Origin of the sequence: Pedobacter chitinilyticus (assembly GCF_003313385.1) — a bacterium.
Taxonomy (GTDB): Bacteria; Bacteroidota; Bacteroidia; order Sphingobacteriales; family Sphingobacteriaceae; genus Pedobacter; species Pedobacter chitinilyticus.
Window position 1 is genome coordinate 1388124 of the sequence record NZ_QMHN01000001.1, and the last position, 115343, is coordinate 1503466.

The window sequence follows — 115343 nt, forward strand, 5'->3', positions numbered from 1 at the left end:
CTGCTAATGGACAGCCCGAGAGATTGCGTAAGGCCTTCCACCCTAATTTCAATTTATATACCGTTGCTAAAGACACGCTATGGATACGTTCTGGCGAGCAATACATTTCCAATATCAACGTGGGTGTAAAAAACAACAGAATAGGACGGATCATTTCCATAGATATTGAAAAAGACGCCGCAATTGCAAAAGCAGAAATTGTAATTCCCAATTTGCGAACTTTTACCGACTATTTCTTAATCCTTAAATACCAAGGTGCTTGGAAAATTGTACATAAAAGCTATTCGTGGCGAGAATTACCAAAGAAAGAAAATAGTAGATAGTGTAAAGGCAAACTACGGTTTAAAACAAAAAATCCCAGTTTATTAAGCTGGGATTTTTTTTGAATGTTAAAGAAGACTCTCTCCCTGTAACTTGTAGTTGGCGCTATCACAAAAAAAAAACTTAAAGTCGGTAAACTTAGCATACTTGTTTTTAAGGTACAACTGGTACTGCCAGTCCAGCTTGGCCGTTTGATTGAAATCACTCTCTACAAAAATCTGATCAGGCATATACCTTTTCTTCATCTGATCGGTAATTTGCTCCAAGCCTTTTTGGCTATCTTCCATAAGGATACTCCTTTCCTGGATGATTGAAATGATAGGTGCCCAATAAAATGACATTCACTTTCTTGTTTTGCGAAAAAGCAGTCAGAAAGCAAAGTGAAAAAAACAAAGAGATCGCTAACTTTTTAAGTATTGTTTTGTACATAGGTTTAGTAATTTAATGAGGCGGCAAATGTCGCAAATGACAGAGATAGTTTAAAAGTTAAATTACCTTATGTCGATGCTGTTTTTAATGTTTTAACGAGGATGGTGTCATTCAACAAACACAAGATAAAAAGTACCAACTTGACCACAATCTGTCAGCTTTTGCACCGAAAATGTTGGGTTTCGCCTCGGTTCTTCGACACCTCTTCGACAATCTTCAGCAGATCATTAGCCAACACCTCCTATTTTTGGCATGGTAAAATCATTCATAAATCTGGCTTAACACTATCATAAAGGGATATTATGGCAAGCTACCAAAGTAGAGACTGAGACGTAATTCAATCGACCCTTCTTCGACTATTTCCGAAGCGGTCTCGAATATGCCTCGAATAAGGTTCGAATAAGGTACGAGTAAGGTTGCTTTAAAAATCAGTAAAAACGCGTGCCCTAAAACAGGGCTTTGTAAATGGCTTTGCCCCAAAAATCGCCTAATAAGTAAGCTCCTTCTTTGTTGGGATGTAGATAAAAGGGTCCAAATTTCCCTTCTTCTGGCGCAAGGTATTGTAGGTAATGCTTTTTAAAAAACTTAAAGGCCTTGGTATCGCCCATAAATACCTGACCTGGATTTGTTTTTTGATAGCTTTTCACCAGTTTTTGCAGTTGTGGCCCATAGGTTTGCAATCTGTTTAGGCCTTCTTCCATATACGTGGAGCGGTTGTGGGTATTTGGACTGTACCAAATGGGCTGCTGATAAACGACTTTACACGCTGGAAAAGCAGACATCAGGCTGTCGGTAATGAGCTTTAAATTGTTGTAATAATCCTCTTTAGATACTGGTGCCCCCTTAGGTCCTTTTACCGCACTGTCATTGGTGCCCAATTTGATGGAGAACACCAAAAGCGCCTTGGGGTTGGCAAATGATTTGGCTGCTTTTAGTATCCTCGGAAAATCGGTATTGGTTTGCGGCAGCACATCTACGCTGGTATGTCCGCTTACCCCTTGGTTGGAAAAGTTGACCTCACCTACGCCTTGCTGTTGACGCAACCAAGCACAAGCTTCGTTGGGTGGTGCGTCTTTGCCACGATCGGCCAAACCACCCCCAAAGGTGATACTGTTACCGATAAATACAATATTGAGGGCCTTATTTTCTTGCTGTGCGTAGCTAAAGGTAATGCTTAAAACTAAGTAAGTGGAGAGGCAAAGGTTACGGATCATTTTCACGCTACAAGATAAAAAGTTAAGTGGATTTAAACAAAGTTCATCAACCATTAACGTAAAGCATAAGCCCCATTACGCTATTGCTTAGGTTTTAAATGGTTGGTGATAACACCAACCAAAGGTTTCAATTGCACGCCTATTCTTTCAAAAAAGATGCGGTACATTTAGGTAAAACCTAACGTACTTTTGAGTAAAACTTAACGTAGTTTTAGGCAAGAGATGCCGTGCAAACTTACCATCCTCGCTTTGTCATCCAGCTCAAAGCAAGGATCATCTTACTGCACTGTTTCAATTTGTGGTTGGCGTTATCACCATACCGCTCAACTATCTCCAACTGGTTGGTGATAACACCAACCAGAGGTAAATATTCTATTTAATTTTTTTAAACGCCAATAAGCAAGTGATGATAAAAAATGCAAAGAAAATAAGTGCAATTCTTATACTTCTTTTAACACTCCAACTATAAAACACTTCATTTAGCTCAGATGAATAATATAGTTTAGGATAATTTCCCTTCTTCGTATTAATATAATCTTTTCTTGTAATAACCAATTCATAACGTACTTTTTTGTATAGTACTGTCATATTAAAAGATTCCCCCCTTCCTGCTTTATTCACTGTTGAAGATATAAAATCATAAGCAATAGGATTTTCTAATATTGGTTTTAAAATCAAATACTTCCTAAAGTAGTTAAAAGCAATAGCTCCAAAAATTAATGGCAGTATGATGATAAAAATTCTAGTTGATTTCATCGAAATTACTGTTCTACTTTTTCATTTTTTGTTTCGTTCTGTACGCCACAACCTGTGATTGGTGTTATCACTATACTACTCCTTTCTTAAATGATCGATTCCCCGCTACTGCAGTTTACATTTGTGTCTGTGCTAGTCCCCTTAACTTCATCCGCCAATGTTTTCTCAGCAGAAGCATAGACATCACGACAAAAATGCTTACGCTAGTGGTGACTTATATGAACTTTAACTAATTAGAGTACCTAGCTTTTATCGATCTGGTAGTCGCTATCGATTATTATTTTCACTATTTTATCATTTTTAATATGATAATAATGTACAACTCCCAATATTAAAGATTCGATTTTAACAATACGGATATTTTCGAGTGTCACTCTTTTTTTGAAAAATAAGTCATAAAATTTTCCACTATTGCTTCCAACTTCTACGCCATTACTTAATTTTATTGCTGAATTATTTAAATTAGCATACACAATATCTAACAATCCCGTTTCTTCATTTTTATAAAACTTACAATAGCTGTTTTCAAATGCCACCCGATAGATATCTTCTGGATATGTTTTGATCTCAAAATTTACTCTCTCATTGGCATTCAAAAAAAATTTAAGGCTGTTAAATTCTCCAAAAGGATAAAACAATTGTTTTAAAGGAGTAACAAAATTAAGCGTGTCCCCAATTATTTTCAAGTTTTCTATCTCAAGCTCCTCTCTTGAAAAAGAGATAAGAGTATCCTTAGGTGTATTATGGTTAGTAGAAACAACTTTAGTTTCCTTACCCTGCTTACCATCATTTTTTTTTAAACCATTTATATTGCAAGATGAAAACAGCATTAATATCAAGCAAAAATTAATTAAAATGTATCTATTCATATTACATAATCTATTGTTCTATTTCACTAGAATTTTGACGTCTAACTTTCCAAAAAAGATTCATCAAATCAAAATATTCTTTACTTAAATAATAATCATTAGTTACTTCAGTTTTTTTGTTATTCTCTTCTTTATTTGCATTAGAGCTTTTATCCTGCTTTTTAGTATCATCTAATTTACCATCTTCAGTTTCATTTATTGGTCTGTAAAATCCATAAAAATCAGAGTCTCTATATTGCTTAGCGGAAGCAAAATTTGGGTTTTCTTGAGCTAATTTTTTATTGCCTCGAGCATGAATCATTTTAAACTTACCATTTTTCCCTACAGCACTTACAATACCAACATGACCATCCCACAATGCGACATCACCAACTTGAGGTAAATTTGAATGAACAAACTTCTTTTTATTGTTAAAAAAAGTTTTCATACTTCCTGTATTTTGATCTAAAATGTCTTTAGTGACACCATCAGCGGCTAAAACTCGATTGACAAATTCCGAACAATCTTTGCAAGACAAATCAGCTGGGCTTAATCCTGTTCTTAGTTTACCCGTTTCCTGTGCATAAGAGGCACCTGTCATAGCTCTTGCAGCTTTTACTCGATCTCCCGGCCCTTCACCGTTTATATCAATAAATCTTAACGGATTATTAATAGCATAACTATATGGCGAAAACATCCTAGCCTCTTCTGCTCTAATGTCAGAAACAATAAAGCGTCCTACGACAGCATCATAGAACCTTGCTCCATAATCATACTGTTCCAGTTCATTTTGCAATTCCTTGCCGTTGTAAAGATAGTTATTATACAAGCCAATGGGACTACCAGCGGATTTCCTCATACCAAATGGATAATAATTATCTTCTTGTAATCGTCGCAAAGTACCATTATTTACATCAAAAGTATAACGAACATTACTTAAATGATCTTTAAGGTCGTATCGATAGATGTAATCATTACCACTTTTAAAAATCATTCCTTCTTCAGTTTGAATAAGCTCTATGGCATTATTGGTATATTGTATACCTGCTACATAATCTGTATTTGTAGTAGTTGACCCAGCATAAACTTTCCTTAGTTTTCTACCTGTGGCGTCGTACACGTAATTAATAGAAGCACCAGTTTTGCTAGCACTAACGGGGAGATTTAAATAATTATAAGTAATGGCAAACCCCATTTTACCATCAACTATGGCATTTCCATTTAAATCATATTCATAATCTACAGTGGTAATATTATCCACAGAAATTAATTTATTCGCGTTGTAGGTATAAGCATTAGCGCCATTACCATCCCTATTTAAGCTTAAAATATTGCCCATCACGTCATAGGTAATTTTCTCAGACATCACGATACCCGTGCTTTCCCCATTCGTCAATCTATTTAATCTATCATAGCCATATACAAATTCATTAGATAGATTAGTTGCTTTTCCCCAAGCTTGGCCAGAGATATTGCCATTATATTGTGGGCTGGTACCGTCTTCATATTTCAATTCCATACTAAACTGATCGCTGATGCTTTTTTTTAGCCAAGCACGTTCGTTGTAGTTGTAAACAGTAGACTGTAAGCCATTATGTAATTTCTTTTGTTGTAGCTGCCCCACTTCATTATACAATGCCTCGCTCAAATGTACCTCAGTACCAGCGTTAATGCGTTGATAGGTATTGATCTTCCTTCCTGCATGGTCATAAAGATAACGGTTCGCTATCGTAGTAGTTGTACCAGCGTTGCGGTGCTGTCTCTCCGTAGCTGCCAAGGTACCGTCAAAATTCCAAGTATTGGTGGTTTCATCATATTTATTAGTAGCCACCGTAGCACCTGCAAAATGTTGGGCATAGTTTTTTATCATTTTGCCTTTTTCGTCGTAATAATTGATACTCCACAACATATTGTTGCTGCCAGTAGTACCATCAAGTACTTTTATTTTGGTAGCAGTCAGCAAGCCTTTTGTTTTAGTACTGCCTCCATTAAATGCATAGGGGGTTCCTCCTGGTAATTCATAATCATCATAATAATTAAGGAGATGATAAGTATGAATATCTGACGCCAATGGTAATGTTACAGCTGTATATCCTGTTGTACTATTCGCCGTACTCCGTGTTTCAGCGAAAGCCGTTTGGTTATTTACGTTTATTTGAAGCGTAGTACGATTAGTATTTGAAGGATTACTCATTTCGGCATCCGCCGTTGTTTGAGATTGCTGATATAAACCACTTATGGCTAACCTACCCAGTTCATCATATTTGTTAAACAACCATTCTTGAGGTGTTTTATTCCTTTGCTGCGCATCTTGTGTAAACACTAACTGATCCAACTTATTATAAACCATAAATTCCCAACCTTTTCCAGGGATTTTCTTTTCTATTAATCTGTTACGATGATCATAACGGTATTGATAGCAAAAATCATCCAACAAATTTTGGGAAGGCACCGCATCATCAGGATTAGCTCCTGGAGGCAAAACAAAGCTTAAGTTACCAAAATCATCGTAAACGTAATAGGTACTTAAGGTTTGCAATATATTTTCATTACTGGCATTGGTAATACTGTTGTATTGTCTTTTTAAAATTACTCTGTCTTCTTTATCCTTATATTCCTCTACTGTTCCCGCCTTTAATAAAGTTTGACCACTACTCCAATTCTCATCCTTAGTAACGGTTACGTAAAGTTCACTGATGTCATAATATTTGGTGCTAGATAATGTTCGTTTATATTCGTTGGCGGTAGTAGAAGCTACAGTAGCATCATATGCCCTAACCGCATAAGTACCTGTAGCATCATTACATTGGTAATCAGCTCTTACAGAATGTCCGCTCTCTGGTTGCCAAGTTTGACCAGGAGCCCCCTGATTGAGTACCCTGCTTATTGGAGATGCCTCAAACAAGATTTGGCTGAAGGGAAACATTGTTTTTACAACATTGGCCGATGCTGATAAATTTTTAGCGGGATCATAAAAATCAGCTTGGGCATTCACATCTCCCTGCTTATAATTACCATAATCGGTATTGATATCTACGTAAGGCAAGTAAGTTTTAGCCTCCCTTCCCCTATTATCATAACGATTAAACGAAACAACGTCACGAAAACCAGGACTAGCTCTTACTGCTATAGTTTGTATCGGCCTACCCAAACCATCCAAATATTGTATTTGTTGGTTAATCTCGCAAACATTTTTAGTAGCAGGATCTATAGCGGCTTTAATGCCCTCTATTTTAAAATTACTAGTGAGGATATAATTTTTTGTTGGATCTGCCGCAGTTGATAAGGCTTCGCAACCTTGAGATGGACTATTAGAAATTTGAATAATTAGGTTAGTACCTCTAGGCACCACAAAACCTGGCAAAAGGGTAATACTACCAGTGGCAGTAAGCTTTGATTCGCCATTGTATTGGTTATAAGTTTTATGTTGTTGAGCTTTTGCGCTGCTAAAAAACAACGCTAAGGCAAATAAATAATATATTTTTTTCATGGCTATTGAGCGATAATGTAACCAGAACCTGTTAATAATTCGTAGACGTAATTGGTGGTAAACTGTTCATGAAAAACCCCGTCGCTAGTAGTCGATTCAATTTGATAAAACGTTACATTAGGGATGATAATACTATTGTTTCCTGCCAAAATTGTAATGGTATGGTTGGTTGTAGTCTCACTACTTGTACTATCCCAATCTCCTTCATAACCAAAATCATGTATATATACCTTAATAATTTTATAGTTAAGAGTTCTATTTACACCTGTGGTATATGGTAAAGTACATGCGGCATCCGCAAAAAGACTAATTTTGATATCATGGTTAACCTCCAGAAAATCATAATCCTCATGTACCGTTCTTTCATTAATGTAGGTCATTTTAGCATAAATCACTGATGGTAAGGGGCACCCACTTGTATTTAGGGTAGTAGATGAGCTCAATTGCGTCATGCCATAGGTTGGACTGTCTGGGTTGGCATCCTTTAATACTCTTGCTTGTAGTCCAGTATTTAACCCACCACTTTTAACACATTCATATAGGCCGGTGTCTTCTAAATCAGGCATCACGTCGATATCACGTGTTTGCGTGCAAGTCACATTTTGATTAGCATAGTTATAACAGATCGTTCTAACGAAATCTCGATTATGATCTCTTATACCATACAAACGTTGAAATACATCATATTCATAATAAGTGGCCACTCCCCTAGCATCTCTTTGACTGCGAACACCTATGTAAGGACGGTAGGTATAAGTATTTACTTGTGCGCTTTTTAATGATTGATGAGTCCTGAGCGGAGCTAAGAAATTATTAACTTCTGTGATGGTGGGGTTAAGTTGATCAAGAAATGCACTTACTGCCGCTTCGCCTCCCAAGGCAGTTTCTATAGTACTATAAGTAGCGTTATTAATTTTTGCGATAGGGAAAATTCCGCCATAGCCCCATACATAGGCAGTGTTGGTGTGTCCATCTAGTGTTTGACTTACTACATTTCCCTTTTTATCATAATCGTACTGTACCCTCGTTTCTAGTGGAGCCGTATCTTCCTTTTGTTGCTGTACGGTCGCGGGCAGGTAAAATGACGAATGGAAATTGGCGTAATTGGTAAGCCCTCTGGAAAGTTGCTTGTTGTCCTTTAATTGTACCTCCTCAATAGGCAATCCAATGATGTTTTTGCCCGTCATTCCATCATAAACACCGTTAGGATCTCGGTTTAGCGAAACCATGTCTTTTGTGTACCTAATTTTTTTAAGGATGACTTCCCCTTTGCTATCTGTAAATTTGTCTTCTATAACTAGTCTTTCATCATTATAGGTAAATTCTCGAACCTCCTTAACTGGGTTTTGTCCAAGCGAATTGTAGAGATAGGTGCTTTGCTTTACAGGTAGGTATGAATAGGTGTTTAAACGATAGGATATTCCCTCTACATAAAACCATGTATATCCCTCTTGTCCACATGGTTTCTTCTCACGCTTAAAGTCCATTGCTTTAACAAATGCCGTACTTTCATTAAGTGCAGCATAATCGGTTACTGTTTTCTTCACAGAAAGATTTGAAGCAGTCATTTCCTCTTGTTCAATAAGTTTGCCTCTTTTCTCTTTTGCCGAATTATTAGGCAAATACTCTAAATCCGTTAATTGGAGATTTACCAGTACTGATTCTGCATCTCCATCTAATCGGCCATTGTCGAAATTGCTATAAGTAAGCTTTGTATAGCTGTTATCTTTATTTTTCTCTATCACTTGCGTGTAGCCAACATGGGTACCATAGCTATTTGACGAATTGGGCATAAAAGCTTGCGAACTAAAAGAACTTCGCTGCGCAGAAGCATACGTAGAACTTGTACTGGTATAAGAAAGTGCAATAAGGTATTTAGGCTGTCCAGACAAAACACCAGACGATGGTAGCGCATTAATTTGGCTGGCGGTAAGCTGTGAGTTATAACCCGAAACATAGAAATATTCTTTTTCAATCGCTTCCGTAGGTCTATCGGGATCTATATTTACAATTTTCTTTACTCGTAACCCACCAGCCATGGTATTTGATACAGCTACCGGCGCAAGGCTTCGTTTAGAAGTCATTTTTTTGCCATAGTAATGCGGCTCATAGGTAAATTGGGTGTATCCGCCTGTAGGATAGGTGATTTTAGTCAATATACCCGCATATAGGTATTGTTCGTCAGGCTGTCTGTCTGCATAATAGTTAGCTGCGCCCGAATAGTTAAAAAGATTTCCCGTAAATGAAGTTCTACCGTTAAAAAATCCCCAATGATCAGTCTTACCAGAGAGGTATGGTGGTAATTCTTGGGACTCATCATAATCAAAAGCATATACCTGCTCTATATTTGTTGATTTCCCTTTTTCTCGGACAGATTTTAAACGAAGTCTTTCATTTGCCGAATTATCATACTGAAATGAAATGGTACGTAAGGTCACTCCATTTTGCTCAACGGTAATCTGATCTAATTTCTTCCATTTTAAACCTGCATAAGAAGAATATGGCTGATATTCTACATCTCCAGCACCTTCTGTATTATTTTTCCACGGAGAAAAAACATAATTAAGGTTATAATTAAACTTTGTATAATCATATCGCAATTCTGTAGTGGTAGATCTAGAAAATTTCAATTCTATATTTTTGCCCTTAATCTTAGAAAGATAAACGGGCCTAATTAATTTACCACTGAATAGATCATCGCTGGTAGGCGTTCTCAAATCGCAGGTACCTACAGTGAAAATTGGTTCAAAATTGATGGATACGTAGAGTTGGCTAATGTATTCGTAAATATTATCACCATCTCCACCCAGCGTTTTGGGTGCTTCATAGATAAAGTCAACCTCCTCACCTGTTGGTGAAGTTATTTTTACCAAGTACCAAGAGTTGGCAATCCAATGGTCTTGATGCTGTGTGGTAAAACCAATACTATATTCGATTGCATCGGTAGTTCCACCAAATTTATATTGCGTACCGTCTTCAGTAATAATGGTAAATCCAGAAAATGATTCAAAGTTCTTTTTTCCTGCCAACCGATGCAACATCCCTGTGCTCATGGGCACATTTAAAAAGGTGTTGTCAAAAACAACCTTTAAAGGGCGGTCGGATTTTACCTGCCATTGTCCCGCCTGATTAAGATAAAATTTACCAGAATATCCTGGAAAGCTGAAGCTAAATTCATCTGGCGCTAAATCATATCCTCCTCTAGGCAGAGGGCCGCTTTCTACTAAAGTTGCTTCAGCAGCGGTCAGCAAAGTGGTGGCTTGATTCCAAGTGTTCAAGAGGCTATTCCAATCTCCTGGATCCAACCTAGCGCGTAAAAAATAATAGCCATTTTTATTATTGGCTGCAACTTCACCCCAAGTTTGAAATTCATCTGGCAAGTTGTTCACTGTACGAGTAATCACCCCACCTGCAGAGAGGCTAAAATTCATACCTACCCATCCAGGGTGTTCATCGGGTCTAACGCCGCTGGCATCATAGTTTAATGCCAAAGGCACACTAATATTTTTTTCTTGAAGTGTATAAAGTGGCACGCTAATGTTGGGCACTCCGGTAAAATGATTAACCGAAGCATCCACATATTTTGCCATTTGAAATGCGTTAGGGCTTTGAAAATTCACAGGTTCTTTAGGAATTTGGCCATAAGCTGCACCGCACAGCCATAGCGCCATGCATATGAGAAAGAGCTTTTTCATCGTCATCAATTAAAAGGAAAGGGATAGATTAAGGTTTGTTCGTTAGGGTTTCACGAAGTTTCGCAATTTCTTTTTTCTGATCTTCAGATTCCTTTTTTAATGCAATTAGATAAAGTGTAAGCTCTTCTATTTTTTGTAATAGTTTTGTGTTGATATCACCAACAGCAATACCTTCTTTTTCGACAATTTTTGCGGAGGGGACGCCAGGCAAGTGACCGTTTTTATTAATATAAGCCTCTACTTCTTCTAAGCTTAGTAAGTTATAACCCTTTAGAAATACAAAATCTGGCCAATCTGCTTTTAGTTTTATCTTAACTTCTTCTGCAACCATACTGCCAGCTACAGCAAGCTTATAACCTTTTGCGTCATCTGTTCCTATGGAGATACTTCCATTAAAAGACTTATTTCCATTAATTACTTCATTTCCACTTTTATGTACATATAGATAATCACTGCTTCGCAAATAATTTACAAAATTGACGTTGTTTGTTCCCGTACCATCTCCCCAGGTATTAGTGGTAACACCAGGTCCAGAGCCAAGAATTTCGTTTACACTATCGAAATCGCTTACGCTTTCTGTTAAACTTTTCTGATACAGGTATCCTCCAGTTGGGGAAATGAGGTTAGTTCTCATTTTTTTCCCTGTAATGGCATTAAATGTGGTATTATTATCGGTTATCCCGAAAGCAAAAGCATGTTCTACCTGATCAATACCTGTATCACTACCAAATTTCAATACTACCATGTCATAGTTTTGGATGTTAAATACATTAGAACTCAAATTATCGAAATAATTAGTGTTGCTAATTCTCAAATCCAGTTTTTGATCTGATGGATCAGTATCTTCAGCATAATTGGCATCGGTTGGCGCTACACGCAACACAATGGTAGTACCTGCTCTTAAGGAGCTCCAAAAGGCAATATTTCTAAATTGAATTCTCCCCCCAGCATCAGTAAAAGCTGTAGCATTAACAGCACCTCCACTAAAATCCTTTACAATTAAGTTTCTTAAATCTGGCTTGTCTGTTACTACCAATAATTCTACGATATCATTCTGACCTGCAGGCGAGGTTGTTCCAGAATTATAAAGTTTATTAATTACAATGTTTTGTGCATAGCTCAAGGAAAAACATAAGCTTCCTAAGAGCGTCAAGAATAATTTAGATTTCATTAAAATGAGATTTAGATGGTTATTTTATCTTAAGACTTCTGAAGTGACCTAAAGGACCGAAAAAATTACTGTTTCTCATCCGTGTTTTTTAACCGTTCCCTAAAATCGCAGCGGCAACTCACTAGAATTGAACAGAGCAGATTTATAGAAAGCATTAAGCCAGATATTAGGGTTGATAATTCTCTTTCGACTTTCCTTCAATATTATATTCCTACAGTTTGTTGGCATGAACAACACCACCTTGGCTACTAAGTTATTCGTAGTGTACGACGTAAAAAACACTAGTGATGTGATATTCAAAAAAATTCTATTAGCCTAAAACTACTATATTAGCCTAAAATACCTATTCAAATGTTTGCAGAATTCATTTATAGGCCGATTTCAGGCGAGTATAAAGAAAAACACTTTGGTAATATTTCATCTGATAACTCCTGGGTTAAGTTTACTAATGATTAGGGAGAAGAATGGGTGGGTTCATTTCAAAGAGGCTGGTTAGATGCTTCCTTCTTCATTAAGCCATTAAATAAACATGAAAAGGCCTTTGTGGTAGTTGGTGGTTCAGCATACCTCATTGATCTTAATACGAAAGAACAGCTCAATACTATAGAAATTTCAGAAATTAAAAGCGCTATAGTAGATGAAACACAGCGTTACATTTACTATTCAAACGGTTACGATTTATGGTTCATTGATATTTATGGTGTTGAAACTTGTTTATTTGAATATAATCAACACGAAGATTTTAAACTAACTGGTATATCGAACAATAAACTCTATGCAACCTGTTTTCTCTATACAGACAATAGCAAGCAATTTCATATTGAAATAGATTTGATTACAAAGCGAGTACATAAGCTTGATAATGATAAACAACCAGTGGAAAGTAAAACGACACAAAATGTAATTAAGGCAAAACCATGGTGGAAATTATGGTAGACAATTGTACCACAAAGCGTTCATCGTTCTTTTCTATGTAGAGCATGCCCATACTACATTAACGCTTTCCCTAAAGCAAGAAATGTTAACTTAGCAAGCACCTGTTAAAAAGCGTATCAATGATTAAGAAAAGAATATTTAGGTACTGGTTTGTCAATATCCTGATGACCCTTGCCTTATTTATAGCCTACAGAATAGTAATTGCCGAGTCTGAACCAGCTGGCAGCACTTGGATAGAGAAGTTCTTATTCATGCTAGATGTGATCTTAAATCTCGGCTTCTCCCTTTTCTATCTTTTAGTGATGATAGTGGCCTCTTTGGCCATTTTCTTTAATCAAATTGCAAAAATCAGGAACAATGGTTACCTATCCTCTTTAACATTTCTGGCGGTGCCTTTGGTTGGTGTGCTTATTTTAGCGGTAAAAGTATCGATAGATGTTTACACACACAGTCCCAATATCCTTAGTACCGTCCTTACTTTTTCCATCCTGTATCTGTTAGGAAACACCATAACCTTTTTAAGCTTCAGAAAAAGCATGAAGAAACTTCAAGAGGCTACACCTCAGCCTTAAAACACCAGCTAACCAACAGCTGCTTAAAACAATCCAAAACCTCAAAATCACAATCGTGAAACAGCTTTCACAGGCTTTCGTCGAGACATTAAGCACAAACACCGATACCTTATTGCTGTACCCCAAACAATACCTACCTTTATACCCGAGAGCGTTAATTTAGATGAGATGGGGTATCCTTTATGGATGCCTCGTCTTTTTTATAAGCTACATTAAGGAAATGAGGTTTTCTAGTCCCTGATCTTTCTTTACTCGGTTATATTTTTCTCGGAGTTCATGTAAAAGCTCCCTTTTATGATCAAAAATATTTTCCTCTGAGATGATCGTTTTCACCACAACAATACTTCCAAAGGTCGACCCAAAACAATAACCTTGCTCTACTACACCTACAAAGCTTGTTTCTTCATGCATTGTAAACTTAAACTCTTCACACAGTTCTTCCTGCTCACCGTCATCAAACACTTTGTAAAGCATCCAAGATTTGGTAAAATACAAATGAATCAACTGCTTGTTCGAAAGCTTATCATCTTTAACAATACGTTCTCGGTAACGTTTAAAGAAATGTGGCGGATAAATTAAGATAGTTGCATCATCTATTATAAGACCAGCAGCATAAGTACCTTCAGGTCTATCATAAATCCCATAAATGTTAAAAAAGGGCAACTTTGCATCCCCCCTTTTTTGGGCGACCAAAGTTAGGATAAAAAGATTTTTTCTTCGTCCAGTTTTTAACTCATAAGAGGCAGAACAAGGGAAACGACTTGCCTTTAATACCTTTCTTCTAAATTCTTTTTTACAATTAGATATTCTTAAAAGCAACGATGGCAGGTCTTTAAAGAGCTCCATATAGATCTCTTGTAAAGTCATGGTATTGACTATCATAGGCTATTTTTCTTAGGTGGATGATTGTAATTCTAAAATAAGAAATAATCATGATTTGAAAAATAGCCTATAGCAATTACAGCCATTTCAACTAATAGCTGATGTGATTAAGCTTGCGAAAACACTGTTACGTCGGGCCAGCATTAGTAGAAGAACCAGTTAACCTTTTTTTGGACAACTATTTGACTGAAGCTGCTCGAACCATCTTTATCCAACGGCATCAATCTGATGTAAATTGGCTTACTAGAAATTGCTGCTTTTCCCAGTCACTTCCAACATGTTCATTTATTTTATTAACGTCCTTTTTTTCTGCTATGATTAATCAACCAAGCCGCTACATCATTTGCGGCCTTATCATTTTCAAATCTTGCGGGTAAACGTCCATTAGTATATTCGTTATAAAGCCAAGGATCTCCAACGGCCAACACCATCCCCTTCCCATATTTTGAAATCACCATCGCATTCTTTCCGTCATTGGTTTTTAAAAGTGCCTTTGCAGAATGTTGAATAGCAATAGAGGCGGCATTTTTAATGAAAATGTAATTACTTGTTTTAAATAGAGGTTCATTTGCCGTCCTTAATCCTCCATCATCAAAATGATCGTCGTCTTTTACATGCAGGATGAGATCGTTATTAAAAGTAAATCCGAACTTGGATGCCAATAAATTAAAATGCTTTAGGTCTGCATTTTGTTCGTCATTTCCCATCAACAACAAAACTCCGCCAGCCTTTACCCACTCTGCAATTACATTTGCGTCGTTTTCTTTCATATAATTGGGCTCAGGATTATCATTCAGGTGATCTGGATCTACGATGATAAAAACATCTGTGCCTTTTAAATTTGCGGCAGTTGGAGCTGAGCTAAGTGTTTTAAGTGATTTAGCACCATTTTTTTTGAAGGCTTCACCAAAAATCGAGAAACCAGTCATTGCCGTATCGTTCCACAAATAATGAAAGTCGACGTTTTTACCAACTATATTTTTTGTCAGCTCATGGTTATAGTAATTATCTATCGTTACAACTTGCCCAATGGCAGATAGTTTTGCAAGTACAAAAACACAGGCGATAATTAATTTTTTACGAGTAAGATTCATTTTGATTATTATTAAGTTATGATGGTATGGTGGTTAAAATTTATACGGCTTCTTGTACTTCTACATCATCAGCAATCAGTATAGTGGGCAGATAAATTGTTTCAAAATCATCTTTTCCGCCACGTTTGATCAGCGCCATTAACTGCTTGGAAGCCAATTCACCCATCTGATAAGCTGGTTGACGAATAATTGTGGGACTACCTGGTAAAACCTCGGCCAAGTCACTATTGCAAAAACCAACTAAGGGTATTTTTATACCAAGCCTATGGAGTACTTTTACAGCGGCGGTTGTGAATGAGTCTGTGGTTGTAAATATCGCATCTACTTTTTTTTCTAGAACTAAGTTAGCTAAGAAAATCGTTCTTAAATATTCTTCTAATAACTTTGGATCCGAAGCATCACATTCTTCAACAATGCAATGGTGACTTAGATCGCTCTGCATAGCGACTAAAAAACCATTTACTCTTTGGCTGCTTAACAATACATCCTGTTTGCATCCAATAATTAGCACGCTTTTTAGGCCACGTTCAAGCATTTCATTGCCAGCAGCATAAGCGCCATTAAAATTATCTACCGCAACCTGATGTGTTTTTAATTGTTCGCTAATCCTGTCAAATAAAACAATCGGCATACCTTGGTTTTGTAATACCGATAAATAACTCAGATCTGTACTGTTAAAACTAGGCGAAATCAATAAGCCATCGATACCGTAATCAGCTAATTGTCTTACACAATTCTGCTCAGTTTTAAAGCAGCCACGGCTCTGCATCATCATAAATTGATAGCCAACAGTGTTGCAGTAATCGTGAATACCATTGAGCAACTGTGTGATGAAAGCATTGTCAATAGAACAAATTACAACGCCAATCGTGTTGGTCCTTCCTTCTTTAAGTCCTTTGGCAAATCGATTAACCGTAAAGTGCTTTTCTGCAGCATAATTTACCACACGCTTTTTAGTTTCGGCACTGATCTGATAATTGTCAGACAAAGCTCTAGATACTGTTGAAATAGACAGGTTAAGATCTTCAGCAATTTGACGGAGGGTTATTTTCTTCATACTCATATGGTGTTAATGGAACTTGGAAATAATTTCAAGATCCTGAACACTTTGTTTTACGCTTGATTGTCTCCTGTTACTTCTAATCTATTTAAATACTCTGTAGGCATACATCCATAATACTGTTTAAATGCGGTAGAAAAATAGGAAGGCGAATTGAAACCGCACATATAGGCTATTTGTGCAATGGTGTAGCGCTTAGATTTCATCAGCTCTACGGCCTTGTTAAAACGGATGCGTTTTAAGAAATCTGTAGCAGACTCTCCTGTAATTGCTTTTAGCTTTAAATAGAGATTGGAACGACTCATTCCTATTTCTCTACTAAATTTATCTACCGAAAATTCAGAATCTGAAAGATGTAATTCAATGATCGAAATGGCTTCTCTTAAAAACTCTTCGTCCAAGGTGTTAAAAGCTATATTTTCGGGAACAATTTCCTTGTTGGCTTGGTAATATTCCTTTAACCGTTTGCGTGACCGTAACAGATTATTAACTTTTGCCGCTAATAAATCTGTTGAAAAAGGCTTCGTTACATAATCATCTGCCCCCATTTCCAATCCTTTTAACTGTTGTTCTGTTTCGGTTTTAGCGGTTAAAAGAATGAAAGGGATATGGGAGGTGTTGATATTTTGCTTTACCCTTTTGCAAAAGTTTAGTCCGTCTATCTCTGGCATCATCACATCACTAATGATGAGGTCAAACTGCTGATGTTCTAACATTTCTAACGCCTTTTTACCATCGTATGCTACATTTACATCATAGGTTTCGCTAAAGTAGTCCTGCAGGTAATTTACAATTTCCAAGTTATCGTCTACCACTAGTAATTTAATGCTTTTATCACTTGTAGTAGGGGTAAAATGATCATCTTCTACTTTATCATTTTGATTCTCTACGCCATCTGGCACTATAGAAAGCTCATAAACCTTGTTTTGTACAGGCAGGTCATTGAGATAATAAGAGTCGGCAATGGGCAACTCAACGGTAAAAACACTTCCTTGATTTGGCTGGCTCTCAACCGATATTTTTCCGTGGTGTAACATCACTAAGCTTTTTGTAAAAGCTAAGCCAACTCCCGAGCCCAAATTCACCTCTTTACCACTTACTTGATAGAAACGGTCAAACACCTTCGTTAAATCTTCTTCATGAATGCCAATTCCAGTATCAGTTACCTTCATGGTCACATGATCACCTTTTCTAAAAACGTCAATACTGATGCTTTGACCATTTTGCGTGTACTTGAAAGCATTAGATAGGAGATTGAATAATATTTTCTCTACTGCATCACTATCAAAATTGAATAGTAGCCTGGCTTCGTTAGCATGATAGGTGTATTGGATATTGTTTTTATCTGCTAGCGGCTTAAAAGATTCATAGATTTCATGCACAAAACTAATCAGGTCTTTACGGCCCACTTTTAGCTGACGTGTACCCATTTCAGTTTTCCTAAACTCAAAAAGCTGATCGACCAGGTTATACAACCTTTTTGCATTGGTCAACATTAACTCGTGCTTTTTATGGATGGTTTTATCTAGCTGAGTATTTTTGGTAAGTTCTTCTAGCGGGGCTAAAATTAATGTCAATGGTGTACGTAGCTCGTGGGAAACGTTGGTAAAGAAATCCATTTTCACTTTGTTAATGTAACTCACCCTCTCCTTATCTACACGTTCAAGCTTTAGCTGATGCAATGTTCTAATTCTTTCTTTTATGATTTTATAGGCGAAGTATCCCGCTGTTAGCAACACAACCGCCAATAACAAATAAAACCAAAAGGTATTATACCAAGGCGCAAGTATTACAATTTCCAACTGCCGTTCTGCACTTACTTCTCCATTTGGTCCTTCGGCTTTTACCAATAGTTTGTATTTTCCTGAAGGAAGATTACTGTAACTAATCTTGGGATCGTCGGTACGTTGCCATGTGGCGTCAAATCCGTCTAATTTATAAAAGTAGTGCGTACGGTTGGTAGCAATGTAATTGAAGGAGTTAATGAAAATACTGAATTGCTTGTAATCTGAAGAAAATCTCAATGCTTGGGCCTGATCGATATGGTTGTCTAGAATATCAGTACCATCATCTGGAGATACTTTTTTATTGAATACCTCTAGCCCAGTAAAACTAAGCTTAAGTGGCAGCGAGCGTTGTTTGATAGCATTAGGATAAAAATAGGAAATGCCTTTTATCCCCCCAAAAAGCATCATACCATCTTTTGCTTTACAAAAAGAATACTCGTTGAATTGGTTGTTTTGCAAACCATCTGCTTCATAAAAGGATTGGCTATGTTTAGTATCTGGATTAAACCGCACTAGTCCCCTATTGGTAGAAATCCAAAGGTTACCTTCTTCATCAGGTAAAATGCCATATATGGTTCCTTGGATAAAGTCCTTCCGATGTGTGAAAGTCAAAAAAGACCGCTTTACTTCATCATACAATGCCAAACCACCCCGTGTTCCAACCCAAATCCTCTTTTTTTGATCTTCTACAATACAATTTACGGCATCTTCTTTTAACGAATTGTCTTCGATGTTACCAAACAACAAATTATCAGCATAAAATTGAGATACGCCATTGGTGGTTCCAATCCACATCCTATGGCTACTGTCTTCAAAAAGATAGGTAATTTCATCAGCATTTAAACGTTTACCTGCCCTATCTAAATGGATATGAGCGAAAGTTTGGGTTTGCGGCAAAAATTGATCGAGCCCAGACCTAGTCCCTACCCAAATCCGCCCTTTGTGATCTTTTAGCACACTATAAACCAAGTCTCCAGAAATACTATTGGGATCATTAGGTTGGTGTAAAAAACGTTTAACATTGCCTGTTTTGGGATCAAGGATATTTAAGCCGCCGTTATGCGTACCAATCAATACGTGATCTTGATGATCAAAAGCGATAGACTTTATATTATTGGAGCTAAGCGTATTTGAATTACCTTCCTTAAAAGAATAACGGCTGATGGATTGATTGGACCTATTCCAATAATTTAGTCCTTTATCATTGGTTCCAATCCAAAAATTACCAGATTTATCCTCTTTAATGGCACTTATAACTTCATCGCTAAGTGATAATCGACCTGCGTTTTGTCCAAGTGAATTAAATTTAATATCGTTTTTATGATAATAGCTTATTCCAGCATAGAATGTACCCAGCCACATTCCATTTTGCTTATCCCTATAAATATAGCGCACCGAATTTTGTCCGATAGTATAAGGCTGCGAAATTTGATGGTAATGGTTTTCGAAAGCTAAAGTTTTGGTATTTAAGATTGATAAACCGTTAAAAGTGCCCAACCAGATATTTCCATCTGCATCCTCAGTAATGGTCCGTATATTATTATCTGACACACTATTTTTCCCCTGTGCATGCGTAAATCGACTGATTTGACCAGTTCCTTGGTGACGCCTGATCAAGCCATATCCCTCGGTAGCAATCCATAAGTGCTGACGATCAATATAAACGTCACTCACAAAGGGCCTTGCCACGCCAAGATCCAGTTTTGACAGTGCCCGTCCCTTTTCCTTAAGCATAAAGAGGCCCACATCTGTACCAAAAAGCAAGTTGTTTTTCCAATTGCCCACATAAGAAATCTTCTTAATTCCATTAGCTAAGGTATTCAAGTCAACAGCTACAAACTGATCTTTTCCATTCGCTAACCGAAAAATATCTCCTGAGATGGAAACTGCCCAAATATTTTTCTGAGTATCTTCTGTAATTGAGGAAATATACCATTCGCCTAAACTTTTCGGAAGCTTATAATTAACGAAGTTATCTTTCTTATAATCGTATCTACTTATTCCCTGGTTTCCACCCACCCACAATCCGCCTTTTGCATCTAAATACAAACTTCGGATATAGTAAGATTGCAGACTGCTTTGCTCATTTTTAACTGGACTGTAAACTTTAAAATCTCTTCCATTGTAGCGGTTAAGTCCGTCTTGCGTACCTATCCAAATAAAACCGAGCGTGTCTTGTACAATGGTAAATCCAGTACTTTGAGAAAGGCCTTTATCTACTGAAATATTTCTGAAATTTCGACTTTGCGCAACAACCTCTCCAAACTGAAGAAACCCAAAGCATAAGCAGGCGAAGAATATAAGCAGACGAGAAATACCAGCAGAGTTTTTCATTAACGATTATCTAAATTACACCTCATTACAATATACCGATATTATTTACTTCGAGTACCTTTTATCAAATTGCAAAGGCCAATTTTTCTATCAGCTTTTGCAAGGATCTAGTTTCTTACAAATTTCTTATTTTCCGAGATATTATCTCCTGAAACTTTCAAGATAAAAATACCTGTATTCAAATTTATTGGAATTTGTATCTCATTATTTCCAATGTTCACGTTTGCCGTCGTTTTAGCCATTACCTTTCCATTCATATCTACTACAGAGAAGGAAACATTCTTCACAGCATTTAAGGCTTTTATCTGTGCAATTACACCACTGGCATTACTGTTTACGGTAAGTGTTGTATTCAACAACTTAACATCTACAACTACTGGATCAAAAGTTTCAGCATTACCATTGTTATCTACCTGCTTTAATTGATAATAATTAGCTCCTGCAGCCGCATTAAAGTGCGTAAAATTATAATTTGCACCAGTTGGCGAAGTGGTAGGTCTTATGCCAATGGTAGTAAAATCTTTTCCATTTGTAGCATGCAATAGTTGAAACTCTTTACTGTTGGTTTCACTTGCTGTAGCCCAATTTAATGAAACGCTATTACCTATTGCTTTACCAGAAAGGTTTTTAGAAAGAGTTACTGGAAGGGTTACTGTACTACCTGGTGTAAACGCTACTCCCCTAAAACCAGATCCAGTAGGTGAGGTTGCAAGAATGGTAACTGTGGCATTGGCATTTGATATGGCTGCATTATAAACGGTATTATCCACAATCTTAAGCAAGCTATTTGTGGTGTTGTTTGAAGTGACACCATATAGCGTAACTTTACCTGCCTCTAGTCTTCCAGATAAGCTCCTAAAGCCATTATCAGTAGCTGTTGTGGTATTTCCATCTATCTTTCCAGCTGCAGTCCAACTTGCACCATTATCTGTAGAATAATATTTAAAAATACCATCAGCTGCTGTTGCGGTATTGGCTGCAACAGCCACGTACATGATTTTATTTGCCCCAAGATGAAAAATCACAAAGTCATGCGCATTATTTACTGTAAAGGTACTAGCAATAGTTGCTGCTGCTGTAGGCATTTCTGTATCAAAACTACTTACACCCGAAGTAACCTGACTTGTGGCATATAATTTACCCTCATAAATTTTAACATCAATTGTATTTAGAGAGTTGATTACCGTTGGTGAAGTTAAAGTTCCTGATGTAGGATTATAAACCGAATATTTGATACCAGAACCGTGGCCAGCTAAATAAACACCATAGGTACCACCACTTAAAGCATAAGCCAAAGCTGAACGGTTAACGTTCGTTCCACTATGGGCATCAGTAGTGATCTTGGTTGCTGTTCTGGAAGCATTGATCGCAACAAAGGTTCTGTTTAAAGCTCCTGCTGCAAACAATTCGGTTGTAGCTGGCGTAGTGCTAGGCAAAGTATTATAGCCATAAAGCGTTAGCAACTGATTATCCGTAGAAAGATTTAAGTAAGCAGTTGCCTGGTTGCTTGCAGAGCCATAAGGCAAATAGAAATCGTTACCACTACCTGTGTTAGAGATATTGGTAGAAGAGACAACAGCCCCACCAGAAGCTGCATACTCTTCTAAGCTAACTGTGGCTACCCTACCATAGCCCGATAGGCTAGTTAGCTTTAGTACCACCACATTATCTGCGGTGAGGTTTTGAGCTTTTGCCTGTAGTAATGCCATTGCAAAAGCGAAACAAGTAAGTAAAGTTTTTCTCATGTAAGATTTAATTATGGTTAAAAAGAAATTCCTTGAAAAACCTCGAAAGGCTTTAACCTAAAATTATAAGCTTACCTACAATAAGAGTTTTGAATTTGATTAAATCTCATTCAATTTGGTTGAATGAGATTTAAAACAAGCTTTACGTTAGTAAAATCGTTGTATACACGAAGTAAATCTTTATTTCCTAAGGTGTGTATTTGCTTTTAAAAGCAATACACAATTACAATGCTTTTGCAAAATTATCACCATTGGTGTTACACCATTTTTTCAAATAAGTACGCATTTGAATTAGCTTCTTTTTGTGCGTAGCACTAACAGCTAGATTGGTTATTTCACCAGGATCTTTGACCAAATCGAATAGCTGTTCCCTGATATTACCTTTGTCGTAAACGATGTACTTAAAGTCTTTTGTAATTACTGCTCTGCCATTAATGCCCAACAACTCTTCGTTATCTGCAAAAGCAGTTTCAATCACCAGCGTATCCCGAAGGTTTTTACTTGGGTTGGCAATTTTCTTGCTAATGTCTACCCCTTTCAAAGTACGAGGTCTTTCTATTCCAGCAAATCCACAAATGGTTGGAATAATATCCGTACCATTACAAACAAGCATATCGTCCACACGCGGTTTCCACTGTCCTAGTTTGGAGATGATAAAAGGTACTTTTGCGGACTCTTCATAAAGCACTTGCTTTTGGTTCCAGCTATGTCCAGCATAACCATCACCGTGGTCGGCAGTAAAAATAATGATGGTATTTTTTTCTACGCCGTATTTCTTTAGGGAAGCCAACACCATTGCTATGTAGTTATCCACTTTCTCTACCAAACGATTATAGGCCCAACGATATTGCCGCCATTGATCGGCTGTCCAGTCAACACTTGGATAAGTACGAAAGCTCACTTTCTGCTGTTTCCTAATCATTTCTGGCTCATGTGCTGGCTTTTTCCAATTGGCTGGTAGTTGAGGACATAAGTGAGCAGGTGGCGCATCTTCCAATACATCCATTTTTAGGGTCTCACCCCTAGCCCATTCGCATATATCATGTGGATTTAAAAATGAAGCGACCAATAAGAAAGGATTGCTTTTGTTTTCTTTAATAAAACGGGCACAATAAGCAGGTGTTCCTGCATCGTTATAATCTAAAAAATTGGTATTCTGTATAAATTCGAAACCGTGCTGGCTCACCTTAGCGGCAGGTACTGGCAAATGCCACTTACCTACATAGCCTGTTTTGTATCCGCCATTCTGGAAAATCTTGCCCATCATTAATAAGCTGTCTGGCCATTGTCCGTCTTTCTCTGGTGCATTACCAACAAAGCCAGTTTCAGATGGCATTTTACCACTAAAGATAGCTGTACGTGATGGCGTGCATAGGGGTTGTGCACAATAAGCTTTGTTAAAACGCACACCGTTAGCAGCCAGTTTATCCATAGCAGGCGTGCGCAAGTCTTTATTTCCCGCATTACTCATGGCGTCAGCGGTGTGCTGATCTGTCATAATGATTAGGATATTCGGCCTTTCTGGCTGCTGTCCTTTCACATTAACAGCTAGTGCTATTAGTAAAAAACAAATCGCTAATCGTAATTTACATCTAACGGTTACCTGCATATTTTTATTTATTGATATTTAAACAGCTTGTCCAAAAATTTGCGTAGTGGACAAGCTAGTTAGATTTCACCTTCTGTTTTTCTCTTAATTCAGCTGTGAATTCTTTCCAAGCTTTCACTTGCTCTGGAGTTAAAATTTCCAGTTCTTTAGCTCTCATATTTTTTAAAAAATCGGCTAATTTCTCTTTCTTTTGCACCTCGTTTAAAGTGGCATCTTCACGAATAGCTTTCTGCCCCTTGCCACTTTCGGCAATTACATCGTGCATCGCTTTACGGCTTTCATCGCTTAGTTTCATCACTGTAAACATCGAGTCCCTCAATTCTTTCATGCCTTTTGGCTTGGTTTGTGCGGAAGCGGTTAAAGCACAAATGAATGCCAGTACCACTAAAAAGCTCTTTTTCATCAGTTATAAATTTTAAGGTTAGTAATTAGGATTTTGCCTGGTGATACTTTTGTTTACATCTAATTCATTTTGCGGCAATGGATAAAGCTCATGTCTACCAGGCACAAAATTGGCGAATGCTACATAAAAATAAGTACTTCTGATGGCCTTTAGATTATCATTGGTTTCTTTGATTTTAGTCGCCAACTTGTTCCATCTAACCAAATCAGAACGACGCATACCTTCAAAAGCAAGTTCAAACGCTCTTTCATTAAAAACTGCGGTAAAAAAGTCGTCCTTATTCAAACCTGTTGGTAAATCTGGCTGAATAATGCTCGCTATTGCTGTGGCACCAGTGCCGTTACCGCCAGTAATTGTTACCGTTGGTACAGAAGTATAGTTTGCACCGAAATTGGTCATCACGATACCTGTTACCCTACCCGAAGAAATTGTTGCTGTTGCTGTAGCACCAGTACCGCCACCGCCAGTAATCGTTACGGTAGGTATGGCCGTATATCCCGTTCCAGCGGTGCTTAAGGTTACGTTCACCCTGTTGTTATAAAGGTCTTTTCCAAACCCCCTTCTTCTAACCGTGTTAATGGCTTCATAAGCCAATTGATTGGGTCCGTTGTTCAGTTCATTTTCTACCTCGGCCCTCATTAGCAGTACATCCGAATATCTTAACACCACGTAATTGATATGGGTATATTGTCTTTCTGTTGTAGTGGTGTTCACTTGGTATTCGCGGCTCCACTTTGCCGTCGACCAGTTTTGATCATTGTTTCCTGTAAGCGGCACCCTTGCCCCAGCCGCGTTGATATTATAGGTTGCAATGGAGAAGTCTCTTCTGATATCTCCTGTTTGAAAACTATTGTAAAAAGTTCTGGTGGCTACACATCTTGCTGCCACGCTACCATATACGCCATTAGCAGTTTGTACACCGTTCCATATGCCGATGTAAGATGCATTTCCCCTGTTTCCAGAAGGATTATAAAAAGCGACTTCGAATAAATTTTCTGTAGGCTCAAATTTATGTTGGCATTGGTTTTTGAAAACTAGCGTATAATCGGTATTTAACTTGTAAAGGGTACTTCCAATAACATCATTGATGTGCTTTTGAGCTAATTGATAATATTCTTTATAATTATCTGGGCGTTTTGCCTGTCCATCTGCTCTTAACGAATATCCACCAGCAAACAATGCTACCCTAGCCAACATTGCTTTGGCAGCCCATTTATTGATACGCTCGTTGGTTGGCAAAGTTGCTGGCAGCAGTTCTGCAGCTTCCTCCATATCTTTGATGACCTGCGTATAAATTACATACCTATCGGTAAGACCAAGCTTAAGATTGTCTCCAGTTTGTGAGCTTTTTGTTTTGAAGGGTACATCGCCCCAAAAGCGCACCAATTCAGAATAATAAAATCCACGCAGAAATTTGGCTTCTCCCAACATTCTGTTCAATTCTGTCTTTTCTGCAGCTGTACCATTAGTAAACTGGCTCATTTGCGGGATTTTTTCTATCACCACATTTGCCCTATCTATACCTTTATACAATGCGCTCCAAACGGTGTAAAAAATAGCAGTACCAGCCGCACCTTTATAGTGTGGCACCATTCGCCATTCATCAGAAGTATCTCCAGAAACCTGACCAATATCCGTATCATTATCAAAAACCTGTGGAATATACCATCCATAAGTATCTAACGACGACATGATTTCGTACACGCCTAAGGTAGCCATATACGCTTCATTAGTATCATTAAAAAAATTGGCTGATGTAAAGGTAGAATAAGGGTCTGCATCTAATGCCTTTTTACATGAGGTGATGCAAAGTAAACCAACCAACAAACCCGTAGCCAGTACTCCTTTAAAGTAAAATATCTTGCTTTTCATTTTTAAATCAATTTTGGTTAGAGAGATAAGTTAATTCCAGCTACAAATGACTTTGCACGTGGATAAGCGCTATAATCTACGCCTGGTGTAAGTGCTGTACGTATCACACTCACCTCTGGATCATAACCAGAGTATTTAGTGAATGTGTGTAGGTTGTATCCCGTTACATATACCCTAAGCCTGTCAATCTTCAATTTGCTTAATAATTTCCTATCGAAAGTATAACCTAAGCTTATGTTATTTATCCTTAAAAACGAGCCGTCTTCAATGATATCTGTGTGCAACCTACCCGTACTATTTCCATTATAGGCGGGATTTACCTTACCTTGGTTTAAGGCCGTTAACTCTGCTGGATCAGTTACCCTAACGCCTGCAGCATTAATAGTTGTCCACCTGTTTGCAAACTGAGCCAAAGTATTTTGAAACTCTAAATCTAACCTAGAGTTATTGAGTATGTTGGCATTGTAAATATCATTACCTACGCTAAAATTCAAAAATATACTCAAATCAAAACCTTTGTAACTGAAACTGTTGTTAATACCACCTATAAATTTCGGATTAGCATTACCAATAGTCGTTCTGTCATACTGATCAACCACACCATCGGGAACCCCATTAGGTCCACTAATATCTTTAAACTTGATAAAGCCTGGTTGGGCAGCCGCTTCAGCGTCTCTAACCACCCCAGATTTTAAGGTGTAAACACTTGTAGCGGTATTGTAATCGAAATCACTTACCTGATAAAGACCATCACGCACATAACCGTACATTATACCTACTGGCTTTCCTACCGCTAAAATAAAATCATTTTTATCAGTATAACTAGTGGTTAGCATCGACGTTTCTCCATCACTTAAACTCAATACCTTTGTTTTGTTAAAGGCGATGTTAAAATTGGTATTCCAATTAAAATTTTGCGTTTTTATGTTACTGGTACTTAATGTAAACTCCAAACCTCTGCTTGATGTAGTACCAATATTTTGGATTTGTGAAATGAACCCAGAACTAGCTGGAATACGTGATTGAAATAACAAATCTCTCGACTGGTTATCGTACCAATCTGCTGTTAAGGTAATGCGTTGCTTCAACAAGCCAATATCTAAACCTGCATTTAAAGACCTCACTGCTTCCCATTGTAATTGAGGATTAGGCAAATTCTGCTGATAGGCTGTTGTTACAACTTGATTGCCCAAGGGATATATGCCATTGGTAAAAATACCTAGGGCTGCGTAGTTGGCAATACGGTTATTCCCCGCCTCTCCATAACTCAATCTCAATTTCAAATCTGAAAATACTTTCACATTTTTCATGAAGTTTTCTTGGATTGCCCTCCAAGCAATTGCCGCCGAAGGAAATAATCCCCACCTGCTGTCTTCTCCAAACTTAGAAGAACCGTCTAAACGCAAGCTCGTTGTTAACAAATACTTGCCTTTATACCCATAATTTGCCCTGCCAAAAAATGATAACAATTTCTCATCTTCTGCAAATGTGGTAGGAATACTGGCAATGGTACCCAACGATAGGTTATCCCAGCCTTGATTTACAGCTGGAAAACCTTTGATATCTCCTGTAGCCAGTGTTTCTGCATAACCATAAATGTATTCTTGTCCTAACGTAAAATCTACCTTATGCGCCTTGTTAAAAGTATTGTTATAACTTACGGTATTGCTGTAGTTAAATCGCTGATTTGTTAAGGTGCTGACACTACCAAAAGCGCCTCCAGAGCGTATAGCCAAAATAGAAGCGGCATCATTAAAAGATTTCACTTTTCTATTGCCCTGTGTATAATTTACCAAACCTCTGTAGACAATTTTATCAGTTAAATAATACTGCGCAGTGGCATTGGCATTTAATGTATTAACAAGCGTTTCTCTGCGTTGTGTATTTAGAGTAATTACTGGACTTTGAAACAATGCATTTCCAGCACTTGCGCTAGGATCTAAAGGATCTATTTCAAAATCGATGAGATCTTCATCTGAACCAACGATTCCAGTCAATGGTCTAAATTGGATGAGCGATTGGATGATACTGGTGCGAACCCCACCTTCCTGCACGCCCAAACCCGTAATTTTCTGGTTCGAGTAGTTAACAATACCACTTATCGAAAACTTTTTATTTACATTATGATTAACGGTAAGCTTGGCAACGTGCTTGTCAGACGAACTATTTAACAACAAGCCTTCATCTTTATTCAAGGCATAAAAAAGGTTAAACTTAGTTTCTCGGTTTCCGCCATTAAAGGCAATTTTATGATATTGGTTCAAGGCAGTACCCCCCATCACCTGATCTTGCCAATTGATTCCTGGCCTATTCAGATAATTTTGCTCCAACTGATCAAAAGTACCGTAGTTAGTTGTAAATCTGGCCATGCGCAATGGATCGCCCAAAGAACGTTCATACAGTAGCTTCGTATAATCGTAAGGGTTCATGGCATTCAACTGGCTTGTTATGGTCTTAGCTCCAACATAACCATCATAATTAATAGTTACCTTACCTTCTTTAATCTGCTTGGTAGTTACTAAGATTACACCATTAGCACCTCTGGCACCATAAATAGCGGTAGCAGACGCATCTTTCAATACATCTACAGATTCTATATCCATAGGATCTAGAAAGCTAAGGCCATCGGTTTGAGGTACACCATCTACTACATATAAAGGTTCGTTACTTTGGGTAATTGATGTTCCTCCCCTAATTACAATACTTGGTGTAGCTCCTGGTGTGCCATCAGGCATGGCTACCTGCATGCCAGCAATTCTTCCTTGCAAAGCTTGTGACACGTCTTGCACTGGCATTTTTGCTAATTCCTCTCCTTTAATGGAAGAAACCGCACCCGTAAGATCTTTTCTTTGAACCGTTTGTCCGTAGCCAGTTACCACCACCTCATTCAGGTTATTCTGGTCATCTAGCAATTTAACATCTATGGTAGTTCTGTTTTTTACAGGCTGCTCCACGGTTTTTGTCCCTAAATAGGTAAAAACCAAAATGGCATTAGCCTTTACTTTAATTTGATAACTACCGTCAGCAGCAGCAATAACTGCGTTGTTGGTTCCTTTCTCATAAATGGTAGCCCCTACCTGAGGCTCATTGTTTCCATTTCTTACCACTCCTTTAACAACAATCTCTTGCGCAAACAACGATGCCCAGAACAATGTGAATAGCAGTAACAATACAGTTTGTTTCATGTTTAACTTTTTGTTTTCCAGTTTGGGTTTTCTTCCTAATTGACAGACGATCAGCGCATCAAATTAATCGTACAAAATTACTCATCGTAATCCTTCAAAAACAACTGCCGTTAATTTAATACTCAATAGCAATTCAGAAACCCGTACCTATGTTTATTATTGGTTAGCTTGATAAAACGAATTTATAAACAGCCTTTTGAATTAAATTTCAGTTTTGGATAATTTCCTATCAATTTTGGTTAATGGCGATTAAAGATATAAATCAACAGAACCTAGCCATTATATCCCAATAAGTGCGGCCAAACTATTAAACAGCCTTTTTTATTTGAATATCTTATGATGACTAGCTCATCTGCATACACCAAAGATTAAACAAAATCGAAATATTTAAAGCTTTTATTGAAAGCCTCCCTTGATTGCACTTGGTACCTTCACTATACAAAACACCAGATAAAAATATAAACTTAAGGATTTCATGAAAAAGACGTTTAGCACGCTTTTAGCGACAATAACTATTACGCTTAGCGCCAATAGCTATGCCACGCTGAAACAGGAAGAGCCATCGCCCGTTTGGCTGAAAAAAACCACCGATATCATCAACCTACAACTCAGCAAAGCTGCGCAAACTTATCAACCTGGCAAGAACCCCCGTTCGGTAAACCCTGATGGTAGTGTAAGGGTTGTTGGTGTTAAAGATTGGACTACTGGCTTTTTCCCTGGCAGTTTATGGTATGGTTATGAGCTTACCGGAAATAAAGAACTAGCGGACAAAGCAAAAAAATTCACCTTAGCACTAGATTCTATCCGTTACATTAAAGATACTCACGATATAGGCTTTATGTTATATTGTTCATACGGCAATGCCTATCGCATTACAGGCGATAAAATTTATTTGCCCGTACTCAGTGATGGTGCTAGAAATTTAGCCGCACGATTTAACGCTAAAGTTGGCGCTATTCGTTCCTGGGATTTCGGCAAGTGGCAATATCCTGTAATTATAGATAATATGATGAACCTAGAGTATTTATATTGGGCAGGCAATCAGTTTAAAGAACAAAAATATACCGCAGTAGCTAATGCCCACGCTACAACTACCATGAAAAATCATTTCCGAAAAGATTACAGCTCCTACCATGTGATAGACTACAATCCCGAAAATGGTAACGTGGTACGCAAAGCTACCCATCAGGGATTAACAGATGAATCTTCTTGGGCACGCGGACAGGCTTGGGGCCTATATGGCTATACCATGTGCTATGCCAATAGTAAGGATGCTAAGTTTCTGGCGCAGGCAGAAAGTATTGCCAAATTTATCATGAACCATCCAAAAACACCAAAAGATAAAATTCCAGTTTGGGACTACGATGTACACAATGCTTTAGAAACAGCTGAGCGTGCACCAAGAGATGCTTCTGCAGCAGCGGTTATTGCATCAGCTTTGCTAGATTTGAGTACGCAGGTAAAAGACGGCAAGAAATATTTTGATTATGCGGAAAACATTCTAGAATCGTTATCATCTGAAGCTTATCTGGCTAAACCAGGTGAAAATGGGTTATTTATCTTGAAACACAGTACTGGTGCAATGTTATATAATTCTGAAATAGATACCCCGCTTGATTATGCTGATTATTATTACCTTGAAGCATTAAAAAGATATAAAGAAATTAAAAAAATCATCTAGCACAGTTATCATTTAACCAGGGTTTGATATGACTAATCAATTTAACAGATGAGAACGATTAAAAACATCATTGCCGTATTTATACTCAGTTTAACCATTTTAACGGTTAAAGCACAAGAACAGCCCATACATAAAAGTAGTTTTGAGCAAATCAATCTAGCTAGCAAAGGGCTAGAGAAGGTGAAAAAATTAGTAGACGATGCCAACTATGACGAAGCCGCCAAAGAATTACTAAAATACTACCGTAACCGAACCCATGTAAGGCATTTAGAGTACAATTTAGATGAGCAGCAAAAATTTGCAGGAAAAAAAGTAAATGAAAATACGCTTGAACTGGCCAATAATATTTTGCTACATCAATTTAAGCCTCATAAGGCTTATCCCACTTATGATTATGGTAAAGATATCAACTGGCAATACCGCCCAGTTCAAGATCAATTGTTGACCACGTTTTTGCACCGCACTGCTTTTTGGGAACCCTTGGGTTTAGTGTACCGCAGCACTGCTGATGAAAGATATGCCAAAGAATGGGTTTTTCAGGTTCGTGATTGGATCAAGAAAAACAAGCAAGGTGCATACCCCGATGATAAAGAATATGCCTGGAAAGCTTTTGTAGTCTCTTTCAGGCTAAACCATTGGTCGGGTTATTTCAACATGTTTCTCAATTCACCTCATTTTACTCCCGCTTTTTTGATGGAGTTTTTAAATGCTTATCAGCAGCAAGCAGATTATGTGGCAGCAAACTATACCGACATTGGCAACCATAGGCTTTATGAGGCCCTACATTTAATGTATGCAGGCAGTGCATTTCCAGAGATGAAAGCCGCGGAAAGCTGGCGGAAAAGCGGCATCCAAGTTTTAAACGAAGAAATAAAAAAACAGGTCCTGCCAGATGGGGTTCAGTTCGAACTCTCCCCTTCCTATCACATTGGTAGCATTAAAATATTTTTAGATGCACTACAAATTGCGCAATTAAACGGTTCGGCAAAGGAATTCCCAGAAAGCTATCGTCACCTGGTTGAAAAAATGGTGCTCGCTGTAGGTAAATATTCATTTCCAGATTATACTTTTCCGCTTTACGGCAATGCTTTTATCACCAATAAAAGTATCATGCTTAAAAACTACCAAACATGGGCCAAAGTATTTCCGCAGAATAAAGTAATCGAATACTACGCTACAGACGGCAAAAGTGGCGAAAAACCAAACTACCTTTCGAGTGAGTTACCTAATGCAGGATTTTATGCTTTCAGAAATGGCTGGAAAATGGATGCTACAGTGATGCAAATTAAGGCTGGCCCACCTGCCGAATTCCATGCCCATCCTGATAATGGAAACTTTGTACTATGGGTAAAAGGACGTGATTTTACACCTGATGCTGGGAGTTTTGTTTATGCCAACGTGGGTGATCAAGAAAATGCAAAAAGAGATTGGTACCGATCTACAAAAGCGCACCAAACGCTTACCCTAAACAATCAAAATATCCTGATCAATAAGGCTAAAGTTAGTCAATGGCAACCAAAAGGAAACCTGCAATTATTATCCTTCGTTAACCCTAGTTATAAAGACTTAAACCATCAAAGAAGTATTTTATTCATTGATCAGAAATTCTTTGTAATTATTGATAGGGCCATTGGCACCGCCACTGGAAATTTGGCAATTAGATATCACCTGAAAGAGGATAGCAAAGCTACTGTTGACTTAACAAACAACAGTATAAAAACCAATTATACAGATGGCAATAACCTGCTGATACAAATACTAAACAAAGATAAAATTAGCGTAAAAGAAGAGCCAAGCTTTGTTTCTTATGTATATCAAAAAGAAGCACCAAGACCAGCATTTGCTTTCGAAAAACCTAAAAATGATAGTAGCACGCAGGGCTTTATATCGATATTATATCCATACGATGGCCAAACTCCGCCTAAAGTAGCGCTTACTGAAAATAAAGGCAACAGCATTGCTGATGGAAAAATTGACCTTACGTTAACTATCAACGGCAAAAAAGTTGATATCAAACAAGACTTGAGCAACTAACACCAAACTGAAGATGAACTTAAAAAGAAACATAGCGCTTTGCATCATGCTAATTGGTGGCATAGTTGCCTATGCACAAGAAATACAGCTCACAAAGACGAGTTTTGACCACCTCAACCTTTCTTATCCTGGGCTAGAAAAAGTAAATAAAAATGTCGTTAACGGCCAATATGAAGCAGCCGCGGCAGAACTGCTTAAATACTATCGCCAAAGAAAAAACATTAAACATCCTGAATTTAACCACGGTGAAGAAGCCAGATTTAGAGGTAAAGACATCGGAAAAGCAAATCAGGAAAAGGCAGACAAAGCTTTAGTGCACCATTTCCAGCCGCAAAAAGGTTATGGCTTTTTTGATTATGGGGCAGATATTAATTGGCAGTACTGGCCAGTAAAAGACAATGAAGTCCGCTGGCAACTACACCGGGTATATTGGTGGCAACCTATGGGCTTGGCCTATCGCAGTAGCGGCGATGAAAAGTATGCGAAGGAATGGGTATTACAATTTAGAGATTGGAACAAAAAAAATCCTTTAGGGCTTTCTGCCGATAATGACAAATATGCTTGGCGACCACTAGAGGTTTCTGAACGCATACAAAGTTTACCAGGCACCTTTAATCTATTTCTTAATTCGCCAAACTTTACCCCTACCTTTTTAATGGAGTTTTTAAATAGCTACCATCAGCAAGCGGCCTACATTCCGCCCAGATACTCTGATAAAGGGAACCATCTGTTATTTGAAGCACAGCGTATGCTATTTGCTGGCGCTTTTTTCCCAGAATTTAAAGACGCGGAAAGCTGGCGTAAAAGTGGCATAGCAGTACTAAATACTGAAATCAAAAAACAGGTTTATGATGATGGCGTACAATTTGAGCTTTCACCAGTATACCATGTCGCATCAATCGATATCTTTCTGAAAGCCTATAATGCCGCAAAGATGTCTGGTTTGGAAAACGAATTCCCAAGCAGCTACAGTAAAACCATCGAAAATATGGTGATGGCATTGATCAGTTTTACTTTTCCTGATAATAACAATCCCATGTTTGGCGATTCATGGTGGGTAGATAAAGAAGCCAGAAGAAAACAATTTGGCACGTGGGCTAAAGCCTTCCCCTCAAATGAAACCATTAAATATTTTGCTACCGATGGCAAAGAAGGTAAGGAGCCCGACTTTCTTTCAAAAGCACTGACAACTGCTGGCTTTTATACATTTAGAAATGGTTGGAAAGAGAATTCAACGGTAATGGTATTGAAAGCAAGTCCCCCAGGAGAATTTCACGCCCAACCTGATAATGGCACTTTCGAACTTTGGAAAAACGGTAGAAACTTTATGCCAGATGCAGGTTGTTACGTGTACAGCGGCGATGCAGAAATCATGAAGCAACGCGAATGGTTCAGACAAACCCGTGTGCACAATACTTTAACGTTGGACAATAAGAACATGGTAATTACCCAAGCCAAGCTAGAAAAATGGAGTACCAGTCCAAAACTAGATATTTTAAGTTATACAAATCCAAGCTATGCCAACCTCAACCATCAACGTACGGTATGTTTTGTAGATCAGCAGTTTTTTATCATTATCGATAAGGCCGAAGGTAAGGCAACTGGCAATTTAGGAGTACATTTTCAGTTAAAAGAAGACAGCAAACCTGTTTTTGATTACAAAGCCCAAAAGATATCTACCAACTATGCCGATGGTAATAATTTACTGATCCAAAGCTTACATACTAAAAACATTGCTGTAAAAGAAGAGGAAGGAAAAGTTTCCTATGCTTACCAGAAAGAACTTTCCAGACCAGCATTTTGTTTTGAAAAACCAAAAGCCGACGATAAAGCTCAATATTTTGTAACTGTACTTTATCCTTACCATGGCAGTGATGAACCTAAAATAAGCATGAAAAGTTTTGATGAAGAAAGTTTAAAAAATGGCAAGCTCACTTTAAGCTTAATTATCGACGGCAAAGAGAAGACCATCCAGTCGAACCTACAACGTTAAGGCCATGTATCCAACTAACAAAGTCCTAAAAAAAGCAAAAGCTCAATACCTATTTCTATTGATGCTGCTTATTGGTTGTTATGCCTGTAAGAAAAGCAATACAACAACCAGTGGAACCAAGGAAGAAATGCAAGCAGTAGCGCCCCTACCGCTACTAGAAATCAACTATGAAAATGGCATGATCAACTCGGGCATTACCAACCTTAATGTAACCGATGCCACTGCTGCAGATGCTTCCTATTTAGTTTCTCCCGGTCATAACAATAGCAAGTATGCCATTGCCCACAAGGTTACTTTAGACGATAATGGCTATTTCTCTGACAATCATTGGCGCAGCGAAAGCGCCACTGCAAATGTAAATGAGGGGAGGCATGTTCCTGGCGACGAACGTAGATATGAATTTAGCCTATTGCTTAAGGACTGGAAACCCTATGTTGCCACTCAAGATGGAGATGCAGGCGATATCATCTTTCAGGGAAAATTGGGCGGCGGTGGCAATCCAGCATGGTATTTAATGACCAAAAGAAATACAATTGCTTTCAGAATGCCCAATGATAATCTTCAAATCAATATCGTTAACGACTATCGACCTCATATCAATAAATGGATAGACTTTAGGATAGACATGCTTTGGTCAAATACAGCTACTGGCTATTATAAAGTTTTTGTAAAACTACCTGGAGAAACCGAATACCAGAAAATGTATGAGGTAACGAACTTTAAAACCTTTAATCCCGACAATCCAGAGGCCAAGTTAGGTTACTTAAAATGGGGCTTATATAGGCCAGCCTCATCAACCGCCAACAACGACGTACCTACCCGCATCATCTGGCATGATGATATAAAAGTGTACAAACTCCCGCTATAATTTCTTATTTCCCGATACTATCGTATCCAATTTTCCCTGCAACTTTACAAAGCGGCTCGGAAAATTGGATTTACAGCAGCTTCTCACCTCATTTTTCTTAGTAATCGGCCATCCCTTCATCTTTTGGGGAGACGGCTTACAAGTAATGATCATCACGCTGCTCATCAATATCCACCCCATGCTAAAAAGTCTATTCCTATTCATCGCTACTTAACAAGATCTTTCACACACCTAAATCCTAAATTATTCGAAGCACTATTAATTTCGCCCTTGCCCCTACTCCCCGCTTTATAGCGGTTACAATACTCATCACTACATAAAAAAGAACCGCCACGCTGTACACGCTTAACTAAATTCGGTTCTTGTGGATCATAACTATCAGCAGGACCTTTCGGATTTTCCTTCGGACTATGCTGATAATAATCTGGTCGGTAATAATCAGCACACCATTCCCATACGTTGCCCTCCATATCATAAAGGCCAAAAGCGTTGGCAGGATATGATTTCACCTCGGCAACGCCTTTAAACCCATCATCTTTGGTGTCGTTGTTCGGAAAGTTGCCCTGAAATATATTGGCTTGCCATTTACCCTCAGGTTTTAACTCCGTACCCCAGTAATAAGGCAACTGCTCCTTTCCAGCCCTGGCAGCATACTCCCATTCGGCCTCCGTTGGCAAGCGCTTCCCCACCCATTTGGCATAAGCTTCCGCATCGGTATAGCTGACGTGTACTACTGGTTCATTAGGGTCGTTTTTGCTGTTAGCACCAAAAGGTGTTTTCCAATTGGCTCCTTTCACATATTTCCACCATTGAAGCGGATTATCCAACGAAACTGGTTCCTTAGATGGCAAGAAAACAGCAGAACCTGCAACAAGATCTGCCAAAGGCACACCTGGAAAGTCCTTAGGGTCAATCTCCCTTTCGGCAATAGTTACATAACCAGTAGCCGCCACAAATTTTGCAAACTGCTCGTTTGTCACCTCATGTTCATCCATCCAAAAATCATTTAAATGAACGTTATGTATGGGCAGAGCATCTGCAAAACTAGGATCATCAGAACCCATGGCAAATTCACCACCTTTAACCAATACCATCCCATCCTGTATAATGATGTCTCTCTTAGTGGGCGAAGTATCATTAGACCGCTCTTTTGTACGCCCTCCACAAGAAAATATGATTAAACTAAGCGTTACCGTTAAAAAAATCAAATTACTTCTCATCTATAATATCCCGTAAATTTAGTGTACCAAGCTACAAGAAACTGAAATATAAATTATTCATTATTGACTTTTTATCTTTCAAAGAGGTTGAAAAATATCCAACAAAGGTTTATTTAATAAAAATAAAGAATGTGATGAAAATAAAGCTGAACACACTCCCGAAGAGTCGGTACAGGCACCGTCGAGATAACCAGAAAGAAAGTGATGGCATTGAAACCTCTCCCTAACCCTGCTAGTTACTCTAGGTTCAGCTCCTTAAAAAGCTCTTTGGTAATCATTTTAGTGTTATAGGCCAAATGTTCCCAATTGCAATGAAGAATATGTATGGGATAGGGAATGCCATTTACCCTTTTGGTTAGGTCCATACTAATTACCGAATTCTCTTTCAAGCCTTCTTCACCTTCTAGCAATCCAAAAAGCTGGTTGGCAAAATGTTCATCGGTCCCCAAATAAAATCTTGCATAGGTTTCTAAACCTTTAATGGTTTTCATGTTCAACGAAATCTCAAAAGAAATCTTCATCACGCCTCATTAGAAAAAAAGAGCCACCTAATGGCAGCTCCTTGTTTTAATGTTCCAATTACTTATTTAATTTCAATTTGACGGCTAATCGTTTTTGCCTCTTCCCTTTTCGGAATAGCGATGGTTAAAACGCCGTCGTTATAAGTTGCATTGATCCCATGCTCATCTGCCGTTTCGGGCAAGGTAAAAGAGCGAACGAAAGCATTATAGCTATATTCCATTTTGGTATAGCTTCTTCCATCGGCTTTGTTTTCTGTCGTCTGCTCTACGGAAACAGTTAACACGTTTCTTTCAAGATTGATCTTGAAATCTTGCTTTTTGAGGCCTGGAGCAGCAAGTTCAACATGATAATGGTCGGCACTTTCACTGATATTTGTGGCAGGAACCCTGCTCACCATGCGGTCATTAAAGAAAGTGTCGTTAAAAATGGATTCAAAAGCATCATTAAAGCCTGGCATTAATGATTTTTTTTGGTTGTTTGGATTAAATTTAACCAATGTCATGGGTTTTTCCTCCTTAATTTGATTTAATGATTAAAACTTATAATTAATTAAACTTTGAACCAACGTTCACTTACACCTTTACAATCTACATGCCGTGACGTGCCAGCGGCTGTTTTCACTGAAAAAAAGTCATTTCAACTGAAAACTTATCAGTTTTTTGATGTCAAAAATTCATTATGCAACTAAAGATTAGCGAGAAAGAGCACCGCCTTTTGGTAATTAATGCTTGGCTGCTTTAAACTGACATACCCCATTCTACCTGAATGACAACTATTATAGCACAAAAATTTAATGCTTGCGGTTTTAATTTTTTTATTGCGTTTTTTTGCGTTTTAACTTTGATTTTATTAAACTTACAGTATTGAAGTTGAGTGCCTTACCCCTATTTTTACGTTTTAATGCAACATAATGCGTTTTAACTAGTAAAGAAGCTCTTTTCTGCAATATTTAACTAACCAAACCACACAACTATTAAATTGAATCGCATGAAAAAACTTTTACTATCATTTGCTTTCTTGGCAATTGGATTTACCACATTTGCACAAGTCAAAAGAACCAACGAAGACCTGATTAAATTGGTAGATAAAAATTTAAGCTCGCCAATCAAAAAAAGTGTCTATGGAAACGGTGATGTGTTTTTGCAAAGAAACATGAACGACTTTCTTGCAAACACCGACCGCGACCGGAAAGCCGCGATAGAAAAACAAAATCAATCAGCCAAGCTCCAGGGAGTTGTTATTGAATATGATCATAGTGGCGAAGACCATGAACACCTCGCAGATATTTTAAATCGTCCGCATCCGTCTGTGGCCACAACAGAAAAATATATCGAGGACGCAGCAGCTGAATTTCGAGTACCTGCAATCATATTGAAAGCTGCCGCTCAAGTACAAAGCAATTGGGCACAAACAGGGCCCTCTTTTTATGGCTCTTACGGAATGATGGGTTTGATTGAATCGGATAACATCAAACAAATTACACTTGCTGCAAGTTTGACTAATTTAAGTGCTGACGATATAAAAAATCAAGCCAAAGCAAATATTAGAGCCGCAGCTGCACTATTAGCCTATTACCAAAAAGGCAAACCTAAATCGGATGATTTAGCAGATTGGTTTGAGGCAACAAGAGATTTGACGGGTTTAACCAACGAAGAAATGAAGACTTCACTAGCAACAAGTTTTTACAATGTGATCAAAAACGGAAGTAAAACAGTATCGCTTTGGAGAGAGATTATTCAAATTGACGCTAAACCAATTGTTATTCCCGAATATAAAAGCGTATCTGAAAAAAAAAATGAGCGTGTTGGAAATGTTACTCAAGCAGGCACCGATTATCCAACTGCCATCAATAGAATGACTACTTGTAATTATGCTACAGGGCGAAACGGCTATGGCATCGATTATTATTTTGTTCATTATATGGCAACCGGAACTTATGCTGGTGCCATATCCTGGTTTAGTGATTGCACCCGTACTACACCATCGAGCGCTAATTACTGTATTCGAAATTCTGATGGCGAAATATCACAGGTAGTGAGAGAAAGCGACAGAGCTTATGCACAAGGTGTAACTGGTTTTCCTCAATGGAATGGCGCAGGCATAAGTACAGAACATGAAGTTTTAGCGACCAACTTGGCCATGTGGGATAGCGAACCCATGCTAGTTGCTGCGGCAAACCTAGCCATAGATGTTTGTAATAGAAATAACATTCCAAGAGTTAGAAGAGGCGTTAATGGGGACCGTGGCATATATGGTCATAGTGATGTTAAAGCTACCGATTGCCCTAATTTAACTACTGCACGTTGGACAAATTTATTGAACAGAATTGCCGGCGGCATTGTCATTCCGTCAGTTTCATTACCAACGCTATATTACATCACAGGTACAGCAGGTTCTAATGTCGTAAATGCAGCGTGGAAAGCCAATACTGAAACGACATTAAAAGGATATCGTTTATATTATGCCTTAGACGACGATTTTAGTGGTTGGGCCTTAGCTGCTGATGAGTCTACGTTAACAGCCACCACAACGAGTATCAGTTTAAACCCAAGTCAATTTTTAGTAGTGCCTACCACTGCCCCAGTTCATTTTAAACTTACTGCGGTTATTCCAAATGGCGTTAATCCCGATGTTGAAAGTGCGCCAAGTGATGTTTATAGTAGAACTGCTAATACGACAACAGGGCCAAAGGTTCTTATTGTTGACGCGTTTGATCGAGTTAACGATTATAAATCAAAATCGCACAATTTTGCTGCCATTTATTTTAATACGTTAAAAGATAACGCCACCATGCGAATTAATTCTGCTGCCGACGAGATGATAGACGCAGGAACCATTTTATTAAGCGACTACGATATGGTGTTATGGTTTAACGGTGACGAATCTGGCACTGACAAAATTTTTAATGGATCAAATAAAACAAAAGTTAAAGCTTTTTTGGATAATGGCGGAAAACTGCTCATTACAGGATCAGAAATTGCATACAACTTAAACCGGTCTGCTGCAACTGAGTACGATATACCTTTTTTGAATAACTATTTGAAGGCAAGTTATGTGAGTGACGGCACGACCACAGACACGCCCGTATCAGGCGTAATAGGAAGTCCATTTGAGGGCGTAACACTTAATCTTGGCGAGAATTATCTAGCAACATATCCTGATAATATCACCCCTGTTGGCGGCGGAACAACCATTTTAAATTATAGACCCGCAGGTCGTTTTGCCGGAGTTGCGTATAAAGGTACATTTGGATCGGGAACAATCCCTGGTGCAATTATTTATCTTGGATTCCCACTAGAGACTGCACCTCAAGCACAAATTACCACTTTTATGGCAAAAGCATTGGCCTATTTTGAGGTGACTTTGCCAGTTACACTGCTTAACTATAATGCAACACTTCAAAACACAGGAGCTGTTAAATTACAGTGGCAAACCGCTTCTGAAACTGATAACAAAGAATTTATCATCTCCCGATCAGTAGATGGGCAGCAGTTTAATGTTGTTGGGAAAGTTGCAAGTTTTGGAAATACAACAACTGGTAATCATTATGTTTTTTATGATAAGAAACCAGTTAATGGTATTAATTATTATCGATTAGAACAACAAGATTTTAACGGTGACATCACAGGTTTAGGGGAACGAGTGGTTAATGTATCTTTAACTGATAACAAAGTAGAAGTTTATCCAAACCCAACGCAAGATATCATTAACGTTGCGTTTGTAGCAGGTCTTTATCATCAGATCCAGCTTATAGATAACAACGGTAAAATATTGAAACAAATCTCATTAGGCAGCTCAACAACGCAAACAACTATCAGTTTAAACAATGTAGCTTCGGGCATCTACTTCCTAAAATTTAACGGTAATATACCTCTGGCAAAAAAGATTGTAAAAAACTAGCGTTAATGATTTTTAAAATACCGTAGGTGTTATCCTACGGTATTTTGTTTAATTATGGCACTCAACTCTGGACAATACTCACCAAAATAAAATTTTAAAATAAGTAAATTCAACTTGTGGTTGGTGTTATCACCATACCACAAAATTATACCTCAAATGCTTGGTGACAACACCAACCAAAGGGTAAAATTATTTTATTGGCTAATGTTAGACACAAGCACCGCTATGCTAATGCTTACGCTAGGTGAAGCATATTTTATATATTTAACTCCAACAAGTTATATATGATGAACCTACGATAAGAAATATGAAAATCAAACTATCCATCCTACTCACCGTCATCTTGCAGAACTTTGCTTTTGGTCAAGAACTGGTCACCAAAGCTTCCTTCGAAAATATCCAGTATGTTAATTCCCTAGCTTGGCATGAAGACGAAATCTATTGCGGTGGTTATACTTTTAAAACTAAAATCAATGATGGGAACTCCGCAGATGCTTATCTAGTCAATTACGATCTGTCCCTAAAGCCAAAATGGTCCATTAAAATTGCCGATAAGCATTACAATGAAATCGGAGCGATCATTAGGTACCAAGATAAAATATACGCTTTAGTTAGCCAAGGCAAAATGCAACCACTTGCTAAGGATCTCTTTCTTACCCTATACATTATTCTTCCCGATGGTTCCATACAGGAAAAGATACCTGTAGCTCGTACATTTTATGCGCCTTCTAATATCGCTGTTGATGGGCAGTACCTCATATTTGGAAACACTTCCAATGCAGGGACCAGCTATTCCAGTACTTCAACACCAGAAATCATCAGGTACAACATGACTACTAAAAAAATCACTAGGCAAAAAGGTAGTCAGGGGCTTTTCTATCCCAAAAAAATCATTGCAACCAAAGCAGGCATATTCCTTTCAGACATGTACTTCACACCTAACCGACCGAACCTGATGTCTCTTAAAAATGGAAGATACGGCGAGATTTCTCTAAAGTCAAAGAAAACGGAATACTTTCTGGACTGTTATGTGAACAAAAATATCTTAACCACGGTATGTGTTTTCCCAGGCGTTTATGGCAACATGAACAAATACCTCAAATATTATTACCTAGACCTGGCGACCAAAAAAACAACCAGCAAGACCATCCCCTATCCAACGCTGGGTTGGGAAGATATTCGCTTCTCCACTTTTTCAACTGGCCTATCCTCTTGGCTCATCGCACAAGAAGCCAAAACAAAACAGCTAAACTATGTGCTGTTAGATAGCAGTGGTAACGTCAAAAAAACCTTGAAATTTGATCAAGCAAACGGCAATAGCTACCAAGAATATTATATTTTTAGAGATAGTGTACTGCTCAAAGCAAACTCTAGGGGTATCCAGCTTTACAAAACGGAATAGGTATAGGCTACGCTAATGTTTGCGCTAGAGGGGGAAGCGAATATTAGTCCAGCAAAAATATGAAAAGACAGCTTTTAATTCATCCTTTATTACTTCTATTGGCTTGTAAAAGCGAGACCAAGGAATTGTTAAACTTGTGGTTGGTGTTATCACCATACCACAAACTTATATCTTAATTGGTTGGTGATAACACCAACCAAAGGGTAAATCAAATACACCTCCCTAACCCATTTTCCACAAAAAAAGCTCCCCATTTTCATGAGGAGCTTTGTGGGCCATGATGGGCTCGAACCATCGACCAAAAGATTATGAGTCTTCTACTCTAACCAACTGAGCTAATGGCCCTGCTAAAACACTGTTAGGTTTTGCGAGTGCAATGTTACATATTTGCATCGAATTTTGGAACTATAAATGGAAAAAATTAAAAATATTATCTTCGATTACGGCAATGTGATCTTTGCTATCGACTTCATACGCACCCAAAACGCTCTTGCACAACTAGGTATTCCCAATGTGGCCGAGTTCTTTGCACACAAGGGCCACAACCAGTTATTTGATGATTTTGAAACTGGAAGCATTAGCCCTGCCCAATTTAGAGATGGCATTAGAAAAGTAGCCGAAAAATTAGAACTTACCGACCAGCAGATTGACGACGCTTGGAACAGCTTGTTAATAGGCGTATCAGGCAACAACCACGATGTACTGTTAGAAGTAAAAGCAAAATATCGTACCTTTTTATTGAGCAACAACAACAAAATCCACTACGACTGGATCATTGCCTACTTGCAAAAAGACTTTGGCTTCAACAATTACGACGATTTCTTCGAAAGGGCTTATTTCTCGCAAGACACCACGATGCGCAAGCCCAACCCTGCCATTTTTGAAATGGTGCTCAAAGAAAACAACCTCAATCCCGAAGAAACCCTGTTCATCGACGATAGTCCACAACACATTGAGGGCGCCAAAAAAGCAGGCCTAAACACCTTGCTCATGAACGTGCACCCTGAACATTTACGCGATTTTTTAGTAAGCCATCAACTGCTGCAAGCCTAAGCCTCTTCTTTTAAGGTACTGGCACCACGGCTAGCTCCCCAAATATACGCTGTCCGACTGCGAAAGCCTGTCGGCAGCGCTAAAAGCTAGGTAAAGCTGATAAGTTCCTGGCCTCACTTTATCCACTTCTAAGCTAAATGACCCAGTGGCCCTAAACGCTCCTGTGTCAAAAAACATCGCAAACCCTCTTTCAACATCATAAGCCATAGGCATTGCAAAATCATAAGGATGTTCATTGCCCTTTCTTTTGTGATCCCATGAAAACAAAAACTCACCAACACTCGTTTGCGTTACGGTAATGCCCTGCGGTAAAGGTAATTTTCCCGAACTTACTTTCACTTTCTCTGGTAATACCCGCCAAACACCCTCCTCTAGCACCATAGCCTCACGCAGTAAATAAGATTTTGCGGCGACAAAACCTTCAGAGGTTTCACTATAGTTTTTAAAGCCCGCTCGTACATAGCCCACTAGTGGCCTCAACCAAGCTTGTGCTACACCAAACTTGTCGCGATTGAGCTGTTCTTTAGCACTAATGTTTTTAGTGCGTCGTTTGTAAGGACCTTTGACATAAGCCTTACCTTTTCTGTGTGACCCAATGATGGACCCTACTTTCCCAATAAAAGGACCATTAATTCCGTTGATAAGTTTTCCCATATGACCTCCATCATAATGAATAGATGATTACTAGTTCTAATTTAACACTATTTAAACAAAAATCATAACAAGATAAAATAAGAAGTAAACAGGAATTTTTTCCCTCTTTTGGCCGAGTTTCATCCGAGTTTCATGCGAGTTTGATCCCTGTTTATTTAAAAGATGACCATATGCTTTTAGCTTGATTTTAGGTCAACATCCAAAGCCATGATCGGCCAACATTAATCAACTTTCTTTAGGTCAATCAGGAAAATAACAAAGTCGGGCAGTACAGCAAGAAAAACAAACTTTATTCTCATCATTTGAGGAAGAAACAAAAGCCGTACAGACCACTAACGCTTTTTCTCGCTTAAGGCTTCGTGATTTTTTAACGCATTGTTGGTAGTTGCTGTTCGAGGAACATGGGGTTCGTAGTCGGCAGGTAAATAAGAAGCAAGTCTTTTTCCCAACATAAAACCGTCCATTCTCCAATTTTGGGATATTGGATTGCCAAAATATGAAATCATTAATGGGGTTGCATCGGTTAGCTTCATTAATGTTTCTACTTTTTTAGCCTCTCGTTTATCGTATCGTTTGTTAAAGTAGCTGGTATGCATAGCTAATTTCTTGCCATCTCTAATATAGGTAACCATAATGGTATCAGGGAAGTTTAGCTCGAACAGATGATTCACAGTATCCTTTTTAAGATATTTATACAAATCCAGCGTATCTAATTTCCTACTTAAATAATTTGCAGCGGCCAATTGCTTCTTGTAGTATTTTAAACTATCCTCATTACCAACCAAATCTTCTAAATTTACATTTATAGCAAATGATTTATGCTTGAGCGTTTCATTTTTTAGATGATTTATTAGTTGCTTAACCCTGAGTTTCTCTAAATTTTCAACTTCAGTATATCGATAAATACCAAATCCCTCTTCGCTTAAAGATCTATTGATTAAGGATTTAAAAAAATGGGCTTTAGACCCCTGATAAACCCAGTTTGTCGTGATTTGCATACTTTCTAAAGAACTATTTGATTTTGTTGGCTCAAAAAACAAGGTAGACCTATAGCTTAAATATTCTTTTTCAACATTGTATTTAAACTCCTCCAAATCAACTTTAATTAAGTATCCAAGCCTATCATTAATGACCCAAATTGGTTCAAAACTAGAAGCACTCAGTACCTGCTCTTCTCGATCGAAATAAAATTTAATCACTTTTGGATTGAGTACTACATTGAGACCATATTGTTTTGAATAGTAATCATGCGTATCATCAGACATTAACAACCTAGTGAATAAAGCCCCCCATTTTTCCCATCCATTTTTATCGCCGATTACAACTTCTTTCAAAGTATTATCTATGGGCTTTAATAGAATTTTAAAATTTTGTTGCGGAATCTCCTTCAAAATCACTTTATAGTAACCTACACAGGAGACTACCAGTTCGGCATTAGTACTATTAGTGGTAATATAAAACCTGCCCGCCACATTGGTTTTTGTGCCAACTTGCGTTTCGTTAAAGTAAACACTGGCATTTTCAATAGGTTGCCCAGTTTCGGCATCGGCCACCCTACCTACGGCCGTAAGTTGCGCTAAACTTTTAAGAGAAAAAAACAACAAGAAGAGCGAGCAATTGAGCTTAAAAAACATATGCAAGAGGGTTATATTTGCGCAATAATTACTAACTTAACAAAAAACCACGTTAATGGAAGCCAAAAAGTACAAATCGTTGCAAGAGTTTTACCCTTTTTACCTAAGCGAACACCAAAACACCACTAGCCGTATCTTACATTTTATAGGTACTGCATTGGTGGTACTTTCGCTCATTACAGGAGTACTTTTTCATGATTGGCGCTTTTTATTGGTCATCCCCTTTTTAGGCTATGGCTTTGCTTGGGTAGGACATTTCTTTTTTGAAAAGAACAAACCCGCTACCTTTCAATATCCTGGTTACAGTTTGGCTAGCGATTTCATGCTATTTTGGGATTTGCTTAGCGGAAAACAAAATTTTAAAGTGAAATAGCTTTTACCTATTAGCCCATAGATAAAAGCACTTTGATAGGGCAAGACCACAACCGTATCTTTATCATTATTCAAAAAGGTATGGACATGGAAAACAAAACAAACAGCGAAATGTCTTTCCAATGCCTGCATTAGGCCATTGGGAAATACCAATACATCATTAACAAAAAATTGATTAAGCATGGAAAACAAAGGTTCAGACATCAGCAAATGCCCATTTCACAACGGCAGCATGAAAAGTAACGTTGCTGGTAATGGCACTCGAAACCGCGACTGGTGGCCAAAACAGCTCAAACTCAACATCCTCCGTCAGTACTCTTCTCTATCCAACCCAATGGACGGAGAGTTTAACTACGCCGAAGCTTTTAAAAGCCTCGACTATCAAGCTTTAAAAAATGATTTACATGCGCTCATGACCGATTCGCAAGATTGGTGGCCTGCAGATTTTGGCCATTACGGTGGTTTGTTCATCCGTATGGCTTGGCACAGTGCAGGTACCTATCGTGTAGGCGATGGTCGTGGCGGGGCTGGACAGGGACAACAACGTTTTGCACCGCTAAATAGCTGGCCCGATAATGTGAGCTTAGACAAAGCCCGTCGTTTACTTTGGCCTATTAAACAAAAATATGGACGTGCCATTTCATGGGCCGATTTAATGATTTTAGCTGGAAACGTAGCTTTAGAGTCCATGGGCTTTAAAACCTTTGGCTTTGCTGGAGGTCGTGAAGATGTTTGGGAAGCCAGTGAAGATGTTTATTGGGGATCGGAAACCACTTGGTTGGGCAATGATGAACGTTACTCCCAAGGTCAGGAAGGTGTGGCCGCACATGGCGTGGTTTCTTCTGATGAGGATGCAGATGGACAAAAACATTCGAGAGACTTAGAAAAACCATTAGCTGCTGCACACATGGGTTTAATTTATGTGAATCCTGAAGGCCCTGATGGTAACCCTGATCCTATTGCCGCTGCAAGAGATATTCGTGACACTTTTGGCCGCATGGCGATGGATGATGAAGAAACCGTTGCTTTAATTGCGGGTGGACATACTTTTGGTAAAACCCACGGCGCGGCTACCTCAGACCACGTAGGCAAAGAACCCGAAGCTGCTGGATTGGAATTACAGGGCTTTGGATGGCAAAACAGCTATAACACAGGTAAAGGTGCTGATGCCATTACCAGTGGATTGGAAGTAACTTGGACCACTACCCCAACCCAATGGAGCAATAACTTTTTCGAAAATCTTTTTGCTTTTGAATGGGAGTTGACCAAAAGCCCAGGTGGTGCCCATCAATGGGTAGCTAAAACCAATGAGGAAATTATTCCTGATGCCTTTGATCCTGCAAAAAAACATAAACCTACCATGCTCACCACGGATCTTTCTTTAAGATTTGATCCCGCCTACGAGAAAATATCCAGACGCTTTTTGGAAAATCCAGATGCCTTTGCAGATGCTTTTGCCCGTGCTTGGTTTAAATTAACGCACCGTGATATGGGCCCTGTTTCCCGTTATTTAGGACCCGAGGTACCCAATGAGGAATTGATTTGGCAAGACCCTGTGCCAGCGGTAGATCATCCCTTGGTAGAGGAAAACGATTTGGAAAGCTTGAAAGCTAAAATCCTTAATTCTGGCTTAAGCGTTTCGCAATTGGTAAGTACAGCTTGGGCTTCGGCCGCTACTTTCCGCGGTGGCGATAAACGTGGTGGCGCTAATGGAGCGCGTATTCGTTTGGCCCCTCAACGTTACTGGAAAGCCAATAACCCTGCTCAATTAGATAAAGTGTTGAGTACCTTGGAGCATATCCAAAAGGAATTTAATGCCGCACAAAGCAATGGCAAAAAGATTTCATTGGCCGATTTAATTGTACTTGCGGGTAACGCTGCCGTTGAAAAAGCAGCTAAAGATGCGGGACAGCAAGTGAAAGTGCCTTTCGCTGCCGGCCGTACTGATGCCAGTCAGGATAAAACAGATGTAGAATCGTTTGGCTACCTAGAGCCTATTGCCGATGGTTTCCGTAACTATAAAAAAGGACGAACCGTAGCCTCAACCGAGGAGTTACTGATTGATAAAGCGCAATTATTAACACTTACAGCACCAGAAATGACGGTACTTGTAGGCGGTATGCGTGCTTTAAATGCGAATTACGATGGTGCTACCCATGGGGTGTTGACCAACCGTCCTGAAAGATTAAGCAACGACTTTTTTATCAACTTATTGGATATGGCAACCGCATGGAAAGCAGTAAGTGAGGATAAGGAACTGTACGAAGGTTTTGATCGCAGTACTGGCCAAACCAAATGGACCGCTACTCGTGCCGACCTGGTTTTTGGTTCCAATGCCGAACTTCGCGCCATTGCCGAAGTATATGCCAGCAAAGACGCACAAGGAAAATTTGTAAACGATTTTGTAGCCGCTTGGGATAAGGTCATGAACTTAGATCGTTTTGATTTGGTTTAAAAACTTGTTATAAAATAGTAATCATCCCTAGTCCATTGCTTTTTAGAAGTAGGGCTAGGGATTTTTATTTAACTACTTATACCTCCCCCTGCCCCCTCCAAAGGGGGATATGGTTACTGCGACTATTGAAACTGTTGCAACAACCCACTTCCTTTGTCGTTATCTCTGCACTAACTTTCTCGTCATCTCGACTGTGCCTGTCCCGACTTTTCGGGAGAGAGATCTTTGAAGGTCGGTTAATCGTTTAACTGGTTAATTGTTTTTAGGAAATAGTGGCTAGTGACGGTAGCTAGTCATTTTGCGCCAATCTTTCCTACATCGTCATCTCGACCGTAGCGGAGAGATCTTTGAAGGTCGGCTAATCGTTTAACTGGTTAATTGTTTTTAGGGAATAGTGGCTAGTGACGGTAGCTAGTCATTTTACGCCAATCTTTCCTACATCGTCATCTCGACCGTAATGGAGAGATCTAACGATTAAATTATCAAGCACCTCCCCCTGCCCCCTCCAAAGGGGGAGATAGTTACAGCTAAACAAAACTTTTATTAGCATTTTGGGCGACAACAACCTCCCAAGAATTCCTACGTCCTTCCTGTCATTCCGAGCATAGCGAGGAATCTACAAGTACACATGAATAGAGATTCCTCACTATGCTCGGAATGACAAAGCTATGTTCAGAATGACAAACCAAACGAACTAAGCTTCCAAACCATGTTAGTCCTTTAATTGTAACAATATCCTCGAAATTTGCTTTTCACCAATAACAAACCCATATTTGCTTCCATGTGCAAAACAACAGCATCCGTGGTAACCCGCACTTTCTTTACGAAGAAGGAGGCTACCGCCATGCCTTTTGCTCATCCCGCAAAGCGAAATTTCTGCATGCCCTCAAATCCTGCATTGCTTAACCAAAGCAAGGATTTTATTAACTAAACCCCGATTTCTAATTCTTCTCTTAGCGATTTCGGGGGATAACCATCTCTGAAAATATTTTTTTATGCCTTTCTCATTCGAGAGGCTGATCTATTCATTTAAACTTATTGAAAATGGAAACAAAATCAATTTTATTATCTAAAAGCGACTACAAATTTTTAAGCGAACATTTGGAAAAAGCAGTCATGAGCGACTACAACAAATCTCGTCTCAAACAAGAAATTAAAAATGCCAAAATCTTCGAGGATACGGATCTTCCTACTGATGTCGTTTCATTATATACGGAAGCACAAATTGAAAGTACCGAGAATGGTCAACAATTTGTCTTTAAACTAGTTTTACCCAAGGATGCCAATATAAAACAGCAAAAAGTATCTATATTTGCACCCATTAGCATTGCATTGTTAGGTTACCAAACGGGCGACTTGATTCAATGGGAAATGCCCGACGGGATTAAAGAGTTCAAGATTATGGCGGTGAGAAAATTAGAGGAACACGAACACTAGCCTGAATAATGCACAGCTAACCATGCTATTCCTTTTTACGATTGAAAATCATGAATGCAGAGAAAGTAGAAAAATTCAAAAAATGGATCAAGAAAATTGGTTTCTGGGGTTTTCTATTCTTTTTGGTAAAGGGCTTGGTATGGTTAGCTGTCGGTTATTTCATTGTGAAATAGCCCTTCTCAAAATGAGCTACGGCATTTAAAAGCGGCTTCATTTTCAAATCAATATCAGATCGTAAATTTATGCACACCAACTTATTCGTCATTACGGGTGGGCCTGGCGTGGGCAAAACCACACTCATTAACGAACTAAAAGACGCAGGTTTTTTAGTAGTGGAAGAAGACGCGAGAAAAATCATCCAACAGCAGATGCTTAAGGATGGTGACGCACTGCCATGGAAAAACAAAACGCTTTATGCAAAACTGATGTTGGAGGCTTCCGTAAGTTCTTATCAGGCCATTAAAGAAATGCAACGCTCAAAGCCTGTATTTTTCGACAGAGGGATTTTAGATGCGATTTGCTACATGAACATGGAGAAGATTCCTATTCCACCAGCAATGAAAGCTATGGCACTTGCTCATTCCTATACTAGCAAAGTTTTCATCCTACCACCATGGGAAGAAATTTACAAAACCGATAAGGAACGTAAGCAAACTTGGGAAGAAGCAGTATTTACTTTCAAAAGAATGAAGGAAACTTATCTTAGTTACGGTTATGAGGTGATTGAAGTCCCCAAAGCAACTGTAGGACTTCGTCGAGCTTTTATAGAAAAAGAGATTGAGACATTTTGATTAAAGAACAAAGAATAAAGACCGATGCGGTTATATTAAATCTTTGCTCCTCTCCTTATTCCTTACCCCTCATCAGCTCCATTCCTGTCATCCCGGCTCTTCTGGACAGGCACAGTAGAGATGACGGCTGTTTACCTCCTCCTACCCCCTCCAAAAGGGGGATATTGGGTACTGCTCCTTATTCCTTGCTCTCAATTTAGCTCCATTCCCGTCATCCCGACCGTAGCGGAGGGATCTTTGGACTTGGTAATTATGGAATAACTAGTACTTGCTTACCTGATCGGTATATTCAAGGATCTCTCTCCCGAAAAGTCGGGATAGGCACAGCCCAGATGATGGAACTGTTTACCTCCCCCTGCCCCCTCCAAAGGGGGATATTGGGTAGTGCGCCTTAATCCTTCTTCCTTCTTCCTTGTTCCTTAATCTTTGCTCCTTATTCCTTATTCCTTATTCCTTACTCCTAGCTCCTGTTATCTAAATCCCTCTTCTACTCTTCTCTCTGCTAATTAAAGAAAGTTCTCTGCTCGTTTGGCCAGCTACCGAAGTATTTTCTTGGGCCCTTCTGAACAAGTAAGGCATTACCGCTTTAATAGGTCCGTAAGGAACATATTTAGCTACGTTGTAACCTACGTTAGACAAGTTAAAGCTTAAATTATCGCTCATTCCCAATAACTGAGCAAAATAAACATGCGGGTGATTATGGGCAATGTCATTGGCATCAATCAGTTCCGTCAATAAGCGACTGCTTTCCTCGTTATGCGTACCACACACAAAACCAATGCGGTCAATATTGGCTACACAGAAACGCAAAGCTTCATTATAATCCTTATCGGTTGCGGCTTTATCTGGTTGTATTGGCGATAGATAGCCCATTTCTTCGGCACGTTTACGTTCCTTTTCCATATAAGCACCACGAACCAATTTGGCACCTAAAATAAAATCTGCTTCCTTGGCAATCAAAAGATCAGCCTGTAAACTAGTCAGTTTATCGTGACGGTAAATTTGATAGGTATTGAAAACAATCAGCTGTTCTTTATTGAACTTCATCATCATTTCTATAGCCAACAAATCAATGGTATCCTGTATCCAAGTCTCCTCGGCATCAATCATTACGGGCACCTTTCTTTCGTAAGCGGTACGGCAAATTTTCTCACAACGTTGTTTTACACGCTCAAATTCCGCTTTCTCGGTAGCATTTAGCTCTTGCTTAGCATCCAATTTTTCCAATAGTGCAAATCGGCCAATGCCAGTTACCTTAAAAACGGTGATTGGAATTCTTGGATCACCATCAGCACGTACAATGGTTCTAATGATTTCTTCGCAGGTAAAATCAAATACATGCTCCTCATCCTCGCCCTCAACCGAGTAATCTAAAATAGTGCCCACCTTACCTTGGTGCAATTGCTCAATCGTGTGTTCGCATTCGGCAATCGTTTCGCCACCGCAAAACTGTTTGAAAATAGTGGCTTTAATAGCACCTTGAATAGGCAAACCCACATTTAACATAAAATTGGTGATGGGAGGACCAACTTTAGTCAAAAAATTACTCCCTATGATTTTAAACAACCAGTAGGCTTGCTTTAATTCAGCATCAGATTTTTGTCGAAACGCGACTTCAGTGTTATTGAAGTCTATTTTTTGCTTGGGGGAAGCATCCATTTTTATATGTATTTAGTCAGAACGCTGCAAAAATATAAATAACTAGCCATCTAAGCACGAAAGACTTTCAAATAATCGTAAATTTGCGCCGCCATGATTAAATTTAAACTTGAAGGAGAATTTATTCCCTTAATCGCATTGCTAAAAGCTACTTCGTTGGTACAGAGTGGCGGAGAGGCACAGTCTATCGTAGAAGAAGGTCTAGTTAAAGTTAACGGTACCACCGAAGATCGTAAACGCTTAAAGGTGCGTGTTGGTGATAAAGTTGAATTTATGGGCAAAATAATTGAAGTGATTTAATGGAAGCACTAAAAAACAACGATCATTTTATTCACTTCGAGAGTGGACTAGAACCATTAAGAGATATTCTTGCAGCCAAAAAGTATAGCAAGGTATTTGTCTTCGCCGATTCGACCACGGCAGAGGTATGCTTGCCCGTTTTTAGAGATTTCTTGCCCGAGCTAGAGGATTTCGATATTATAGAGACTGATGCAGGGGAAGAAAATAAGAACATTGATTTCTGCATTGGCATTTGGAAAACCCTTTTGGATTTTGAAGCCGACAGAAAATGCTTGATGATCAATCTTGGTGGTGGCGTAATTACCGATATGGGTGGTTTTGTAGCCTCAACCTATAAACGTGGCATCGATTTCATCAATATCCCTACTACCCTACTTTCGCAAGTTGATGCTTCTGTGGGTGGCAAAACAGGGATTGATATCGACAACATTAAGAACATGGTGGGCACTTTTGCCTTGCCACAAGCGGTGTTTATCGAAAACAGTTTCTTGGCTACTTTACCAGAAAGGGAAATGTTATCTGGCTTTGCCGAAATGATTAAACATGGCCTTATTGCTGATGCTGCTTATTATCAGGAACTCAAAAACAGCGATTATCGTCAAATTAGTGCGCAGGCTATTTATCACTCTGTGAAGATCAAAAACGAAGTAGTATTGACCGATCCATTTGAAAAAGGATTGCGCAAGATCTTAAATTTTGGACATACCATTGGACACGCTGTAGAAGGTTATGCACTGGTAAACGATAAAAAGCCACTAACGCATGGTGAAGCCATTGCTATAGGAATGGTATGTGAGGCTTACTTATCTGCCAAATACTGCAACCTTTCTAGCGCTGAATTGGATGAAATTGCAGCTTACATTTTATCACTTTACCCTAAATATCATATCAAACCAGCTAGTTTTGATGATTTAATGGTGTTAATGCAAAGCGATAAAAAGAATGAAGATGGCTTTATTTTGTTCTCTTTATTAGATCAAATTGGTAAGTGCGTATTCAACTGCAAAGCAACCAAAGAGGATATTTTTAATAGTTTAACCTATTACAATAGTTTATAATATATGAAGTTTACTGGAAGTGATATTTCTGTAGGCACATTATTTAGTTTCGTCATTGTGCTCACCATCGTTGAAATGTATTTCAGCTATAAGCACGACAAAAAACTTTACACCAAGAGAGATACTTGGACCAACATTTATCTAATGCTTTGTGCCATCGTAGTTAACTTAAGTATGAAAGTGGCTACTTTTTACCTATTAGATTACTGTTATCAATTTAGGCTTTTCGAAATCCAAACGCCTTGGATTTATTGGACAGTATTGGTATTAGCGCAAGATTTCCTTTATTGGTTTTTACACACCGTTGGGCATTATGTGCGTTTCTTTTGGGCCATGCACGTAACACACCATTCTTCGGAACACTTCAACTTAACTACAGGCTTCCGTTCTACCGTATTTGAACCTTTGTATCGGGTATTCTTTTATTTGCCTTTGGCTTTTATGGGCTTTAACGCTTTAGATATCCTTTTTGCTTATTTGGTCACTCAAATTTATGGCAACCTAGTGCACACGCAAACAGTCATGAAGTTCCATCCTATTTTCGAATATATCTTTGTTACGCCTTCCCACCACAGGGTACACCACGCTTGTAATGTGCGTTATTTGGATAAAAACATGGGGATGGTCCTAATTTTATGGGACAGAATGTTTGGGACTTTTCAAGAGGAATTACCAGAGGACAAAATAAAATATGGCCTAACTACCCAACCAGAAGATACTGGCGCCGTAAATATCATTTTTCATGAGTTTATCGCCTTGGGAAAAGATGTGAAAAAAGCACCAACTTTTTGGGACAAGGTTAAATACATTGTAAATCCGCCAGGTTGGAGCCATGATGGAAGTACTAAAATTGCCAAAATTATGCAGCAGGAGTTACAGGAAGAAGAAAGCAAAAGCAAAGTAGTTGGCAATAGCGTTAAAACCTTTAGCTAGCAACTCATTTAATTTGGTGATGTTATTCCCTTTAACATCGCCGCGTAGAGGTGTAATATTTATAAAAGATCCGTACGACTCCTGCAGAGTCGCACACCCGAACTATATTTGCTTTCGATCAATATATTTAAATCCTTTGGGTTTTGTTTACGTAAAAGATGACATGATGCGCTTATTCAAGCATTTTACATGCCTCAAAATCATTCGCAACAAGCGTTAACATCTTTAGCTATTCCGTATTTCTATCCTAACAATACCTCGTAGAGGTTATATGTTTATAACCTAATGCATTATATCGGTACGACTCCTACAGAGTCGTATGTTTTTACTGTACGACATTATAGATATTAAATTCCTTTGGATTTTGTTTAATTTCAGACATGCTATACTAATTAATAAGTCTTGCTGTACACCTTAAAATACCATTTTGCTATTCGGTACAAAAACAACAAAATTAAATTCTGATAAAAATATTTTCAATTAACTATTGACAAATTAAATTTGTTGCTGTACATTTGGCAACATAAAGCAAAAAATGAATTTTAACACTACATATTGGTTTGGTTACTTTTACTACTTTAGTAAGAGCCAGGACTAGTATGCAGAAAAATAGATAAAAATATTTAAAATGTATGAAAGGGTCCTGGCTAAATAAGCCAGGACCCTTTTTCGTTTCACAACATTATGAAAACAAAAACCAGGGTAGCCATACAAGGCATTAAGGCATCATTCCACGAAGAAGCAGCTTACAAATTCTTTGGCAGAGACATTGAAACCGTTGAATGCAATTCCTTTAAACAGACTTGCGACGTTTTAGATGAAAACAAAGCTGATTTTGTGGTGATGGCTATTGAAAACTCTATTGCTGGTAGTCTTTTACCTAACTACACCCTTATTCGCGAATATAATTTTGCCGTAGTTGGTGAGGTTTACCTGCCTATTCAATTGCACCTTTTGGCTTTACCTGGCGTAAAATTTGAAGACATTAAAATTGCGACCTCACACCCTATTGCCATTAGACAATGTGTTGATTTCTTTGAAGAGTTTCCTCAAATACAAGTGATTGAAGGTAACGACACTGCGGCTTGTGCAAAGAAAATCAAAGACAACCAGCTGAAAGATACCGTAGCCATTGCCAATGCTTTAGCTGCCGAAACTTACGGGCTAGACATCATTGAAAGAAGAATAGAATCGAACAAGAAGAACTTCACCCGTTTCTTAATTCTTAGAAAAGACAAAACCGAAGTAGAAAAGGGAATTAACAAGGCTTCTATTTGTTTTCAGGTGGGGCACCACGTAGGCGCATTAAGCCAAGTGTTGCAAATATTTGCAGAGCTAAACGTGAACTTAACCAAGATCCAATCGATGCCTGTGTTAGGCCGTCGTAACGAATACTATTTCTATGTAGATATTGAATGGAAAAGCATCGAAAACTACGATACAGCCATCAGAAAAGTATTAAAGTTCACCGTCAACTTCAACATTATGGGCGAATATGTTAAAAATGATAAAGTGTAAAATGGTTAACTGTTGAAACTGTTGAATTGGTTAACCGACATCAAACTAACCAATTCAACAATTAACCAAATAACCGATTAAGCAATAAAATACAAAACGGTTAACCAATTCAAACAAATAACCGATTAAACAACAAAAAATAAATATCCTAAAAAATGAAACTTAATTTAAACATCGAGCCTTTAGAAAACTGGCTAACGGCTAAAAACCAACCCTTATTAATCTCTGGTCCTTGTAGTGCCGAAACAGAAGATCAATTGTTAACCACTGCACATTTATTGGCCGCTACTGGCAAAGTAAGTGTGTTAAGAGCTGGTATTTGGAAACCTCGTACCCGTCCAGGAGAGTTTGAAGGAATTGGCAGCATTGGTTTAGAGTGGTTGAAACGCGCTAAAGCAGAAACGGGTTTGCCTACAGCAGTTGAGGTAGCCAACGCTAAACACGTTGAAGAAGCTTTAGCCGCTGGCGTTGACATCCTTTGGATTGGTGCTCGTTCAACCGTAAACCCGTTCACTGTACAAGAAATTGCTGATGCCTTGAAGGGTCATGATATTCCTGTATTGGTAAAAAACCCAGTAAACCCTGATCTTCAATTGTGGATTGGTGCGATTGAGCGTATCAACAAAGCAGGAATTACTAAAATTGGTGCGATTCACCGTGGTTTCTCGTCGTTTGAAAAATCATCGTTCCGTAACGAACCAATGTGGGAAATGGCGATCCAATTAAAAACCCTTTGCCCTGAATTGCCAATCATTAACGACCCAAGCCACATTTGCGGTAACCGTGAGTTGATCCCTTACATTTCTCAAAAAGCGTTAGACTTAGACATGCAAGGTTTAATGATCGAGTCTCACTTAGATCCTTCAGTAGCTTGGACAGATGCTAAACAACAATTGACACCAGCAGCGGTTAACGAGTTAATGGAGCGCTTAACTGTACGTGAGCCAGAATCTCAAAACGAAGCTTTTGTAGATAAATTAGCTGAACTACGTAAGCAAATTGATAAAATTGACGACTTGCTATTGCAAAAGCTAGGCGAGCGTATGAAAATCGTTGAGAAAATTGGCGAATACAAACGTGATAACCAAGTAACTGTTTTGCAAGTTAACCGTTGGGATGAAATCCTTAAGAAAGGAACAGCTTTTGCAAAAGCATTGAAATTGGATGAGCACTTTACCGAGAAATTCTTGGAATTGGTACACGGTGAATCTATCCGTTTACAAACTGAAATATTAAACGAAGGCAAAGCTACACAAGAAGGCATTGCTGCTGAGCAACATGCTGAAGTAAAAGCATAAGCAAATATTTTTTAGGATATAAGCATAGTCTCGGTCTCCTCGTCATTTCGAGCGAAGTGCAACGTAGCCGAGAAATCTTTGAACTTTATATTTTACATTGTTTAAAGATCTCTCCATTTCGCTACGCTTCAGTCGAGATGACGGAAAGACTGAGACAGCTTTAAAACTAAGACAATCTAATACAAGACCGAACCTATGCATAAAAATGCAATGGTGTCCTTTAAAGGGGCGCAAAACATAAACACTGAAATACAACTTACTGGCTCAAAAAGCGAATGTAACCGAGCATTGATTATCAAATCTTTAAGTAAGAATTTGGTAAAAGTAGAGAACCTATCTAACGCTGCCGATACTGTTACTTTAAACGCTATTTTAGCCGACTTAGATACGATAGATACCGACCACAACCTTGCTAAAACCGTAGATGTTGGGCCTGCTGGAACTGCTATGCGTTTTCTATCCGCCTATCTATCTGCAAAAAACGGAAACTTTCTGCTCACAGGCACTGAACGGATGAAACAACGTCCCATTGGTATTTTGGCAGAAGCCTTGAAAGCAATTGGTGCCAACATCAGCTATGCGGAAAAAGAAGGCTTCCCTCCGCTTTCTATCAAAGGTCCGTTGGAACAAACCAATGCCCAAATCAAAATCAAAGGCGATGTAAGTAGTCAATACCTATCGGCTTTGCTGATGGTTGCGCCTACGCTACCAAAGGGATTAACCTTGGAAATAGAAGGCGAACTGACTTCTAAACCTTATGTAGAAATGACCCTAGCCATGTTGGCCGAATGTGGTATTTCACATGAATGGAATGGCAACTTAATTACGATTGCGCCTCAAGATTTTAAACCTTCTACCCTTATTGTAGAACCAGATTGGAGCGCTGCTTCTTATTGGTACAGCATCGTGGCCTTAGCTGAAAATGCAAAAATCAGCTTGCCTCACTTACGGGATAAGAGTTTGCAGGGCGATAGCCAAATCAAATCTATCATGGAGATTTTTGGCGTAAGCACTACCAAAACTTCCAATGGCATTTCTTTCGAGAAAAACCAAGAAATTAAAGACACAGACAAGGTGTTAGATTTAAAAACTTGTCCTGACTTAGCACAAACCATTGTAGTCATCGCCGCCGCTTTGGGATTAAATATGGCTTTTACAGGTTTAGAAACCTTAAAAATAAAAGAGACTGATCGCGTTGCCGCATTGCAAAACGAGTTGGCTAAAATTGGCGTGAAATTAATTGAGGATAACCTGGTTTACACCCTAGATTGTTCAAATTTGAATTTCCCTAAAAAAGTAAGCATTGCTACTTACGAAGACCACCGCATGGCCATGGCTTTTGCTCCCTTGGCACTATTGATTGAGGAACTAGAAATAGAAGAATGTAACGTGGTTGAAAAATCTTATCCTTATTTTTGGGAAGACTTGAAGAAAGCGGGGTTTACAGTAGTTAGTATTTAGTACAAAGTATTTAGACTACCGCAAATCTCATGATCTATAAAAAACGTTGACAATCTAACTACTAAATACTAACGACTATATACTAATAAAATGGCAGGCAACTCATTTGGACAATTATTTCGCATCACCACTTTTGGCGAATCGCATGGAACGGCAATTGGCGTAATTTTAGACGGTTGTCCCGCAGGCTTAACCATCGATTTGGATTTCATTCAATCAGAATTAGACAAAAGAAAACCTGGTCAATCGAAGATTACTACACAACGCAAGGAAAGCGATACGGTGCAAATCCTATCAGGTATTTTTGAAGGCAAAAGCACGGGCACGCCTATTGCAATGTTGATCCCCAACGAAGACCAACGTAGCAAGGATTATGGTCATAATGTAGATGTTTACCGCCCAAGCCATGCCGATTATGTATACGATGCTAAGTACGGTATTCGTGATCATCGTGGTGGTGGCCGATCATCAGCTCGAGAAACAGCAGCTCGCGTAGCAGCTGGCGCTATTGCCAAGTTATTCTTAAAACATCAAGGCATTGATATTTTTGCCCATGTAACCGCGGTAGGAAAAATTAATGCCCCTAATTTAGAAAGCAATGACATTAGCGAACTTCTTGAATTAAGAGAAGCAAATATTGTTCGCTGCGCTGATCCTGCTACCGCCAATGAAATGATTGAATTCATTGATAGCGTACGCAAGGATGGTGATACCGTGGGTGGCAAAATCTCTTGTGTGGTAAAAGGCTGTCCTGCTGGATTGGGAGAACCTGTTTTTGATAAACTTCATGCAGATTTAGGGAAAGCCATGCTGAGCATTAATGCTGTACACGGCTTTGAATATGGTTCAGGTTTTGACGGCACCGAGTTGAGAGGCTCTGAACACAACGATATTCCGTTGCCTAAAGCGAAAGAAGAGCAACAGTTTAAAACCATTAGCAACCATGCTGGAGGCATTTTAGGCGGCATTTCTAACGGCATGGACATTACCTTTAAAGTAGGTTTTAAGCCTGTGGCCACCATTATGCACAACCAACAAACCATTAATGCTGCTGGTGAAGCCGCCGAAATAAAAGGCAAGGGCCGTCATGATCCTTGTGTGGTACCAAGAGCGGTAGTGATTGTAGAGGCAATGGCAGCACTTGTTTTAGCAGACCACGTATTAAGAAACCGCGCTGTAAAACTGTAATTTGTAAATTAAAATATTTTGATCTGTGTATTGGTGGCGAGTAATTTTAGCCACAGATACACAGATTTCTTTTTTATATTTATTTAGAGCTTAATAATAATTCATCTACGATTTCATTTGTGCATCTGTGGCAAATATTTTCAGGCATGGATACACAGATTTTTCATAGTTTTATGAGATGAAAGTTAAATTGATCTTACTCGGTTCATTACTTGTTTTGAAGCTAGGTGCGTCTGCTCAAAGCTTTAACGAGCAAATTGTAGCTCACCGTGAAAAATACAAGGCAGATTTTGTGACTAACGAGCATTCGCCATTGAAAGAAGGAGACTTAAAACACCTTCGTTTTTATGAGGCAGACAGCACTTACAAAGTAACCGCAAAAGTAACCTTATTAGAAGGTGAAAAAGCCTTCAAAATGCCTACCTACGCGGGCACTACGGCTGAATACATCCGATATGCCAAACTTGACTTTAACCTTAACGGAAAACCTACACAACTGACTTTGTACAAGAATGTAGCCTTATCAGCTAACCCAGCTTATAGAGATTACCTCTTCCTCCCTTTTACCGACCAAACCAACAACAAAGAAACTTATGGTGGCGGTAGATATATTGATTTAAAAAGTGGTAACATTACCAATGGAAGCATTGAATTGGATTTCAATAAAGCTTACAATCCCTATTGTGCTTACAGCGATGGTTATCGTTGTCCTATCCCACCAGAAGAAAATGATTTAGCTTTAGCCATTAAGGCAGGTGAGCAAAAATATATGGGTGAAAAGAAGCATCGTAATTAGTATTCGCATACTAGATCCAACACCACGTCATTTCGAGCGGAACGCAGTGTAGTCGAGAAATCTTAATTATATTTAATTACAAGTTCAAAGATTTCTCCATTCCGCTTTGCTCCAGTCGAAATGACGACATCCCAAACAACCCATTATGACGAGCTTTTGAGAGCCACAAACTTAACAGCATACCAAACAAAAAAGGCGGTATTTCTACCGCCTTTATGATAATTCCCATTTATCAATCTTTAATATAGTTTTGGATAACGCTCAGGGTTGCCTTCATTCATCATGGCATAAGCCACTTCAATGATATCATCTACAGATGGTTTAGAGAAATAATCACCATCAGAACCATAAGGAGGTCTGTGGGCTTTTGCCGCTAAAGTTTGTGGCTTACCATCTAACAGGTAATAACCCTTTTGGTCTTCCAAAATATTTTTAAGGATAAAGGCACTTGCACCACCAGGTACATCTTCATCCACAATAAGCAATTTATTAGTTTTTTGTAGGGACTTTGCACAAGCGTGATCTAAATCGAAAGGCAATAAGGTTTGTACATCTATCACTTCCAATGAAATGCCAAATGCGGTCAGCTCTTCTGCCGCTTCTTCCACTAACCTAAGCGTTGAGCCATAACTCACTACCGTAATATCAGTTCCTTCTTTAATGATTTCGGCTTTGCCTAAAGGAACCGTAAACTCTCCTACATTCTCTGGTAATTTCTCTTTTAAACGATAACCATTTAAGCATTCAATCACCAAAGCAGGTTCGTCAGACCTAAACAAAGTATTGTACATTCCTGCAGCTTGGGTCATGTTACGAGGGACACAAATGTGCATGCCACGCAAACTGCCTAATATCATTCCCATTGGTGAGCCTGAATGCCAAATACCTTCTAGTCTGTGGCCTCTGCTTCTGATAATTAAAGGCGCTTTTTGTCCCGCTTTTGTACGATAAGACAAGGTTGCCAAATCATCACTTAATACATTAATAGCATAAAGCAAGTAATCTAGATATTGGATTTCGGCAATAGGCCTCAAGCCTCTCATAGCCAAACCAATTCCTTGTCCCACAATCGTGGCTTCCCTAATTCCCGCGTCACTTACCCTCAACTCGCCATATTTAGCCTGCAAACCTGCAAAACCCTGGTTCACATCGCCAATGGCCCCTAAATCTTCCCCAAAAGCAAGCAACCTTGCATCACGGGCAAAATTAGCATCAAAGCAAGCATTTAAAATCTCTCTTCCATCAAGCATTTTACCATCTTCACTGTATTGTGCAGCAACATGGTTCACCTTAAATGGACTTTCTAAACCTTCTGTAAAGAGCTTAGAATTGTATAGTTCAGTAAAAAATTCGGTTTTTCCTTGGTACCAGTTAATCAGTACCTCGCGTTCGGCCGTAGGTTTATCTACACTTTGCCTGATGGCTTTTCTGGCGGCAGAAACCACTTCTTTACGTAAAGCATCGTGCATAGAAGCTAACTGTGCAGCAATTTTCGATATACCTGGATCTCCATTGGCCAAGTTATTGATCATGCGTACTACTTCAGCTTGTTCTTGTTTAATAGAATCCAAAAATTCATTCCAAGCTTCCTTCTGCACCTCTTTAACGTGCTTTTTAGCCGTTTCTTCTAATTCGTCAAGTTCTTCCTTGGTCGCAATGGCCGATTCGATCATCCACTCACGCATCTTAACGATACAATCGTGTTCACGCTCCCATTCCAAACGCTCTTTACTTTTATAGCGCTCATGCGAGCCAGAAGTAGAGTGCCCTTGTGGTTGAGTAACCTCGGTAACATGGATCAAAACAGGTACATGCTCGTTTCGGCAAATTTCTATGGCTTTCAGATAAGTTTCGCATAAAGCTGGATAATCCCATCCCTTTACCTTGAAAATTTCATAACCATTGGTTCCCTCTTCTCTTTGGAAACCTTTAAGGATTTCAGAAATATCTTCCTTAGTGGTTTGATATTTTGCAGGCACGGAAATCCCGTAACCATCATCCCAAACAGAAATCGCCATAGGTACTTGTAATACTCCAGCGGCATTAAATGCTTCGAAGAATACACCTTCTGACGTAGAACCGTTACCTATAGTTCCAAAAGCAACCTCATTACCATTTACCGAAAAGTTTTTCAGGTAATCAAGTTCCTTATTTTGTTTGAACAATTTTGAAGCATAAGCCAAACCTACCAAGCGAGCCATTTGACCACCTGTAGTAGAAATATCAGCTGAGCTATTTTTGACTTCGGTAAGATTTTTCCACGTTCCGTCTTCATTTAATGAACGGGTAGAAAAGTGGCTATTCATTTGCCTGCCTGCCGATGCAGGATCTGCATTAACGTCTGGATTGGCATACAACTGGGCGAAAAATTCTTTAAGGGTAGATATCCCAGTTGCGAAGGCAAAAGTTTGGTCTCTATAATAGCCCGAACGCCAATCGCCGTTCTTAAAAACTTTGGCCATAGCTAGCTGTGGCACTTCCTTACCATCGCCAAATATTCCAAATTTGGCTTTACCCGTGAGCACCTCTTTTCGGCCTAATAAACTCGCCTGACGGCTTTCTACAGCAATTTTGTAGTCGTTTATCACGATGGCTTTAAAGTCTTCAAAACTGAGTTCCGAAGCGTCAATCTCATTGGTAATAATTTTCCCTGATGAAATCATAAGCAAGAAGTTGGTTAGGTGGCAAAGATACAATTCTTTCTTATTCTACCTGAACGAAATACCCAAATAATATTTGGAATGCTTTTTGTTTTCAATTATAAAACATTAAATTTGTGTATATACTAAACTCAAATCAGCAGACATGAAAAAGCTATTATTGTTATTGGTTACCGTAGTTGGATTAGGGTTTGCAGCTAACGCTCAGACAAAACCAGCAGAATTTAAATTCGAATCTGAATCACATGATTTAGGAAAGATTAAGCTAGATGCAGCCGTTTCTTATACGTTCAACTTCACCAATGAAGGCGATGCACCATTGATCATTTCAAAAGTAGAGCCTACTTGTGGCTGTACGGTTGGTGAGTACACGCAAACTCCAGTGAAAAAAGGCGAAAAAGGTTTCATTAAAGTTACCGTAAAAAAATCAGGCGCTCCTGCACCATTTAACGTGGCTATTACCGTTACTTCAAACGCCAGAACCACTACTAAAGTGCTTTATTTGAAAGGCGAAAGTGTAGCTGCCGCTAGTAAATAGAACCTAATTTATTACATTAATATTTTGGTAAAAACCTCGTTATTGCAACGGGGTTTTTATATTTTTGCCCTATGCCAAAGATATCAGAAAAAGGGCTTCAAATGCCCGCTTCACCCATTAGAAAACTTACTCCTTTCGCCGATCAGGCAAAAGCCGCTGGAAAAAAGGTATATCACCTTAATATAGGCCAACCAGACATAGAAACTCCCGAAGGAATGTTAAACGCTATTAAAAACATTGATTTTAATGTTTGGGCCTACACCCCTTCTGAAGGAACTTTAGCTTACAGAAAAAAGCTAACTGAATATTACAATAAACTGGGTTACAACATCAGCCCTGAAAATATTTTGGTAACCGTTGGTGGTTCAGAAGCCATTACCATTGCCATGCAAACTTGTGTTAACGAAGGTGATGAAATCATTATTCCTGAACCTTTTTACGCCAACTACAACGGCTTTGCTTGTATGAGCAACGTAGTGGTTAAACCTATTTTATCTTACATCGATAATGGTTTCGCCCTACCTCCTATTGCTGAGTTCGAAAAGTTGATTACCGAAAAAACAAAGGCAATCATTATTTGCAACCCTAACAACCCAACAGGCTATTTATATTCAAGGGAAGAACTAGAAGCTTTAAAAGCACTATGCGTTAAGTACGATTTGTTCTTGTTCTCTGATGAGGCTTATCGTGAGTTCTGCTACGATGGTCGCGAATTTATTTCGCCAATGCACCTTGAGGGCTTGGATGAAAACGTAGTGGTAATGGATACCGTTTCTAAACGCTATAGCGCTTGTGGTGCTCGTTTAGGCTGTTTAATCACCAAAAACAAAGAAGTAATTGCTTCGGGATTAAAATTTGCGCAAGCACGTTTAAGCCCAGGAATGGTGGAGCAAATTGCTGGTGCTGCCGCAGTAGATACTCCTGATAGTTATTTCGAAACCGTAAACAAGGAATATACTTTGCGTAGAGATACGTTAGTGAATAGATTAAACAACATTGATGGGGTTTTCTGTCCTAATCCAGGTGGTGCATTTTATGTAGTGGCTAAATTTCCTATTGATGATGCAGACAAATTCTGTCAGTGGATTTTAGAGAAATTTGAGCACAACAACGCTACGGTAATGATGGCCCCTGCTACAGGTTTTTATTCGTCACCAGGTTCTGGTAAAAATGAAGTACGTATGGCCTATGTGCTTAACGTAGATGATTTAAATGCTGCGATGGATTGCTTAGAGTTAGCTTTACAACAATATCCGGGAAGAGTTTAACACTAGGAGCTAGGAATTAGGAAATAGTGGCTAGTGGTTAGTAGCTAGGAATTAGTGGCTAGTAGTTAGTAAATAAAGAATTATATAATTTGGAGGCTTGTAGGGTTTAAACAACTTTGCAAGCCTTTTTTGTATAACAACTAAGAGATTCCTCGCTACCGAAGAGTCGGTACAGGTGCAGTCAGAATGACAAAGCGCGGTAGATAGTGCGTTCCTAATCACACATTAGCCATTTATCCTTAACCATTAATCATTAAAACTAATCCCTAACTCCTAAGAATTATTAACGCCCATGGCGTACATGATAATGTTAATGGCAAACTTGGTATTGTCTTCCGCTAAAAAGCGTTTGTTTCTAAAATCGTAATCCCACTCGCAACCATAGTCCTTGTTACTGTACAAAACACCAATGCGCCCGTTAATGCTCACTGCTTTCAGATAATCGTGCACCAAATCATCACCCCAGCCATTCAATTCAAATGAAGTATTGGGTGGGCCTTTCTCAAATTTAAAAAAAGCACTATAGAGAGGATGATTATTAGGGATTTTCTTTAGCGCACTAGCTCCAAAAAGATTGCCCATTTGCGTTTCAAAAGAGCGTGCAAACAGCCCATCGATATCGTGGTTACAGTCATCCACGAAAACAAAACCTCCATTATTGACGTAAGTTTTAAAGTTAGCGGCTTCCTGTCGGTTAAACTGCACCAGTTTATGTCCACTTAAATAACAAAAAGGATACTTAAAGATATCGGCGCTACTTAACTCCACAATCTTCTCTTCTGGTTCCAACGGAATGGTAGTATACTCCAACAACGAATTGAGCACATTGGCAGGCATACGCTGATCCGTATCCCAGTCACCCGAGGTATATTTTATCCTTGCAAACGTAAACTTTAACTGATACATCAACCTAAATTAAGTCCATTTTTTGCTAAAAGCCATTTTATAGCCAGCTAATGTTGTAATTTTTTTGATATTCTTTAAAATACGCTTCATTTTTAGTTCCTATATGCGCTATATTGACATATCAATTGCTATTTAACTAAAGATTTGCTGCGTGGAAATTTCAACAGACAACCTAAATCACCTTATTCAAAAAATTACTTCCTTAAAAACCGAAATCCAAAAGGTAATTGTAGGACAGGACGAGATCATTGACGAAATGCTCATTGCCCTAATGGCTGGCGGACATTGCTTATTGGAAGGGGTACCTGGCTTGGCCAAAACCTTAATGGTACGCACCATGGCACAAGCTTTAGACCTTTCTTTTAGGCGCATTCAATTTACGCCAGATTTGATGCCTACCGACATTATTGGTACTGAAATTTTGGAGGAAGACCACAGCACGGGCAAACGTTTCTTTAAATTTAATAAGGGCCCACTGTTTGCCAATATCATTTTGGCAGATGAGGTGAACCGTACACCACCTAAAACGCAGTCGGCTTTATTGGAAGCGATGCAGGAATTTGAAGTGACTTATGCGGGGCAAACCTATCCTTTAGATCGTCCGTTTTTTATATTGGCTACGCAAAACCCTATAGAACAAGCGGGAACTTATCCTTTGCCCGAAGCACAATTAGACCGTTTTTTACTCTATATTAAAATAGGCTACCCTACTGCGGCCGAAGAAACCAAGATTTTGAGCAGCACTACAGGTGCTAAGCAAGCTAAAGTAAATGCCATTATTGGGGCCGAAGAAATCAAACAATTGCAAAAACTTACGCGTGAAGTGAGCATCAGCGATGACCTCATTAGCTTTACCAGCGAATTGGTTCGTGCCACCAGACCAGAAACCACTACCGTCCCTTTTATCAAAGAATGGGTGCGTTGGGGGGCAGGACCTCGTGCTGGACAAGCATTGATTTTAACTGCAAAAGCCCGTGCCTTATTTAAAGGTAGGTACGCCGTAATCATGGAAGATCTCCAAACCATGGCTTATCCAGTGCTGCGTCATCGGGTGTTGATGAATTTCAAGGCTGATGCCGAAAACATCACCGCAGACAAAGCGACCGACGAGTTATTGAAAGCAGTATCAAGGCCCAAAAACAGCATCTAATGAGTAAACTGCTTGATCCTAAAGTATTAATGGCCATCAAACCTTTATCGTTAGCGGCAAAAGCTACGATAGATGGCTTTATGCATGGGATTAACAAAAGCACCATTAAAGGGGCTGGTATGGAGTTTAGTCAGTACAGAAGTTACCAAGCTGGCGACGATTTGCGCTCCTTAGATTGGAAGATGTTTGCACGTTCAGATCGTTATTACATCCGCGAATCGGAGATGGAAACCAGCATTTCGGTTCGTTTATTGGTAGATGCCAGCGCTTCTATGAACCACAGCGATGGAAACCAAACTAAAATGGATTATGCCCGTTATGCCGCAGCCTGTCTAGCTTATTTAGCCAATTTACAAGGCGATGCGGTGGGTTTGTACATCTTTAAAAACACAGGACTGTTTGCCATGAACACTCGTCAAGATTTTCAACACTTGAGCCGTTTGTTCTATCAATTGGAGAACATCAAGCCTGAAGGTAGTTTTACACAACAAATCCAGTATAAGGAAATATTTGCTGGTCCTCGAAAGAGAGAACTATTGATTTTCTTCACCGATTTTTACCAACAAGATGGCGAGCTGCTGAAACTATTGGATACGTTGTTGCCTTTAAGGCATGAAATTTTGGTATTCCACCTTCTTGCTAACAATGAACTTGAGCTTGATTTTAAAGGCTTTTCTTCCTTTGAAGATTTGGAAAGTGGGCAAGTCATCCAGTTGGATCAAAAAAAGGCAAAAAGTGCTTATCAAGAAAGGATGAACGAACACCTGCAAAACACCAGAAAAGAAATGCTGAACAGGAATATCTATTACAGAACACTGAACACCAATGAGGCGCTTGACCAGGCTTTGAGAGATTTTTTAAACCAAAGAAATAAGCTAAACCATTAACCGTGAATTTGCTATACCCTATCGGTTTATTGGCCTTAACGGCACTCCTTGTTCCTATCGTTATTCATTTATGGCGAATAAAGCAGGGCAAAACCTTAAAGGTGGGCAGTATTTCCTTAATGGGCGAAAGCGCCGCATCAAATGCCAGAAGTTTCGTGATCAGCGATTGGTTATTATTGCTATTGCGTTGTTTACTGCTAGCGATATTAGCCCTGCTATTGGCGCAACCTTTTTTAAAAGGCAAGCCCCTAGCCAAACAAGGCGGATGGATGTTGGTAGAACAGCAAAACCTAAAAACAACTTATCAAAACCATCGTAAAACCATTGATTCTTTACTGAATAAGGGTTTTGAATTCCGTCAATTAGGATTAGGATTTAAATCATTATCGCTTAAAGACACTGCAAATACAACTATCGATAGTCTCCCTCCATTGAGCTATACTTCGCTGCTAAAACAAGCTAACCATCAGCTTCCTAACCAGTATCCCGTATGGATATTTGCACCTAAAACGGCACTAGCTTTTGAGGAGGAATTACCAAAGCTCCATTTACAGATTCATTGGCAAACACCGCCTTTAGATACTCTATCAGCTTATCGAAAATCTTTTTTAAACCTCAATTTAAAGGCTCAAGCTAATGGCAACACGGTCATTTATCAGCGAGAGAAAGTTTCATCAGCGCCAGCAATGCAGGTAATGATTCATTCCAGCAATGCTTTAGATGGCAAATATGTAAAGGCAGCCGTTAATGCCATTGGCGAATACCTTGATCAGTCTATCACCATTTACAGCCAAAGCAGCAAGCAACCCTTAGATGCCATTTTTTGGTTGGCAGATACGGATATCCCCAATGATCTTCGCAAAAACCTAAAAGCAAATGGGGTATTGTTTAAATATGCGAAGGGAAAAACCACCAACGAAAATAGCTTCATCAACTTTGGGAATACTTCGGTGGGCAATGCTTCACCAGCCAAGCTTTTAAAACGAGTAGCGAGCGAAGCAAAAGGGCAAACCTTATGGGAAGATGGTTTTGGAGAAGCCCTTTTAACAGTACAACAAGCACAACAAGTACACGAATACACTTTTTACAGCAGGCTAAATCCGCAATGGACGGATTTGGTATGGAAAGATCAATTTGTGGAAGTACTGTTCCCTTTATTGTATGGCCAAACTAACAAGCAATTTGGCTTTGAGGAACAAGCCTCCCCAGCTCAAATGAACGAACAGCCCATTGCCACTTTTGAAAACTCCAAAGACAATCCTACCCTGCTTTCGCCTAACCTAAACTTGGACAAATACCTTTGGGCTTTGGCATTTTTGGTGTTTTTAGTGGAACGACTATTCACCTATCGTAAACAAACTCCTTTGAAACAGGCATAAGATGGAAGGCAAAGGATACATACAAGGGTTAAAAAGTAGAAGGATTTTACTGCTTAGTTTACAAGGCCTAGCTTTAAGTTTGGGCATTGCATTGCTGGTGGGTAGTTTACTTTATTATTTTCTCGGTACGGGCTACTGGACTTACCTCACTGCTTTTGTGTTATCAGTAGTAGTATTTTTAGTGATTCATCCACTATGGAAAATCAACGAGCAACATATTACACGCCACCTTGATAGTCAATTCCCTGAACTGGAAGATAGCAGTGGTCTACTGCTAAAACCACAAGATCAATTAGGTACTTTGCAACGCTTACAAGCTCAAAAAATACTTCTGCTATTGCCTAAGAAGAACATTTTCAACGATCTGCAACTCAAAAATTGGATCAGTTTTGCGTGTTTAATGATTGGACTAAGCTGCTACTTGTTCATTCCTCCAACAAGGTTCCACTCAGCTACTGACCAACTTGAAACAAATAACATCAACATCCGCAAGGAAGAAAAGATACTACCGCAAATTTCGAGTTACTCGGTTGAAATTACCCCACCAAGCTATACTGGCAAATCTCGTAGGGAACAAAACCAGTTTTACCTTAAGGCCGAATTAGACGCCGAAGTGGTTTGGCACATCCAAACGAATAAAGCCATTCGTCATTTCCATGTGTTTTTTAATGAGGTGGAAAAGGTCACGTTAAAACCCTTGAACCAAGATTCCACTTTATGGAGTTTCTCTAGAAAACTGGACAAGCAAGGTTTTTACCAACTGGAATTAGACGGCAAGAAATCTGACCTTTACCAAATTGAAGTTATTCCAGATTATCCCGTAAAAATCAACATCACGCAACCAAAACCGCAGCATACCATTGATATTGGTCAGCCGATGCAAATCAATATTAAAGCGCAATTGAGTGACGATTATGGCATCACTAGCGCTTATATTTCTGCCACCATGGCCAGCGGCAAAGGCGAAAGTGTAAGCTTTACGGAAAAGCGCTTGCAGTTTGATGCTTCCTTTGCCAATCGTAAAAGTATCGCCCTTCAAAAATCAATCGACCTGCGAAGCTTGGGCATGAAACCAGGAGACGAATTGTATTTCTTTATCCAAGCACAGGATAATAAGGGGCAATTGAGCCGTTCTGATGTGTACATGGTGAACATTGTAGACACAGCCGAGCTGATGAGCATGGCGGGAATGGCCTCGGGTGTCAATTTAGTGCCAGAGTACTTCAGAAGTCAACGCCAGATTATTTTAGATACCGAAAAATTGCTAGGCGAACGAACTTCCCTCAGCACAGAGGATTTCAATAAGAAAAGCAACGGCCTGGCCATTGACCAAAAACTCCTTCGATTGCGTTATGGCAAATTCTTAGGCGAAGAAAATGAAACCTCCATTGGTGGCGATCATGAAGATCACGACGAGCATGATGGACACGACCACGGAGAGGAAAAGTTTGGCGATGTACAAGCCCTAATGGACCGCTACGCCCACAAGCATGACATTGCCGAAGATGCCACCTTTTTTGAACCTGCCATCAAACAACAATTGAAAGCGGTTCTTAACGAGATGTGGACTTCGGAACTTAAATTAAGGACTTACAAACCCCAAGAAGCACTTCCTTTTGAATACAAAGCGTTACGTTTACTGAAAGACCTACAACAAAAATCGAGGGCTTACGTAGCTAAAACGACGGTTAAAACGGCCGCCTTAAAGAATGAAAAAAGGTTAACTGGGGAGCTAGACAAAATTGTGGAACCTCGACAAAGTGCACAGTTTGAAAATAAAGACCGTAGCAATGAAGAGCTTCGGATCCTTTTATCTTTATTAAACCTGCACAAAGATGGAAGAGCATTTACCACTAACGACAAAGCCCTGTTGCAAAGTGCCGAAAGGCAAATTATTGTTGCAGCAGCCAGTCATCCTGAAAGTTATTTGGGTGCGTTAAAAAGTCTGCGGAACTTGGTGAACACTAAAACACCGCAGGCAAAAGATTTGGAACAGCTTTCTAAAGCCATTTACCAGTTAATCGGTATTCAAAAGGCAAATCCCCAAGCTGAAATGGGTGGAAGCGTTAAGAAATTAAGTGATCGTTATTTTAATCATCTTAAAAACTAAGGACAGCAATGGCATTTAACCTATATATATGGATCGCTTGTTTGCTGTTGTTATGCCTATTGGTGTATCAGGAAATTAAAAGACCAAACAAACACTGGCTCGGAGCAAGGTTATTCGCCAGCTTATTGGCAGTAGCCATGTTAGCCTTGTTAATTGTTCCCATAAACGTTAACCAGCAAAGCAAACAGCAACCTACGCAGCTCAACATCATTAGTGCAGGTTACCACGCTGATGGCTTAGCCCAAATCCCACATCAAAAATACTTCCTTGAGGAAGCCTTAGCATCAACTTTAAAGCGCAAGGCCAACTTCATTCCCGATTTAGCCTACCATTTAGCGGCGCATCCCGAAATCAATAACATCGCCGTTTATGGATATGGATTAACTGGCGAACAGTTAAAACAAATCAAAAATATTCCTCTCGAATTTCATCCTGCAGAAAAACCAAGCGGCGTAATTGCCTGCCATTGGAAAGATGAGTTGAAAGAAGGTGAAACTTTAGTGGTACAGGGCCAATATCGTCACCACAGGTCAAAAGCGGTAAACCTTAAACTGATTGGCTTTGGAAAGACTTTAGATTCAACCCAAATCATTGGAAACAGCACGACTAAGTTTTCGTTCCAGCACCAGATCAAACAAAAAGGTCGGTCGGTTTTACAATTGGTGGCGCTACAAGGCAAAGATACCCTAAGCCAAGAACCCATTCCAGTACAAACCTTAGCCAAAACCTCCTTAAAAATAGTTGTGTTAGGTTCGTCCCCTGGTTTCGAGTACAATTTCCTTAAAAAATGGCTCTACGAAAACCAATATGCCTTGGCATTGAGAAATCGGATCAGTAAAGACAAATACAGCATCGAATTCCTCAACAGAAGTAATATCGACATCAATCGCCTAAGCACGCAATTGCTGCAAAAGGAAGATGTATTGCTATTAGACCAACAGGAGTTTGAAAGCATATCCGCTTCAGAAAAACAAGCCATCAAACAAGCCGTTGCACAAGGACTGGGTTTGATTATTTTAGCACAAGAACCCAATACCACTGAACCTTGGCTGAAAAGCTTTAACTTAGCGGCAATTAAAAAGCAGGAGAAAATCAATCAGCTGCAATTGACTTCGTCACCAATAAAACTGGCAGCTCTACCAGAACAAGCGCCATTTTCAATAGGAAACCGTCCAGATCAACAGCCCTTGGTTTTAGATGGACCATCAGCCATTGCGGTGCAAAAATTATACGGTAAGGGAAAAATAGTTACCACTACCCTTTCCAACAGCTATCAATGGCGCTTAACAGGCAACCAACAAGACTATGCCTTATATTGGAGTAGCTTGCTTGAAGCTGCCGCCCGTAACACAGCACCAAACTATTTACTTCAAACCGAAAGTAATATCCCTAGGGACATGAGCAAACTTAACTTTAGTTTGTCCACACCTAGCGCTACTATTCCAGCAATCACTAACCAACAACAAAGCTTGAGCAGCCAACAAAACATGCTGTTCAGCAATCGTTGGCAATTCCAATACTGGCCATTACAATCAGGCTGGCATCAAGTTGCAGTTGATGGTCAAAAGCAGCACTTTTTTGTTTTTGGAAAAGAAAATTGGCAAGCGCTTAGTGCTGATCAACGCATTAAGCAGAATATCGCCTACGCCCTATCACATCCATCACCAAAAGTTTTGCCCCAAACGACTATCATCCTTAAAAAAACCATTTCCAAGTGGTGGTTTTTTATAGCTTTTGTATTGGCTACTGGTTTTTTGTGGTTCGAAAGCCGCCTTTACAACCAAAATTAGCTTTGAAACTAAAATGTTATACTTTGTATAGGGCAAGTGTTTATCCATTTGAGTAATTTGGTTTATTAATCACCTAAACCGAACCACTTTGAAAAGAAAAGATTTCCTTTATCTATCCGGAATGGGAATGGGTGCCTTGGTACTCCCCGATTTATCTGCGTATGCAATGCCGATAGACCCTGAGCAGGCACTGGTCCGAGTAGATCCAAAAATTAAAAAAGAACTGGCCGATGTGGCGCTGAATGCTGCCAAATCAAAAGGTGCTTCCTATGCTGATGTTCGTATTGGCAGGTATCTGAACCAATTTGTAGCCACTCGCGAAAAAAGAGTACAAGGCGTTGCCAATACCGAATCGTACGGCGTTGGTATCCGCGTGATTGTAAATGGCTGTTGGGGATTTGCCGCTACCAACAAAGTAACCAAAGACGGCATTGCCAAAGCAGCCGAACAAGCCGTGGCTGTGGCCAAAGCCAATGCGCAAATACAAGGCGAACCTGTACAGCTAGCCCCTCAAAAAGGTTTTGGCGAAGTAAGTTGGAAAACCCCCATCGAAATCAACGCTTTTGAAGTTCCTGTAAAAGAAAAGGTAGATTTACTACTCAACGTAAACGACATTGCCATGCAAAACGGTGCTAGCTTTGTCAATTCGGCCATCTTTGCAGTAAACGAGCAAAAATATTTCGCTTCTACCGATGGTTCTTACATCGATCAGGATGTACACCGTATTTATCCAACCTTTAACGTTACCCGTATTGATAGGGCTTCTGGTCAGTTCAAAACCCGTAACTCCCTAAGTTCGCCAATGGGCATGGGCTACGAGTACATGAACGCCCGTCCAGAAGATAAAGTAGCAGGAATCGTGACCCGTTACAAAGGTCGTTACGACATGCTGGAGGATGTAAAATCAGCCGCTAAAGTAGCTTCCGAAAAAGTAACCGCCAAATCGGTAGAACCTGGAAAATATGATCTGGTACTTGATCCATCACATTTATGGTTAACCATCCACGAATCTGTAGGTCACCCTACCGAACTTGACCGTGTATTAGGTTACGAAGCCAACTATGCAGGAACCAGCTTCCTAACCTTAGACAAATGGCAATCTAAAAACTTCAAATTTGGCAGCAACAAAGTGAATTTATTTGCTGACAAAACCCAAGTAGGTTCATTAGGTGCTGTGGGTTACGATGATGAAGGGGTAAAATGTAAAAAATGGGATCTGATTAAAGATGGTGTACTGGTAAACTATCAGGCCATTAGAGATCAAGCACATATCATCGGGCTAAACGAATCGCAAGGTTGCTGCTATGCTCAAGGTTGGGACGATGTTCAGTTCCAAAGAATGCCTAACGTATCCCTACAAGCGGGTAAAGAAAAACTAAGCGTTGATGACATGATCAAAAACGTAGAGAAAGGCATTTACATCATTGGCGATGGCAGTTTCTCTATTGACCAACAACGCTACAATTTCCAATTTGGTGGACAGATTTTCTACGAGATCAAAAACGGAAAAATTGTAGGCATGCTTAACGATGTGGCTTACCAAGCCAACACGCAAGAATTCTGGAACTCGTGTACCGATATCTGCGATGAAAGCGATTATCGTTTAGGCGGTTCATTTAACGATGGTAAAGGACAACCATCGCAAAGCAGTGCCGTTTCGCATGGTAGTGCCACCACCCGTTTTAATGGAGTTAACGTAATTAATACAGCAAGAAAAATATAATATGGCCATATTAAGTAAAGAAGAAGCACAAGCAATTTTAAAAAAGGTATTGAGCTATGCCAAGGCCGATGCTTGTGAGGTAAGTTTAAATGGCTCTGACGGCGGTAACATCCGCTATGCCAGAAATGCCGTTTCAACCGCAGGGCAAATAGTTGTGATGAGTTTAGGCGTAAGTGCCACTTTTGGTAAAAAAACAGGAACGGCCACCATTAACGAGTTTGATGATGCCTCCCTACAAAAAGTAGTAAAAAGAGCCGAAGAGCTGGCCATGTTAGCCCCTGAAAATCCAGAGTACATGCCTCCTTTAGGTCCGCAAACCTTTGCAGAGTCATTAACCTACAATGCCAATACCGCAGCCATGACACCTGAAACCAGGGCCGACATGGTTTCCAAAAGCCTTGGGGTTTCCAAAGCTGGAGGTTTAGAAGCCGCTGGTTTCCTAGAGAACAGCACCCGTTTCAGTTCCATCATGAATTCGAAAGGCCTGTTCGCCTACAACAAAAGCACTAACGTGTCTTTTTCGGTAACCATGCGTAACAAGCAAGGTACAGGTTCAGGCTATGTAGATCAAGATTTCAATAACTTGAGCAAAATGGATACCCTTGCGTTAACCAAAATTGCTGCAAGCAAAGCCAACGGATCTGCTGGTGCCAAAGCCATTGAGCCAGGAAAATACACTGTCATTTTAGAACCTTTAGCAGCCAGCGACATGTTAGGCAACATGTTCAGAGGTTTTGATGCCCGTAGTGCCGACGAAGGTCGTAGCTTTATGAGCAAAAAAGGTGGCGGTACCCGCTTAGGCGAACAGTTGTTTTCTGAAAATGTAAACATCTATTCTGATCCGCTTAACCCTGAAATCCCAGGCTCTACTTGGAGTGGCGACGGTTTACCTGTCACCAGAACACAATGGGTACAAAATGGCGTGGTTAAAAACCTATCGTATTCAAGATACTGGGCTTCACAAAAGAACGTACAACCCCTTCCTTTTAGCCGTAGTTTGGTGATGGAAGGTGGCAACCAATCGTTAGAAGACTTGATCAAGAGCACAGAGAAAGGCATTTTAGTCACTCGTTTCTGGTACATCCGTATGGTTGACCCTCAATCGTTATTACTTACAGGACTTACCCGCGACGGTACTTTCTACATCGAAAATGGCGAAATCAAATTCCCAATTAAAAACTTTAGGTTCAACGAAAGTCCAGTCATTATGCTGAACAACGTAGAAGCATTGGGAAAACCGGTACGTACGGGCAGCGGACTTATCCCGCCAATGAAAATTAGAGATTTTACCTTCTCGTCATTATCTGACGCGATATAATTTAAAAAGAGGCTGTTTAAACAAGCATCCGTCATTTCGACGACCTTAGTAGGAGAAATCTAACGAGTAGCTAGATTGCTTACTCCACTTTGTTTCGTTTCGAGATGACGGATTTTAATCCGTTTAAACAGCCTTTGCTATTTCAAAAACTAGAAATCTTGAAAAGAAGAGACTTTTTATACCTTACAGGCATGACTGCTGGAGCCTCTATGGCCGCTAGCGTTCCTGTGTTTGGCAAGATCATTTCCGTAGAGGAAGCGCTCACGCCTGTGGATGTGGCCCTAAAAAAGCGACTAGCAGATGTGGCACTAAACGCCGCCAAAGCAAATGGTGCCAGTTATGCCGATGTGCGCATTGGACGTTACCTTAACCAAGTGATCGCTACCCGCGAAAAAAGGGTCGACAATATTGCCAATACCGAATCGTACGGCATGGGCATTAGGGTATTGGCCAATGGGGCTTGGGGCTTTGCCGCCACCAACAACTTGGATAACGACAGTATTGCCAAAGCCGCTAAAATGGCCGCAGCCATTGCCAAAGGAAATGCCAAACTGATGGACGAACCCGTGCAACTGGCCCCACAAAAAGGTTACGGACAAGTCTCATGGAAAACCCCTATCCTAACCAACGCTTTTGAAGTGCCTATTGCCGACAAGGTAGATTTACTGCTTAATGTAAACAACGAAGCCCTTAAAGGAGGTGCAAAATACATCAACAGCAACCTGTTTATGGTGAACGAACAAAAGTATTTTGCTTCTACTGATGGCTCTTACATTGATCAGGACATTCACCGCATTTGGCCTACCTTTACCCTTACCAAAATAGATGCAGCAGCTGGAAAGTTTGAAACTCGCAACGCTTTAAGTGCGCCAATGGGCATGGGTTTTGAATACATGCAACCGTTGGATAGCGAAAAGATCAAAGGTGGCCCCGTAACAATGTACAAAAAACGTTACGACATGCTGGAAGATGTACGTGAAGCGGCTGTACACGTAGATGAAAAACTGAAAGCCAAACCTGTGGCGCCAGGCAAATATGATTTGGTACTGGATCCTACACATCTTTTCCTTACCATTCACGAATCTGTAGGACACCCTACCGAATTAGACCGTGTATTGGGTTACGAAGCCAATTATGCGGGGACCAGTTTCTTGACCTTGGATAAATGGGAAAGCAAGAAATTCAACTTTGGCAGCAAGGAAGTAAATATTGTGGCCGATAAATTAGAAGCGGGATCGTTAGGTGCCGTGGGTTACGATGACGAAGGCGTGAAATGTGGTGATTGGGATATCATTAAAGATGGCATCTTAGTCAACTATCAAACCATCAGAGATCAAGCACATATTTTAGGTTTAAAAGCATCGCAAGGTTGCTGCTATGCCGATAGCTGGGACAGTATCCAATTCCAAAGAATGCCAAACGTATCGCTACAAGCAGGCAAAGCGCCTTTATCGGCTGCCGATATGGTGAAAAACGTAGAGAAAGGCATTTACATGTTTGGTAGAAACTCCTACTCTATCGATCAACAACGTTACAACTTCCAGTTCAGTGCACAATTGGCTTACGAAATTAAGGAAGGCAAAATTGTGGGCATGTTTAAAGACGCCGCCTACCAAGCCAACACCCAAGAGTTTTGGAACTCCTGTGTACAGCGTTGCGATCAAAGTGACTACCGTTTGGGTGGTACTTTTTCAGATGGGAAGGGACAACCGAGCCAATCCAGTGCGGTATCACATGGCAGTCCAACCACTCGTTTCAACGGGGTAAATGTGATTAATACAGGGAGAAAGTTGGGATAAATAGTAGCTAGGAGTTAGTGGTTAGTGGTTAGTGGTTAGTGGTTAGTGGTTAGTGGTTAGTGGTTAGTGAAAATAACTAATTCCTGATTCCTAACTCCTAACTCCTAATTCCTAGTTCCTAACTACTAATCCCTAACTCCTAACCCCTAGTTCCTAGTTCCTAATTACTAATCCCTAGCCTCCTATTTTCACATTTTATTTGTACATTTGTACCCTAGTAGCAGTAATTACCAAATACTAATCACTAGTTACTAACCACTAAAAGGGGCTGTTCCTGGATTTGACAGGGTGGCGCTGAATATGTAAGCATGCAGTGCGTTGTACGGAGAGCACTTTAAAGAGAACGTTCAAAACAATAATTGGCGAAAATAACTACGCCTTAGCTGCTTAATTTAGAATTAAGAAAGCTTTTGTCTCGCTAACTGCCGCATAGTTAGGTTAGCATCAGAGGCATCGAAATAACCATGCTAGCTTTTGTAGAGGTACGATGCAATCGCGAAATAAAGTATCTAAGGATGTTGTCAAGGTCGGTTTCCAGCCCGACGCATCTCTAAAACCAATTGGAAAATAAGCACGTAGAAAGCATAATTTATCACACAACTGGACAAGGGTTCGACTCCCTTCAGCTCCACAAAAAAAATCCTCATCAAATAGATGGGGATTTTTTGTTTTGGTAGTTTAATATTGTTGGTTGGTGATAACACCAACCAGAGGATAATGGTGATCACACCAAAGGATACATCTACATTAGTATTCATGGAGATCCATGCGACCATTTTATTTGTTTTCCAGCTTTTTGATCAGGCTTTTAGCACTTTCATTCTTGGGATCTAATTTTACCGAAAGCTTATAATACTTAAGTGCATTTGGATGGTCTTCTTTCGCAAGATAAGCTTCAGCAAGACTATCGAATACATTGCCCGACTTTGGAAAGAGCTGTGTATTGTAAAGGAATACCGCGATGGCATCGTCTGTCCTTTTCTTGTTGAGTAAATAATAACCTAGTGTATTCAGGCTTGCCTCGGCGTCAAAAGCATAATTATCCTGATGTTGTTTTTTTAACTGTTGGTAATAGGCCGTGATTTCGTTCCCATGCAAATTTTCAATTTCGTTCTGCAATAAGGACATCACTTGCTTTTTGGGCTGCAGAAAAGGTTTTCCGTCGAGTATATTTTGGATGGCCGTATTTAGGTCGTACAAATTACCTTGTTTGTTATTGGTCATCAATATCACCGTTCTTCCCTTTTCTGGATTACATACCAATAGTGCCTGATAATTTCGTGAAGTACCGTCATGCTCAAAGTTGATGATTTTACGGTCTTTCATCGCTCCTTTAAAACCTAGGCCCGATTGTCGGCTAGGCGTATAAGGAATGAGCAAAAATCGGGTCGATTCTGGAGAAATGATTTTAAAATTGACCAAGAGTTGAGACCATTTATAAAAATCGTTCAGATTTACCGCTGTCCAACCCGAAATAGGAATCTCCATAGAGTCCGTATTCCCTTTATCATCAAATGCATGCGCTACCAATGGCTCTGTTTCTTTCGGATCAATAATGGCATGGGTTATTCCATTCGGGATCAGTAATTCTTTTTGTACAAAGTCTTGAAATGGAATTCCCGTAATACGCTCTATAATTCTTCGCTGTAGAAAGACATTGTTGTTATTGTACGCATACTGACTACCTGGTTCAAAGTCCAGTTTCTCGGTGTGGATCAAATTAGCCATATTCTCCGCATCAGACTTTACATTCTTCCACTGCACATCGGGAACCCCACTAGTATAGCCCAACAAATCTTTGATGGTCACCTTTTTGCTCCACTGCGGAAGTTCAGGCAAATATTGATCTACATGATCTGTGAGTTTCAGCTTCCCCCTATCTACCAGCAGCATGATTGCCACTGCATTAAATTCTTTGGCAATGGAACCGATGTGAAAGCGATAGTCTGTAGTGAGTGGAGTCGTTTTCGCAGCATCGGCATATCCAATGGCTTTGTTGTAAACCACCTTGTGCTGATCTACCACCATGACATTCCCATTGAACAGCCCATTTTGCGCTGCTTTTTCAAACATGGTCTGAAGTTTCTTGGCAGGTAACACCTGAGCAAATACAGTAGTCGGAAAAACCAAGCCGATAAGGAGGAGCATTTTCATAAAAAGGTATTTATAATGATGGAGCAATTTAAGCAAAATACGTTTGGCCTTACTACTTTTTTACTGTTCAATTTAGTAAGAAACTGTATAAGATCCAGAAACCTTCAGCTCCACAAAAAAATCCTCATCAAATTGATGGGGATTTTTTGTTTTGGTTGGTAATTACACCAACCTAAGGATAAATATTCATAATCTTTATGGAGCAGTAGGTTGCCGTTTTAAAATTAGGGCTCTTAAACGCTCTTCGTGTTCATCTCCCCAAAAACCTAAGGCAGAAATAATAGGAATTAAAGTTTGTCCAAAGTCAGTTAAGCTATATTCAACTTTAGGAGGCACAACAGGATAAATTACCTTTGAAATCAACTCATGGTCTTCCAGTTCTTTCAATTGAATAGTCAGCACCCTTCTTGAAGCATCTGGAATTTTACGCTGAAGCTCGCTGGGACGCTTATGCCCTTGATTGATAAACCATAGCAAGCGTATTTTCCATTTCCCGTAAAGGACTTCGCCAATAAGATCAAGGCCGCAATTCAAGTTCAAGGGTATTTTTCTCTCGTACATATAGCAAAGTTAGCGCAATGTTGCAAATTGCAAAATAGGGGAAAAATTTGTCCCTATGCAATTCGATATTCCCTTATTGCCAGATTGTTATATACATCCCAACTTTGTACAAAATAGAGAACAATGGAACAAATATTTAATTTCGACAATGAGTTATCTGGTAAAATTGCACTGGTAACTGGCGGGACAAAAGGAACTGGAAGGGCAATTGCAGAAAGGCTGCTACAGGCTGGCGCAACTGTCATTATTACCGCAAGAAACGCACCCGAAAAAGAAAACAACAAGCTGCATTTCATTCCTTCGGATTTAAGCAAGGCAGCAGGAACACAAAAAGTAATCAGTGAAGTGCTGTCCACTTACGGAAGACTGGACATTCTTGTAAACAATCTTGGTTCATCCGTAACACCTGCTGGTGGCTTTAACATGTTAACAGATGAAGATTGGGAATCAACCTTGCAGGCTAATTTGCTTGCTCCTGTCCGACTAGATAGAGGATTTTTACCACAAATGATAGCTCAAAAAAGTGGTGTGATCATTCACATCGCTTCTATTCAAGGTAAACTGCCCTTGTACGATTCTACTTTGCCTTACGCCGCCGCAAAAGCAGGGTTGAGAAACTATAGCAAAAGTTTATCGAATGAAGTTACACCAAAAGGTGTTCGTGTATTAACTGTTTCGCCAGGATGGATAAATACTACCGCATCTACAGCTTGGCTAGGTGAAATTGCAAGAAATTCAAATAGCACTATAGCAGAAGCACAACAAAATGTGATGGACGCCTTGGGTGGAATACCTTATGGAAGGCCTGCCCAACCAGAAGAAGTTGCTGAATTGGTTGGCTTTCTTGTTTCGCCTAGAGCTAACTATTTAACAGGAACAGAATTTGTAATCGATGGCGGTACCGTACCAACCATCTAATCACCTTAAAAATTATAATCATGAATTTACCAAAAGTAATTACAGACTTAATTAGTGCACAGAACAGTTTCAATAGCATTGCCTACACCAACTGCTTTTCTGAAAACGCCGTGGTGTTTGACGAAGGTAAAACGCATCAAGGAAAGCAGGATATTCAGCATTGGATTGAAGAATCGAACAAGAACTATAGATCAGTAATGAAACCTCTTGCATATACCGAAAATGATACCTCGAGTATCTTAACTGCCGAATGTTCGGGTACATTTGACGGGAGTCCAATTACATTAAAATTTCACTTTGATATTGTCGACGGGAAAATTGAGTATTTAAAAGTGACAGGATAAGCAGAAGGGAAAGAGATGGTCTGCAAATCAGACGATCTCTTTATTTATCCCCTTCATCCATCCTTTACTTAAGCAGTGCTACGCAATCTTTTAAACTTCGTAATAAATTTAGGAGGTAAAGCGAGGATAAAAGTGCGCAGGATATCAAGTCTTCCTTTTTGAATTAGATGGGTTTTTCGCATCAGCCATTTTCTTCTCGCCCTAAAGTTAAAAGCAAGCTTCAATTTCACATAGACTTTCATGTCATCCAGTATCATTGGAGATATGTTTTGCGTATTCATCAATGCTCAATTAAAAGTTAAACCCAAAATGAAGTCCTGGCTCAAAGCCAAAGTATGCAGGCCATTTATTTTCCTTTGCTTTAAATGATGGCGGGGTATTGGTTTTAATGGGCCAATGCGTTAAACCCACAGAAGGTTCAATAAAGAAACGGTTTTTGAACAGTTGAAGCTGGTAACCTAAACGGTAGGTCATAAACAAGGTAAAACCATTTGCTATCTTTTGATCCTGCTCGTTATAGTACCTTTGAAAGGCATTCATGGCATGAATGGCGGTGTATAGTCCTTTCCACCAAAAACGATTGTATGCCAGTCCAATTACATTTTGGCGCACATGGCCAGGATAGTTTTCTCCAGGAGCATCAAATGATTTTCCCCAGGGAATGCCTAAGGGATAAGCAAACCTCGATTTTTTCAATTCTAGGAAAACAACATCTTTAGGGGTTATTCTATAGCCCACATTGAGCTGGATAAAATGAGGTGGGTTTCGGTCGTTAGGGATACAATTCCCTAACATTAAAAACGTGCTTCCAATAAAGTACTTTCTGTCAGTGCTGTCTGGTTGGGTATCCTGTGCATTGGTGTGTAAGTTTCTTGCCAATACTAAGGCAAGTGCAATTCCTAAAATCTTCTTTAGCATATCTATATCTGAGTTTAAATAATATGCTAAAGTAGCAGGGCCAGCAGCCACCACTCGTTCACTTAAGTGAAGAAATGAAATTAGCCTTTCTCTACAATCCTTGCTCTTATTCTGCTTAAAGAGGCGGGTTTCATCCCTAAATAGCTCGCTAATTGATATTGTGGGATGCGTTGGATCAGGTCTGGCCTTTTTTCTAATAAATTCAGGTAGCGTTGCTCGGGCGAAGAAGTCTTAAACTCGTCAAAGTCTACTCGCTGTTTCACTAAGTTTTCTTCGGACAAGCGCTTGCACATGGTTTCAAACTTTGGAAATTTGCCGTTGATTTCCATTTCCATCTCCGCCGTTGAAATGATAAGGATGGTGTCTTCGGTACAACTGACATAATATTCGGAAGGCTTGTTGCTGATGACGCAAGGAGGCGTTAAAGCTTCCATTTCGGTATAAAAAGCAGTTGTTTTTTCTTCCCCATCTACTATGTAATAGGTCCTCATGCAGCCTTTTAAAACAAAGTAGCTATTTTTCGACTTTTGCCCTTCTTTGAGTAAAATCGTCCCTTTCTTCACCGAGTGAAATAGGTTTAACGAAAGGATTGCGTTCTTTTCCTCGTTGGTGAGAGAAACGTATTTAGAGATAAAATCGAATAAAAGGTCTTCCATGGTTTCACGGGCGATCGCTGTTGTTGTTACACTTGTCGCTCAACCAAAAATAGCTGCGAGGATACACTTTTCAAAGAAATGGGCGGTATTTCTGTTCTAGCGCATGGCCCCCTTCACAAATCATCTCAAACCTTGCCCCCCTTAGCGCAAATCTTAGCGCCAGAGGAAAAAGCCAACACTGCCGTCATTGCCAGCTCGACTGGCAATCCTAATGCCATAGCAGGTGATATTTTTTAAGCTTTAGGGTTCCCGCTTACGCGGGAAGGACGCACTTTTGAAAGGAAGATTGGTTTATTGGCCATTGATTCATTAGTCATTAGTTTACTTCCCCCCCATTAGCGCAAGTCTTAGCGTCAGAGGAAAGAGCCAAGGCCTGACTTGGGCTTTTATCACAACAATTCAAAAAAAGCAAATGCTAACAGGCACAAGTCATCCAACAACAAACCCCAAACACAAGACTTGCGCCAAGGTGGGGATTTAGAAAACCTAGACCACCAGCAAATCTGCGTACAAATACCTTTTAATCAAGGAGTAGCCTCCCATCCTATTTTCAAATCAAATGGCTTGATATGATTTTAACCCTCGCTTGGCAATACCAAAGAAAATTTAATGCTGTTTTCTTTTTGATGGATGTGAAACGTGCCGCCATTGTTTTGAATGTACTCTTTACACAATAGCAGGCCCAAACCCACGCCCTGCTCGTTTCTTGTGCCAAGTGAGGCGCTGGCCATTTTATTTCCCATCATGTTATCTATCTCTATTTTAAGAGGATCTTCAACCTCATTTTCAACCGAAAACCGCACACCTTCGGGGATCGATTCCAAGGTAAACCAGATGCGTCCAGCCAAGGGCGTAAACTTAATGGCATTGTCAATCAAATTTCGCAATACCAAACTGATCTGATTACGATCGGCGATAACGGCGCTATTGCCCTCAACAAATTGCTCCAATTGGATATCCTTCTGTTTAATCAATGGCAAATAAAGCGCCAATAGCTCCTCAAATAAGGGTTTTAACTCAAAACGTTCCTTGCTGGTCATCATCCCGCCCATTTGGCTTTGTGCCCAATGCAAAAGGTTATTCAGCGTGTTATTTACCGATTTAATTGTTTTTTTATTCTCTTTGAGCATTTTCTGCAACTCATCGGGAGTCAACAGCTGCATGTCGCTTAGCGATAAAATACCCAACAGGCTGTTCAACGGACTTCTCAAATCATGCGCAATAATCGAAAACAGTTTGTTCTTGATGGCATTGGTACTTTCCAACTCTTGAATGGTGCTGTTCAACTGCAAGGTGCGTTCGTCCACCTTTTCCTCCAGCCGTTGGTTCTGCGTTCTTACCAAAACCAAATTCTCGTCCCTTGCCTGTTGTTCGGCCTTAATGATCACCTTGTAGCGGTCGCCCAGTGCAAAGGAAAGCAAGAGCAGTTCCAGGGTAGAGCCAATAGGCACCAGTTGGATGGTAAATTCGCTCGACGGGATCACCCCACCCAAGCTCAGCGTAACTAAGGCTACCGTTACCCAAATAAAGAACCAAGCCAGAATATAATATTTTGCAGGTCGGTGCCCGTTCCTGTAGGCCATCACCCCAGCAATCCATGCCACTACCGCTACCGTAACGGTCAGCAGCTGAGCAATGGCCGTGGCGGTGTGCTTAAAGCCAAAAGCGCTCACAAAGAAAAGAATGATGCCTACACCACCAATGACATAGAAAAGCCCAAGCATTTTGGGGGCTTTTTGCTTTAGGTGGAGAAACTTGTTACAGAACAGTAACGAGGCCACTACTGAAAAGCTCAAGAGCACATGCGGGTATCGGTTAAAAAAGATTCTGATTTCATCGCCGAAGATGAAACCATAGCCCCTGATGTAGAACAGCAAGTAGCCTGATAGCGTGAGCACATATAATACGTAATACAAATAGGTGGTGTCCCTAATGCTCAGGAATAGGAAAAGGTTGAACAGCAAAAGACCAATCAACAAGCCGATATAGATATATTCGATACCCAGTTTAAATTCCTGCCCCTTGATCACGCTTTCTGCCGTGGCGAGTTTGATTGGTGCCACTAAGATGTTGTGGGTCTTCAACCTTACATAGATCGTTTTCTTCTCGATTTTGGAGTCGACAGGAAGGTTGATCATAAAGTTGTTTCTCACAAACACATTGGGTGGCCTAGTCCTGAGGCATCCTGTTTTAAAAGCAACGGTACGGTCGGCGCTATCGGTGGTAAAGGCATCGATGTATTCGATATTGGGCGCATCAATAATGAGATATAAAGGCAAATGATGTTGCGCAGCGTAACTGATTTTTACCCACCAAGCCGAAGAAGTATTCCCAAAATTCAGGATTTCATGGTTACCTCGTGTAAACTTGGTATCCGCAAGCTTTTTAACCTCCTCTAGCGACATCGTCGCACTTTTATCCTCTAGGTAGTAAAGTTCCTTTCCTATATTTTGATAGCTGAAGTGATTGGCAGACTGTGCCCAACAACTTGCCGTGAAAAACATCAGGAATAAGGTTATTCCAATAGCGAAATGAACATTTGACCTGAAACTAATTTTATGAGGGAAACAGCTCATCAAAAAATTCCGTAGCAACATATCAGTGAAAATCTAAAATTAGCGGTTAGCAAAAATAATACTAAAACTTCATTTGACAATTGCCTTGCCATAAACCTGCGATAGCGCAGCAATTGTTTAGCTATAAAACAATATGGTGCCAATTGTGATTTCCTTTTCTAGATTTTATGAAATTCGGTTATCTTCGCTACCAGATTATGAAATACCATTTTATGCGTGTCTCTACAACGACCGTACGCATCGAACTGCTCCCTGAAGATAAAGCCGAAGAACTCCTACTCCAACAATTGGCCCTCACCGATCCTGAAGATCCTACCCTATCCAAACTTTTTGAAACTGCAATTGCGCTTTACCATCCACAATTGGAGATCACCAACAAGAGTTTTATGGAATTTCCTAAAGTAGCGTTATGTAGCTACAAGATGATAAATACTTTGTCTACGGCTTGAGGGGAATAAAATCCTAGTTAAACACAAGCACCGCTTCGCTTATGGTTGCATTAGAAGGGGGAAGTACTTTCACGTATTCATCATTAAATCATCAATGAGCATTAGGTGTTCGATTGTAAACACTTCTAATTCAAAAGAAACCTCATCAGTTTGATGGGTATTTTTTGTTATAGAGGTCTAGTATTGTTTGTGTAAAATCGAAAATTAAGGATTTAATAAACCAGCCAAAAAAACGTAAAGCGTTTCATCCAGAATGATGGTTACTGCCTCATTTCCTTTTTTGAAACTGTTTTCATAGCGTTTCCCTAACAATTCGTGAAAATAAAAAACTTCATATTCTTAGCGCTTTTAAAAAACTTACTTCGACTTTAGCTTTGCGATAATTTTAAGTAGCGCCGTTCTATTTTTTGACTCGTGGTAAAATTTGGGTAATTTTTCAAGAAGGGTGAAATGTGAACGGTCTTTGTGCTCTCTTAACGTAGCAGCAATGTATTGCTCCAGATATGCCAGATGGGCGGGATTGTAGGCCCAAAATGTATTGTTTTTAAAAGGATGCTGAAGCCACATCTGTACACCAAAATATTCTTCTGCCGATCTTATCCACTTGGCTTTCACCCCAAAAACGACAGTTTCGGTAGTAGTTGTTTTAACATGGCCACAATTGGAACATAACAATTTAGCTTCACCAAGTTGGTGATCTACCTTGGCAACAGCTTTCTTACTACACAAGGGGCATTGTACCCAAACTTCGGTCTCAAATTCAGAGAGACGCTTATTTTCATCCTGAAAGCGTTTTTGCGCTGTCATTGCTTTTCTGGCTATTTAGCGGTTTTACAATAATAGGTTATTTTATTGGCAAGAATTGAGATGTTTTTGTTTAGATACAAAGTTTCCGCATGGGCTGATCTTGATTGGCTATTTTTAATACCTGTTTTATACAAAACCATGGATTGTAATATAAAATTGAGCGAGCTTTCCATTGCTACCACTTCTCGCTTATTTTTTAAAACTGGGCTTAAATTACGTTCAAAAACTGCTTGTTGTTTTGTTGCCAGTCGGATCAAACTATCCAGTTTTGCAACCTTATGTTTTTGGGGCTGTTTTGTATTCACTGCTTTTTGTATATCCAGCAAATAGTTTCTAATCAGGGCAAGGCTATCTGTGGCCTTCTCAGTTTGTGCACTCACCTTAATAGAAAGCAGTAACAATAGGAGCAATGATAGTTTAATCATGCCAATTGTTTTAAAAGGTTTCCTTTTCCTTAGGAAAAAATGTAGCATAATGTTTGAAAGCCTTTTCTAGTCTTTCGCCAATATTATCTTCCTTGTTTGGAATGTAAAAGATAAGATCGTCCATCCCCTTTTCATCGATAGGATCACCTTGATGAAAACCTTTTCTGTGGTTATCGTAATAATATCCCTGTACAAATGCGATCGTTAATTCTACCGCATTGAATCTTTTATCATACTTAAAAGATACGTAACTGATCATATTTACTGGCATATCTATCGCTTTTTGAACAGTATTACGAACTTCTTTTTGCCTGCCCTTACTATAGCTCCTTTGCTTAATTTCTACACTAATTTTTCCATCATTTAGTTTAAAATTTTCGAAACTCCTGTAAAAGTCGAGGCTTTCAGCTTTATAAGTGGTCTCTGTACCTTGATATAATTTCATTTTTCCATTGATCCACTGTTCAGTCTCCTCCTTGGTTTGTGCAAAAGCACTATTGATAGAAACGCATAGGAAGAATAAAAATAGTGTTCTTAGTATTTTCATGTTTTAAAATGTTTGTTTATTTTCTTTTGCTCCGCTTAGCTTGGCAAGGTGCATGATAGCTTTGAGTACACGTTTAGCATTCTCTTCGTTATTTAATTGATAATAAAATTCAATCTTATCTTTCTTATCATTACGATAATACTCTTTACGATAGGAAGAGATAGAGACATATGTAGGAACATTAGTATTGGGGATTAGCCTAACCACAAAATATCCTATATTTTGGTTACGCTCACTTTTCATTTTTACCAAAGTATTTACATCCTGATATAAAATGGAACTAACTGGAATATTATCGATAGTTATATCTAACGTCTTATCTCCACATGACTGGCAATCAAAAGACTGATAATATAACACCGTATCATTTTTTATCTTTTCAAAACGTTGCAAAAAGGCATTAATACCGTTATCATTCTGTTTATATATATCTGTATTTAACAAAGTCGAACCATTATTATTCAACCACTCAATAGTTTCTTCCTTAGTTTGCCCGAAAGACACCACTGTTTGCAACAGCAAAAGTGCAGTAATGATTGTTTTTAATGTTTTCATAATCTTGTTGGTCTTAGAATGTTTGCTTGTTTTCTTTTGCTCCGCTTAGCTTGGCAAGGTGCATGATAGCTTTGAGTGTCCGCTTGGCATTCTCTAGGTTGTTACTGTCGAAAGCTAGGTAAATCGTACAATCGTTAGCACAGCCCTCATCATTGCGGGCTTCTTTGTCATCTGGCTTATAGCCACTTTTGTAGCCTAAAACTTTTACTTTAAAGTATTTGAATTCTGGGCATTTATCACTTAGATTTACCTCAATAGGTACAGTACTAACATCCTCATATAGAATCTGATTCCAGTTGATATATTTAAAATAAGTGCGCCTTACTGTTCTTTTGGAAAAAGATTCATCCCCAAATACCTTAAGTATATCCTTTTCAATTTCTATATAATGTTTAATATAAATCCTCTCATCATTAAAAGGTCTTTCACATTCTGTTGTTCTTAAAAAGGCTTTGCCATTCCTATTCAACCACTCAAGGGTTTCTTCCTTGGTTTGCCCGAAAGAAATCACAGCTTGTAATAGTAGAAAAGCGGCTAGGATTGCTTTTAGTGATTTCATAAGTGCTGGTTTTAAAACGTTTCTTTTTTATTTTGACAAAAAGTAGCTAAGTGATTTAAGGCTTTGGTCAAGCGTTCACGCAAGTTGTCTGTATTGGGTACTTCTATGCTGCTACTTTTTTTTAAATAGCTAGTACCCTCTGTCAAATTTCTACCTCTAATAACCTCTTCATTGGTTGAACTCGCCAATAGGAACACCTTTCCGTTTGAGCTGATATAGCTGTCTATTTTTATTTTTGCAATAGGTAGTTGTTCCTCATGCACCACGGATGGCCGACCATCTTCAAAGTAGCGTTCATACCTATAAACGATAGTACATTCATCGACACTTTGTAGGCTAAATTTATTATGCCCTCCTTTTACTGAATATCTAGGAGAATGTAACAACGTATTATTTAACAGTTTTTCATTAATCCAAGCAATAGTTTCATCCTTGGTTTGCCCTAAAGATTCCACTACAGGGAATAATAGCATTCCAAAAAGTAAACACCTTAGTTTTCTCATGGTTCTTATAATTTCATTTCAGCTATCGTCTATCCTTACTATAGGCGAAAGAAACGTGCTTGATGGAAAATTCTTGTTTTGTAAACTTGCTTATCATTTCTGTCCTATACTCTTCCACCTTGCTCTTGTCTGCAGAAAAACCAAATTTTAGCAGGCTGTAACCCGACATCTTGCTGTCTTCCGTTTCCAATTTTTTCCTCCACTGGTTATGCAGCGCATCATCTGAGGCATTGTAATAGGTGCTACTGTTTTCCACACCATTTACCGTATTAGAAATGTAAAGTGTTTTGGTTTGGTAACTGTAGGCGTAGCAGAAAGCATAAACTGTTTTTTCTTGTGCCTGCGCATTCACCTGAGACATTACGCTCAAGAACAATGTAAAAGCGATGACAGGTAGTTTTCTGATCTTGCTATGAATCTTCATGATATTATTCTTTACTGTTTGATGTATTTTGTGCCATTTGCAGAAAAGGACTTTTTATCATCGTCCATCACGATAGTAACGCTGCCGTCTTCCTTACGGTAGTTACTTTCGGGCATGTGTATGTAGTTTTTACCTTTCCAAATGTTTCTTTCATTGTACTTGATGTTTCTAAACTTAAAGGCTACTTTGGCAGCATGCTGTGGCCAACCACTGCTGCCCACGGCCATTACCAGGGCATCGCTACCTTCTGCAAAGGTTTGGGTTCCGCTAATCCTTATCACCATTCCATCGCTTCTTTTCCAGTCGCCATCCAAGTCGCCAGCCCGAAATGTCTGTGCATGAACTTTATCTATTCCAAGTATCAACACGAAAAAGAACAAAGTAGCTAGCCATTTCCCTTTATTTTGTATTGCTCTATTCATAATAAATCCTTTACAGTCAAAATTATTAGAATATCAAGGAGCATGCAATCACTAATAATAGGTATTTTTCTTGCTGCTATAGGGATGCAATACGGCGCCAAAAGCTTCCATGCGACATCTTTTCGTTCCTGTTCAAATTAATCACTTAAATCGCTCGTTATTGGCTTTTTTAGTACGAAATTGACCATTTATAGTGATCTATCGTTCTTAGATCATAAGTTTTGAGAGGTTTGGCTATGCTGCAAAAAAAGTAACAATTGGGTTAACTAGTACCTGATCTTATCCTGATTTTTAATACGGAAGCACCTACAACCAATTTTCCAAAACAGCTTTTGAGCCAAGTTCTGCGAGCGAGCTGCAACCAGATTTAGAAAAAATATTCTTACGGTGGGAGTTTACCGTATGTACCGAAATGCACAACATATCCGCTATTTCTGGGGAACTGTTACCCGCAAGCACAAGTTTGAGCACTTCTTTTTCCCTTTTAGACAATAACTCTTTACTTGATAATAAAAAGGGCGCATTAATAGGAACATTAAAAAAAGAAGGTTCATTTTCCAGACCTATAAAAGAAAGTTTGGGCGTGGATTCGCTTGGCAGCAGATGACTAATGTCTGTATGGATCCCTAGTGATCTAAGTAAATTCTTATCCAAGTCAAACTCTATGATGGCCAGTTGATGTAGGATCCTTACATAATGATCATCCTTGTTTTTTATTCGGAAATCATACTGTACCTTATATTTTGTGATTTTATCCGAAGGTAACTCACTGAAAAAATAATGCAATTTTTTTTCGAATTCGATAAAATAAGGTTGATCGTCGGGATGTATCTTTGACAAAAAATCATTGGCTTTTATGCTTTGTTCATAACCCAATACTTTATTGATATGAGGACTGACATATTCAAACTCACCATCTCTCACGTGGAAGATAAAGTAGTAATAATCACCTGGCTGAAAAAGGTTTAGAAGCTTCTTATGAATTTCTATTTGGAAATCGAGAGGTTTATATGAGCCCTGTTTGGCAATCTCTTTCCAAACTTGCCTGGCTTTATCATAAAAAATAATATCATTATTTTTCATAGTCTCGCTTTTTTCAAAACTACAAAAAAACTCAAACAATCACTTCCATTAGCAATGGTTTCGTTTTGGATTTCGTCATGGAGCTATTGAAGCATAAGCACCGCCTTGCTAATGCTTGCGTTAGAGGGGTAAACCTTACTGGTAGCCAATCATTTGATATGATTTAACCAAACAACGGCTCAAACGTACATTTTTTTTCCCAAAACAATTAGATGGCAAAACGGACATTCAATGGTTAACTCTTAATTTACGTTTGATGTGGTAAATCCTCAAAAGTATTCTGTCGTACCAAAGTGCCAGGGCCAGTAGCGCAACTGGAAAGTATAGCGTCCTGAGGCCAAGCTTTAGGAATATAAAGCCCCCCAAAAGTCCTCCTATAAAAAAACAGCCTATGATGGCGACTTTCAGCAGAATGCTCTTTCTTAAGACCGTACGTTCCGACAATGCCCTGTAAAACATTAATTGTGAAAGCTCTATTCCCAAATCGGTAAATAATCCAGTCAGGTGGGTGGTTCGTACTACAGATTGGGAAACTTTGGTCACCAGCGAATTTTGTAGGCCCATGGCAAATAGCAGCATAAGCGAAAGGAAGACTTTTGAGGGAAACTGGTCGTTGTCAATACGCCCATCTGCATAGCCGACCCCTAAAAGCACCATCATTTCCAAACTTATGGGCAATGCGTACGAATAGATCACATTGCGTCTGTTAGCGATTTCAATTAAGGTACTGGAAACGAATGCGCCAGCTAAAAAGAACACCACATAGCAAAGGTATGCCCATACCAGACCGTAATTTTTTGTGACAAACTCTTCAGATAAAAAAGCAAAATGGCCCGTAACATTAGTCGTTAATGTGTTAAGGCCCAAAACCCCGACAATATTTACAATACCCGCAACCCCCGACAGCAGTGATGCCAGCCTTAGGTTGTGCAAGTAGGTACGCCCCTTTCCCGTATGTCTAAACATCCTGTTAAAACCTTTAAAGCAAATTTATAAAAAAGTGGACTAAAAGCACCCGCAGCAATGGATTTGCATCCTATTAAATCGGCGATTGATGACAAGAGCCTGTATATGGATAATACGATCTAATTTCTGTTGATGATTACGCCACTTAGCGCAAGTCTTGTGGTTTGGGCTTAATGGAGGAGACTTGTGAATATTTTTAGCCTAACCTTATTTGGTTGAATGCGGCACAAGTCATGCCATAGCTCTTTCCTTGGCGCTAAGACTTGCGCTAAGGGGTTAAAGTACAAGCACGGCTTCGCTTATGCTTGCGCTAAAAAGGGAAAAACCATATTTTTATTTAAATTGCTATATAAGTATGGAAATTACACTCTTTATTATCGCTGTTCTTGGATTGCTAATTGCCTATTTGACCTATAAGAAAGATCATATTGATGCTCCAAATGAAAAAGCTAAATCTCTGTCTCAAAACTATCAATTTGCTGAACGCTCTACGAGGGAACTGATTGAAGAACTTGAAAAATACGTTTCAACTAATAATGCTATGGATGAACATTTTATGCAAGGTCTAACATTTTCACAAAGCCTGACATTTTTAAAAAGCGCTCATGATAAGTTATTTTCTGATGACATATCAAAGGACCTAATACAATATCCATCACTTGCAAATGATGGCTTAAAGGCATCTATAGAGGCTCATATAAAACATATACAGGAAATTAGAACCTATTTTAAGTTTTATGTTAAGAAAGATTTCAATGCTTAAATAAATTAAGAATAAATTTATATTCCCTCTTGCTCAAACATCTGCTTGTAGCCATACCTAATTAAACCACAAATTCCGCTTCCTCCATCCTCACACCAAAGCGGAATATTTCCCCTATTTAAAACGCTATATTTCTCTACAACAGCAAGTTGTAAAACAAATTTTTATCAAAAAAACTTTGGAATCAAAGAACTTGATTAATAAATTAGTCTTAGAAATTAAACCTATGCTCTATGAAAAAACATCTCCTCAAGCGGCACTTCCTAGTCGCCTAAACTGCTTAAACATTGATGGAAAAGATGGTGTAATGACCTTGCTATAGGCATGCCCTTATGACCATCATGTCCTTATTTATTTCATTAATTTTAAAACCATGCCACCTATGGAAAATGACATCCCAAGAGTAATTCTGTACCCAGAAGATTTTCATAGCTTTGCTTCAAGCCCTAAAGCTCGCTACAAACTATACAACCAGATACGAGAAGAGTTTAACTTGAAGAAACCCAAACGAATTATGATCTATCACGTAAGTGAGTATTATAATCTTTCGCTAGAGCATACGGTTCACGCTATTTTTCTGAATAAAGGTCGGAAAAGGTGATTTTGCAGCTAAACAGCTGCAATTTCTTCCTTTTCTAAGAACCTTCTCTTCCTTTTCCAAGACCATTTATTCTTTTTCTAAGACCATTTATTCCTTTTCCAAGGCCATTTATTCTTTTTCCAAGACCATTTATTCTTTTTCTAAGACCATTTATTCTTTTTCCAAGGCCATTTATTCTTTTTCCAAGACCATTTATTCCTTTTCTAAAAGACCTTATTTCCAGATGACAAACATCTGTAAACCATCAATGCACCAAACCATGGCCCTTAACGCCATCGATTGGCCATTTCACACCTATTAATCCTAGTTTTTCCTGTTTTCACCCAGTATTGCCCAATGTTGCCCAGTTTTGGCACTTATTCGCCAAGCATAAAATATCCTTGCTTAAATTGCCCTCAATCTGAAAAATGGATTTCAGGGAAAAAACATTTATTTTATGAAAAAGGAAAAATTATTAACCGATTACAGCAAACTGCCTGATGCAAAGCTTAACTTAAAAGCTATAGATGTTAAAAATGCCTTAACAGCTAATCCCAACTTTACCAGTATTTCGGTGAGCTTGGCTGATTTTACCAAACTGCAGGAAGACTTTGAAGAAGCATTGATGAAGGTCGCTTCTAGCGACCGTATTAAAATAGCGCTCAAAAACCAAGCACGTTTATCATTAATACAAGCCATGCGCCAACTGGCGCTTGAAGTTGATGCACAGTCAAATGGCGATAAGGCCAAATTATTGTCTAGCGGTTTTGATTTGGCATATGCTGGGGAGGGCTCTTCCTCCATTACCCAGCCCACAGACTTTAAAATATCGGAGGGCCTCAATAGCGGCGAATTAAAATTCTCTTGTAAAAAGGTGCTCTATGCGCTTTCCTATATATTTGAATATACAGACGAAATACCTGGCGAAAATACGAAATGGATCGCGCTTTCAGCCACTACCAAAGAAATAACGATCAAGGGGCTGCGCAGTGGTACTCGCATTTATGGCCGCATCAGAGCGATAGGTACCAAAGGCCAAGAAGCCACTTCTGAAATCATCTCTAAACTTGTACAGTAAAACGATATTCATCTCTTTAGCACAAGTACTTTCAAAGGTGTACTTGTATTGCTAAAACAATAGTCTAGCAATAAGTGGATGCTTATACTAGGCTAATACTTCAGAGTAGCGGGGTGATCGGGGTGTATTTACATCCCGATTTTTTTTGCCCAATGTTAAGGTGTGCATGACCGTGTATTTTTAAGACTTACGAAGTTTAACTTTAGTGGTTTGTTATTATCAAATGTTAAGTTGAGGGCTTCGCCGTTTAAAAACTTCGTAAGTCTGTATCACGCTTTTAAGTCCGTATCACACGCCATCACAAACCTATAGCCACAAAATAATAGACCTCAACTGCGCTAATCCCCCAAAATCCGCACCCATGTATTTATTCATTTTATATGCGAAAGATTTTGTTGTTTTGAAACATGGATGCAAGGTCAAACATCTCGCTTTATTGGAAATGCCAGTTCATTGGTTGGTCATGCGCTGCCTTGTATTGGAGCTACACTGGCTATACTGGAGGGCACTTTAACTGGGGCTTGGGTGTTTTACAGTTTGTTACCGATGTTGCCCTTTATATCGCCATTACCCATCTTTACAGGAATTTTGCCTTGACCAATGGATGGGTGAAACTGCCCCTAAATGCCTTATTTAAGAGATTGATCCTAGCGGTTGCCGTACTGGGCCTTGCCTACACCCTCACCACCGTGGGTAAGATTTGGCTTTTCAGGACTATTTTTTCATTTGGAAGACCTGTTTCATTTCATCTTTTCATCAACGAGAATGGGCTCAATATTTTCATGGCAGGAATTAGGCTCATGTCCATTTGGTTACTTGCCTACCACCTGTATCATTATGCCCTTAGGGAAATTAATATTGCCAAAGAAAACGCAAAGCTTCTGTTACTTCAAAAAGATGCCCGCATTAGCCATTTATCGGCACAACTTCATCCGCACTTTCTATTCAATGCCCTCAACACCATCAAATCGTTAGTGGTGGATAACCCAACTAATGCCAAAAGAGGCATTGATTTACTTTCAGACCTCTTAAGATCTGGTCTTTACAATGGTGAAGAAGACATGGTCCCGCTACAGGCCGAGCTCAACCTGGTGGCTGATTACCTAGAGCTGGAAAAATATCGTTTTGAAGAGCGTTTGGAATACCATATCCACATCAAAAAAGGGGTTCATCAACTCGAAACTTTAACCGTCCCAAGGTTATCCATCCAAACATTGGTTGAAAATGCGGTGAAACATGGGATCAGCAGCTTAAAAGCTGGCGGAACCATTACTTTAACGGTGTCCCCCTACAAAGAAGGCCTGATGATCCAGGTGTCAAATCCAGGAACCATTATTCAACAGGATGCGCCAGCAGGCATTGGCCTAAAAAACCTTAACGAACGTCTTGCGATCCGTTATCAAAAAAATGCGAGTTTTAGTTTAACCGAAGAAGATTCAAAAGTAACCGCCACCTTAATGCTTCCATGATGACTGTGATAAGAACCTTAATAATTGATGATGAAAGAAGTTCGAGGGCTGAACTGAAGCGCATGATTAGCGAATTTGCGATCCTACAGGTGGTGGGCGAAGCGGCAAATGCAGACGATGCGGAAACATTGATTAAGATACAAAAGCCCGACTTGCTTTTTCTGGATATCCAAATGCCAGAACGTTCTGGTTTCGACCTGCTTCAGTCACTGGAAAGCGTGCCTTATGTTATTTTTACCACCGCTTTTGACCAGTATGCCATCAAAGCTTTCGAGATCAATGCCATAGACTATCTGCTTAAGCCCATCCGCTCGGAACGCCTATCCATGGCCGTCGAAAGAATCAGTGCAAAATTTAAAGCCGAACGGGAATCAGGCCATCTTTTTGTAAAGGACAAAGATGATTTCCAGTTTTTAAGCTGGGCTAAAGTTCACCTGGTCGAATCCATGGATAATTATGCGAGGCTGTTTTTTGAGGATAAACATGTATTGTTCAAAAGCTCCCTCAATCAATTGGAAAAGAAAATTGAGAAATACGGTTTCTTCCGATGCAACCGTGCGCAAATGGTGAACTTAAACTTTATCGCAAAAATAACGAACAACCCCAACAGCAAATTGACCATTGAATTAAAATCTGGACAAAAGATTGAACTGTCAGAACGCAGATCTATTCAGTTCAGGGCCTTCAATAAAACATAAAACCCATACCATAATTATAATTAGTATCACATGAAGAAATTACGCATGATGGCATTGCTATGCCTTTATTTTCCTTGCCTCTCCTATGCACAAGATCACATGATACAAGACAGTGTCATGATCAAAACCCCGCAAGGGCATACCCTTTCGGCAGTGGTGGTGCGAAAATCTGGAGCGCTTAAACCGCAACCTACCGCTTTAATGTTCTTTATGTATGCCAATACTGCCCAAAGCATAAGGGAAGCAAAATATGCGGCCGACCGCGGCTATGTGGGCGTAGTGGCAGACACCAGAGGTAAAAGATTAAGTCCCGATACCGTTGCTCCTTATGAAAACGAAGTGGTAGATGTGAATGCCGTCATCAGCTGGATTATCCAACAACCTTGGAGCAACGGAGCGGTAGGCATGTATGGCGGCAGTTATTCGGGCTTTGCGCAATGGGCTGCCTTAAAAAACCCGCATCCTGCACTTAAAACCATCGTCCCTTATGTAGCAGCTATTCCAGGACAGGGCTTGCCCATGGAGAATGGCATTTTTCTGAATGCCAATTACCAATGGGCATTTTATGTCACCAACAACAAATACGTAGACAACGGTGTCAATAACGATCATGCCAGATGGCGTAAAATGCGAGCGGAATGGTACCGTACTGGTGCGGCCTACAACAAAATTGATAGCATTGACGGCACCAAAAATCCCTGGTTACAAAAGTGGTTATCGCATCCCAGCTACGACAGTTATTGGCAAGCAATGGTGCCCTACGGTAAAGACTACGCCAACATCAATATCCCTGTACTTAGCATTACTGGTTATTATGATGATGGACAGATCTCTGCCTTGCAATATCTAAAGGATCATTATCAATACAACCCTAAGGCTGAACACTATCTTATTATTGGACCTTACGATCATTTTGGTGCGCAAAAAGGTGGAAATCCCCTATTGTATGGCTATCAGGTAGATCCAATTGCGTTAATTAAAACCCGTGAAATTACCTTTGATTGGCTCGACTACATTCTTAAGGGCGGTAGCAAACCTAGCATCCTGAAAGATAAAATCAATTACCAGGTGATGGGAGCCAATGAATGGCAGCACGCTCCTTCTATAGCTGCAATGAGCGACAAACGCCTTAAGTTTTACCTTAGCCGCAAAAAGGAGGACAACAATTACCTGATGTCCACCACCCTGCCAAGTAAAAATGGTTATCATGAGCAAATCGTTGATCTGGCAGATAGACATACGACCAATAATGATTACTACCCTGATCCCATCATTAAAGAGGAGTTGGACAGGGAGAATGGTCTTTTCTTCATCACCCCACCTTTTGAACAGGACATGAGTGTGAATGGCTTTTTTAGCGGCAACTTAATTGCCAGCATCAACAAAAGGGATATGGACATAGGGGTAGTACTTTATGAGCTTACGCCTGAGGGTAAATACTTCCAGTTATCGTACTTTCTGGGCAGGGCAAGTTATTTGAAGGATGCGACCAAAAGGCACCTGCTTACGCCGAACAAAAAAGAAAAGCTTCTTTTTGAAAAGACCAGAATGGTAAGCCGCCAACTAAGAAAAGGAAGTCGGCTAGTAGTGGTGCTGAATATTGACAAAAATCCGTTTGCTCAAATCAATTATGGAACAGGAAAGGACGTGAGCAAGGAAACCATACGTGATGCCACCTCTCCACTCCAAATCAAATGGTTTGAGGAGAGCTATATTGAGATTCCTATCAAAGGAAAAACACCTTGATGATTTCAAGCGCGCTGTATTTTTAAGACTTACGAAGTTTAAAATGGCGAAGCCCTCAGCTTTACCATTGAAAAACAATAAAAAACTAAACTCTTAAGACTTACGAAGTTTTAAAAACTTCGTAAGTCTGTATTAGCGTAAGTCTGTATCAGCCCTCTTTGGCGCCAGCGTCCACTGGTGACGATTTCCAGTTCAACCATAATGTAGCACTTGCTCATGCTTGCACTACAGGGGGCTTATCTGTTGTTGTTCAAGAGTAAAATTTAATGTCCAGAACGGTTAATGATTTCTTGGGCGGCACTTTCTGTAGGTTTATTCTTTTTCACCTTGCTATTTCCAAAATTGTATCGAATATTGAACGAAACGCTACGCGAGTCAAAGTAATTCTTGTTGTTCGTAATAGCGTATTTCGAATTGATGATAAATCTATCGGCAGAGGTCTTCAGCAAATCGGCACCCGAAAGTGTAAATACAAACTGGTTTACCGTTTTTCTAAAACCAATGGTCAAGTTGCTTCTAGACATGCCTTTGCTACCTTCGCCAAGGTCATATACCGCAGGGGTTCGATGAGTAAAATTAACATAAGCAGAGAGTCCAATTTTTGGAGCAATGGCCAAGGTATTGTTTATTTTCAAGTTAGCTGAAAAACCACTGTTATCTACCACTTCATCGGCAGCCCTGCCTTTGTATTTGGCATAATTACCAGCTACGGTAACGGATGATTTGATCAATTTACCGATAGATAAATTTGCGATAAAAGTTAAATCTGCAATATTCCCTGTTCCATAGTTAAGCCAAACAATCCTTGTGATATTATCATCATTGTTAGCCAACAGAAATTGAGAAAAATTATTGCTGAGGTAGGCATGGCTCAGCAAAAAGATGTAATTGCCTTTTAAGGTATAGCTAAATTCGTTCTTTAAAATATAAGACGACTGCAAAAACGGGTTCCCTTCTAAATATTGTGTTGGATTATTATACACCCTTAGGTTATTGAGCTGCCAAAAATCTGGGCGTTCAATTCGTTTTGAAAGTGTATAGGAAAAAGTATTCCCTGCATTTGGCATATAGGTAATGGCCAAGGTAGGAAACAGATTTAAAAAATCTTTATCTACGGCAACTTCGTTCTTGATCAGCTCTTTTCCTTTGGTATTCGACTGCTCTAAACGCAAGCCTCCCGTTAGCCCCCATTTTTTGCCCAAACTTAAGTCGACACTAGCATATATGGCATTGATTTGTTCATTATACTTATAGCTGGCGTTGCGAAGTTCGTCTTTTATATAATTGCCCGTAGCATCTGCAAACGCATAAAAAAGATCGTTATGGGTAGAGGTATTAAATGATCTTGCACCTAATTTAAGCTTGGTATTTGCGCCCAAAGGCAATTTATAATCTAAGGCAAAAGTATAGTTCTTGATATTTTGAGGGAATGTAGCACGCTCATTTCGTCTCACTTCGCCTGTGCCATTTACTGTGGCATAGGTAAATTGGCTAGTGTTATCTACATATTCGAAATAATTGGCACTAACCATCAAATTTTGACCAAGGGTATCTAAGTTTAATTGGTAATTTAATCCAGCATCTAACGAATGTCCCTTCATTTTCCTGTCGTTGGTAAAAACGAAAGCAGAATCTACCTTTTGAGTGTTTTTATTAAGGTATGAGCTATTGTTTATCCAATTTAAGGTCTGCTGATTTGGATTGTAATCTAAACTTCCTATGATGGTGTGTTTGGGCGAAATGTTATATTCGATGCCTAAATTACCCCCATAAAAATTCCTGAGTTCATTTCTTTCCAGTGAGGTTGGGTTAAAGATGTTACTCGTATTCGCCCCCAAAAAATTGATATCGTGCCTTTCTGTAATCAGCTTTCTATCTCTATTTAAATAAGGCGTAGCATTAATGCCTAGTTTTCCTTTGCGGTAGTTAAAAGCGCCACTAAATATTTGCGAATTATAAGTGGCCTGTCTGCTGGTTACAGACAAAGAGCCTTGATAGCCATCGCTCTCGCGTTTTTTAAATACAATATTCAGTATTCCTGCATTCCCAGAAGCATCAAATTCACTTCCAGGCGAAGTGACAATTTCAATATCGCTCAAAGTAGTGCTGGGCAAACTTTTAAGGTAATTAAACAGTGCCTGACCAGTTAGGTTAGATTTACGGCCATTGATATACACTACTGCTCCTTGCTTGGAAGAGATAGATAAAGATCCGTTATCGTCTGCATTAACCAGTGGAACCTGCTTTAGTACATCCCAAACGTTATTGTTAATGCTTAGGCTACTACTGGCCACATTGACCACGAAGCGATCTGATTTACGTTGGATAAGGGGTTTGGCAGCAGAAACGGTCACTTCCTTTAATTGATTGATATTAGGTTTAAGGTAAATATCGGGCATGCTTACTTGTTGAGCGGTATCGGTAACCAAGGTGGTATACACGTGGTAGCCCAACCCCGACACCCGCAACAGCATGGCCGAATTGGCCGTTGTTGGGATGCGATACACCCCAGTACTATCGGTATAGCCATGCCCTACCAACGTCGAATCTGTTTTGCGCAACAGCTCTACCAATACATACATGGCTACTTCTTTGGTGTTTTCAACCAACACCCTTCCCAAAATCTTTCTTTCTGGCGCCTGATCAGCTTTTTTTCTTTCGATCAAAATGCTTTGATCTAATTGCCTAAAGGTGAAACCGCTTTGATGAAAAAGTTCGTTTAGGGTTTCCTCTACCGTTCTACTGGCTGGGGGCAAACTTAAAACGGGCAATTCCTTGATGTCGCTTTTGCGATAAAAGAAGCGAAATACTGTTTGTTTTTCTATTTTTTTGAGTGCAGCTTGTATTGATTCGTTGCTTAAGCCCACGGTTACAGGGGTAGCCTTCATGTCTTGACTTTTAAGCGTAAGACCAAAAAGCAACTGCAGGCCAACAAACGAAAAAACAAATACCAATAGGCTAATACGCATAATTTGTAAGGTAAACGGTGTGAAAAATGTGGGCAAACTTAACGCACATAATTTTACACCCTCCTGCTGTTTTGCAGAAAATTTCATATTTTTAAAAGTTTTATTGATTGCCAAAATGATGATAAAACATTCCTGGTTTCAGGAAGCCTATGGGCCGATTGCAGTCGGTTCATAGGTTTTTACTAGCTTTCTTCGCTACGTTTTCTTCGGTATCTTCTCTATTTGATTCATATGGGTTATTGATTGGTTTTTTCGCAACCTGTGCCAAAAATGGTCACGATGTTGTTTTTTATTTTATAGGTAGCATGGTTAAATTCGCAGATGACGTTTAAGGCCTGCTCCAAAGTTTTGTCTTTTTTTATGGTTCCCGTAAAACGACAGTTTTTCAGTTTTTCGTTATTAAACTTCAGTTGGACGTTGTAGCGTTTCTCCAAGGCTGTTGCGGCCTCATCAAAAGTTGTATTGTCAAAATAAAGGTCTTCTGGCAACCATTTAAGCACCGCCATGGCATTTACTTGATCATGCACTGCACTTTGAGTTTGCTCTTGGTAAATCAATTGCTCGTTAGGGGTTAAAAGGCCTAATACCTGGCTTTCGTTGGCTACCTGTACCTTACCACGGGTGACCACCACCTTAATTTCTTTGCCCTGCTTTTCGGCCTTAATGTTAAATGCCGTTCCCAACACGGTGGTAATTAATTTGCCAGTATGTACCTTAAAAGGTTTGTTTGCATCGTGCTTTACATCGAAGTAGGCTTCTCCACTTAAATATATTTTGCGGGCTTGGCCATCAAAAGCAGGTGCATATTTAATTTCCGATCCGCCATTGAGCCATACGCTGCTCCCGTCATTTAAAACCACATATTGTTTTTTGCCTACCGGAACGCTAATGCTTGTTAAGGTTATGTTAGAAACCTGGTTATTTTGAGATGGCCAGAAAAAGAACATCAAAAATCCAATAAAAACGGCAACACTTGCCATGGCCAATTTCCACCATTTAAACTGCCATAGTTTAAGCACTTTTGTTTCTTTGGCGTTGAGCGTATTTTCTATTTGCTGATAGGTTGCCCTTAGCCATTGGTCTTGCCGTTCGGGCTGCATTTCATCCCAAACCGAAGGCTCGTTGGCGGAGCTTTCCAACCATTGCTCAACCAAGCGCTGCTCTGGTAGCGTGGCCTCTCCTTTTAGGTACCTATCTAATAATTGATCGATTTTCATAAACGCCTTTCTCTATAAGCGTATGAAGTTAGCATTGGTACTATAAGAAAATGAAAAAAAATAATTTAATGGGAGTCCATCAATAAAAAGATCAGTACAGGCAGGGCTTCTTTTAAATATTTAAGGGCTGTAGTGAGTTGGTTTTTAACCGTTTGCTCAGATATTTCTAATTTTTCGGCAATTTGCTTTATGCTTAAATTTTCTTGCCTGCTCAATCGGTAGATTTCCTGTATGCGAGGGGATAGCTTGGCCAAAGAACTTTCCAAGGTTTTTTGGAGCTCTTTTACCTCTAATTGCTGATCGGCACTTTGTACATAACTGGTTTCTAAAGCTTGCAGAAAAGCAGCATAACGCTGATAGCTGCTATTTTTACGGATATGATCAATGATCCGATGGCGAGCTGCTGTGTAGAGGTAATTCTTCAGATTAACATTGGCCTGCAATTGATGCCGACGTTCCCAGAGCCAAACAAAAAGATCATGCAAAATATCGCTGGCCTCATCTAAATCGTGCAGCCTCGAACTCGCTACCGTAAAACGGGTCAAGTCTTTGGCATACCGATCATAGATTTCGGTAAAGGCGCCCCTGCTGTCTGTTTTCAGCAGTTCAACTAGTTCATTATCGTTTAAGGTATCGAATGGCATCATGGCTTCTTGAGCAAAGATAGCATAATGCTTCATTTTAAGTCAATTATTACGTTGGCAAGTATATTCGGCGCAAATACGCTTTCACTACTTTTATGCCAAAGTGAATTTTGTTTTGGGAACTGAGCTTTTCTGGTTGGTGATAACACCAACCAGAGGATAGAATAAAGTAATGTGTAAAAAAAATAACGCAAGTATTATATTAGATGAAAATATTATATATTCAATAAAAAATTATCTTTTTTAAATTATTTATCAAGAATTAAAATTTATGAAAAAAATCATCTTTGGACTAACGCTTAGTCTATTTGCCTATGGTGTTTCTGCAGCAGAGTCTGTAAAATTAACGAAAGCCGAATTAAAAAATGAAAGTTGCTCTCAAACCGTTACAAGTTCTTCATCTGCAGAAGTTGAGTGTCCCGATGGCACTACTATTACAATTACAGCAACAAATACACAAACAGAAACTGCCGCAACATGTGAAGAAGCCTATGCATTAGCTTCTATTAAATCAGGCGTTATTGCAAATAATGTTGTTACAGAAAACGTTAAAGCAAAAAACTATATTTGTCCATAGTACTATATCTGGTAAAGGGCGACTAAGTCGCCCTTTAATTTAGCCGCATGAAAACAAAATATTTTATCCTATTATTTTTGACAATTCCTTTATTTGTCAAAGCACAAAACATCGTTGCCACTTACAAAGTTTCGCAAGACATATTTGGCTCTTGGCAGCAATTTGAGAAAAAAAAAATAGCAACGTTAGAGTCTAAGGGATTTTTCTATAAGAAAGCAAACGAGTATTTATATTTTGAAAAGCCTTCTTACCTCTCTCAATACCCAAATGGTCAGATAGAGCTTAAGCCATTCAATTATAATGTACAGATTTGTATGGATAGTGTGCAGCGATTATCCTATGTCAATATGGACAGTTTAGTTCGTATATACAGAGCACACGCTGTAGGAACTGGCAAAGTAGATTTCAATTTCAAACAGCGATTTCCTATAGATTATTTCGAATGGGAATTCTTTAATGAAACTAAGGACGTTAACGGGCTTAAATGCCAAAAAGCACAACTGAAGATAAAGGGAAATCTTCAATGGGTTGTCTGGTTTGCACCAAGTATTCCTACCCAAGCGGGCATAAGAAATATCATTGGTTTACCAGGATTAGTGGTAAGCGCAGAACATATACCTATAAATGCTAAATATGAATTACTATCTTATACCATTGGCACAGAAATAAACGATCAAATATTTGAGCCTAAAGAATTTAGTCAACCTTATAGTAATATGCCAGATCTCAAAAAAGGAGCTGGTTTGAACGGAGAAAAAAGCAAAATTCAAAAACAAGCGGAAATAAGTAATCAATAGTTTGGTCAGGTATTGTATTTACATCTTACTTTTTATGTTTCCCTTGAGATCAGTTGCTCAAGAAACTAAAATACGATTAAGTGGTGTCATATTAAATGAAGCGAACGTTGGTATTTACAATAGTACAGTCAAGATTACTACAAAAGATGGTATCATCTTAGCCTATTTCAACACTGGCGAGAAAAACAATTTTTCAGTACAAATTCCGCTATCTACAACTGATTCAATTAATATTGAAGTAAGCCATGTATCTTATAATTCAGTAAAAAAAAATGGCACCGCAGCGAATCTTAATTCATCGCAACTTACATATATACTTCACCAAAAAATTAAATCATTAGAAACTGTTGAGGTAAAGGCGCCGCCCACGTGGGTCAGAGGCGATACTACATTCCATAAGGTAAGTGCATACCAAGAGGGAGATGAAAAAAAACTTCAGGATATCCTACTTAAAATGCCAGACTTTTCATTAGACAATGATGGCAAAGTACTTTACAAGAAACAACCCATTGAAAAAATTACTATTGACAATGAATCACTGTTTTCTGACAAAACAGAATTGTTAATGAAAAACCTTCCTGTGCACGTACTTAACACGGTGCAGGCTATAGAAAACCAGAGTAGTCAAAAACTACTTAAAGGTCTAGATGGTGAAAAAAAAGTTTTTTTGAATCTTGAGTTAAAAAAAGGTTCAAGAATGAGTGCCGCATTTGGTGACGGTGAAGCAGGAATTGGCAATCGTAGTAGATATAATATTTCGCCAGTGTTATTTTCCATGTATGGTAAAACAAAATTCGGTCTTATAGGAAATTATAACTCCATAGGGAATGGTATAGGTTTTCAACAAGAAAGAGAACTTAGAAGTGAAAAAGAAACAAATGCTGCCAGTTTATTAATGAGAGGTTACTCCCTACACCTAATTAACAATTTCGAAAATAGATGGTATATTAAAAATAATCAATGGGACACTAGGATACAAAGTAATAATCCCTTAAGTAAAAAAGTAAGTAGTAGTACCGAGATTAATTATATTCGAGATCGACAAAAACAAAATACCTATTTCAAATCATCAATCTATGATGGAGAAAAATATCAAGATCGATTAGATACTAACAACAACTTAAACGTTCCGAAAATATGGGCATTTAGGCAAACTTTCGAAATCAATCCAGATAGCAATAAACAGTTGATTTTAAAGGCTAATCTAATGCTTGACAAATCGAACGGATATCGCTATAGTATCTTTAGAGGGTTTGAAATAAATTCACCTTTAGAACGAAATACTGAAAATAATTGGAGCAGTATGGATATATCCGCTACATACACTGTTCGCAAAAACCCAAATTTCGCCCATACTTTCTCTCTATCAGCAAATGGCCAAAATCTAAATCAAGATGCAGTTAACAACTCAAATGATTTTGGAAAGATTTTTAATTTAGTAAAACCAGGTAATAAATTAAACGTTGGTCTTAATTCAAACTATAATGCTCTCGATGCAAAATGGTCTTTACTTCGTAGAGGGAAACTTGGAAATATTATAAATATTGGCTTAACAGGAAGCTATTTAAAAACCAAACTATCCAATTACGCAATTTTGAGTAATTCAGAGGAGTTTTTGTTAGCTCCAGACTCTTTAAACAATCATAGCGACTACACTTACAGCAGTATTAATATTAATATAAGAAGATCCGAAAAAATTTTCTTTAAAGAACCATTGATCATCAAGGCGGATGTTGGTTTCCTCAGGACAACAATCAAAGAATCCTCCAGATTCAGTACGCTAAATAATTTTGTAATGAATACGTCCCTAACTCAGCAATTTAAGCTATGGGATTTGCTTAATTCTAGAATGAATGTGAGTTACGTTCGTGCCCCTCTTCGTACCTTAGAGATCTTAGGAAGTTATTACCCCAGTACAAATATCTCCTTTTATCGTAATAACCAAATAAATGAAGGGCAACAAAAAGCCCATTTTGATTATTCAGTTTCATGGAGATGGCCAGAAAGTCTCAGTGAAACATCCGTGTATTTTGGATATGACTATCGCTTGAACAATCGACTTCCTATTTATAACTACAGTTATTTTTTACAATTTACAACAGATAGCTTAGTCCAACAAGGCACTAGGTTATTATCTCTTAGTATAAGTAATCAAATTCCTTCGGTGCTAATTAACGCATTATTGAATTTTGGCATTAATTATTCAAGATCAAGTGCATTAGTCAATTCTCCTCAGGGCATTCAAACATCAGATTTCGCATTAGTTGCTTTTCATTTCTCCTTAAAGAAAAACTGGAATAAAAGATTTTTTTTACGAGCACAATCGTTTTACTCTTTAAATATCTATAATATTCCTAATGCCATAAGCAGCAATACAACCAATAAAATATCTAGTCTCCGAACAAATTTGTATAATCGTTTTGTTGTTAACAAACAGTTGTATTTGGTTTTGAATGCAAACGTATTCCATAACAATCTATTTACAATTAATAAGTCGGTAACGCTGCTAACAGATATTGAAATGAATTACACCTTAAAGCAACGGCCATTCTCTTTTTCTGTAAAAGCAGAAAATTTAGGCAATGAACGTTACTTTAACATTTTCAGCAACTCAATCGTCTCACAAAGCTTTATCAGCGTTCCATTGATAGGTAGAAGCATATACGCAAGTGTACGTTACAATTTTTAGTTCTAAAATACCTTTCTCATTTAGTTAACATATAATCCATTGCCTCCCATCCGCTAAAAAACATTGTTTATCTTACAATGAAGATGAGATTACCACCCTCATCAGTAAAATTGTTGAAAAAGATTAATAATTAAACAGAATTAGCTAGATGAACTCTGTTTAATTATTATTTACCTGAATTAATTTCGTAGCTTAAAATACCAACAACTTACCAAAGCCATTAGATAAAACCTACAGCACCTATCTCTAACGGCACGTTTGTTATTCAATTATTCTTTTGGCACCAGCAAAACCGCATCGGCAACGGTAGCTGTTCCGCCAGCAATGATTTCAACAAATGCCGCTGTTGGAGAAAAATCATAAGTACCAAGGCTTACCCATTCGCCATAAGTTTGCCCGAGTACCTTTACATCACTATCTTTAACATGTAGCTGTTTTTGCTGTTTCCCATCAAATACAATGATTTTGCTTTCTGTAGCCGTTTTAGCTCTTTTGGGGTAATAGGTAAATACTTCATACTTTCCTTTAATGGATGGGTTGAAATTGTATTTGATGGATTGAGGTTGACCCGTATTTTCAGAAGCCACCAGAAAATCAGGCCCATAACCCCCATAGGTTTGATGATCCCACTTCCCTGTTACCGTTACTAAACTTTGGTCGCTATTATCAATCACAATTTCTGGTCTACTGCCATCTACCAAAGGGTTGCTCTTTAACTGTTGTTGAAGCTTAGTTACATTGATGCGCTGTACAGCAACTTTCTGATCTATGGCTTGTACTGCTGCCGTGGCTGCCGATTGGGCCAATACCATAAAAACAGGCTCCATACGGATAGAACCATAAGCGATATGCGTAGCGGAAAGACAAACGGGCACTATTAAATTAGCGGCTTCTTTTTCTTTAGGAACAATGGCCCTATAGGAAATTGGATAGGGTCCAAAACCACCTTCTTCTACATTGCCTTCATTTCGTACTTCACCTTTTACCACAATCCTATCGCAATTATGCGAATCCATGGTATAAGCGGCCATCCCTACCCCATCGGCAACCTTTTCTCTGCCTTGACAGTGATGTTGGGTCATCACTAACTCGCCTTTCATTCTTCTTGCTTCCCTTACATACAATTGATGAGACCAATTCCCGTTATCAATATATTCATCTTTGGGATAGCCCCATTGCGCAATTTCTTTTCGAATGTGTTCAGGCACCCTTGGGTCAGTACCTACAAAAAACAACAAGCCTTTGGTATAATCTACATGTGCTTTCCAAATTTCCGCACGCTTGTCATAATTCGCCTCGGGATAATCCCAGTTCATGCCAATCATATCGGTAGAAAAGCCATTTCTATTATTGATATCTGTTTTTTGGTTAGGCATCCCGCTCCATATAAAAACATCTTGGAGTGATTTCCACTCCCGTTTTTCCATTTGACGGATCAATAACTCGTAACGCTCTGGCAAATAATCATCAGGCTGCGTAATAGGAATACGGTTGTTGGGATTATTGGTTAAACAAATGCGGAAGTTATAGGCTTGCACTTTCTTATCGCCACTGCCTGTTTCTGCAAGTGTGCCTTTTCCAATTCCCCATAAAAGGCCGCTTTGAGGATCGCCTTTAATTTTGTAGGGATCAATTCCTGGGGGCATTTGGTGACCATTCATTAATTGCACACCGTTAAAAGTTTCACCATATTCGGCATTGGCTTCCCTACCCACCGCATAAGATACGCCAGCATTGGCCATTAAATCACCTTCATAAGAACAGTCGATAAAAACTTTCGCCCTTACCGAAGTCGTTTGTTTTTCCTTAGGGTTTTCGAGCTGGATGGCAACAATTTGATTTCCCTTTTTAGTGGCACCCACAATACGATTTTGGAAAAGCACAGGTACATTTCCGTTTTTTACATATTCGTTAAATAGTTTTTCGGCCACATGAGGTTCAAACACCCATTGTTCAAAACGTCCGTAGTGTTTGCCTATTCGGCGATAGAAATCGAGCGACAAACCACTGATGGCATATTTGTTTCCAATATCTGTTAAACCAAGGCCGCCACTGCTCATGCCACCCAAATGCTTACCTGGCTCTATCAGAATTACTGTTTTACCAAGCTTTGCAGCCGTGTAGGCCGCAATTACCCCCGCAGAAGTTCCTCCGTAAACACAAATATCATATGATTTTGAGGTGGATTGTGCAAAACCACTTTTGATACTTAACAAGATCACCATCAGGCAAAGTACATTTCTCCATTGAGCTCGCATATACATCATTAGTAATTAGGATTAGGTTTAAGTAGTGGATTAGTAACGGTTTCAATGTTTGGAATTGGCCATAAGTAATCGCGATCCTTGTTAAAGGTACGCACTTCTACCACACGCATATCGGCACGGTTAGGCACCAAAGTATAATCGGTAAGTCCATTTTCATCAATCTGTGGTGCAGCGGCAACCAGGCCACGTTGCACACGCCCATAAAAATTACCATTCATCGCCTTTTCCGCAATCCTCCATCTGCGCAAATCACTCAACCTAAATCCTTCCATGGCCAATTCGTAAAGACGTTCTTTGCGAACAAGGCTTCTAAATTCAGCCTCAGTTTTACCTAAGGTAATTGGTGGCATATTTACACTTGGACGGGTTCGTACTTTGTTAATGGCATCATAGGCCGATTGGTCAAGTTGCTGCAATTCGTTCTTTGCCTCCGCATAAATCAAGAGGATCTCTGCATATCGGATTTGGATAATATTAAGTTCAGAATTGGTACGATCTAACCTATCTTCCAAATCCACATATTTCTTCCAGCAATAGCCTGTAAAGGTAGCAAAGGCATTTAAGGCATCCTGATTGTCTACTCGGGTTGCTGGCGTGGTGTTGTAGTTCCAGCATTTTACACTATCTCGATGTGTTTCAAATTGATAATTGTAGTAAATAGAACCTGGAACGGCAATGGTAAAAGTCAATCGAGGATCTCTGTTTTGATAAGGTGTGGAAGGGTTAAACAATGGCGATTCATCGATATTCAACCCATCGGTACACAAATACACGTCAACCAATGATTGCGAGGGTACTTTATTGGTGAAACCTAATCCATTTCTCGACACTAGGTTATTGGGCGTAGAGTGGGTTTTGGTACGGGAAGCTTTCAGGTATTGGAAGGCCCAAATAATTTCGTTAGAGTTTTGACCAGCATAGCTGAACAAAGTACCGAAGTTGTTATGCAAACTGTAAACACCTAAATCCATCACCGCCTTTGCCGCTTCTGCAGCTACGCTCCAACGTTGGTTGTATAGTGCTGTTCTGGCTTTAATGGCCAAGGCTGCGCCTCTGGTTGCCCTACCCACGTTTGCGCCCGTGTAAGTGATTTCTAGGTCTGGTGCGGCCTCACTTAACTCTTTCAATATAAAATCAACCACTTCATTTTTAGGATTTTTAGGCACTTTCATTTCTTCGAGTGTAAGCACCTTGGTAATTAGTGGTACATCGCCAAAGTTATCTACCAAGTAATGGTAAGTGTAAGCACGTACAAACCTGGCCTCGGCACGCGAACGGTTAAAAATAGCTGGAGCAGTTTTGTCTTTTACTTTATCAATATTGTCCAGTATGAAATTACATTTGGCGATTACTTTATAGGCTTCTGTCCATATGCTGAGGGCAAAACCGTTGGTACTGTCATGGTTCCCTTTTCCAATACTTTGTAGTGCGCTGTTATTTCGGTCCCAACCAATATCGCTTGCGTTGTCGGTAAGCAGGTTAAGGGGCATGTTATCCAAAGGCGTATAATTAGCATAACGATAGATTCCGTTCACCGCTAAAATCAGTTCATCCTGATTGGTGAAAAACGAATCGTCTGAAGGTCCACTTAAAGGATTTTTGTCCAAATAATCTGATTTGCAAGCTGCAAGGGCGGCTATTAGTAACAGTACCATCAGCCAGTTTCTTTTTGTTTTCATCAGTATATTTTTTTTGCGGATGTTTAATATTGAATACGTTCTCATCTGTACACTTCTTTAAAATGAAGCCTCTAAACCGAAGCTATAAACCTTTACCTGTGGATAGATATTTCCAACGCCAACTGGTACTTCTACATCATAGCCTTCCCAAAAGCGATCAAAAGAAGCTAAGTTGGATCCATTGGCGAAAATGCGTAATCGTTTGATCGACACTTTTTGACTGATCTTGCCTGGCAGGGTATAGCCAATCTGTACATTCTTTAACCTTAAGTAGGAAGCATCCTTTAAATAAAAAGAGGAGATTTGTTCATTATTGGTTTCTCCAAAGGCCAATCGTGGAAATTTGGCATTCGGATTGTCTGGCGTCCAGCGGTCTTTGTTGTCTTCTCTAATGGTACCGCCAATTACGCCGCCTACGTTAAAGGGCAAAATACCAGGCCCGCTTAAATAGCCATTGGCTTTACCTACGCCTTGTAGCAATATGCCAATGTCAAAACCTTTATAAGATGCGGCTAAATTGGCTGCATAGGTAAAACGGGGAATGGTTCCGCCAATCACCACTTTATCCAATTCATTGATGATGCCATCTCCATTTTGATCACGGTATTTGATATCACCCGCTTTAACTGTACCAAACTGTTTGGCATGTGTTGCCACCTCTGCATCAGACTGGAACAAGCCTTCGGAAACATAACCGAATAGTGAGCCTATCGAATAGCCCTCCCTATTTACCGTGGTTCCTGTTTGGTTAATGCCACGTGTATCTACCACCTTATTGATCACATCAGAAACGTTGACATTCACATTGTAATTAAATTCTTTGATTTTTCCTTTATAGCCTATGCCTAGCTCCCAACCATTATTATCTACCACCCCTGCATTTTGAAAGGGCTTGCCCAATCCACCGATCAAAGGAATATCTAACTGTAATAAAATATCACTGGTACGACGACGGTAATAATCTGCCGTAATGGTCAGGTTGTTAAACATGGTTAAATCCAAACCAATGTTTTTTTCTTCGGTGCTTTCCCAGGAGATGTTTTTGTTGGCCAACATGTTTAGTGCGGCAGTGTTTACAATTTGCTTGCCCAAAGTGTACGACTCCAATATAATGGCCGTTACCGAAGGGTAAGTACCAATATTTTGGTTACCTAAAGTTCCCCACGATACCCTCAACTTGGCTTCATTAATTACTTTCTTTAAGCCAGACATAAAGCTTTCTTCGGAAATGCGCCATCCAGCAGATGCTGAAGGGAAAAACCCATATTTATTACCCGCCGAAAAACGTGAAGAACCGTCGTATCGAGCATTAAGTTCTAATAAATACTTGCCTTTAAAGGAATAGTTGAGACGTCCAAAAAATGATTGTAAGGCCCATTCTTCAGCACTTCCAGTAGCCTGTTGGTTTAAGGCAGAACCTGCATTCAGCAAATCATAATCAGGTAGGATAAAGTTATCACGATAAGCGTTTACCCACTCGTTGTAGAAATCTTCACGCGAAGCCCCTACTAAAAGCTTCAATTGATGATTACCAAAATTTTTGTTCGCCGTAACCGTTGCCCTGGCATTGTTGAAAAAGGAATGACTGTTACTTTGGGTAAGCATGGTCATGGCAGGCGTTAAAAAGCTAGGCGTACCATTAGGCAAATAAGATTGTACTGCTATACGATAGTTTTTCCCCGTGGTAAGTGCATATTTAGGGGCGTAGGCCACCTCGGCCTCCAGCCAATCTAATGGTTTGTAGTTCAGCACGGCGTTAATGCTTCCAAATGGTGCACGGCTACGATTGGTTCCTCCGTCTACACTTGCTGAAATAGGATTGAAACCATTCCACCCCACTCCCCATTGCCCAGCTTGGGTTTTTCCTATTTGGTTGGCAGGTATACCATTCATCCATTGGAAAATATCACCTGAACCCGCGGCTGGTTCTGTGGTAATGGCATTTACATACTGTAAATCAATGCGGGCATTTAATTTATCAGAAAACTTGATGTCGGCATTTGTTCTGATGGTATAACGTTTGAAACCCGAATTTTGGATAACCCCTTTTTGATCCAGCAAACCAAAAGAGCCCAGTAAACGCACTTTATTGGTACCGCCCTGAACGGTTAAAAAATGACTTTGCTGTAAGCCAGAGCCTGTTAA

The 115343-nt window shown here is 39.3% G+C and carries 91 protein-coding genes, 1 tRNA gene and 1 other RNA gene (2 of these 93 cut by a window edge); 45 read left to right on the forward strand and 48 right to left on the reverse strand.

Annotated elements, in window-relative coordinates:
- Positions 1–323 carry the 3' portion of a nuclear transport factor 2 family protein gene (locus DUT70_RS05765; protein ID WP_113646301.1) on the forward strand. 814 nt of this gene lie to the left of the window's left edge, so 323 of the gene's 1137 nt are visible here — the last part of the coding sequence; the start codon falls outside the window, past its left edge; it ends in the stop codon at positions 321–323.
- A gap of 66 nt (positions 324–389) precedes the next feature.
- Here the strand turns inward: DUT70_RS05765 and DUT70_RS05770 are convergent, their stop codons facing one another.
- The 8 genes from DUT70_RS05770 to DUT70_RS05800 all read right to left on the reverse strand — a co-directional run bounded on the left by DUT70_RS05770 (position 390) and on the right by DUT70_RS05800 (position 11924).
- Positions 390–608: a hypothetical protein gene (locus tag DUT70_RS05770; protein ID WP_128353305.1), complete on the reverse strand. Its 219-nt coding sequence runs from the start codon at positions 606–608 to the stop codon at positions 390–392.
- Positions 598–750, reverse strand: coding sequence for a hypothetical protein (locus DUT70_RS21315; RefSeq protein ID WP_205529735.1), 153 nt, complete (start codon positions 748–750; stop codon positions 598–600). The genes DUT70_RS05770 and DUT70_RS21315 overlap by 11 nt, the downstream gene beginning before the upstream one ends.
- A gap of 446 nt (positions 751–1196) precedes the next feature.
- Entirely contained in the window at positions 1197–1964 is a 768-nt protein-coding gene (locus DUT70_RS05775) for a GDSL-type esterase/lipase family protein (RefSeq protein ID WP_113646592.1), read from the reverse strand.
- Positions 1965–2336: 372 nt separating this feature from the next.
- Positions 2337–2720: a hypothetical protein gene (locus DUT70_RS05780; RefSeq protein ID WP_113646303.1), complete on the reverse strand. Its 384-nt coding sequence runs from the start codon at positions 2718–2720 to the stop codon at positions 2337–2339.
- A gap of 242 nt (positions 2721–2962) precedes the next feature.
- Positions 2963–3589, reverse strand: coding sequence for a hypothetical protein (locus DUT70_RS05785; protein WP_128353306.1), 627 nt, complete (start codon positions 3587–3589; stop codon positions 2963–2965).
- Between the two features lie 10 nt (positions 3590–3599).
- Positions 3600–7058 (reverse strand): DUF6443 domain-containing protein, encoded by a 3459-nt coding sequence (locus tag DUT70_RS05790; protein ID WP_113646305.1) that lies wholly within the window; start codon positions 7056–7058, stop codon positions 3600–3602.
- 2 nt (positions 7059–7060) lie between these two features.
- Positions 7061–10753, reverse strand: a complete 3693-nt coding sequence (locus tag DUT70_RS05795; protein ID WP_128353307.1) for a hypothetical protein — start codon at positions 10751–10753, stop codon at positions 7061–7063.
- Positions 10754–10781: 28 nt separating this feature from the next.
- Positions 10782–11924, reverse strand: coding sequence for a hypothetical protein (locus DUT70_RS05800; RefSeq protein ID WP_113646307.1), 1143 nt, complete (start codon positions 11922–11924; stop codon positions 10782–10784).
- Between the two features lie 468 nt (positions 11925–12392).
- Between DUT70_RS05800 and DUT70_RS05805 the strand changes: the two genes are divergently transcribed.
- Together DUT70_RS05805 and DUT70_RS05810 are read left to right on the forward strand one after the other, a co-directional pair.
- Positions 12393–12860 carry a hypothetical protein gene (locus tag DUT70_RS05805; protein ID WP_113646308.1) on the forward strand — a complete coding sequence of 156 codons (468 nt, stop codon included), beginning with the start codon at positions 12393–12395 and terminating at the stop codon, positions 12858–12860.
- 119 nt (positions 12861–12979) lie between these two features.
- Entirely contained in the window at positions 12980–13432 is a 453-nt protein-coding gene (locus DUT70_RS05810) for a hypothetical protein (protein ID WP_128353308.1), read from the forward strand.
- 207 nt (positions 13433–13639) lie between these two features.
- Here the strand turns inward: DUT70_RS05810 and DUT70_RS05815 are convergent, their stop codons facing one another.
- From DUT70_RS05815 to DUT70_RS05855, 9 genes are all read right to left on the reverse strand, one after another.
- Positions 13640–14314: a hypothetical protein gene (locus DUT70_RS05815; protein WP_128353309.1), complete on the reverse strand. Its 675-nt coding sequence runs from the start codon at positions 14312–14314 to the stop codon at positions 13640–13642.
- Positions 14315–14607: 293 nt separating this feature from the next.
- Positions 14608–15408, reverse strand: a complete 801-nt coding sequence (locus DUT70_RS05820; RefSeq protein WP_113646311.1) for a DUF4350 domain-containing protein — start codon at positions 15406–15408, stop codon at positions 14608–14610.
- A gap of 40 nt (positions 15409–15448) precedes the next feature.
- Entirely contained in the window at positions 15449–16465 is a 1017-nt protein-coding gene (locus DUT70_RS05825; RefSeq protein ID WP_162926572.1) for a LacI family DNA-binding transcriptional regulator, read from the reverse strand.
- A 56-nt stretch (positions 16466–16521) separates the two neighbouring features.
- Positions 16522–20589 carry a hybrid sensor histidine kinase/response regulator transcription factor gene (locus DUT70_RS05830; RefSeq protein ID WP_113646313.1) on the reverse strand — a complete coding sequence of 1356 codons (4068 nt, stop codon included), beginning with the start codon at positions 20587–20589 and terminating at the stop codon, positions 16522–16524.
- A gap of 107 nt (positions 20590–20696) precedes the next feature.
- A complete protein-coding gene (locus DUT70_RS05835; RefSeq protein WP_113646314.1) occupies positions 20697–22334 on the reverse strand; it encodes a T9SS type A sorting domain-containing protein in 1638 nt (545 codons plus the stop codon).
- A gap of 223 nt (positions 22335–22557) precedes the next feature.
- Positions 22558–23943, reverse strand: a complete 1386-nt coding sequence (locus DUT70_RS05840) for a sulfatase family protein (protein ID WP_113646315.1) — start codon at positions 23941–23943, stop codon at positions 22558–22560.
- Positions 23944–23998: 55 nt separating this feature from the next.
- Positions 23999–24346, reverse strand: coding sequence for a hypothetical protein (locus tag DUT70_RS05845; protein WP_113646316.1), 348 nt, complete (start codon positions 24344–24346; stop codon positions 23999–24001).
- Between the two features lie 18 nt (positions 24347–24364).
- Positions 24365–26218, reverse strand: a complete 1854-nt coding sequence (locus tag DUT70_RS05850) for a RagB/SusD family nutrient uptake outer membrane protein (RefSeq protein ID WP_113646317.1) — start codon at positions 26216–26218, stop codon at positions 24365–24367.
- Positions 26219–26235: 17 nt separating this feature from the next.
- Complete coding sequence (locus DUT70_RS05855; RefSeq protein ID WP_113646318.1) at positions 26236–29403, reverse strand: SusC/RagA family TonB-linked outer membrane protein; 3168 nt, start codon at positions 29401–29403, stop codon at positions 26236–26238.
- A 475-nt stretch (positions 29404–29878) separates the two neighbouring features.
- Between DUT70_RS05855 and DUT70_RS05860 the strand changes: the two genes are divergently transcribed.
- The 4 genes from DUT70_RS05860 to DUT70_RS05875 are packed head-to-tail and all read left to right on the forward strand — an operon-like array spanning position 29879 to position 35979.
- Positions 29879–31084, forward strand: coding sequence for a glycoside hydrolase family 88 protein (locus tag DUT70_RS05860; RefSeq protein WP_113646319.1), 1206 nt, complete (start codon positions 29879–29881; stop codon positions 31082–31084).
- Positions 31085–31132: 48 nt separating this feature from the next.
- Positions 31133–33118 (forward strand): heparin-sulfate lyase HepC, encoded by a 1986-nt coding sequence (hepC, locus tag DUT70_RS05865; RefSeq protein WP_113646320.1) that lies wholly within the window; start codon positions 31133–31135, stop codon positions 33116–33118.
- Positions 33119–33131: 13 nt separating this feature from the next.
- On the forward strand, positions 33132–35111 hold the full coding sequence (hepC, locus tag DUT70_RS05870) for a heparin-sulfate lyase HepC (protein WP_113646321.1): 1980 nt from the start codon (positions 33132–33134) through the stop codon (positions 35109–35111).
- 4 nt (positions 35112–35115) lie between these two features.
- Positions 35116–35979, forward strand: a complete 864-nt coding sequence (locus DUT70_RS05875; RefSeq protein ID WP_113646322.1) for a heparin lyase I family protein — start codon at positions 35116–35118, stop codon at positions 35977–35979.
- Between the two features lie 206 nt (positions 35980–36185).
- Here the strand turns inward: DUT70_RS05875 and DUT70_RS05885 are convergent, their stop codons facing one another.
- The 3 genes from DUT70_RS05885 to DUT70_RS05895 all read right to left on the reverse strand — a co-directional run bounded on the left by DUT70_RS05885 (position 36186) and on the right by DUT70_RS05895 (position 38223).
- On the reverse strand, positions 36186–37199 hold the full coding sequence (locus DUT70_RS05885; protein ID WP_113646324.1) for a formylglycine-generating enzyme family protein: 1014 nt from the start codon (positions 37197–37199) through the stop codon (positions 36186–36188).
- Between the two features lie 236 nt (positions 37200–37435).
- Positions 37436–37720: a hypothetical protein gene (locus tag DUT70_RS05890; RefSeq protein ID WP_113646325.1), complete on the reverse strand. Its 285-nt coding sequence runs from the start codon at positions 37718–37720 to the stop codon at positions 37436–37438.
- 62 nt (positions 37721–37782) lie between these two features.
- Positions 37783–38223 carry an Hsp20/alpha crystallin family protein gene (locus tag DUT70_RS05895; RefSeq protein ID WP_113646326.1) on the reverse strand — a complete coding sequence of 147 codons (441 nt, stop codon included), beginning with the start codon at positions 38221–38223 and terminating at the stop codon, positions 37783–37785.
- Between the two features lie 485 nt (positions 38224–38708).
- Here DUT70_RS05895 and DUT70_RS05900 point away from each other — a divergent pair, with 485 nt between their 5' ends.
- Together DUT70_RS05900 and DUT70_RS05905 are read left to right on the forward strand one after the other, a co-directional pair.
- Entirely contained in the window at positions 38709–41621 is a 2913-nt protein-coding gene (locus DUT70_RS05900; RefSeq protein ID WP_113646327.1) for an N-acetylmuramoyl-L-alanine amidase, read from the forward strand.
- Positions 41622–41928: 307 nt separating this feature from the next.
- The gene (locus tag DUT70_RS05905; RefSeq protein ID WP_113646328.1) at positions 41929–43023 is read left to right on the forward strand and encodes a hypothetical protein; all 1095 of its coding nucleotides are present in this window, start codon (positions 41929–41931) and stop codon (positions 43021–43023) included.
- Between the two features lie 271 nt (positions 43024–43294).
- Here the strand turns inward: DUT70_RS05905 and DUT70_RS05910 are convergent.
- Positions 43295–43368 (reverse strand) — tRNA-Ile (locus tag DUT70_RS05910).
- 66 nt (positions 43369–43434) lie between these two features.
- Between DUT70_RS05910 and DUT70_RS05915 the strand changes: the two genes are divergently transcribed.
- Positions 43435–44076 (forward strand): HAD family hydrolase, encoded by a 642-nt coding sequence (locus DUT70_RS05915; RefSeq protein ID WP_113646329.1) that lies wholly within the window; start codon positions 43435–43437, stop codon positions 44074–44076.
- A 30-nt stretch (positions 44077–44106) separates the two neighbouring features.
- Here DUT70_RS05915 and DUT70_RS05920 read toward each other — a convergent pair whose 3' ends face one another.
- Both DUT70_RS05920 and DUT70_RS05925 read right to left on the reverse strand, forming a co-directional pair.
- Positions 44107–44730, reverse strand: a complete 624-nt coding sequence (locus DUT70_RS05920) for a DUF6266 family protein (RefSeq protein WP_113646330.1) — start codon at positions 44728–44730, stop codon at positions 44107–44109.
- A gap of 332 nt (positions 44731–45062) precedes the next feature.
- The gene (locus DUT70_RS05925; protein ID WP_113646331.1) at positions 45063–46364 is read right to left on the reverse strand and encodes a carboxypeptidase-like regulatory domain-containing protein; all 1302 of its coding nucleotides are present in this window, start codon (positions 46362–46364) and stop codon (positions 45063–45065) included.
- 55 nt (positions 46365–46419) lie between these two features.
- On the opposite strand from DUT70_RS05925, the gene DUT70_RS05930 reads away from it, so the two are divergent.
- From DUT70_RS05930 to DUT70_RS05950, 5 genes are all read left to right on the forward strand, one after another.
- A complete protein-coding gene (locus tag DUT70_RS05930) occupies positions 46420–46737 on the forward strand; it encodes a DUF962 domain-containing protein (protein ID WP_113646332.1) in 318 nt (105 codons plus the stop codon).
- 180 nt (positions 46738–46917) lie between these two features.
- The gene (gene katG, locus DUT70_RS05935; RefSeq protein WP_113646333.1) at positions 46918–49191 is read left to right on the forward strand and encodes a catalase/peroxidase HPI; all 2274 of its coding nucleotides are present in this window, start codon (positions 46918–46920) and stop codon (positions 49189–49191) included.
- 1044 nt (positions 49192–50235) lie between these two features.
- Positions 50236–50628, forward strand: a complete 393-nt coding sequence (locus DUT70_RS05940) for a GreA/GreB family elongation factor (RefSeq protein WP_113646334.1) — start codon at positions 50236–50238, stop codon at positions 50626–50628.
- 50 nt (positions 50629–50678) lie between these two features.
- On the forward strand, positions 50679–50801 hold the full coding sequence (locus DUT70_RS21465; protein ID WP_113646335.1) for an alanyl-tRNA synthetase: 123 nt from the start codon (positions 50679–50681) through the stop codon (positions 50799–50801).
- A gap of 69 nt (positions 50802–50870) precedes the next feature.
- A complete protein-coding gene (locus DUT70_RS05950; protein ID WP_113646336.1) occupies positions 50871–51419 on the forward strand; it encodes an AAA family ATPase in 549 nt (182 codons plus the stop codon).
- 474 nt (positions 51420–51893) lie between these two features.
- Here DUT70_RS05950 and DUT70_RS05955 read toward each other — a convergent pair whose 3' ends face one another.
- Entirely contained in the window at positions 51894–53078 is a 1185-nt protein-coding gene (locus DUT70_RS05955; RefSeq protein WP_205529736.1) for a proline dehydrogenase family protein, read from the reverse strand.
- A gap of 93 nt (positions 53079–53171) precedes the next feature.
- Here DUT70_RS05955 and DUT70_RS05960 point away from each other — a divergent pair, with 93 nt between their 5' ends.
- The 8 genes from DUT70_RS05960 (at position 53172) to DUT70_RS05995 (ending at position 61630) form a co-directional block, all read left to right on the forward strand.
- Positions 53172–53378: an RNA-binding S4 domain-containing protein gene (locus tag DUT70_RS05960; RefSeq protein WP_113646338.1), complete on the forward strand. Its 207-nt coding sequence runs from the start codon at positions 53172–53174 to the stop codon at positions 53376–53378.
- On the forward strand, positions 53378–54436 hold the full coding sequence (gene aroB / locus DUT70_RS05965; RefSeq protein WP_113646339.1) for a 3-dehydroquinate synthase: 1059 nt from the start codon (positions 53378–53380) through the stop codon (positions 54434–54436). The genes DUT70_RS05960 and aroB overlap by 1 nt, the downstream gene beginning before the upstream one ends.
- A 3-nt stretch (positions 54437–54439) precedes the next feature.
- Positions 54440–55369: a sterol desaturase family protein gene (locus tag DUT70_RS05970; protein WP_113646340.1), complete on the forward strand. Its 930-nt coding sequence runs from the start codon at positions 54440–54442 to the stop codon at positions 55367–55369.
- 684 nt (positions 55370–56053) lie between these two features.
- A complete protein-coding gene (locus DUT70_RS05975) occupies positions 56054–56887 on the forward strand; it encodes a prephenate dehydratase (protein WP_113646341.1) in 834 nt (277 codons plus the stop codon).
- 155 nt (positions 56888–57042) lie between these two features.
- A complete protein-coding gene (locus DUT70_RS05980) occupies positions 57043–58185 on the forward strand; it encodes a chorismate mutase (protein WP_113646342.1) in 1143 nt (380 codons plus the stop codon).
- Between the two features lie 195 nt (positions 58186–58380).
- Complete coding sequence (aroA, locus tag DUT70_RS05985) at positions 58381–59646, forward strand: 3-phosphoshikimate 1-carboxyvinyltransferase (RefSeq protein WP_113646343.1); 1266 nt, start codon at positions 58381–58383, stop codon at positions 59644–59646.
- Between the two features lie 90 nt (positions 59647–59736).
- On the forward strand, positions 59737–60834 hold the full coding sequence (aroC, locus tag DUT70_RS05990) for a chorismate synthase (protein WP_113646344.1): 1098 nt from the start codon (positions 59737–59739) through the stop codon (positions 60832–60834).
- A 178-nt stretch (positions 60835–61012) separates the two neighbouring features.
- Positions 61013–61630 (forward strand): DUF1684 domain-containing protein, encoded by a 618-nt coding sequence (locus DUT70_RS05995; protein WP_113646345.1) that lies wholly within the window; start codon positions 61013–61015, stop codon positions 61628–61630.
- 76 nt (positions 61631–61706) lie between these two features.
- On the opposite strand, the gene DUT70_RS21320 is transcribed toward DUT70_RS05995, so the two are convergent.
- A complete protein-coding gene (locus DUT70_RS21320) occupies positions 61707–61859 on the reverse strand; it encodes a hypothetical protein (RefSeq protein ID WP_205529737.1) in 153 nt (50 codons plus the stop codon).
- Positions 61860–61869: 10 nt separating this feature from the next.
- Positions 61870–64293 carry a thiamine pyrophosphate-dependent enzyme gene (locus DUT70_RS06000; RefSeq protein ID WP_113646346.1) on the reverse strand — a complete coding sequence of 808 codons (2424 nt, stop codon included), beginning with the start codon at positions 64291–64293 and terminating at the stop codon, positions 61870–61872.
- Positions 64294–64435: 142 nt separating this feature from the next.
- Between DUT70_RS06000 and DUT70_RS06005 the strand changes: the two genes are divergently transcribed.
- Both DUT70_RS06005 and DUT70_RS06010 read left to right on the forward strand, forming a co-directional pair.
- A complete protein-coding gene (locus DUT70_RS06005) occupies positions 64436–64828 on the forward strand; it encodes a DUF1573 domain-containing protein (RefSeq protein ID WP_113646347.1) in 393 nt (130 codons plus the stop codon).
- Positions 64829–64899: 71 nt separating this feature from the next.
- The gene (locus DUT70_RS06010; protein WP_113646348.1) at positions 64900–66096 is read left to right on the forward strand and encodes a pyridoxal phosphate-dependent aminotransferase; all 1197 of its coding nucleotides are present in this window, start codon (positions 64900–64902) and stop codon (positions 66094–66096) included.
- A 273-nt stretch (positions 66097–66369) separates the two neighbouring features.
- On the opposite strand, the gene DUT70_RS06015 is transcribed toward DUT70_RS06010, so the two are convergent.
- Entirely contained in the window at positions 66370–67002 is a 633-nt protein-coding gene (locus DUT70_RS06015; RefSeq protein WP_113646349.1) for a DUF4159 domain-containing protein, read from the reverse strand.
- Between the two features lie 151 nt (positions 67003–67153).
- On the opposite strand from DUT70_RS06015, the gene DUT70_RS06020 reads away from it, so the two are divergent.
- From DUT70_RS06020 to ssrA, 9 genes are all read left to right on the forward strand, one after another.
- On the forward strand, positions 67154–68152 hold the full coding sequence (locus DUT70_RS06020) for an AAA family ATPase (RefSeq protein ID WP_113646350.1): 999 nt from the start codon (positions 67154–67156) through the stop codon (positions 68150–68152).
- A complete protein-coding gene (locus DUT70_RS06025) occupies positions 68152–69039 on the forward strand; it encodes a DUF58 domain-containing protein (RefSeq protein WP_240432035.1) in 888 nt (295 codons plus the stop codon). The genes DUT70_RS06020 and DUT70_RS06025 overlap by 1 nt, the downstream gene beginning before the upstream one ends.
- Positions 69040–69041: 2 nt before the next feature.
- Complete coding sequence (locus DUT70_RS06030) at positions 69042–70418, forward strand: BatA domain-containing protein (protein WP_113646351.1); 1377 nt, start codon at positions 69042–69044, stop codon at positions 70416–70418.
- A 1-nt stretch (position 70419) separates the two neighbouring features.
- Positions 70420–72528, forward strand: coding sequence for a DUF4175 family protein (locus DUT70_RS06035; RefSeq protein ID WP_113646352.1), 2109 nt, complete (start codon positions 70420–70422; stop codon positions 72526–72528).
- Positions 72529–72536: 8 nt separating this feature from the next.
- Positions 72537–74318, forward strand: a complete 1782-nt coding sequence (locus tag DUT70_RS06040) for a hypothetical protein (protein ID WP_128353310.1) — start codon at positions 72537–72539, stop codon at positions 74316–74318.
- Positions 74319–74406: 88 nt separating this feature from the next.
- Positions 74407–76041 carry a TldD/PmbA family protein gene (locus tag DUT70_RS06045; protein ID WP_113646354.1) on the forward strand — a complete coding sequence of 545 codons (1635 nt, stop codon included), beginning with the start codon at positions 74407–74409 and terminating at the stop codon, positions 76039–76041.
- Position 76042: 1 nt separating this feature from the next.
- Positions 76043–77359, forward strand: coding sequence for a TldD/PmbA family protein (locus DUT70_RS06050; RefSeq protein ID WP_113646355.1), 1317 nt, complete (start codon positions 76043–76045; stop codon positions 77357–77359).
- A 158-nt stretch (positions 77360–77517) separates the two neighbouring features.
- A complete protein-coding gene (locus tag DUT70_RS06055; protein WP_113646594.1) occupies positions 77518–79158 on the forward strand; it encodes a TldD/PmbA family protein in 1641 nt (546 codons plus the stop codon).
- A 264-nt stretch (positions 79159–79422) separates the two neighbouring features.
- Positions 79423–79792: a transfer-messenger RNA gene (gene ssrA, locus DUT70_RS06060) on the forward strand.
- A 143-nt stretch (positions 79793–79935) separates the two neighbouring features.
- Here ssrA and DUT70_RS06065 read toward each other — a convergent pair.
- Positions 79936–81312, reverse strand: a complete 1377-nt coding sequence (locus DUT70_RS06065; protein ID WP_113646356.1) for a serine hydrolase — start codon at positions 81310–81312, stop codon at positions 79936–79938.
- Positions 81313–81507: 195 nt separating this feature from the next.
- Positions 81508–81873, reverse strand: coding sequence for a winged helix-turn-helix transcriptional regulator (locus tag DUT70_RS06070; protein WP_113646357.1), 366 nt, complete (start codon positions 81871–81873; stop codon positions 81508–81510).
- 123 nt (positions 81874–81996) lie between these two features.
- Here DUT70_RS06070 and DUT70_RS06075 point away from each other — a divergent pair, with 123 nt between their 5' ends.
- The gene (locus tag DUT70_RS06075; protein WP_113646358.1) at positions 81997–82791 is read left to right on the forward strand and encodes an SDR family oxidoreductase; all 795 of its coding nucleotides are present in this window, start codon (positions 81997–81999) and stop codon (positions 82789–82791) included.
- Between the two features lie 20 nt (positions 82792–82811).
- Positions 82812–83135 carry a nuclear transport factor 2 family protein gene (locus DUT70_RS06080; RefSeq protein WP_113646359.1) on the forward strand — a complete coding sequence of 108 codons (324 nt, stop codon included), beginning with the start codon at positions 82812–82814 and terminating at the stop codon, positions 83133–83135.
- A gap of 291 nt (positions 83136–83426) precedes the next feature.
- Here the strand turns inward: DUT70_RS06080 and DUT70_RS06090 are convergent, their stop codons facing one another.
- The 3 genes from DUT70_RS06090 to DUT70_RS06105 form a co-directional block, all read right to left on the reverse strand.
- Positions 83427–84053, reverse strand: a complete 627-nt coding sequence (locus tag DUT70_RS06090; RefSeq protein ID WP_113646361.1) for a hypothetical protein — start codon at positions 84051–84053, stop codon at positions 83427–83429.
- Positions 84054–84133: 80 nt separating this feature from the next.
- Positions 84134–84709 (reverse strand): Crp/Fnr family transcriptional regulator, encoded by a 576-nt coding sequence (locus tag DUT70_RS06095; RefSeq protein WP_113646362.1) that lies wholly within the window; start codon positions 84707–84709, stop codon positions 84134–84136.
- A 575-nt stretch (positions 84710–85284) separates the two neighbouring features.
- Positions 85285–87213 (reverse strand): sensor histidine kinase, encoded by a 1929-nt coding sequence (locus DUT70_RS06105; RefSeq protein WP_162926573.1) that lies wholly within the window; start codon positions 87211–87213, stop codon positions 85285–85287.
- Positions 87214–87482: 269 nt separating this feature from the next.
- On the opposite strand from DUT70_RS06105, the gene DUT70_RS06110 reads away from it, so the two are divergent.
- On the forward strand, positions 87483–87734 hold the full coding sequence (locus DUT70_RS06110) for a hypothetical protein (protein ID WP_113646365.1): 252 nt from the start codon (positions 87483–87485) through the stop codon (positions 87732–87734).
- 357 nt (positions 87735–88091) lie between these two features.
- Here DUT70_RS06110 and DUT70_RS06115 read toward each other — a convergent pair whose 3' ends face one another.
- From DUT70_RS06115 to DUT70_RS06160, 10 genes are all read right to left on the reverse strand, one after another.
- A complete protein-coding gene (locus tag DUT70_RS06115; RefSeq protein WP_113646366.1) occupies positions 88092–88541 on the reverse strand; it encodes a hypothetical protein in 450 nt (149 codons plus the stop codon).
- A gap of 11 nt (positions 88542–88552) precedes the next feature.
- A complete protein-coding gene (locus DUT70_RS06120) occupies positions 88553–88942 on the reverse strand; it encodes a hypothetical protein (RefSeq protein ID WP_162926574.1) in 390 nt (129 codons plus the stop codon).
- A 34-nt stretch (positions 88943–88976) separates the two neighbouring features.
- The gene (locus tag DUT70_RS06125) at positions 88977–89513 is read right to left on the reverse strand and encodes a hypothetical protein (RefSeq protein ID WP_113646368.1); all 537 of its coding nucleotides are present in this window, start codon (positions 89511–89513) and stop codon (positions 88977–88979) included.
- Between the two features lie 3 nt (positions 89514–89516).
- Positions 89517–90068, reverse strand: coding sequence for a hypothetical protein (locus tag DUT70_RS06130; RefSeq protein WP_113646369.1), 552 nt, complete (start codon positions 90066–90068; stop codon positions 89517–89519).
- A 13-nt stretch (positions 90069–90081) separates the two neighbouring features.
- Complete coding sequence (locus DUT70_RS06135) at positions 90082–90627, reverse strand: hypothetical protein (RefSeq protein WP_113646370.1); 546 nt, start codon at positions 90625–90627, stop codon at positions 90082–90084.
- A gap of 11 nt (positions 90628–90638) precedes the next feature.
- A complete protein-coding gene (locus DUT70_RS06140) occupies positions 90639–91130 on the reverse strand; it encodes a hypothetical protein (protein ID WP_128353312.1) in 492 nt (163 codons plus the stop codon).
- 22 nt (positions 91131–91152) lie between these two features.
- The gene (locus tag DUT70_RS06145; RefSeq protein ID WP_128353313.1) at positions 91153–91554 is read right to left on the reverse strand and encodes a hypothetical protein; all 402 of its coding nucleotides are present in this window, start codon (positions 91552–91554) and stop codon (positions 91153–91155) included.
- Between the two features lie 11 nt (positions 91555–91565).
- The gene (locus DUT70_RS06150; RefSeq protein ID WP_113646373.1) at positions 91566–91976 is read right to left on the reverse strand and encodes a hypothetical protein; all 411 of its coding nucleotides are present in this window, start codon (positions 91974–91976) and stop codon (positions 91566–91568) included.
- 306 nt (positions 91977–92282) lie between these two features.
- Complete coding sequence (locus DUT70_RS06155) at positions 92283–93059, reverse strand: LuxR C-terminal-related transcriptional regulator (protein ID WP_113646374.1); 777 nt, start codon at positions 93057–93059, stop codon at positions 92283–92285.
- Positions 93060–93287: 228 nt separating this feature from the next.
- Positions 93288–94025 carry a YoaK family protein gene (locus DUT70_RS06160; protein WP_113646375.1) on the reverse strand — a complete coding sequence of 246 codons (738 nt, stop codon included), beginning with the start codon at positions 94023–94025 and terminating at the stop codon, positions 93288–93290.
- 355 nt (positions 94026–94380) lie between these two features.
- Between DUT70_RS06160 and DUT70_RS06165 the strand changes: the two genes are divergently transcribed.
- The 5 genes from DUT70_RS06165 (at position 94381) to DUT70_RS06190 (ending at position 100359) form a co-directional block, all read left to right on the forward strand.
- Positions 94381–94788 carry a hypothetical protein gene (locus tag DUT70_RS06165; RefSeq protein ID WP_128353314.1) on the forward strand — a complete coding sequence of 136 codons (408 nt, stop codon included), beginning with the start codon at positions 94381–94383 and terminating at the stop codon, positions 94786–94788.
- 1037 nt (positions 94789–95825) lie between these two features.
- Positions 95826–96446 (forward strand): fibronectin type III domain-containing protein, encoded by a 621-nt coding sequence (locus DUT70_RS06175; RefSeq protein ID WP_113646378.1) that lies wholly within the window; start codon positions 95826–95828, stop codon positions 96444–96446.
- Positions 96447–96853: 407 nt separating this feature from the next.
- Complete coding sequence (locus DUT70_RS06180) at positions 96854–97915, forward strand: sensor histidine kinase (RefSeq protein ID WP_113646379.1); 1062 nt, start codon at positions 96854–96856, stop codon at positions 97913–97915.
- The gene (locus DUT70_RS06185) at positions 97912–98613 is read left to right on the forward strand and encodes a LytR/AlgR family response regulator transcription factor (RefSeq protein WP_205529738.1); all 702 of its coding nucleotides are present in this window, start codon (positions 97912–97914) and stop codon (positions 98611–98613) included. The genes DUT70_RS06180 and DUT70_RS06185 overlap by 4 nt, the downstream gene beginning before the upstream one ends.
- A gap of 30 nt (positions 98614–98643) precedes the next feature.
- Complete coding sequence (locus DUT70_RS06190; RefSeq protein ID WP_113646380.1) at positions 98644–100359, forward strand: CocE/NonD family hydrolase; 1716 nt, start codon at positions 98644–98646, stop codon at positions 100357–100359.
- Positions 100360–100622: 263 nt separating this feature from the next.
- On the opposite strand, the gene DUT70_RS06195 is transcribed toward DUT70_RS06190, so the two are convergent.
- From DUT70_RS06195 to DUT70_RS06205, 3 genes are all read right to left on the reverse strand, one after another.
- Positions 100623–103415 carry a TonB-dependent receptor domain-containing protein gene (locus DUT70_RS06195; RefSeq protein WP_113646381.1) on the reverse strand — a complete coding sequence of 931 codons (2793 nt, stop codon included), beginning with the start codon at positions 103413–103415 and terminating at the stop codon, positions 100623–100625.
- 149 nt (positions 103416–103564) lie between these two features.
- Positions 103565–104545, reverse strand: coding sequence for a FecR family protein (locus tag DUT70_RS06200; protein WP_113646382.1), 981 nt, complete (start codon positions 104543–104545; stop codon positions 103565–103567).
- 65 nt (positions 104546–104610) lie between these two features.
- Positions 104611–105225: an RNA polymerase sigma factor gene (locus tag DUT70_RS06205; RefSeq protein ID WP_113646383.1), complete on the reverse strand. Its 615-nt coding sequence runs from the start codon at positions 105223–105225 to the stop codon at positions 104611–104613.
- Between the two features lie 235 nt (positions 105226–105460).
- Here DUT70_RS06205 and DUT70_RS06210 point away from each other — a divergent pair, with 235 nt between their 5' ends.
- From DUT70_RS06210 to DUT70_RS06220, 3 genes are read left to right on the forward strand one after another with little or no spacing between them, the layout of a single operon-like run.
- Positions 105461–105766 carry a hypothetical protein gene (locus DUT70_RS06210; RefSeq protein WP_113646384.1) on the forward strand — a complete coding sequence of 102 codons (306 nt, stop codon included), beginning with the start codon at positions 105461–105463 and terminating at the stop codon, positions 105764–105766.
- Positions 105767–105813: 47 nt separating this feature from the next.
- Positions 105814–106563 (forward strand): GLPGLI family protein, encoded by a 750-nt coding sequence (locus DUT70_RS06215; RefSeq protein WP_113646385.1) that lies wholly within the window; start codon positions 105814–105816, stop codon positions 106561–106563.
- A gap of 43 nt (positions 106564–106606) precedes the next feature.
- Positions 106607–109252, forward strand: coding sequence for a TonB-dependent receptor (locus DUT70_RS06220; RefSeq protein ID WP_128353315.1), 2646 nt, complete (start codon positions 106607–106609; stop codon positions 109250–109252).
- Between the two features lie 269 nt (positions 109253–109521).
- Here DUT70_RS06220 and DUT70_RS06225 read toward each other — a convergent pair whose 3' ends face one another.
- The 3 genes in view from DUT70_RS06225 to DUT70_RS06235 are tightly spaced (at most 57 nt apart) and all read right to left on the reverse strand, a layout consistent with a single transcriptional unit that may run on beyond the window.
- The gene (locus DUT70_RS06225; protein WP_240432036.1) at positions 109522–111519 is read right to left on the reverse strand and encodes an FAD-dependent oxidoreductase; all 1998 of its coding nucleotides are present in this window, start codon (positions 111517–111519) and stop codon (positions 109522–109524) included.
- Complete coding sequence (locus DUT70_RS06230; RefSeq protein WP_162926575.1) at positions 111519–113198, reverse strand: RagB/SusD family nutrient uptake outer membrane protein; 1680 nt, start codon at positions 113196–113198, stop codon at positions 111519–111521. Before DUT70_RS06230 ends, DUT70_RS06225 begins: the two co-directional genes overlap by 1 nt.
- Before the next feature lie 57 nt (positions 113199–113255).
- Positions 113256–115343, reverse strand: the 3' portion of a protein-coding gene (locus DUT70_RS06235; RefSeq protein WP_113646388.1) for a TonB-dependent receptor. 1212 nt of this gene lie beyond the right edge of the window; only the last 2088 of its 3300 coding nucleotides appear in the window; the start codon falls outside the window, past its right edge — the gene reads right to left on this strand; its stop codon occupies positions 113256–113258.

Bases quoted from the DNA above. Each gene is read 5' to 3' on its own strand.
- DUT70_RS06080 (WP_113646359.1), top strand. From the start codon at position 82,812: ATGAATTTACCAAAAGTAATTACAGACTTAATTAGTGCACAGAACAGT.
- DUT70_RS06075 (WP_113646358.1), top strand. From the start codon at position 81,997: ATGGAACAAATATTTAATTTCGACAATGAGTTATCTGGTAAAATTGCA.
- DUT70_RS05930 (WP_113646332.1), top strand. From the start codon at position 46,420: ATGGAAGCCAAAAAGTACAAATCGTTGCAAGAGTTTTACCCTTTTTAC.
- DUT70_RS06105 (WP_162926573.1), bottom strand. From the start codon at position 87,213: ATGTTTTTCACGGCAAGTTGTTGGGCACAGTCTGCCAATCACTTCAGC.
- DUT70_RS06000 (WP_113646346.1), bottom strand. From the start codon at position 64,293: ATGATTTCATCAGGGAAAATTATTACCAATGAGATTGACGCTTCGGAA.
- DUT70_RS05960 (WP_113646338.1), top strand. From the start codon at position 53,172: ATGATTAAATTTAAACTTGAAGGAGAATTTATTCCCTTAATCGCATTG.
- DUT70_RS05875 (WP_113646322.1), top strand. From the start codon at position 35,116: ATGTATCCAACTAACAAAGTCCTAAAAAAAGCAAAAGCTCAATACCTA.
- DUT70_RS05920 (WP_113646330.1), bottom strand. From the start codon at position 44,730: ATGGGAAAACTTATCAACGGAATTAATGGTCCTTTTATTGGGAAAGTA.
- DUT70_RS05825 (WP_162926572.1), bottom strand. From the start codon at position 16,465: ATGAAGAAAATAACCCTCCGTCAAATTGCTGAAGATCTTAACCTGTCT.
- DUT70_RS06215 (WP_113646385.1), top strand. From the start codon at position 105,814: ATGAAAACAAAATATTTTATCCTATTATTTTTGACAATTCCTTTATTT.
- DUT70_RS05860 (WP_113646319.1), top strand. From the start codon at position 29,879: ATGAAAAAGACGTTTAGCACGCTTTTAGCGACAATAACTATTACGCTT.
- DUT70_RS06025 (WP_240432035.1), top strand. From the start codon at position 68,152: ATGAGTAAACTGCTTGATCCTAAAGTATTAATGGCCATCAAACCTTTA.
- DUT70_RS06005 (WP_113646347.1), top strand. From the start codon at position 64,436: ATGAAAAAGCTATTATTGTTATTGGTTACCGTAGTTGGATTAGGGTTT.
- DUT70_RS05800 (WP_113646307.1), bottom strand. From the start codon at position 11,924: ATGAAATCTAAATTATTCTTGACGCTCTTAGGAAGCTTATGTTTTTCC.
- DUT70_RS06225 (WP_240432036.1), bottom strand. From the start codon at position 111,519: ATGATGTATATGCGAGCTCAATGGAGAAATGTACTTTGCCTGATGGTG.
- DUT70_RS06150 (WP_113646373.1), bottom strand. From the start codon at position 91,976: ATGAATAGAGCAATACAAAATAAAGGGAAATGGCTAGCTACTTTGTTC.
- DUT70_RS06065 (WP_113646356.1), bottom strand. From the start codon at position 81,312: ATGAAAATGCTCCTCCTTATCGGCTTGGTTTTTCCGACTACTGTATTT.
- DUT70_RS05835 (WP_113646314.1), bottom strand. From the start codon at position 22,334: ATGAGAAAAACTTTACTTACTTGTTTCGCTTTTGCAATGGCATTACTA.
- DUT70_RS06135 (WP_113646370.1), bottom strand. From the start codon at position 90,627: ATGAAATCACTAAAAGCAATCCTAGCCGCTTTTCTACTATTACAAGCT.
- DUT70_RS06130 (WP_113646369.1), bottom strand. From the start codon at position 90,068: ATGAAAACATTAAAAACAATCATTACTGCACTTTTGCTGTTGCAAACA.
- hepC (WP_113646321.1), top strand. From the start codon at position 33,132: ATGAACTTAAAAAGAAACATAGCGCTTTGCATCATGCTAATTGGTGGC.
- DUT70_RS06210 (WP_113646384.1), top strand. From the start codon at position 105,461: ATGAAAAAAATCATCTTTGGACTAACGCTTAGTCTATTTGCCTATGGT.
- DUT70_RS05890 (WP_113646325.1), bottom strand. From the start codon at position 37,720: ATGAAGATTTCTTTTGAGATTTCGTTGAACATGAAAACCATTAAAGGT.
- DUT70_RS05855 (WP_113646318.1), bottom strand. From the start codon at position 29,403: ATGAAACAAACTGTATTGTTACTGCTATTCACATTGTTCTGGGCATCG.
- DUT70_RS06145 (WP_128353313.1), bottom strand. From the start codon at position 91,554: ATGAAGATTCATAGCAAGATCAGAAAACTACCTGTCATCGCTTTTACA.
- DUT70_RS06090 (WP_113646361.1), bottom strand. From the start codon at position 84,053: ATGCTAAAGAAGATTTTAGGAATTGCACTTGCCTTAGTATTGGCAAGA.
- aroB (WP_113646339.1), top strand. From the start codon at position 53,378: ATGGAAGCACTAAAAAACAACGATCATTTTATTCACTTCGAGAGTGGA.
- aroA (WP_113646343.1), top strand. From the start codon at position 58,381: ATGCATAAAAATGCAATGGTGTCCTTTAAAGGGGCGCAAAACATAAAC.
- DUT70_RS06050 (WP_113646355.1), top strand. From the start codon at position 76,043: ATGGCCATATTAAGTAAAGAAGAAGCACAAGCAATTTTAAAAAAGGTA.
- DUT70_RS06175 (WP_113646378.1), top strand. From the start codon at position 95,826: ATGAAAAAGGAAAAATTATTAACCGATTACAGCAAACTGCCTGATGCA.
- DUT70_RS05830 (WP_113646313.1), bottom strand. From the start codon at position 20,589: ATGAAAAACTCTGCTGGTATTTCTCGTCTGCTTATATTCTTCGCCTGC.
- DUT70_RS05810 (WP_128353308.1), top strand. From the start codon at position 12,980: ATGATTAAGAAAAGAATATTTAGGTACTGGTTTGTCAATATCCTGATG.
- DUT70_RS05895 (WP_113646326.1), bottom strand. From the start codon at position 38,223: ATGACATTGGTTAAATTTAATCCAAACAACCAAAAAAAATCATTAATG.
- DUT70_RS05845 (WP_113646316.1), bottom strand. From the start codon at position 24,346: ATGAAAAAGAGCTTTTTAGTGGTACTGGCATTCATTTGTGCTTTAACC.
- DUT70_RS05780 (WP_113646303.1), bottom strand. From the start codon at position 2,720: ATGAAATCAACTAGAATTTTTATCATCATACTGCCATTAATTTTTGGA.
- DUT70_RS21320 (WP_205529737.1), bottom strand. From the start codon at position 61,859: ATGGGAATTATCATAAAGGCGGTAGAAATACCGCCTTTTTTGTTTGGT.
- DUT70_RS05925 (WP_113646331.1), bottom strand. From the start codon at position 46,364: ATGTTTTTTAAGCTCAATTGCTCGCTCTTCTTGTTGTTTTTTTCTCTT.
- DUT70_RS06155 (WP_113646374.1), bottom strand. From the start codon at position 93,059: ATGAAAAATAATGATATTATTTTTTATGATAAAGCCAGGCAAGTTTGG.
- DUT70_RS06015 (WP_113646349.1), bottom strand. From the start codon at position 67,002: ATGTATCAGTTAAAGTTTACGTTTGCAAGGATAAAATATACCTCGGGT.
- DUT70_RS06095 (WP_113646362.1), bottom strand. From the start codon at position 84,709: ATGGAAGACCTTTTATTCGATTTTATCTCTAAATACGTTTCTCTCACC.
- DUT70_RS06180 (WP_113646379.1), top strand. From the start codon at position 96,854: ATGGATGCAAGGTCAAACATCTCGCTTTATTGGAAATGCCAGTTCATT.
- DUT70_RS06165 (WP_128353314.1), top strand. From the start codon at position 94,381: ATGGAAATTACACTCTTTATTATCGCTGTTCTTGGATTGCTAATTGCC.
- katG (WP_113646333.1), top strand. From the start codon at position 46,918: ATGGAAAACAAAGGTTCAGACATCAGCAAATGCCCATTTCACAACGGC.
- DUT70_RS06035 (WP_113646352.1), top strand. From the start codon at position 70,420: ATGGAAGGCAAAGGATACATACAAGGGTTAAAAAGTAGAAGGATTTTA.
- DUT70_RS06070 (WP_113646357.1), bottom strand. From the start codon at position 81,873: ATGTACGAGAGAAAAATACCCTTGAACTTGAATTGCGGCCTTGATCTT.
- DUT70_RS06110 (WP_113646365.1), top strand. From the start codon at position 87,483: ATGAAATACCATTTTATGCGTGTCTCTACAACGACCGTACGCATCGAA.
- DUT70_RS05980 (WP_113646342.1), top strand. From the start codon at position 57,043: ATGAAACTTAATTTAAACATCGAGCCTTTAGAAAACTGGCTAACGGCT.
- DUT70_RS06160 (WP_113646375.1), bottom strand. From the start codon at position 94,025: ATGTTTAGACATACGGGAAAGGGGCGTACCTACTTGCACAACCTAAGG.
- DUT70_RS05795 (WP_128353307.1), bottom strand. From the start codon at position 10,753: ATGAAAAAGCTCTTTCTCATATGCATGGCGCTATGGCTGTGCGGTGCA.
- aroC (WP_113646344.1), top strand. From the start codon at position 59,737: ATGGCAGGCAACTCATTTGGACAATTATTTCGCATCACCACTTTTGGC.
- DUT70_RS05790 (WP_113646305.1), bottom strand. From the start codon at position 7,058: ATGAAAAAAATATATTATTTATTTGCCTTAGCGTTGTTTTTTAGCAGC.
- DUT70_RS05970 (WP_113646340.1), top strand. From the start codon at position 54,440: ATGAAGTTTACTGGAAGTGATATTTCTGTAGGCACATTATTTAGTTTC.
- DUT70_RS05905 (WP_113646328.1), top strand. From the start codon at position 41,929: ATGAAAATCAAACTATCCATCCTACTCACCGTCATCTTGCAGAACTTT.
- DUT70_RS05915 (WP_113646329.1), top strand. From the start codon at position 43,435: ATGGAAAAAATTAAAAATATTATCTTCGATTACGGCAATGTGATCTTT.
- DUT70_RS05900 (WP_113646327.1), top strand. From the start codon at position 38,709: ATGAAAAAACTTTTACTATCATTTGCTTTCTTGGCAATTGGATTTACC.
- DUT70_RS06195 (WP_113646381.1), bottom strand. From the start codon at position 103,415: ATGAAATTTTCTGCAAAACAGCAGGAGGGTGTAAAATTATGTGCGTTA.
- DUT70_RS05770 (WP_128353305.1), bottom strand. From the start codon at position 608: ATGGAAGATAGCCAAAAAGGCTTGGAGCAAATTACCGATCAGATGAAG.
- DUT70_RS06200 (WP_113646382.1), bottom strand. From the start codon at position 104,545: ATGAAAATCGATCAATTATTAGATAGGTACCTAAAAGGAGAGGCCACG.
- hepC (WP_113646320.1), top strand. From the start codon at position 31,133: ATGAGAACGATTAAAAACATCATTGCCGTATTTATACTCAGTTTAACC.
- DUT70_RS06190 (WP_113646380.1), top strand. From the start codon at position 98,644: ATGAAGAAATTACGCATGATGGCATTGCTATGCCTTTATTTTCCTTGC.
- DUT70_RS05955 (WP_205529736.1), bottom strand. From the start codon at position 53,078: ATGGATGCTTCCCCCAAGCAAAAAATAGACTTCAATAACACTGAAGTC.
- DUT70_RS21465 (WP_113646335.1), top strand. From the start codon at position 50,679: ATGAATGCAGAGAAAGTAGAAAAATTCAAAAAATGGATCAAGAAAATT.
- DUT70_RS05785 (WP_128353306.1), bottom strand. From the start codon at position 3,589: ATGAATAGATACATTTTAATTAATTTTTGCTTGATATTAATGCTGTTT.
- DUT70_RS05775 (WP_113646592.1), bottom strand. From the start codon at position 1,964: ATGATCCGTAACCTTTGCCTCTCCACTTACTTAGTTTTAAGCATTACC.
- DUT70_RS05975 (WP_113646341.1), top strand. From the start codon at position 56,054: ATGAAAACAAAAACCAGGGTAGCCATACAAGGCATTAAGGCATCATTC.
- DUT70_RS06185 (WP_205529738.1), top strand. From the start codon at position 97,912: ATGATGACTGTGATAAGAACCTTAATAATTGATGATGAAAGAAGTTCG.
- DUT70_RS06010 (WP_113646348.1), top strand. From the start codon at position 64,900: ATGCCAAAGATATCAGAAAAAGGGCTTCAAATGCCCGCTTCACCCATT.
- DUT70_RS06115 (WP_113646366.1), bottom strand. From the start codon at position 88,541: ATGACAGCGCAAAAACGCTTTCAGGATGAAAATAAGCGTCTCTCTGAA.
- DUT70_RS05850 (WP_113646317.1), bottom strand. From the start codon at position 26,218: ATGAAAAGCAAGATATTTTACTTTAAAGGAGTACTGGCTACGGGTTTG.
- DUT70_RS05950 (WP_113646336.1), top strand. From the start codon at position 50,871: ATGCACACCAACTTATTCGTCATTACGGGTGGGCCTGGCGTGGGCAAA.
- DUT70_RS05820 (WP_113646311.1), bottom strand. From the start codon at position 15,408: ATGAATCTTACTCGTAAAAAATTAATTATCGCCTGTGTTTTTGTACTT.
- DUT70_RS06125 (WP_113646368.1), bottom strand. From the start codon at position 89,513: ATGAAAATACTAAGAACACTATTTTTATTCTTCCTATGCGTTTCTATC.
- DUT70_RS06040 (WP_128353310.1), top strand. From the start codon at position 72,537: ATGGCATTTAACCTATATATATGGATCGCTTGTTTGCTGTTGTTATGC.
- DUT70_RS05940 (WP_113646334.1), top strand. From the start codon at position 50,236: ATGGAAACAAAATCAATTTTATTATCTAAAAGCGACTACAAATTTTTA.
- DUT70_RS21315 (WP_205529735.1), bottom strand. From the start codon at position 750: ATGTACAAAACAATACTTAAAAAGTTAGCGATCTCTTTGTTTTTTTCA.
- DUT70_RS05995 (WP_113646345.1), top strand. From the start codon at position 61,013: ATGAAAGTTAAATTGATCTTACTCGGTTCATTACTTGTTTTGAAGCTA.
- DUT70_RS06230 (WP_162926575.1), bottom strand. From the start codon at position 113,198: ATGAAAACAAAAAGAAACTGGCTGATGGTACTGTTACTAATAGCCGCC.
- DUT70_RS05840 (WP_113646315.1), bottom strand. From the start codon at position 23,943: ATGCAGGTAACCGTTAGATGTAAATTACGATTAGCGATTTGTTTTTTA.
- DUT70_RS05815 (WP_128353309.1), bottom strand. From the start codon at position 14,314: ATGATAGTCAATACCATGACTTTACAAGAGATCTATATGGAGCTCTTT.
- DUT70_RS06205 (WP_113646383.1), bottom strand. From the start codon at position 105,225: ATGAAGCATTATGCTATCTTTGCTCAAGAAGCCATGATGCCATTCGAT.
- DUT70_RS06140 (WP_128353312.1), bottom strand. From the start codon at position 91,130: ATGAGAAAACTAAGGTGTTTACTTTTTGGAATGCTATTATTCCCTGTA.
- DUT70_RS05885 (WP_113646324.1), bottom strand. From the start codon at position 37,199: ATGAGAAGTAATTTGATTTTTTTAACGGTAACGCTTAGTTTAATCATA.